Annotated in this window: 80 protein-coding genes and 1 pseudogene (1 of these 81 running past the window's edge); 43 read left to right on the top strand and 38 right to left on the bottom strand. The window is 61.2% G+C overall.

What is annotated here, in order from left to right; genetic code table 11:
• Positions 1-491: 491 nt before the first annotated feature.
• From KTAU_RS09800 to KTAU_RS09810, 3 genes are all read right to left on the bottom strand, one after another.
• A complete protein-coding gene (locus KTAU_RS09800; RefSeq protein WP_151728228.1) occupies positions 492-1,310 on the bottom strand; it encodes a crotonase/enoyl-CoA hydratase family protein in 819 nt (272 codons plus the stop codon).
• A 133-nt stretch (positions 1,311-1,443) separates the two neighbouring features.
• On the bottom strand, positions 1,444-2,013 hold the full coding sequence (locus tag KTAU_RS09805; RefSeq protein ID WP_151728229.1) for a COG4315 family predicted lipoprotein: 570 nt from the start codon (positions 2,011-2,013) through the stop codon (positions 1,444-1,446).
• A 470-nt stretch (positions 2,014-2,483) separates the two neighbouring features.
• Entirely contained in the window at positions 2,484-3,605 is a 1,122-nt protein-coding gene (locus tag KTAU_RS09810) for a hypothetical protein (protein WP_151728230.1), read from the bottom strand.
• 332 nt (positions 3,606-3,937) lie between these two features.
• On the opposite strand from KTAU_RS09810, the gene KTAU_RS09815 reads away from it, so the two are divergent.
• From KTAU_RS09815 to KTAU_RS09830, 4 genes are all read left to right on the top strand, one after another.
• Positions 3,938-4,648, top strand: coding sequence for a CBS domain-containing protein (locus KTAU_RS09815; RefSeq protein ID WP_151728231.1), 711 nt, complete (start codon positions 3,938-3,940; stop codon positions 4,646-4,648).
• Positions 4,635-6,641 carry a GNAT family N-acetyltransferase gene (locus tag KTAU_RS21550; protein ID WP_170293193.1) on the top strand — a complete coding sequence of 669 codons (2,007 nt, stop codon included), beginning with the start codon at positions 4,635-4,637 and terminating at the stop codon, positions 6,639-6,641. Before KTAU_RS09815 ends, KTAU_RS21550 begins: the two co-directional genes overlap by 14 nt.
• Before the next feature lie 175 nt (positions 6,642-6,816).
• Positions 6,817-7,587, top strand: coding sequence for an SDR family NAD(P)-dependent oxidoreductase (locus tag KTAU_RS09825; RefSeq protein WP_112426747.1), 771 nt, complete (start codon positions 6,817-6,819; stop codon positions 7,585-7,587).
• Between the two features lie 204 nt (positions 7,588-7,791).
• Positions 7,792-8,406: an RNA polymerase sigma factor gene (locus tag KTAU_RS09830; RefSeq protein ID WP_228026387.1), complete on the top strand. Its 615-nt coding sequence runs from the start codon at positions 7,792-7,794 to the stop codon at positions 8,404-8,406.
• A 100-nt stretch (positions 8,407-8,506) separates the two neighbouring features.
• On the opposite strand, the gene KTAU_RS09835 is transcribed toward KTAU_RS09830, so the two are convergent.
• The 4 genes from KTAU_RS09835 to KTAU_RS09850 form a co-directional block, all read right to left on the bottom strand.
• A complete protein-coding gene (locus KTAU_RS09835) occupies positions 8,507-8,701 on the bottom strand; it encodes a hypothetical protein (RefSeq protein WP_151728233.1) in 195 nt (64 codons plus the stop codon).
• A 392-nt stretch (positions 8,702-9,093) separates the two neighbouring features.
• Positions 9,094-9,285, bottom strand: a complete 192-nt coding sequence (locus tag KTAU_RS09840) for a hypothetical protein (protein WP_052889015.1) — start codon at positions 9,283-9,285, stop codon at positions 9,094-9,096.
• 365 nt (positions 9,286-9,650) lie between these two features.
• On the bottom strand, positions 9,651-10,430 hold the full coding sequence (locus KTAU_RS09845; RefSeq protein ID WP_223258182.1) for a response regulator: 780 nt from the start codon (positions 10,428-10,430) through the stop codon (positions 9,651-9,653).
• A complete protein-coding gene (locus KTAU_RS09850; protein ID WP_170293194.1) occupies positions 10,414-13,191 on the bottom strand; it encodes a PAS domain-containing protein in 2,778 nt (925 codons plus the stop codon). The genes KTAU_RS09845 and KTAU_RS09850 overlap by 17 nt, the downstream gene beginning before the upstream one ends.
• A 613-nt stretch (positions 13,192-13,804) precedes the next feature.
• Here KTAU_RS09850 and KTAU_RS09855 point away from each other — a divergent pair.
• The 4 genes from KTAU_RS09855 to KTAU_RS21555 all read left to right on the top strand — a co-directional run bounded on the left by KTAU_RS09855 (position 13,805) and on the right by KTAU_RS21555 (position 19,762).
• Positions 13,805-14,734 (top strand): hypothetical protein, encoded by a 930-nt coding sequence (locus tag KTAU_RS09855; protein ID WP_151728235.1) that lies wholly within the window; start codon positions 13,805-13,807, stop codon positions 14,732-14,734.
• 547 nt (positions 14,735-15,281) lie between these two features.
• Complete coding sequence (locus KTAU_RS09860) at positions 15,282-16,169, top strand: class I SAM-dependent methyltransferase (protein ID WP_170293195.1); 888 nt, start codon at positions 15,282-15,284, stop codon at positions 16,167-16,169.
• A 207-nt stretch (positions 16,170-16,376) separates the two neighbouring features.
• Positions 16,377-18,485 (top strand): S9 family peptidase, encoded by a 2,109-nt coding sequence (locus KTAU_RS09865; protein ID WP_151728237.1) that lies wholly within the window; start codon positions 16,377-16,379, stop codon positions 18,483-18,485.
• An 815-nt stretch (positions 18,486-19,300) separates the two neighbouring features.
• Positions 19,301-19,762 (top strand): CHAP domain-containing protein, encoded by a 462-nt coding sequence (locus KTAU_RS21555; protein WP_170293196.1) that lies wholly within the window; start codon positions 19,301-19,303, stop codon positions 19,760-19,762.
• A gap of 401 nt (positions 19,763-20,163) precedes the next feature.
• Here the strand turns inward: KTAU_RS21555 and KTAU_RS09875 are convergent, their stop codons facing one another.
• The 4 genes from KTAU_RS09875 to KTAU_RS09890 all read right to left on the bottom strand — a co-directional run bounded on the left by KTAU_RS09875 (position 20,164) and on the right by KTAU_RS09890 (position 24,355).
• A complete protein-coding gene (locus KTAU_RS09875) occupies positions 20,164-21,390 on the bottom strand; it encodes a Vgb family protein (RefSeq protein WP_151728239.1) in 1,227 nt (408 codons plus the stop codon).
• Positions 21,391-21,392: 2 nt separating this feature from the next.
• Entirely contained in the window at positions 21,393-22,862 is a 1,470-nt protein-coding gene (gene mtaB / locus KTAU_RS09880; RefSeq protein WP_170293197.1) for a tRNA (N(6)-L-threonylcarbamoyladenosine(37)-C(2))-methylthiotransferase MtaB, read from the bottom strand.
• Positions 22,863-23,227: 365 nt separating this feature from the next.
• The gene (locus KTAU_RS09885; RefSeq protein WP_151728241.1) at positions 23,228-24,058 is read right to left on the bottom strand and encodes a DUF2085 domain-containing protein; all 831 of its coding nucleotides are present in this window, start codon (positions 24,056-24,058) and stop codon (positions 23,228-23,230) included.
• 36 nt (positions 24,059-24,094) lie between these two features.
• Entirely contained in the window at positions 24,095-24,355 is a 261-nt protein-coding gene (locus KTAU_RS09890; protein ID WP_151728242.1) for a glutaredoxin family protein, read from the bottom strand.
• Positions 24,356-24,646: 291 nt separating this feature from the next.
• On the opposite strand from KTAU_RS09890, the gene KTAU_RS09895 reads away from it, so the two are divergent.
• A complete protein-coding gene (locus KTAU_RS09895; protein ID WP_151728243.1) occupies positions 24,647-26,938 on the top strand; it encodes an RNB domain-containing ribonuclease in 2,292 nt (763 codons plus the stop codon).
• A 28-nt stretch (positions 26,939-26,966) separates the two neighbouring features.
• On the opposite strand, the gene KTAU_RS09900 is transcribed toward KTAU_RS09895, so the two are convergent.
• Both KTAU_RS09900 and KTAU_RS21910 read right to left on the bottom strand, forming a co-directional pair.
• On the bottom strand, positions 26,967-27,488 hold the full coding sequence (locus KTAU_RS09900; protein ID WP_151728244.1) for an OsmC family protein: 522 nt from the start codon (positions 27,486-27,488) through the stop codon (positions 26,967-26,969).
• Between the two features lie 207 nt (positions 27,489-27,695).
• Positions 27,696-29,120 (bottom strand): cellulose binding domain-containing protein, encoded by a 1,425-nt coding sequence (locus KTAU_RS21910; RefSeq protein WP_228026388.1) that lies wholly within the window; start codon positions 29,118-29,120, stop codon positions 27,696-27,698.
• Between the two features lie 405 nt (positions 29,121-29,525).
• On the opposite strand from KTAU_RS21910, the gene KTAU_RS09910 reads away from it, so the two are divergent.
• Complete coding sequence (locus tag KTAU_RS09910; protein ID WP_228026389.1) at positions 29,526-29,963, top strand: OsmC family protein; 438 nt, start codon at positions 29,526-29,528, stop codon at positions 29,961-29,963.
• A 350-nt stretch (positions 29,964-30,313) separates the two neighbouring features.
• The gene (locus tag KTAU_RS09915; RefSeq protein ID WP_052889029.1) at positions 30,314-30,514 is read left to right on the top strand and encodes a helix-turn-helix domain-containing protein; all 201 of its coding nucleotides are present in this window, start codon (positions 30,314-30,316) and stop codon (positions 30,512-30,514) included.
• A 459-nt stretch (positions 30,515-30,973) separates the two neighbouring features.
• On the opposite strand, the gene KTAU_RS09920 is transcribed toward KTAU_RS09915, so the two are convergent.
• On the bottom strand, positions 30,974-31,378 hold the full coding sequence (locus tag KTAU_RS09920; RefSeq protein ID WP_151728245.1) for a YkvA family protein: 405 nt from the start codon (positions 31,376-31,378) through the stop codon (positions 30,974-30,976).
• 281 nt (positions 31,379-31,659) lie between these two features.
• Between KTAU_RS09920 and KTAU_RS09925 the strand changes: the two genes are divergently transcribed.
• From KTAU_RS09925 to KTAU_RS09965, 9 genes are all read left to right on the top strand, one after another.
• Positions 31,660-32,433 carry a ferritin-like domain-containing protein gene (locus KTAU_RS09925; protein ID WP_151728246.1) on the top strand — a complete coding sequence of 258 codons (774 nt, stop codon included), beginning with the start codon at positions 31,660-31,662 and terminating at the stop codon, positions 32,431-32,433.
• 676 nt (positions 32,434-33,109) lie between these two features.
• Entirely contained in the window at positions 33,110-35,224 is a 2,115-nt protein-coding gene (locus KTAU_RS09930) for a molybdopterin oxidoreductase family protein (RefSeq protein ID WP_228026390.1), read from the top strand.
• A 21-nt stretch (positions 35,225-35,245) separates the two neighbouring features.
• A complete protein-coding gene (nirB, locus tag KTAU_RS09935; protein WP_151728247.1) occupies positions 35,246-37,723 on the top strand; it encodes a nitrite reductase large subunit NirB in 2,478 nt (825 codons plus the stop codon).
• Positions 37,724-37,801: 78 nt separating this feature from the next.
• Positions 37,802-38,173 (top strand): Rieske (2Fe-2S) protein, encoded by a 372-nt coding sequence (locus tag KTAU_RS09940; protein WP_228026391.1) that lies wholly within the window; start codon positions 37,802-37,804, stop codon positions 38,171-38,173.
• A 180-nt stretch (positions 38,174-38,353) separates the two neighbouring features.
• Positions 38,354-39,196, top strand: a complete 843-nt coding sequence (locus KTAU_RS09945; protein ID WP_151728248.1) for a uroporphyrinogen-III synthase — start codon at positions 38,354-38,356, stop codon at positions 39,194-39,196.
• 170 nt (positions 39,197-39,366) lie between these two features.
• Positions 39,367-40,605 (top strand): MFS transporter, encoded by a 1,239-nt coding sequence (locus tag KTAU_RS09950; RefSeq protein ID WP_151728249.1) that lies wholly within the window; start codon positions 39,367-39,369, stop codon positions 40,603-40,605.
• A gap of 311 nt (positions 40,606-40,916) precedes the next feature.
• Complete coding sequence (locus tag KTAU_RS09955; protein ID WP_151728713.1) at positions 40,917-42,296, top strand: cystathionine beta-synthase; 1,380 nt, start codon at positions 40,917-40,919, stop codon at positions 42,294-42,296.
• A 335-nt stretch (positions 42,297-42,631) separates the two neighbouring features.
• Positions 42,632-43,060 carry an archease gene (locus KTAU_RS09960; protein WP_151728250.1) on the top strand — a complete coding sequence of 143 codons (429 nt, stop codon included), beginning with the start codon at positions 42,632-42,634 and terminating at the stop codon, positions 43,058-43,060.
• 359 nt (positions 43,061-43,419) lie between these two features.
• Positions 43,420-44,883, top strand: a complete 1,464-nt coding sequence (locus KTAU_RS09965) for an RtcB family protein (RefSeq protein ID WP_151728251.1) — start codon at positions 43,420-43,422, stop codon at positions 44,881-44,883.
• A gap of 214 nt (positions 44,884-45,097) precedes the next feature.
• Here the strand turns inward: KTAU_RS09965 and KTAU_RS09970 are convergent, their stop codons facing one another.
• Entirely contained in the window at positions 45,098-47,053 is a 1,956-nt protein-coding gene (locus KTAU_RS09970; RefSeq protein ID WP_151728252.1) for a DUF505 domain-containing protein, read from the bottom strand.
• Positions 47,054-47,681: 628 nt separating this feature from the next.
• Between KTAU_RS09970 and ftsH the strand changes: the two genes are divergently transcribed.
• The 3 genes from ftsH (at position 47,682) to KTAU_RS09985 (ending at position 51,282) form a co-directional block, all read left to right on the top strand.
• Positions 47,682-49,772, top strand: coding sequence for an ATP-dependent zinc metalloprotease FtsH (gene ftsH, locus KTAU_RS09975; RefSeq protein WP_151728253.1), 2,091 nt, complete (start codon positions 47,682-47,684; stop codon positions 49,770-49,772).
• 115 nt (positions 49,773-49,887) lie between these two features.
• Positions 49,888-50,577, top strand: coding sequence for a metallophosphoesterase (locus tag KTAU_RS09980; RefSeq protein ID WP_151728254.1), 690 nt, complete (start codon positions 49,888-49,890; stop codon positions 50,575-50,577).
• A gap of 222 nt (positions 50,578-50,799) precedes the next feature.
• The gene (locus KTAU_RS09985) at positions 50,800-51,282 is read left to right on the top strand and encodes an Hsp20/alpha crystallin family protein (protein WP_151728255.1); all 483 of its coding nucleotides are present in this window, start codon (positions 50,800-50,802) and stop codon (positions 51,280-51,282) included.
• Between the two features lie 119 nt (positions 51,283-51,401).
• Here the strand turns inward: KTAU_RS09985 and KTAU_RS09990 are convergent, their stop codons facing one another.
• Positions 51,402-52,877, bottom strand: coding sequence for a glycosyltransferase family protein (locus KTAU_RS09990; protein ID WP_151728256.1), 1,476 nt, complete (start codon positions 52,875-52,877; stop codon positions 51,402-51,404).
• 420 nt (positions 52,878-53,297) lie between these two features.
• On the opposite strand from KTAU_RS09990, the gene KTAU_RS09995 reads away from it, so the two are divergent.
• The 3 genes from KTAU_RS09995 (at position 53,298) to KTAU_RS10005 (ending at position 56,590) form a co-directional block, all read left to right on the top strand.
• Positions 53,298-53,798: a redoxin domain-containing protein gene (locus tag KTAU_RS09995; RefSeq protein WP_151728257.1), complete on the top strand. Its 501-nt coding sequence runs from the start codon at positions 53,298-53,300 to the stop codon at positions 53,796-53,798.
• A gap of 522 nt (positions 53,799-54,320) precedes the next feature.
• On the top strand, positions 54,321-55,772 hold the full coding sequence (locus KTAU_RS10000; RefSeq protein ID WP_151728258.1) for an NfeD family protein: 1,452 nt from the start codon (positions 54,321-54,323) through the stop codon (positions 55,770-55,772).
• Entirely contained in the window at positions 55,751-56,590 is an 840-nt protein-coding gene (locus KTAU_RS10005; protein WP_151728259.1) for a slipin family protein, read from the top strand. Before KTAU_RS10000 ends, KTAU_RS10005 begins: the two co-directional genes overlap by 22 nt.
• A 181-nt stretch (positions 56,591-56,771) precedes the next feature.
• Here the strand turns inward: KTAU_RS10005 and KTAU_RS10010 are convergent, their stop codons facing one another.
• The gene (locus KTAU_RS10010) at positions 56,772-57,431 is read right to left on the bottom strand and encodes an orotate phosphoribosyltransferase (protein WP_052889045.1); all 660 of its coding nucleotides are present in this window, start codon (positions 57,429-57,431) and stop codon (positions 56,772-56,774) included.
• 1,073 nt (positions 57,432-58,504) lie between these two features.
• Between KTAU_RS10010 and KTAU_RS10015 the strand changes: the two genes are divergently transcribed.
• Positions 58,505-60,517 carry an ABC-F family ATP-binding cassette domain-containing protein gene (locus KTAU_RS10015; protein WP_151728261.1) on the top strand — a complete coding sequence of 671 codons (2,013 nt, stop codon included), beginning with the start codon at positions 58,505-58,507 and terminating at the stop codon, positions 60,515-60,517.
• Between the two features lie 39 nt (positions 60,518-60,556).
• Here the strand turns inward: KTAU_RS10015 and KTAU_RS10020 are convergent, their stop codons facing one another.
• Positions 60,557-62,428 carry a caspase family protein gene (locus KTAU_RS10020; protein ID WP_151728262.1) on the bottom strand — a complete coding sequence of 624 codons (1,872 nt, stop codon included), beginning with the start codon at positions 62,426-62,428 and terminating at the stop codon, positions 60,557-60,559.
• Positions 62,429-62,672: 244 nt separating this feature from the next.
• On the opposite strand from KTAU_RS10020, the gene coaE reads away from it, so the two are divergent.
• Entirely contained in the window at positions 62,673-63,281 is a 609-nt protein-coding gene (gene coaE / locus KTAU_RS10025; protein ID WP_151728263.1) for a dephospho-CoA kinase, read from the top strand.
• 229 nt (positions 63,282-63,510) lie between these two features.
• Here coaE and KTAU_RS10030 read toward each other — a convergent pair whose 3' ends face one another.
• Both KTAU_RS10030 and KTAU_RS10035 read right to left on the bottom strand, forming a co-directional pair.
• Positions 63,511-63,693 (bottom strand): hypothetical protein, encoded by a 183-nt coding sequence (locus tag KTAU_RS10030; protein WP_151728264.1) that lies wholly within the window; start codon positions 63,691-63,693, stop codon positions 63,511-63,513.
• A gap of 63 nt (positions 63,694-63,756) precedes the next feature.
• Positions 63,757-65,088 carry a beta-propeller domain-containing protein gene (locus tag KTAU_RS10035; RefSeq protein ID WP_151728265.1) on the bottom strand — a complete coding sequence of 444 codons (1,332 nt, stop codon included), beginning with the start codon at positions 65,086-65,088 and terminating at the stop codon, positions 63,757-63,759.
• A 282-nt stretch (positions 65,089-65,370) separates the two neighbouring features.
• On the opposite strand from KTAU_RS10035, the gene KTAU_RS10040 reads away from it, so the two are divergent.
• A complete protein-coding gene (locus KTAU_RS10040) occupies positions 65,371-65,673 on the top strand; it encodes a GlsB/YeaQ/YmgE family stress response membrane protein (RefSeq protein WP_151728266.1) in 303 nt (100 codons plus the stop codon).
• A 230-nt stretch (positions 65,674-65,903) separates the two neighbouring features.
• Here KTAU_RS10040 and KTAU_RS10045 read toward each other — a convergent pair whose 3' ends face one another.
• A complete protein-coding gene (locus tag KTAU_RS10045) occupies positions 65,904-66,929 on the bottom strand; it encodes an extracellular catalytic domain type 1 short-chain-length polyhydroxyalkanoate depolymerase (protein ID WP_170293198.1) in 1,026 nt (341 codons plus the stop codon).
• A gap of 364 nt (positions 66,930-67,293) precedes the next feature.
• Between KTAU_RS10045 and KTAU_RS10050 the strand changes: the two genes are divergently transcribed.
• On the top strand, positions 67,294-69,168 hold the full coding sequence (locus KTAU_RS10050; RefSeq protein WP_151728268.1) for an ATP-binding protein: 1,875 nt from the start codon (positions 67,294-67,296) through the stop codon (positions 69,166-69,168).
• On the top strand, positions 69,165-69,896 hold the full coding sequence (locus tag KTAU_RS10055) for a response regulator transcription factor (protein ID WP_151728269.1): 732 nt from the start codon (positions 69,165-69,167) through the stop codon (positions 69,894-69,896). Before KTAU_RS10050 ends, KTAU_RS10055 begins: the two co-directional genes overlap by 4 nt.
• 838 nt (positions 69,897-70,734) lie before the next feature.
• Here KTAU_RS10055 and KTAU_RS10060 read toward each other — a convergent pair.
• The 4 genes from KTAU_RS10060 to KTAU_RS10075 form a co-directional block, all read right to left on the bottom strand.
• Entirely contained in the window at positions 70,735-71,205 is a 471-nt protein-coding gene (locus tag KTAU_RS10060; protein WP_151728270.1) for a hypothetical protein, read from the bottom strand.
• A 221-nt stretch (positions 71,206-71,426) separates the two neighbouring features.
• Positions 71,427-72,152, bottom strand: coding sequence for a universal stress protein (locus tag KTAU_RS10065; RefSeq protein ID WP_151728271.1), 726 nt, complete (start codon positions 72,150-72,152; stop codon positions 71,427-71,429).
• Entirely contained in the window at positions 72,152-72,433 is a 282-nt protein-coding gene (locus KTAU_RS10070; RefSeq protein WP_151728272.1) for a hypothetical protein, read from the bottom strand. Before KTAU_RS10070 ends, KTAU_RS10065 begins: the two co-directional genes overlap by 1 nt.
• Entirely contained in the window at positions 72,430-74,175 is a 1,746-nt protein-coding gene (locus KTAU_RS10075) for an APC family permease (protein ID WP_151728273.1), read from the bottom strand. Before KTAU_RS10075 ends, KTAU_RS10070 begins: the two co-directional genes overlap by 4 nt.
• A gap of 645 nt (positions 74,176-74,820) precedes the next feature.
• Here KTAU_RS10075 and KTAU_RS10080 point away from each other — a divergent pair.
• The 3 genes from KTAU_RS10080 to rsmG all read left to right on the top strand — a co-directional run bounded on the left by KTAU_RS10080 (position 74,821) and on the right by rsmG (position 79,221).
• The gene (locus tag KTAU_RS10080; RefSeq protein ID WP_151728274.1) at positions 74,821-76,224 is read left to right on the top strand and encodes a sigma 54-interacting transcriptional regulator; all 1,404 of its coding nucleotides are present in this window, start codon (positions 74,821-74,823) and stop codon (positions 76,222-76,224) included.
• A 142-nt stretch (positions 76,225-76,366) separates the two neighbouring features.
• Positions 76,367-78,466, top strand: a complete 2,100-nt coding sequence (locus KTAU_RS10085; protein ID WP_151728275.1) for a VWA domain-containing protein — start codon at positions 76,367-76,369, stop codon at positions 78,464-78,466.
• Entirely contained in the window at positions 78,466-79,221 is a 756-nt protein-coding gene (gene rsmG, locus KTAU_RS10090) for a 16S rRNA (guanine(527)-N(7))-methyltransferase RsmG (protein ID WP_151728276.1), read from the top strand. The genes KTAU_RS10085 and rsmG overlap by 1 nt, the downstream gene beginning before the upstream one ends.
• Positions 79,222-79,299: 78 nt before the next feature.
• Here rsmG and KTAU_RS10095 read toward each other — a convergent pair whose 3' ends face one another.
• A complete protein-coding gene (locus tag KTAU_RS10095; protein ID WP_151728277.1) occupies positions 79,300-80,340 on the bottom strand; it encodes an alpha/beta hydrolase family protein in 1,041 nt (346 codons plus the stop codon).
• 555 nt (positions 80,341-80,895) lie between these two features.
• Here KTAU_RS10095 and KTAU_RS10100 point away from each other — a divergent pair.
• The 4 genes from KTAU_RS10100 to KTAU_RS10115 all read left to right on the top strand — a co-directional run bounded on the left by KTAU_RS10100 (position 80,896) and on the right by KTAU_RS10115 (position 86,454).
• Positions 80,896-81,786, top strand: coding sequence for an FAD binding domain-containing protein (locus KTAU_RS10100; RefSeq protein WP_151728278.1), 891 nt, complete (start codon positions 80,896-80,898; stop codon positions 81,784-81,786).
• 368 nt (positions 81,787-82,154) lie between these two features.
• Positions 82,155-82,694, top strand: a complete 540-nt coding sequence (locus KTAU_RS10105) for a (2Fe-2S)-binding protein (RefSeq protein ID WP_151728279.1) — start codon at positions 82,155-82,157, stop codon at positions 82,692-82,694.
• 6 nt (positions 82,695-82,700) lie between these two features.
• Entirely contained in the window at positions 82,701-85,094 is a 2,394-nt protein-coding gene (gene cutA / locus KTAU_RS10110; protein ID WP_151728280.1) for an aerobic carbon-monoxide dehydrogenase large subunit, read from the top strand.
• A 139-nt stretch (positions 85,095-85,233) separates the two neighbouring features.
• Complete coding sequence (locus tag KTAU_RS10115) at positions 85,234-86,454, top strand: 3-keto-alpha-glucoside-1,2-lyase-like domain-containing protein (RefSeq protein ID WP_170293199.1); 1,221 nt, start codon at positions 85,234-85,236, stop codon at positions 86,452-86,454.
• Between the two features lie 146 nt (positions 86,455-86,600).
• Here the strand turns inward: KTAU_RS10115 and KTAU_RS10120 are convergent, their stop codons facing one another.
• The 3 genes from KTAU_RS10120 to KTAU_RS10130 all read right to left on the bottom strand — a co-directional run bounded on the left by KTAU_RS10120 (position 86,601) and on the right by KTAU_RS10130 (position 91,689).
• Positions 86,601-88,541 (bottom strand): ArnT family glycosyltransferase, encoded by a 1,941-nt coding sequence (locus KTAU_RS10120; protein ID WP_151728282.1) that lies wholly within the window; start codon positions 88,539-88,541, stop codon positions 86,601-86,603.
• A 343-nt stretch (positions 88,542-88,884) separates the two neighbouring features.
• Positions 88,885-89,859, bottom strand: a complete 975-nt coding sequence (locus tag KTAU_RS10125; RefSeq protein WP_151728283.1) for a threonine ammonia-lyase — start codon at positions 89,857-89,859, stop codon at positions 88,885-88,887.
• 423 nt (positions 89,860-90,282) lie between these two features.
• Positions 90,283-91,689: a solute carrier family 23 protein gene (locus KTAU_RS10130; RefSeq protein WP_112426608.1), complete on the bottom strand. Its 1,407-nt coding sequence runs from the start codon at positions 91,687-91,689 to the stop codon at positions 90,283-90,285.
• Positions 91,690-92,555: 866 nt separating this feature from the next.
• Here KTAU_RS10130 and KTAU_RS10135 point away from each other — a divergent pair.
• Positions 92,556-93,167: pseudogene (locus KTAU_RS10135) on the top strand (TetR/AcrR family transcriptional regulator); the annotation flags it as partial.
• A 43-nt stretch (positions 93,168-93,210) separates the two neighbouring features.
• On the opposite strand, the gene KTAU_RS21920 reads toward KTAU_RS10135, so the two are convergent.
• From KTAU_RS21920 to KTAU_RS10160, 5 genes are all read right to left on the bottom strand, one after another.
• Positions 93,211-94,302 carry a zinc-dependent alcohol dehydrogenase gene (locus tag KTAU_RS21920; protein ID WP_151728285.1) on the bottom strand — a complete coding sequence of 364 codons (1,092 nt, stop codon included), beginning with the start codon at positions 94,300-94,302 and terminating at the stop codon, positions 93,211-93,213.
• Between the two features lie 182 nt (positions 94,303-94,484).
• Positions 94,485-95,609 (bottom strand): mannosyl-3-phosphoglycerate synthase, encoded by a 1,125-nt coding sequence (locus KTAU_RS10145; RefSeq protein WP_151728286.1) that lies wholly within the window; start codon positions 95,607-95,609, stop codon positions 94,485-94,487.
• Between the two features lie 602 nt (positions 95,610-96,211).
• The gene (locus KTAU_RS10150; RefSeq protein WP_151728287.1) at positions 96,212-97,390 is read right to left on the bottom strand and encodes a helix-turn-helix domain-containing protein; all 1,179 of its coding nucleotides are present in this window, start codon (positions 97,388-97,390) and stop codon (positions 96,212-96,214) included.
• Between the two features lie 266 nt (positions 97,391-97,656).
• Positions 97,657-98,862, bottom strand: a complete 1,206-nt coding sequence (locus tag KTAU_RS10155; RefSeq protein WP_151728288.1) for a glucosaminidase domain-containing protein — start codon at positions 98,860-98,862, stop codon at positions 97,657-97,659.
• 118 nt (positions 98,863-98,980) lie between these two features.
• Positions 98,981-100,771 carry a glycosyltransferase family 39 protein gene (locus tag KTAU_RS10160; RefSeq protein WP_151728289.1) on the bottom strand — a complete coding sequence of 597 codons (1,791 nt, stop codon included), beginning with the start codon at positions 100,769-100,771 and terminating at the stop codon, positions 98,981-98,983.
• 293 nt (positions 100,772-101,064) lie between these two features.
• On the opposite strand from KTAU_RS10160, the gene KTAU_RS10165 reads away from it, so the two are divergent.
• Positions 101,065-103,344, top strand: a complete 2,280-nt coding sequence (locus KTAU_RS10165) for a glycoside hydrolase family 3 N-terminal domain-containing protein (protein WP_151728290.1) — start codon at positions 101,065-101,067, stop codon at positions 103,342-103,344.
• A gap of 142 nt (positions 103,345-103,486) precedes the next feature.
• Positions 103,487-105,058, top strand: a complete 1,572-nt coding sequence (locus KTAU_RS10170) for a glycoside hydrolase family 43 protein (protein WP_151728291.1) — start codon at positions 103,487-103,489, stop codon at positions 105,056-105,058.
• Positions 105,059-105,216: 158 nt separating this feature from the next.
• Here the strand turns inward: KTAU_RS10170 and KTAU_RS10175 are convergent, their stop codons facing one another.
• The 4 genes from KTAU_RS10175 to KTAU_RS10190 form a co-directional block, all read right to left on the bottom strand.
• Entirely contained in the window at positions 105,217-107,157 is a 1,941-nt protein-coding gene (locus KTAU_RS10175; RefSeq protein WP_151728292.1) for a methyl-accepting chemotaxis protein, read from the bottom strand.
• A gap of 80 nt (positions 107,158-107,237) precedes the next feature.
• Positions 107,238-109,043 (bottom strand): ABC transporter substrate-binding protein, encoded by a 1,806-nt coding sequence (locus tag KTAU_RS10180; protein WP_151728293.1) that lies wholly within the window; start codon positions 109,041-109,043, stop codon positions 107,238-107,240.
• 31 nt (positions 109,044-109,074) lie between these two features.
• Positions 109,075-111,270 (bottom strand): methyl-accepting chemotaxis protein, encoded by a 2,196-nt coding sequence (locus KTAU_RS10185; protein WP_170293201.1) that lies wholly within the window; start codon positions 111,268-111,270, stop codon positions 109,075-109,077.
• 388 nt (positions 111,271-111,658) lie between these two features.
• A complete protein-coding gene (locus KTAU_RS10190) occupies positions 111,659-113,242 on the bottom strand; it encodes a serine/threonine protein kinase (protein WP_151728295.1) in 1,584 nt (527 codons plus the stop codon).
• Between the two features lie 519 nt (positions 113,243-113,761).
• Between KTAU_RS10190 and KTAU_RS10195 the strand changes: the two genes are divergently transcribed.
• Together KTAU_RS10195 and KTAU_RS10200 are read left to right on the top strand one after the other, a co-directional pair.
• Positions 113,762-114,907: a class II histone deacetylase gene (locus tag KTAU_RS10195; protein WP_151728296.1), complete on the top strand. Its 1,146-nt coding sequence runs from the start codon at positions 113,762-113,764 to the stop codon at positions 114,905-114,907.
• 149 nt (positions 114,908-115,056) lie between these two features.
• Positions 115,057-115,343 carry the 5' end (the start) of an EamA family transporter gene (locus tag KTAU_RS10200; protein ID WP_170293202.1) on the top strand. Its footprint extends 766 nt past the window's final position, so the window shows 287 of its 1,053 coding nt (coding positions 1-287); it begins with the start codon at positions 115,057-115,059; the stop codon falls past the right edge of the window.

Below are 115,343 nucleotides of genomic sequence, written 5' to 3' on the forward strand. Positions count from 1 at the left end.
GCCCCCTGGCCACTGGCTGACGACGCTGTAGCTGACCTGGCAGTAGCTGGCGGCCTGCACCCGCGCCTGACCGCCAAAGAAGCCCGTCAGCAGCAGGACGGGCAGCGCCAGGATCGCCAGCAGCTGCTTGCGTCCCCACGGACGCTGGCGCCTGGGTACCTGTGATGCCATAGCTTTCCTTGCTTTCCTTTCATTGTGCTACTACTCCTGCGCTCCCCGCTCCGCGAAACCATCCCTGATTTCGGCAGAATGCGAGGGCGAGTACCCCTCACTTGCATGCCGCAAGCGGTACCGTAAACGATTACGTAAACGGTTACGGATACATATATACCTGTACAGAGCGCATTTTGTCAAGGGAGGGGGAGGAAAGGAAGGGGAGAAAGGGGCAGAGGAGCAGGGGGGAGTAGAAGGAGGAGCCTAACCTGCTCTCTCTGCGCAGAGAAACCAGAGGTACGTAGGGACGCGAGCGGGCCCGCCTCAAGGACCTCACATCACAGATCATCGTAGCGTCCGTGGCGGCCATGTCCCTCAACGAAGCGCCTGGCCCCGGTCTGGGCCTCTGTCGACTGGAGCGTCCTGAGACCGTAGCCGGCCTCAAGGAGCAGGGCCTCTGGCAGAGGAAGAGACCATTGCTCATAGAGAGAGCGCCGATCGGAGCGCAGGCATTGCTGAGGAAAGCGTGCCAGATCATTGGCCAGGGCCAGCGCTGTAGGCAGAGCCTCGCCGTGAGGTGTCAGGCGGTTGACCAGGCCCATGCGCCAGGCCTCCTCGCCCGAGACACCGCGTCCGGTCAGGATCAGATCAAGCGCATGGCTTTGGCCAATCAAGCGAGGCAGGCGCACTGTTCCCCCATCGATGAGAGGCACACCCCAGCGACGATTGTAGACCCCCAGGATGGCATCCTCTGCGGCCACCCGCAGATCGCACCAGAGCGCCAGCTCCAGGCCGCCAGCCACAGCATAGCCTTCAATAGCCGCAATCACTGGCTTCTGCAAGAGCAGACGCGTCGGCCCCAGTGGGCCGGCATCCTCACTGTCAAGCCTGGGAGCATGCCCGGCTGCCAGTTCCTTCAGGTCGAAGCCGGAGCAAAAGCTGCCACCAGCCCCTGTCAGGACCGCCACGGCCAGCTCCGGATCGCTGTCAAAGCTGCGGAACGTCTCTAGCAAGGCAGTAGCCAGCTCTATCGTGATGGCGTTCCGGCTCGCTGGGCGATTCAGCGTCACAATCAAAACCGCTCCTTGCCGCTCCACCAGCAGCGGCCTGGCTTCGCCAGGGTCACTTGTCGCGGTCGTCTCGGAGGATTCGGACATCGTTGCTCGTCTCCTTCTTCTACGCATGAGGTATACAGACAATCGATGAGGGAGACCTATGGGCTGGCCTCGCTCAATCCGTCTCATTCACTCTATCCTCTCGGACCACCGCTTGTCTAGCAACTGCCACCGCCTAGTATTTATATTGGCTGCCGCCGGGCGTGGGAGTTGCCAACACCGATAGGGAAGGCGTGGCTACGAACCAGCGTCCTCCAATGCCATTGCCATGCGCCTGCCCCGGCGCTGTATCACCGGCGTATCTATAGAGCAGGTGCCCATTGTAGGCCACCTGCTGACCGTGGGCGTCATGGACTACGCTGAGCTTACCAGGCAGAGGAGACGCGCTCTGGGGAGAACCACTTCCCTGGAACAGCAGCGGAGGCCAGGTACTGGCACAGCCGCCCGTACAGGCCGACTGCGTTGGCGTATCCGGGGTGAAGTAGTAGAGCGTCTTGCCCTGCGTATCTGTCAGAATCGCTGTAGACAGACCGTTGAGCGAGATCGTGGCTACCTTCACGACCACGCTGCCCGGCATGCTTGCCGTCGTCGGCGTCGCGGTCATCGATCCGCTTGTACTTGTATTACTGGTCGTACTACTTGTCCCTGTGCTCGAGGTGCTGCTACCGCAGGCAGCCAGCACGATTCCAGCTGCCAGTATCAGCAAACAGAGCCTCAGCGTCGTCGAGCGAAACTGTCGCATCATTGACCCTCCAGCGTCTAGAGCAGGGATGGAAAGCCGGTTGAGGAGTGGCCCGGCTACTATGCTCTCTGCTTAAGTCGTACGCTTGCAGGTTACAGGTATCCAGATCCACGTCGAGGACTGCTCTACAATCGATGGGTGGCTTCCTTCCTGGCATAGCAGCTGTAGCAGCCCTGCAATGAATAGTGTCAGCGGATCAGCCGCACAGGGGGCTGACTTGATTCAGCCAGGATCGCTGTTTACTCGTCGAGCAGGAGAGTTCACACAACACTGGCCTTGTAGTGAAGCGGGCCCAGTTCGACCTCCGTCCTTGGGTGCCGGGCAGGTATCCAACTCCCAAGGATACAGACAGCCTCCAATGTGTGGCACGATCGCGTGAGCCGGCTCGCCGGCCCAGGGGAACAGACAAACGGGGAAGGCACCCGGGGCCCGGTGCAAGACCGGCACCCTGCAGGCTCCGGGGCGCGACGAGACTAATTCCCGTAGGAAATCACCATTGGTGGTGGCTGCAGTGCGAGCACCTGAGCAGGGGTCATCAGAGTACGCGCCTCGATGTGGTAGAAGAGCTTGAAGCCACCGTAACGGAAATTATGATACTTCTGCATATCCTCCTCTACCCACATCCTGTATTGACGAATCTTATCCTGCTGATCGCCACGGTAGCCGCCGACGCTATCCACATGGATCACCACGTCGACGCGCGGATCGTAGAGCAAATTACGCTTATCCGCGAATTCGGCCATCGAAGCGTCATACGGATTCTTCAAGCCATCTCCATCGCCGCGGTACTGGTGAATCACCAGGATCTTGCGCGGCACATGGTACTGCATCGGTAGAGCTGCCAGCGTCTCAATGACCGGATTCAGGTCGGAAGCGCGCACGTTACTGAGGTTGACGCCTGGAATACCGTTGTGTCGCGGGAACATCCACTCGGGGTCAATCGCCAGCTCTACAAAGCTGTAGTGCTCCAGATAGGGCAGAAAGAAACGTAACTCCTGCATTACGGGAGCCTGGCCGAAGCTCAGATCTAAAAACAGCAGCAGATTGTGCTGCTGGCAGAAGCGGATGTATGCCTCGATGGTTGTCGGGTCCAGGTGATGACTGTAGGTCTGCTCGGGACCGGGATAGCGGTCGGGTACGCTGGCCACCAGATCAATGGCCAGCTTCACGGGGTGTGTGGGATCAAGTCGGGCATAAACCGCCCCTTGGGCTTGCAGGCGGGCCAGCATCTGAGTGCTGAGCTGGTAGGCTGGCCCGGTCGCGGGGGCGCCAGGAATACCGTAGAACGCCACCACCCGGTAGCGTGGAAGAATCGCCCCCTGATTAGGATCGAAGGGTTGGATTGGCTCTGCGCGTTCACCCAGGCGCTCCTCATTAAGCAGCGCCGAGGGCCGCTGCTGGCGAGCCACTAGTTGCCAGGCCAGCGCTGTTCCGGCTACCAGCATCGGCAGCAGGAGTAGTCCGAAGAAAAGCCCCACTAGGACAGAGGTCTTCCTGGAGCCACGCGGACCAGGACCTGGTAGGGTCCCTTCCAGGGGCCTGGTAGGAATCTTGCTGAGCGCCTCCCCCCGGTTGGGGCGTTTTGTCAGAGTCATCGTGCTGATCCAGGTCCTCCTCAAAAACCCCTGCTCTCTTTCCCAGAAACGACTAACAGTGATCGACCGGTAAGGAGTGTCCTGGAGGAACGGTTTACCTCCTCCTGAACAGGATACTACAGATGGGAACGGAGCAGGGACAGTCTTCGGTGCTCTCTCCCCCAGATAGGCTAGTTCCCCAGGGGGGCCAGTGAAGCGGAAGGCGGTGGGGCAGGGATATGGCGCTCTCTCCGTGGCCATATGCTATCATAAAGACGGCTGAAGGTCGTTCTATCAGTTTCCCGGAGTGACGAACGCCGCCGGTGCGGCTCGGCAAAGGAGGAGGGCCCGCCATGCTTGTCAAAGATGTCATGACCAGAAAGCTGATCACAGTGACCCCCGACGATACCCTCGGGCATGCTGCCACGCTACTGCGCCAGTTTCAGTTCCATCATCTGCCAGTGGTTCAGGGGGAGCCGGCCATCTTCGGCTTCACGGGTGCGGTGAAGCCTCTCTATCTGGAGGGGCTGCTGACCTCCCAGGACATCGACCTGGCCGTCGCCGCCTCGGGTCAGCAGCCCTGGCAAGAGCGGCGTGTACAGGAGGTCATGGATCGCAGTCCCGTTTGCGTGACCCCCACTACCAGCGTCGCCGCCGCCGCCCAGCTACTGGTCGAACGCGGACTCAACGGTTTGCCGGTCGTGGAGTACGAGCAGCACGAGCAGCGCACGCGCGCGCTCCTGGTCGGCCTGTTGACGCGCAGCGATCTTCTCATTGCCCTCGCTCGTGCTCTGGGGGCCTTCGAGCCAGGGATGCAGCTCCTGATCCCCTTCACTGCTGGCAATCCCACCCCGCTGGCCCGTCTTTTGCTCCTGGCCGCCGAGCTGCATGTGCAAGTCCGCAGCCTGGTTGTGGTTCCGCCCAGAAACGGCCAGCCGCACACAGCGACCGTCCGCCTGGGCACTATTAACCCGGCCCCTCTCTTGATGCGCCTGCAGGACGAGGGCATCGAGTACACCTTTCCCGATCTTGCTCTAGAGGAGCGCCGCCATGACAATGCCTGATCTCGCTTCCCACCCCCGCGTTTGCCTGGCTTTTGACCCGCTGGAACTCCACTACGATTTTGGGGCCGATCATCCCCTGCAGGCGGACCGTATGCGGGCCTTGCTAGACCTGCTGGAAACCTGCCAGCTCTGGCACCAGGGCGATCCCCTGCTGCATCTTCCGATCCGCCCCGCCTCCCTCGATGAGCTGCGGCTGATCCATACCGACGACTACCTGGCAGCGGTCCAACAGCTCGGGGCCTCCGCGGCCAGGCTGCCTGCCCTTCCTCCCCAGCAACGACAGGAGCTGGAACAGCAAGCTTTCCGCTATGGCTTCGGCGATGGCGACACGCCGATTATGCCTGAGATGCATGAGGTCTCGGCGATGATCGCCGGCGGGACGTTGGTCGCTATGAGCGCTGTGCTCGGCCTGCCCGAGGGCGGTCAGTTCGCCTCCCCCGAGGGACGGCCTGTGCATGTCTTCCACCCGGGCGGCGGCCTGCACCATGCCTGGGCCAGTCGCGCCTCGGGCTTCTGCGTCTATAATGATGCGGCGGTGGCCATCGCCCACGTGCTGCGCGCCAGCGAGGCCAAGGTCCTCTATATCGATTTCGACGCTCATCATGGCGATGGAGTACAGCGCGCCTTTTACGATGAACCGCGCGTCTTGACGGTCTCGCTCCACGAAACGGGTCGCTACCTCTTCCCCGGCACCGGCGATGTCCTGGAACTGGGGAATGGGCTGGGGCGTGGCTATTCAGTCAATGTGCCTCTGGAGCCTTTTACACAGGATGACTCCTATATTGAGGTCATAGAGAACTTGCTGCCACCGCTGGCCCTCTCTTTCGCCCCAGACGTGATTATCAGCAACCACGGCTGCGATACCCATGCCTGGGACCCACTGACTCACCTGGCCTTGACCACACGCGCCTTGCAGGCCCAGGTGCGACTGGTGCACGAGCTGGCCCACCGCTACTGTGGCGGGCGCTGGGTCGCTGTTGGCGGAGGTGGCTATGATCCCTATCGCGTTGTGCCACGGGCCTGGGCCCTCGTCTGGGCGGAAATGTCTGGTCGGCCACTGCCTGCTCAGCTACCGACAAGCTGGGTCGAACGCTGGCGCCCCTCGTGGGAAGCGATGCGCGAGCGCGAACGCGAGACCTGGGAGGTGATGGGCAAGCCGCAGCAGGAGAGCGGTTTCCCCACTACCTTTGAAGACCTGCCAGATCACTTCCCGCCGGTGCCGCGCCTCCAAGAGATCACGCGGGCCAACCGCCATACGGCCTCTCTCGTGCGCCATCTGGCGGTGCCACCCGCGGTACGACCGGCTTTCCCCCCGCTGCGCCAGCGCTCGCCGCTGACGGGCCTTTTCGACCTGCTTCACCTGCGCGGCGCTGATACTCCCTCGCGCAGCCAGACCTTGCAGACACCGCGCGGCCCTGTTCTCCTGCGTGACTTCTGTCCTCCTTCGCTCGTCGAGCGCTTGCGCCCCTCCAATGGCCTTTGTTCCTTCACACGTCTGCCTGAGCGCGAGCATCGCCTGCTGTTGGAGATTGCGCGGCGGGCCGACTGCGCCCTGGCACTTGCCCATACCTCGGGAGGTGAGATTGTCGGCGAGGTGACGCTGGCCCCCGGTGATGCCTGGTGGGAGGGGCTGGAGCAGGTGTATGAGGTGGCCATCGAGGTCAGCCGTGACTGGCGCGGCCTGGGCATTGCGCGCAATCTGCTGGCCTTTGCGCTCGATCTGGAAGCTCGTGAGGACCTGATCTTCTTTGCCGTTGGCCTCTCCTGGCACTGGGATATCGAGGGTACTGGCTTGTCAATCTATCGCTACCGGGAGATGCTTATCAAGCTCTTTGGCTCTCAGGGCTTTAAGGAGTATCCTACCAACGAGCCGAACATTGCAATGGATCCGGCCAATGTCTTGCTAGTGCGCGTCGGCAGCCGGGCCGACCAGCGCATTGTTAGCCAATTCTTCAGCCGAGTCCTGAGTACACCACAGCTCCCCCGTTTCTGAGCTGGGCAGTGAGGGACGGCGAGAGCGGCATAGCACTCCTCTCAGCGGAAGAGGCTCCCTCGCCCCGAAGGCGAGGCTTTGCCGTACGCGCCTGCTTGTCCACTCTTGCACTCCTCAGAGAGCAACAGCCAGCTAGCTCCTGGCTCAGTTACTAATCGTTCGTGGAGGCCTGTCTATGGATCTGGGACTGGAAGAAAAAGTCGCCATTGTGACGGGTGCCAGTCGTGGGGTAGGCAAAGCCATTGCCCGTGCCCTGGGCGCTGAAGGCTGTCGACTGGCCATCATCGCCCGAGGACGCAAAGCTCTGGAAGAAACCGCTGAAGAGCTGCGCGGCGCCGGCGTGGAGGTCTTGACGATCGCTGCTGACCTCATGATCCCTCAGAACATCGAGCGTAGTGTGCAGGACGTTATGGATCGTTATGGGCGCATAGATATCCTGGTCCATAACGCCGGTGGGGCCCGCGGTCAGACCATCTTTGATACCAGCGATGAAGACTGGCACGACGCTCTGGCCCTCAATGTCCTGGCGCTCAGTCACTTTGCCCGCCTCGTGGCCCCCATAATGAGCCGCCAGGGAGGGGGACGCATCATTGCCATCTCCTCCATTTTCGGGCGCGAATCGGGCGGACGGCCCGCCTACAATGCCCTCAAAGCTGCTTCCATCAGCCTCACCAAGTCGTTGGCCCGCCAGTTTGCTCCCAACAACATTCTGGTGAACAGCGTCGCGCCCGGCTCCTTGCTCTTCCCCGGCAGCTCCTGGGACCGCCGGCGCCAGGCTGATCCTGAGAGCATCGAAGCCTTCGTGAAAAGCGAGCTGCCGCTAGGCCGCTTCGGTACTCCTGAGGAGGTGGCGGCTGTCGTCGTCTTCCTGGCCTCCTCTGCGGCCTCGCTGGTCAGCGGGGCCTGCATTCCTGTCGACGGCGCCCAGTCTCGTTCTAATATCTAGCTCGCGAGAGCATGCGGGCCATCAGCAGCCGGCATGCAAAGCTTAAAAAGCCCTAAGAAAGGCGCTTCCCGGTTTAGTTTCTGCTTAGAGCCTGTTACTGCAGAGCTTATTTGGGCCAGAATGCCTTGTAATCCGCTCGGAAAAACGGTACTCTTCTGTCTAGCAAGAAGGAAAATGGACGAAGAGCAACGAGGAAACGAAAAGATGGCAAAACAAGAACGCCCTGCGGTCAATATAGATGGTATTCTGGCCCAAAAAGCTCTGGCCGGCGATGAGCAGGCCTTTGAGATGCTCTTAAAGCGCTATCAGACGCCTCTGTTTAGCTTTATCTACCACTTTCTCGGCGACTATGACCAGGCGTGTGATACTCTGCAACAAGTGTTCTTGCAACTCTACATCTCGCTTCCGAAGCTGCGCACCGGTGAGCCGCTGAAAGCCTGGCTCTTCCAGGTAGCACGCAATCGCTGTCTCGATGAACTGAGGCGCAAGCGTGCGGTCCACTTCTCTGAGCTGGAAGGGAGCACGGACGAAGACGAGCTGTCGCCGCTGGACACTCTGCCCGATGGCTGCCCGTTGCCGGAGGAACTGGCTGAGCATCACGATCTCCAGCGTCTCCTGAGCGAAGCCATTCAGACTTTGCCGCCACGCTTCCGGGCTGTGGTGCTTTTGCGCTACCTGGCCCAGCTCAGCTTCGCCGAAATTGGCCAGACGCTGCAGATGCCCGAGGCAACGGCCAAAACCTACTTCCAGCGCGCCAAGCCGCTCTTGCGGACGGCTTTGCGCGAGTACACAGGCAAGATCACTGCTACCCTGGCCTAAGCTCCATGCTTCTCCCCATGACCCACAGGTGGCGGGCAAGCCCTGCCTTGTGAAACTTCCCCTGGATGTTGTTCGTTGTACATAGCAGAGCACGAGCGAGCTAAGGAACAACATCCGGGGGAATTTGCTTATGCGGGAGCAGCGCGAGCGATCGCCTCAACCGGCCATAGAAGGGCGGGAAGGGGAAGAGCCGCAAGAAGAGTTTGATGAGCTGGACCGTCTCTTCATAGAGCACCTGCCGCGTCTTGATCCCCCGCCGGAGGTCATCGAGCGCATCCTCGCTCTCGCGCGTCATTCGGCTCCTCCTCTGGTATCCAATGCTGAGCACCAGCAGCCTCCTATCCAGCCAGGGAAGCATCACTCCAACAGAGAAGGGAGACGAACGGACGGGCGAGGAAGGGATCACAGCAGGCAGTAATGGAACAGAGGAAGAAGGTTCTTCTGGGGAGAGCCACGGCCATCACTGACGGCGGATCAACGCAAGAGGGCAGCATCTACCTGCCCTGCTGGTAGGCAAGGCCGGGGCTGCCCTCGGCTGTAAGGTCCATGGCACCGAAGAGGATGAGACGAATGCCTGATCTTGCCTGGTCTGGCCAATCCTCTTGCTAGAGCAGACTCTTCCGACTCTCTGCCCGATCTCCTCTGGCACGGGCCTCTCTCTCTGAGAGTGATCGGTGCCGCCTCGCCTCACGCAATTTGATCGCTCAACTTCCCCCTCGCAACAAGCCAGCGGACAAACTCCAAGCGGCGATGTTCTGCAAGAGCCTGTTGCTGTTCCCTCTCGGCATACTCCTCGCGGAGCCTGGCCAGACGGCGCATCTCTACCTCATCAAAGCCGCCACGGCGCAGTATCTCACGATCATCTTTGCGGTCCTGCATGTGGTCCTCCTTCTTCACTGGCAAGCGGGCGGGTGATCAACTCCACCAGAGCGGGGTCAACAGGCCTACCTGCGACCCAACCCGTCTCTGAAGAGCCTGCTTGGCATAAGACTTAGGCCACTGATAGCGATCTTCTTCATCCAGGCATTGAGCGCCTCGTCCAGTCTTCAAGGAAACCTGCCTGTGGGCGCTCAAGCAGACACTCCTTTCTTCCCGTCGTAGAGAACAGGCAGTCACTGTCAGCTTCTCTGCTACAGAGTATACATTACCGCGAGTGACAAATGTGTGAACACGGCGAGGGTGGCTGTGAAAATCCTGTGAAGGTTGATCTTTGTGCGCTAATTGCTCTAAAGAGATCCTCCTGCCTACGATAAATTGCCGAGCAGGGGGGCATCCGGCGGAGGAACGAAGTAACCGACGCCTGGCTCATTATGTAAGAAACGCGGGTGGGCAGGGTCGGGCTCCAGTTTGCGGCGCAGGTGGCGGATGAAGGTACGCAGATAGGTCGTTTCTCCAACATAATCGGCCCCCCAGACGCGCTGGAGCAGCTCGCGGTGCGTAAGCACCTTGCCGGCATTGCGCGTCAGCTCGTAGAGCAAATCGTACTCGGTTGGAGTCAGATGCACTTCCTTGCCGCCGGAGCGTACCTTGCGGCGAGCGAAATCTACCTCCAGTCCTCCAGGCCCGCCGCAGCGATAGACGGGCGTGCTGGGGCTGGTACCCCCCTGCCCCAGGCTGCTCAGTAGTCGCTCCGTCTCAGAGGCTCGGCGCAAAGCCACGCGCACGCGCGCCAGCAGCTCGTTGATACTGAAAGGCTTGGTCAAGTAGTCATCGGCGCCCTGGTCGAGAGCCTTAATTTTGACCGGCTCCTCGTCGTGAGCCGAAAGTACAATCACAGGGGCGTTGCTCCACTCGCGCAGGCGGCGCAGAAAAGCCAGGCCGTCCAGCGTCGGTAAGGATAAATCGAGCAACACCAGCTGCGGCTGCACCAGCGCTGCCAGCTCGATACCCTGGGCCCCGTCGCGGGCTGTTTGCACCTGGAAACCTCGCGCCTTCAATTGCGCGCGCAGAAAAGCACTCATCTGTGGATCATCTTCTACACAAAGAATGCATGGTTTTTTCTCGCGCTCAGAAGCTGACATCATGCGCACCCTCCCTGGAGCCGGTTGTATTACCGCGCGGGGCTGAGGCGGGTAGCAGCGGCTGGGCGACTGTTGGCTCGCCGGCGATGCTCAGGCGGAAGGCAAAGGTGGTCCCCTGACCAGGGCTGCTGTGGAGCGTTAAGGTGCTCTGGTGAGCTTCGATAATACCGCGGCTAATGTAGAGGCCCAAGCCTGTACCTGGACTCCAGCGGGCGCTATCCCGGCGCCGATCGCGGACCGGTTGACCCGGACGGTCTGCCGCCGGGCGACGACTGGCGGCAAAGGTACTGAAGCGAGTGAACAGCTCTTCCTGTTGCTCAGGAGTCAGGCCAGGGCCGTGGTCGGTGACGCGGATCTCCACCTCGCGGGGGCTGACCTGCTCAGCCTCCAGCAGGACAGTATCGCCTTCTGGCGCATGGTAAAAGGCATTGCTGAGCAGGTTCGTCAGGACGCGGATAATCATCTCATAGTCTGCCAGAACAGTGGGCAACTGGGGAGGGACCCGCACATCCAGACTGCGGTGCGAGCTGGCGATGAGGGCCTCCAGGCGCTCCTGCAGATCCTCGACCAGCTCAGAGAGCAGCACCGGCTCCAGCTCCAGGCGTAAGGCGCCAGCCTCCACCCGGGCGGCATCCAGGAACTGGTTGACCATGCTGACCAGACGCTCAACCTGCTCATCGGCGGTACGCAGAAAGTCGCGCTGCTCTTCCACTGACCAGCGCAGGTCGTCGGCCTGGAGGACGCTCAGGTGAGCGCGGATATTGGCCAGCGGCGTTTTCAGCTCGTGGGCCATCGTGGTAAAGAAATCTTCGCGCTCGCGCTCCAGCTCCTTCATGCGCGTAATATCGTGCCAGACCAGGATCGCTCCGCTGATCGTCCCATCGGAGGCTCGCAGCGGGGCCGCGCTAGCCAGCAGAAAGAGCATGCTGCCATCGGGCTGGCTCAGGTGCAGCTCGCTCTCACTGGCCTCACCTCGGAAGAGGGCGCGCGCCAGGGGCCGCTCCTCGGCTGGTACCAGCTCGCCATTGGGGCCATAGACATTGATGCGGTCGATGATTTCCTCGCTCGCCCGTCCGGCCAGACAGCGGATGACCTCCTCCGGATTATCCAGCTGGGCCTCGGGTACTCCCATCCGGCGCAGGAGTCTGGCGGCCTGACGGTTAATGATGCTGATCCTTGGGCGCTCACGGGCCTCCTTGGAGATCAAGAGCACGCCCGAAGGTAAGCGTTCAAGGAGCGTCTGCATGCGAGCGCCTTCCTCCTCTAGGGCAGCTTTGGCCTCCTGGAGCGCTTGATTGCGTTGAGCCAGCTCCAGGGTGCGGGCGATAACTTCGGCCTCGATGCGCTCGCGGGCGGCAGCTTGCTCGGTTACATCGTGATAGATGACGATGAAAGCGAAGATATCACCGACTGCGTCATGGATGGGAGCATAGGAACGGCGGATGACGTAGGGATGGCCATCGGCCCCGATGACCTTGATCTCGTCGACGCTCTGCTCCAGAGCACGGCGCTCCAGGGCTGGAATATCCTCCGGCCCACGGGGCAGGGCCTCTTCAAAGCGAGCCTGACTGCGGGCCAGGGCCTCCCAGATCGGCAGCCCCAGGGCCTCATCGCTCCAGCCAAAGAGACGGCGCACAGCGTGATTGATATCCGCCACGCGCCAGCGGGCATCGTAGATCACCACCCCGTCGGGAATGGCCTGCATAATATTCTCGCGCTGGCGCACATTGCGACTCGCCATGCGGGCCAGACTATCGATGCGGAAAAAGAGGCGCGCATTATGAATAGCCAGACCAGCCTGGCGGGCGAACTGCTCTAGCAGCTCGACCTCCTCAGCAGGGAAACCACGGGCCCGTCGGTGATACACCTCGATCGTTCCCACAACTGCCGGACGGTCGCCGGCCCGCTGGCCCAAGGGGCCGTGGCCCTCCATGGGTCTCATCTGCTCGGGATGGGGATCAAAGATCGGTACACAGAGCACGGAACCGGGTCGGCGTGGAAGGCCATCGTCGTCAAGGAGCGGTAGCTCTAGCTCTGGGCAACTGCTGGTATCCTCGATGATCAGCGCTCGCTGTTCGCGCAAGGCGCGACTGAGCAGCAGACGCTCAGTCAGGCGCGGGCGCCAGTGCTGGGCACTGGGATGTAGCCCTTTCTGCGCCGCTAGAGTGACCAGCGGCTCACTCTCAACGGACTCCTGGTGCATGGGGGGACGCGGCTGAGCAATATCTGGCAGCGCGGTCTCGACCTCGGTGACTGGCTCCAGCAGCAAGATCGCGCAGCGGGTCGAACCGACCATCTCCTGAACAGCCTGCAAGATGCGGTCTAGCACCTCGGGCAGGGCAAAGGGGCCAGCAATGGCTGCGGAGATGTGCTGCATGGCCTTCAGCAACAAGCGTGAGCGTACCTGGCTGGTCACGTCCTCCACGGTGACCAACAGGGCCTCTCGCTGGCTCTCCCAGGTCACAGGGATCAGGGAGATGCGCCAATAGGTGCGCCCACGACTGGCCAGCAGTCCTTCATAGGGGACATCCTGGAAGACCAGGCTCTGGCGCAAGGAGCAGGCCCGCCACAGATGGGGCATAGCCGTGGAGGCCAGCTCTGGGGGCAGGATCTCAGACAGACGATGACCGAGCACTCCTTGCGAGCGCCACGGCTCGCTCAGCAGCGAGGCCAGGTACTGGTTGATGTAGAGAACACGCAAATCAGTACCATCCAGGACTGCGGCTCCGACCGCAATGTGTCCCAGGATTTGTTCAAGTTGCACAGATGGCTCTGGCTCCATAGGTCGGGGTTTCTAGCCACGCCGGGTCTCTACCTGACCTGGACTGGAAAAGACACGCCCCACACATCGCCGCCCGCCAGGACGGCGTTCTTGCTCTCGTTCCCTCCTCCCCACTACACAATATTATATCGCCTGCAGACGGTGACTGTGAGCCAGGAGGACAGGCCCAACCACCTCGCCTGGCTGCTCGCTGCCTCCCCTGGCACTAGTCGCCAGCAGTTGTGGCTGGCCTCCGGGCTGCGAAGACCCAGATAGACCGATAAACCAGGTCTCCTATTGGCACAGCAGAGATTAGCAAAGCGCGGTGCCAAAGGGGACGGTTTGTGGTATGATGATGTCAACTCCCGAGAGAGTACTGCAACCCTGAAGCGTACGACCTTCCGGGTCCTTTTGTGCCGCATGAGGCCGGCGGTGTTCGCCTGCCTGTTTGCCTGCAAGATGAAGCCCACCTCTCCTCCAGCGCCGGAGTAAAGAGTGGGTGAAAGCGCTCGCCAGGCGGGACGGGGCCGCGAATCACATGGCGGCTGCCCTCTGGGCTATTGGTTGGTCAAAGAAGCTCGGTGGCGCAGCCGGTTCGTTCTGCGAGGAGGGATTCATGGAGCTTTCGCTGCGGCTGGATACCCTCGGGGTGGTCGAGGTGCGCTATCTGCGTGGCCGGGAGCGCTACCGCGATTGGCCCCCTTTCCAATTGGTGGCCGCCTCCCGGCAGGCCCGTATCCAGGCGTATATGAGCCGTGAGGTCGCTGAACAGCTGCATCAGCAGATCCTTGCGGTGGAGGCGGCTGTTGGTCTAGACGTTGAGTTTGAAGATGAGGATGAAGATCATCTCGAGAAGGAGCACAGTAGCCGTTCAATTGATGAAAAGCATTTTGACGATGCAACAGAGCGAGAGAGCAGCGCAAGTACTTTCTCTCCCTCCCTCGCCCAGGCACTGGACCGCCTGAACGAACTGGCGCGGCAGCGCTTACCCGAGGCCAGCTCCTCCTCTGGCGCTGCGGAGCGCGGCGAGTTGCTGGCGGAAGAGGGAGAGCTGAGCGCTGAGGAGGAGGGGGCGCTGGAGCAGCTGCAAGATGCTTTTACCCAAATGATGGATGTGGTGCGGGAGTTGGCTGAAGAGATGGCCACAGATGCTCTCAAGCTCAACGGGCGTTTCCGCTGCGCGCGCACCAACATTATCTTTACTCAGGCCGATCTCCCCGAGGAAGAGGAAGAGACTCCGGAGGAAGAGGAAGGAACGGAGGAAGAAGCAGCCGAGGAGCCAGGAGCCGAAGGGGTCGAGGAGGAGGTGGGTGAGGAGGAAGTGGTAGAGTTTGAGGTGGAGCTGGTAATGGTCCTGCAGCTCTTTGAAGAGGGACGCGCCCGCTCCGATGATTCGCCAGCTGTGGAGCTGCAGCTTGATGTCGACGATTTCGAACGCCTGCACGAGACGCTTGATCTGGCCTTGCAGCGCGAGGAACGAAGCCGCCGGCGCAGCTCCTCTCATCTGACCTCCGAGCGTGGACGGCGCAATCGCCGGCGTCGCTAGCGCCGAGTCGCTCTCTCGCTCACTACCCCGGAGGAAGACCGCAGCTCCCTGACTTCACTGCTCGTTTGCTACCTTGTTGCTATGAGGTTGAACCCTGGTTGGAGGCGAAGTCGGGCTGAACTGGGGTCAGCCGACTCCGCTCTCTGCTGTTCCCCGTCCACACTGGGCTGGGTGGTGGTTATGTGGCCAGGGCGCTTCTCCTTTGCTTGCCCCTCTGACGCTCCGCTGAGGGAGATCCTGCTGGCTATGGAGGAGCCATGCCCAGCGGCTCAACTCCTGGTGAGTCCCCCTCAAAACACGGCCAAGCCTGTAGTCAGATGAAGGCTAATCTGCTACAATGAGGACTGATCTGCTGGGGATTGAAGAGGCGAGCGAGGGTTTAGCCAGGGCCGTTCGGGCTTGTGCTCTGCTCTGGGATTCGCTGCCCTGGGGAGAAGACCGGTGGAAACAGCAAAGAGGGAGAGGCCGCTGGTCCTCATCTGTGGCCGTGTTCTCTCCACCGGTGTGCATGCCTGCCTGGGGTGTCTGTGAAGGGAGCTTGACCTGCATGAGTGATGAGTGCGTGAGGCGTGGGCCAAGGCCTTGTTGGGAGCGAGGAACCTATGTGATTGAGGCCGACGATGCTGCTGAGCTGGCGCGGACGATGCACCTGGAGCAGCTGATTACGCGGCAGCTGGGGGGCCTCTTCCCAGAGCGTGGGGGTGATCTGGGGGCTGTTCAGACAATCCTCGATGTTGCCTGCGGCCCCGGCGGCTGGGCGCTGGCTGTGGCCTATGCCTATCCACAGGTGACGGTGATCGGCATCGATAACTGTCCCGCAGTTGTAGAGTATGCCCAGGCTCAGGCCTGGTCGCGGGGCCTGGAGAATGTCGAGTTCGTGGTGATGGACGCTTTGCAGCCCCTCGATTTCCCCGACGATGCCTTCGATCTTGTGAATGCCCGTTTCCTGATGGGGATGATGCCCGCCTCGGCCTGGGTGCCATTGCTGCGCGAGTGTCGCCGCGTCACTCGTCCTGGCGGCAGTATTCGCCTGACCGAGGCCGAGCTGTGTTGGACGACCAGCCCCGCTTTTGAGCAGCTCTCTGCCTGGCTGGCCCGAGCCTTCTGGCGCAAGGGATATAGCTTCTCCCCCGATGGGCGTACTCTGGGAATCACTGCCGTCCTGGGCCAGCTGCTGCGCTCGGCGGGATGGTGCAATATTGGCTATCGCCCCTTTGTGGTGGATTTCTCAACCGGCGCCTCCGCTCAGACCGGAGGCTATCAGCATTTTATGGTATTTTGGAGGCTCGTGCAGGAGTTTGTATGCACATGGGCGGAGATCCCTGCGGAGATCTTCGAACGCTGCTATCAGCAGGCGATGGCCGAGCTGCTGCTTGATGAATTCTGCGGTCTCTGGTTCCACCTGCTGACCTGGGGGGAGAATCCCGCGGCCTGACCGAGAGGCCAGGTCCGGCAGACCAGGGGCCGGCACACCCGGCTTACTTCCTCTGGCTTGGTTTGCCCACCCTCCTGGCTGGCCCTGGCCAGGCCTCCTTCGGTACGAAGATGCACTGCACGCGGCGATCTTGCTTTCTTTGTGGCTTACTGCCTGGCTGGAGTGGCCCGCTGGTCGCTTCAGCTTCCTCTGCAGAAAGAAGCACCTATGACGAGAGCTATTACGATCGAGGATCTGTATCGGCTGCGCTTTGTCAGCCAGCCGCGTCTTTCGCCCGATGGCTCACGCGTAGCCTTTGTGGTCACAACTATTGATGAGCGGGAGCATGAGTATCGCTCGGCGATCTGGGTGGCCCTGCCCAACGGGGAGGTCCGACGCTTCACCAGTGGGCGCGCGAAAGCTCACAGTCCTAGCTGGTCGCCCGATGGGCGCTGGCTCGCCTTCGTGTCCGATCGCGACAGCGATGAGCCAGCCGCCTCTCCTGCGGCAGGAGGAGCCGCAGAGCGACGAGCGCAGCCTTCTTCTCAGATCTGGCTGTTGCCAGCGGACGGCGGTGAGGCACGCCAGCTCACCTGGATGGAACATGGTGCCGAGCGCCCTGTCTGGTCGCCCGATGGGCGCTACCTCCTCTTTTCGGCCCAGGTTGGCCCAAGCGATGAGAAAACGCCGGCGGGCAAGCCGCTGCCAAAGGCGCGGGTGATCGAGCGCCTCTGGTATCGCCTCGATGGTGTCGGCTTTATCCACGAGCGCCGCAGCCATCTCTTCCTGATCCCTGTTGAGGGAGGCGAGCCTGTCCAGCTGACTGATGGCGACTGGGATGATGCTGACGCGGCCTGGTCTCCCGATGGTCAGCAGATCGCCTTTGTCTCCAGCCGCGCGGAAGATCGCTGGCGGATGCCTTGCCCCGATCTGTATACGCTGACGATCATCTCCGGCCAACCGGGTGAGCTGCGCTGCTGGACCAATGGGAGTCTCTCCTGCTCCTCGCCCTCCTGGTCACCGGATGGCCGCCATCTGGCCTTCCTGGCCATGCAGAAGTATCGCTCGGCGAATCATGTCGATCTTTATGTGCTCTCGCTCGAAGAAGGAGCAATCCCCGGTCAGGTTCAACCGCTTTGCCTGACCAGCGATTTTGAGGGAAGCTGCGTCGACTGGACAAATAGCGACCTGGGCGACGAGCATCTGATGCCCCCGCCAGGCTGGTCTGCCGATGGGCAGACGCTCTATGCCCTGGCCTCCCGACGTGGCGCCACACGGCTGTATGTCATCCCTATGAGTGGGGCTGGCCCGGAGCCGCCGACTCTCACGCCTGGCGCCGTACATGTGCGGGACTTCTCCCTCAATCAGGCCGGCCAGCGCGTCGCCTTGCTCATGGGCAGCGCCACCCAGCCGCCGGAGATCTATCGCTGTTCGCTTACCACCACGGCACCTGGACCAGAGGCAGGGCAAGGAGCTGGGGCGCCGACGCTAGAGCAGGTCTCGCATTGTAACGATGAGCTGCTCCGCGAGCTGAAACTGGCCTCGCCGGAATATCTGCCCTATCGGGGCTGCGACGACTGGCCTATGGACGGCTGGCTCTTGCGCCCCCCCGACTACGATCCTGCCCGGCGTTACCCGCTGATTGTGGAGATTCACGGCGGCCCCAATACCCAATATGGCTACGGCTTCTTCCATGAGATGCAGGTCCTGGCCGCTGCGGGCTACGTCATCCTCTACACCAACCCCCGCGGGAGCTGCGGCTACGGACGTGAGTTTGCCCTGGCTGTGCGCGGCGCCTGGGGCGAAAAGGACTCCCTGGATATTTTGGCGGGCATCGACGCCGCCTTGCAGCAGGGCGGTATCGATGAGCAGCGCATCGGGGTCATTGGCGGAAGCTATGGCGGCTTTATGACCGCCTGGTTGATCGGCCATAGCCATCGCTTCCGCGCCGCGGTGGCTGATCGCAGCGTCACAAACCTGGTCTCCGACTTTGGCAGCAGTGATTTTGGATGGACTTTCGCCGACGATGAGCTGGATACCACACCGTGGGAGGACCTGGAACGCTACTGGCGCATGTCCCCGCTGGCTTACGTGCAGCACATGCGGACGCCGCTGCTGATTCTCCACAGTGAGCAGGATCTGCGGTGCAATATCGAGCAGGCCGATCAGCTCTTCGCCGCCCTTAAGTACCTGGGGCGCGAGGTGCGCTACGTACGCTTCGAGGGCCAGAGTCACGGCCTTTCTCGCGGAGGTCATCCCTCTCTCCGTCTACAGCGCCTGCGCTTCATCGTCGACTGGTTCGAGCACCATTTGCGCGAGCCTGAGCGGCAACAGTAGCAACCCATGCGCACCGGCCCAGCCAGTCAGAGTCAGGTGGCTGGCTGGCTGGGCTGCTTGCCCTCTGTGCGGCCCCCTCCCTCTCCCCTTCCCATCTGTGATTAGCTGTGGGCGCTTTTGCCTGCTCTCCCTCTCGGTCCTCTGAAAAAGGCATGCCGGTTCTCCGTGCGGTCTTCCTGCAGAAGCAAGCAAACAGTCACATACATTATAGACTTGATCTAATCAATTTGGTGAGCACTTTTATAGTAAAACCGTAACAGATCGCGGATGTCGAATCAGTATCGGCCTGCAATTGCGACGGTATGTCATGCCTGCCAGGCGGAGCGATCAGACTCTGACTGGCTAGTGATAGTTGCAACTTGCGAAGGGACGAGACATTGCGAGTACACCAACGAATCTGGCATTACCTGTATCAACGGCAGCGGACCCAACCGCTGAGAAGCACGCGGGCGCTAGCGACCCTGATGTTGCTCCTCTCGGGGACGGCGGCCGGGGCGGCACAGATGCCGCTTGCGTCTGAGGTCAGCTGTCTGCATCTCCAGCCGGCTCTGGTTCATGGAGCGGCGCCGACCTGCCGCGCGTGGGGGCCTGCTCCACTGGGCGCAGAGGCTGGCAAACATCGGCAACGATCCCAGCATCTTTTCCCCAACAAAGAGCCTCAGCCAACGAGTGCGCATACTCAGCGCCCACGGCCTGCTAACACAGTAGCGTCGGCTCGTCAGCCCCGTCGACAGAGCCGACCGGAACCGGCCCAGCTTCCCACGCAGCTCCAGTCTGGGGAAGTCGCGTCTCATACTCCCTCCGGACCGGAGGCTGTGAGCTGGCCGCCTTCCCAGATAGTGGCCACGCCGACGGCAGCAGCGCCGCAGGAGCCTCCGCCGTCGCAGGCCACGGGATCACCGGGTGGCGGCAGCAAGCCAGTGACCAGTGGCAACGTCTTCCCCTACGGACAATGCACCTGGTGGGCCAATCAGCGCTATTTCCAGCTGCATGGAATCTATGTTCCCTGGCACACCCAGGCCGATGCCTGGCAATGGGTGGCGCGGGCCTATGAGTTTCACTGGCACGTCTCGCGTGATCCCGTGCCTGGGGCCATCATTGTGTTGCAGCCGGGAGTCGAAGGGGCCTATGCTTTGGGACATGTGGCGGTGGTGGAAAAGGTACTGGGCCAGGGGCGTGTACTGGCCAGCACCATGAATTGGGGTGCCGCTCCCTGGAAAGTCCAGTACGTTGTGTACAGCGTCGGTCCTGGCGTCGCCTTTATCTACAGTGACTAGCCTGCGCGACGAGTCGCGGCTCAGCGCCCAGCCAGGTGTATCTCTGGTCTGGTGAAAGACGTTGCTGGCTCAATGTGAAGTGGGCCGGCTTGCTTTCCTGGCGCGGGTCCCGAGTCGCAACCAAACAGAGCGAGAACAATGATCAGGAGAGGCGATTGCAGGCCCTACCAGACCATCTGCGGCCCGACGTGGCTAGACAGAGCAGCGCTGCCTATTCGCTCTTTCGGCTACCGTCCTTACCGTTGTGGCCTGGTCCATACTGGCCATCCGTGGTCGCGCGCCAGCAGGGTAGTGCCTGGGATGCGTCTACCTATCCGTACATACGGACATCCGTCCTGCTGGCGCCTCCCCCTAATAGAATGGTGGTCAGCCGGCGAGGAAGCAGGTCCCTCGCCCCCTGCCTATGTGAGCGTCAGCAGGCCGAGCTGGTTAGCTCCTGCTTCCGTGAACCAGACTTGCTGGCGATTGGCCACCGCCACCCCGAAAGGGAAACTGCTGGCCGTCGGCACCAGGTAGTAGAGGAAGCGCTGCTGCTCGGGGAGCAGATGAGCAAGCGCATTCGCGGCTGCCACCGTGACCCAGACCCCGTCGCTCTTATCCAGGGAGAGGCCGTAGAGACCGCCAGACGAGCCATCGGGGGTCGGGGCATAGTAGCGGGTAAACTGGCGGCTGGAGGGATTGAAGCGGAGCAGTAAATTGTGAGCAAACGTGGTGACCCAAACCTGGCCTTGCTGGTCGACGGCAATCTCCATTGGCATCGCCCCGGGATCAGGGGTTGAGAAGGTCGTAATGGCTCCCGTGCGGGGATCAAGATAGCCAATACGGTTCCGGCTTGATTCCGTGAACCAGAGGTTGCCGTGAGCGTCGCTGGCCAGGCCATAGGGATTGAGCTGCTGGACGGTATGGTGTGCTGCGAGTGGGTACTGACGCAGTTCTCCAGTGGCAGGATTGAGACGTCCCAGCGCATCGGCATTCATCTCGGTGAACCAGATCAGGCCCTGTCGGTCCATGAGCAGCTCATTAGGAGCCACCGGCAATGTCAGCTGCTTCCCCTTATGGGCCGGATCGGGCGCGGTGATCGTAGGCAACGGGTAGAGCTGGAAGCGGCCAGTGCTGGGCAGGTAGTGACCGATATAGTTAGCGTACTGTTCCGCAAACCATAGCGAACCATCGGGGGCCACAATCAAGCCCATCAGACCCCCCCGTCCGTGGGGAGGTACTACTGTCTGCCAGCTCGCGCTCCGGGGGTCAAACATCGCGATGCGGTTACTGGCCATTACCCCAAACCAGACTCGCCCCTGCTGATCGAGAGCGGGCCGCATGAGCATATCGCCCTCGGAATGACGCGTCAGCGGGTACTCGTGGAAGGTAGCCGTCTGGATCAGCGCTGGCAGCGTCCCGGGTTGGCTGATCAGGGTAGGCACGACCGTAGCTGTAGCAGCAACAGGCGGCTGACCAGTTGCTGTCGATGAGCCGCCGCAGGCGCTCAGGATCAGAAGGAAGGCGAGCAACAGCCAGGAGAGCCAACGGCGGCGGATGGCCACCACAGAGGGCGCGAGGCGACCGAGCGCCATCTGCCCTCCAGGCGCGCCTGCTGTTAGATGAGCAGGAGGCCCATCTTCATCCAAGGCTAAGCGACCTCCTCCACAAAGATCCCACGGACCCCGTCCTCGCTCAGTTGCTCCAGGCGGACTGTCACAAAGGTATTCTGCCAGTTGCGTGTCTCGGCCTCCGGCAGCTGCTCTACCTCGACACGTACATAGGTATCGGTTAGCCCCTCCCAGTAGCCCTGCTTACGCTGTTCCAGCAATACCTGAACCGTCTGGCCCAGGAAACGCTGACGGAACTGGCGTGACAGTTCCGCGGCCAGTGCCAGCATGCGCTCGCTGCGAGCCTTCTTCACCTCTTCCTTGACCTGGGAAGCCATGCGAGCTGCCGGTGTGCCCTGGCGCGCTGAGAAACGAAAGACGTGGCAGCGAGCGAAGCGCAGCTCGGTAGCAAGGGCATAGGTCTGCTCGAAATCCTCCTCACTTTCCCCGGGGAAGCCTGTGATAATATCGGTGCTAATGGCGATATCGGGGATCAAACGTCGGGCCGTCGTCGCAATCGTGCGATAGCGTTCGGTTGTGTAGCGCCGTCCCATGCGCCGCAGAATGGTATCTGAGCCGCTCTGCAAAGGGAGATGCAGATGACGGCAGAGACGCGGATTCTCCCATAGCTCCAGCCACTCCAGGCGAAAATCTTCCGGCTCCAGCGAAGAGACCCGAATCCGGGCGATCGAGGTCTCGCGCAGCAAAGCTGCCAGGAGATCCCCAAGATCCTGCCGCGGGTTCTCCGGGGGATGATAATCACCCAGATGCACGCCGGTCAGCACCACCTCCTTGTAGCCGGCGCGGGTCTTGCGCCGGACTTGCTCGACTACTGAGGCGATACTGCGACTGCGCGATCCGCCGCGTACATATGGAACAATGCAATACGTGCAGCGATTATCGCATCCATCCTGGACCTTGATCTGCGCCCGTGTGCGCGAGAAGGGTGGGCGCCAATTGTCTGGCAACGTCAGGGGCGACAGGCTGTCGGCGTTCTCGGGGAGAGGCTCCGCCTCGAGGGGACTGTCGCTGCCAATGTGGTAGCTATCAAGCGGCAGCATCGGCAATGCCCGCCCAGAGCCACGACCCTGCTGTCGATAGCCGGGCACTACGGTTGAGGCCCCCTGCTCAGCAGAGCGCTTGCCCTCCCGAAGGCGCTGGCAAATAGCCTCCACCAGGGAAGTCTTGCCGCTATTACCAACCACCAGATCGACCCCAGGCAATGCGGCCACTGCCTGGGGATTGGCCTCGGCATAGCAACCCGTCACTACCAGGAGAGCGTTGGGTTGGCGGCGCTGCACCTGGTGGATCAACGCTCGTGAACTCCGATCCCCGAGATGGGTCACGGTACAGGTATTGACGATATAGACATCCGCCGGTTCGTTGAAATCCTGCTGGATAAAGCCGGCGGCATGCATCTGCTCGCTGATTGCCTCGCTATCGGCCTGGTTGACCTTGCAACCTAACGTCGCAATAGCGAATGTGGCCGGTCCGCGTTCTGAAAGGCTCATACGATCCCCAACTCTCTCCAAAGCTGGCTGGCCTCCCCTGATCATCTGCTCACACCATTCCTATCCTATAGACAGCCGTGCCACTCAGAGGTCGACAGTGTCCGCGAACACCCCATCAACGGCCTCCTGGCAGTCCTGCCCGGGCCTTGCCTTCTGCCGTTCCCAGGACGGAGCGGACAGGCAGGCATCAGCACGGGGCGAGGCGGGACTTTCTCTGTGCAGAGAGAGTATCTAACAGCGCGCCTTTCGCTGTCAAGCGATCCAGACCAGAGCCCCCCTCCTTCCCGCTCATCTCTGTCTCCATCTCCTGGCCTCGCCCTCCGCGATCTGGATACAACCTGGGTGCCATCCGGCCTACGATCCCTTTATCGGCTCATGTCCTCCTGCGGGGGGAGCGGCGCCGTAGATCGGCTGCTGTCCCGTGCCTGGCGAACGGAGGCCGAAGGCGCTGCTGGCTCGGAGGCTGGAGACGAGGCAACGGTCGGGAGCGCTTGGCCAGCAGCGGCTGTCTGAGCCGGGATCTGACCATTGGCCCAAGCAGGGGCGCCGACAGGGTCAGGGCCAACGGGAGCCAGCGAGGTGAGGGACTGGTAGGCCAGCGCGCGACGCAGCTGCAGGGCAGCGTTCATCTCGGGCGTGACAACCAGGTTGCGCTCAATCAGCGGCAGCACAAAAAGCACATTGCCCAGCCCGAAGATGGTGCCCGTCAAAACGCGTAGCAGTGGGGTACTCTCTCGCCAGCCGAACATCTGCGTGAAGCCATCGAGAGCGATCGGCACCAGCGTCAAGGCCCAGAGCCACCAGGGGATGCCGGGCAGGCGACGCTTGCTCAGCACGAAGAGCAGCGATCCGACGAACATCGAGGCATAGATGGAGAAATTGCGCTCGCACATCCCGAGAGGGTGACCAAAAATGTAAAAGGAATGTGAAGGTATCTGAGCGCAGATGAGATGCAAAGCAAAGTAGATGGGGCGAGCGAGCGTATCCAGCCCAAAGTAGAATAAGAAAGGCACACTCACCGCCAGCAGCACAATGCTCCCCAGCAGGGCTGTGACCCCATAAGCCCAATAACGCAGCAGCCAGGACCCCAGACCTTCAATCAGCGCGTTCAGGCGAGCCGAGCGACGTCTTCGAGGCACAGGAGCGGGGCGGGCAAGCGACTGAGGGAGTGGAGAGACTCCCTGATCGATGGCCATGAGCCTGGTCCTCCTCTTCTCTAAACAGACAGACACTTAGGGCAAGTGGAAGGCCCTCGCCAGATCACGGAATTCAATGCGCCCTTCCAGGATCTGCCCATCAACAATAATCACCGGAATGCGATAGCGGTACAGTTCGAACAGCTCAGGATTGCCGCGAATATCAATCTCGGTCAAATCGAAATCTAGCTGGCTAGCGATATCCTCAAGCATCTCCCGGGCCTCGTCGCACAAGTGGCAGCCGGCTTTCGTATAGAAGGTCACCTGTGGCGAGGACTGCTGTTTCTGCCGACTCACGCGCGTTGCTCCATTTTCTCTCCGCCCGCCAGTCTCCTCACGAACGTGGGGAATGATCCCAGCGGCTGGCCGGATAGGTTCCTTCTCAGGGGAAATGATATCACGTCGGTCCCACTGGCGACAAGCGGGAACCGGGAGCGCCGGCGCCAAAGTGCCGTGGATATACTGCAAGATAGGCCCTATCACCGTATACAGCCTTTGGCTCTGTCTGCCGATCTTGAGCAGGTGATACAATACAATATACTCATTGAGTCTTCTACTGCCAAGCGATGTGAAATGTGAGGAAGCAGGATGGCAACGAACGCAGCAGAGAGAGAGAGGAGCAGTAAGCGCTTTTCGGAGAAGGCACGAGCTGAGGCCAGAGAGGCCGTCAGCCGGATCACGGCCCTCCTGGAAGGGCGCCCGCTGGTCAGAGGGATCACCATCGATGGGCCGGCCTCGCGCGACCTAGATGATGCTCTCTGGCTGGAACCCCTGCCCACGGGGGGCACCCTCCTGCAAATCAGTATCGCCGATGTCGCCTCGCTGGTCACCCCGCAGCTCACTCCCACGCTGGAGCATGAGGCACGAGAGCGGGCCTTCACACGTTATTACTCCAATCACACGGTACCCTTGCTGCCACGCTTGTTGAGCGAAGAACATCTCAGCCTGCGAGAGGGCCAGCGACGTCCAGCTGTGACCCTCATCCTGCCCTTCGACGCCACCTGGCAACCGGGTGAGCCGCGCCTGAGCCTCACCTGTCTGGCGAGCGTCAAACGCCTCTCGTACGCAGAAGCTGACACCTTGCTGGGCGAGGCGGATCATCCCCTGGGAACGATGCTGCGTAGCCTCTACCGCCTCGCCGAGCAGCTCTTTCAGCTACGGTGGGCCCGTGGTTCGCTCGCCCTCTACGATCTGCATCGAGGTTGGGCTACCAACGAAGAAGGCTTTCTCCTCCGTCTCAGCAGAGAGCAGCGGCATCGCTCCTATTTTCTCATACAGGAGTGCATGATCCTGGCCAACCAGCTCTTTGCTCAACTTCTGGCCCAGCGTGGTCTACCAGCCCTCTATCGCAACCACTGCTCCAAACCAATTGCCCCCGCGGGTGAAGCCCTGCGCGAGATGCTTGAGACGGCCCTCCTACGGCCCGACCAAGTCAGGCCGGAGCAGGTTAGCGCCACCATTCAGCTGGTCGTGGAGCGAGCCACCTATGCGCCAACCCTGCGCGGGCATTTTGGTCTCCAGCTACCAGCCTATCTGCATCTGACATCACCACTGCGACGCTATGCCGACCTGGTCAATCAGCGCATCCTGCTCTCCCTCATGCAGAGCGAGAACGCCACGCCACTCCCCAGTCGCGAGGAGCTAGAGGAGATTGCCAGCCACCTCAACGAAATTGAACGCAGCCTGAAGGCGGAGAAACCAGCCTACTTCCTTTCGCTCTACGAACAGCAACTGCAGCGGCAGGTTGAGGAGGCGCTGGCTCAGGGAGGCGAGCATCCCCGTCCTCTGGCCGGGCTGGATGCGCGACGCTTTCACAGCCTCGTGCGTATCGCGGCGCAATCGCAGCTGTTGCCCCCGGTCATTGAAGAAGAGATTCTGGCTCGTTTGCACGAAGACGCCCTTGGTCCTCATGATCTCTTTACCTTGCTTTTTCGTTTCACGACCACCGGTCGGAACTGGGAGCGCGTCAAGCGGGCCGCCCTTTCCTCCCTCTGTCGCCAGCCGCAGCACGCAATCAGCCTGCTCGCCATGGGACAGCAAATACTGGGCTGGGAGGCCCCAGCCTATGAGGAGCAGACCCTCTTTGGCAGTGGAGGGCAGCCTTGCTTTAGCGCCTGCGTCAGCCTGCGCCTGGCCGACCAGTGCTATCGCTCGGCAACATATCGGGTCCAGCGTAAGGATCGGGCGCGTCAGCTGGCCAGTGCTGATCTGCTGGTCAGAATGAGCGGCTTCGAACTGGAGGAGATCGCGCCTCTGCTGAAAGCGGCTTCCGATCTGCGCTGTCTCGCTGCCAGCAAGGAGGAACAGGGTGCAGAGCGAGCGAGACAGGCGCAGGATCAAAGCCCAGAGCCACCGCTTGCCGAGGTCAACTACAAGGGCACCTTGCAGGAGCTGGCACACAGTCATCGGTGGGGAACACCGCTCTACCGTCTGCTCGCTCACAATGGACCAGCCCATGCACCTCACTTTACGGCGGAGTGTGAGCTGCTCATCGCTGGCGAGCGCTACAGCGCTAGCGGTCATGGCCCAAGCCGGGCCCGTGCCGAACAAGCAGCGGCCAGGAATCTCTTACAGTGTCTGCCTCTCCAACCAGAGCAGCGCCAGGCTCTGCTGGGACCATCCGAGCGCTCGGCAATGCGTCTACTGAACGAGCTGCTGCAGCGTCAGCGCATCGAGCGCGCCGAGTATGCCTATGAGCAGAGCGGATCACCCCAGGAACCGCGCTTCATCTGCACCTGCACCGTTACCTTGCCTTCAGGGGAAGCACTCCGGGCTCTCGCTCAGGGACGGACCAAGCGCGCTGCTGCCAGAGCGGCAGCCCTGAATATGCTCAAAGCCTTGCGCACCCAGGCGGATGAGCAAGGCTTTGAGAACCACTGAGCGTGTCGAGAGAGCAGGGCACAGAGACTCAGTCAGAGAGAAGCGTAGCGTGTAAAGGAATAGCCTTCTCGATCGTCTGCCCCACGGGTGAGGTACGCAGTACGTGCTGATGGAGTTCTTCAAGCACTTCCTGCGGAGCGTCGGCCTTCAGGTGGATACGCACCTCGATTCCAGTGTAGCCGGCATGCCCTTCGCGGAGACCAAGAAATACGGGCAAATCGATGTGGCCCTCGAGTTCGACGCGCAGCTCCTGAATCTGGATGCCGCGCAGAGATGCATTGGCGGTATAACCGATGGCTAGACAGCTTCCCAGCGCGCCGAGCAGCTGCTCTACCGGATTGGGGGCGGTATCACTGCCGCCCAGGGCCTTCGGCTCATCGGCATAGCTGGGGGGCAGGTCACGGATGCGAATCTCATTCAGGAAGCCACCTCTCCAGGTGACCTCAGCTCTCCAGAGGGTATCACCAGCCGCCGGCTCGTTCTGCAGTTTCGTACGCAGGGCCGCGATAGCTGCACTATCGACACCGTTGACCGTCGCAGATGTACTCACCTGGACCTCCAAAATTGACTTAATAGATCAAGAAAATCAATTTTGGGGTAAGTATATGGCAAGGGGCGGTCTTCTGTCAAGGGGAGAAGGCAGGGGAGATCAGAAAGGCGCGCTTTTCCACAGGCGCCTGGAGCCGGAGCAGGCGGAAAAGCGCGCCGCCAACAGTGAGCTGGTTACTTGCTATCAGGAAAGTGCTGAACAGGCCAGCTAGCCTGTCGTATAGGTCACGGGCGTATAGGCGCTTGGGCAGGATGAGCCACAGCTACTGGGATAACTAAAGTAGTAGATGCGCCCATTGTTGATCAGCTGGTCGGTAACGTCATAGACCCGGATGGCATACTGGCTGCCCCCTGGCGTCGTGGGCAGGATCACATAATCGTTGCCCATATCGGCATCCATCTGGGCGTGGACCCAGGTCCCGTTTTGATAGTAGTCGACCCCGTGGATGCCGTTGGCCAGGTGTGTGATGGAGATCGCCGACCAGTAGGGATTAGCACCCTGCAGGAAGGCAATATGGATATCGCCCGTGTAGTTAGGAGCCGGGATGAACTGCCAGCTGATCTGGCGATTGTTCCAGGCGTTGGGATACATATTGCCCACCGGCTGGCCATTGATCTGGAACTGATTCAAGGCGCGCTGGACAATGTCCAGGTGATAGGGATCGTCACGGCACCAGGCATTGCCATCCTGGCAGCTATCGGCCACCACCAGGTCGAGGGTGGCACCGGTATACTGATCGTTGACCCAGCTCCCATTGCGGCAGAAGGGCTGGTTCGGAGCACCGTCGTTAATGCCGGTACAATAGGCACCAATTGTCACGCGGACCCAGCGCCCGCAGTTGAGGCCGTTGTCGAAGACGCCGATCTTACTGGCATTCTGGGCCGAGATCGGGCGCGGGAGGTAGGTACTATAGTCACCCGGCGTATTTTGCACGTTAAGGGCCACGTAGTAAGGCGAGTCGATGTAGCCGTCGGGAACTCCGCATCCCCCATAGGGACTTCCCACGCCAGAGAACCAGGTCGCATTACCGGTGTGCACGCCATCCAGTGGTAAGGGTGTGGTCGGAACGCCTGGAATCCCCGGTGTCGGCGTTGTGCTGGCGGTGGCTGTTGGCGTCAAGGCCGGGGTTGGCGTTGGCGTAGGAGAGGGGGTTGTGCCCGCTGTAGGCGTCGGGGTGCTGCCTGGTGTTGCCGTCGCGCTGACTCCGCTGTTGCAGGCATTGCCGTTCACCGCGAAGGCGGTCGGCACAGGGTTACTCGTGGTCCAGGTGCCATTGAAACCAGGGTTGACAGTCCCGTTTGCCGGAACGCTCCCGTTCCAGCTGGCGTTGGTGACGGTCACGTCCTGCCCCGATTGGCTGAAGGTCCCATTCCAGCCCTGGGTGACACTCTGGCCCGCTGCCGGGAACGTAAAGGTCAGTGTCCAGCCGTTCCAGGCGGTGCCACTCGTATTCTGAATGACGATGTTGGCGCCGAAGCCGCCGGACCACTGGCTGGTAATGGTGTAGGAGACCTGACAGTACGAGTCGGCATAGCTGACCCTGGCCCGGCTCAGGAGACCGGCTACCAGCGAGCACATGACCACGACGGTCAGGCCGATCAATAGGAAGCGCGAGCGTCCAATACTCCTCATTCCGCTTCTCCTTGCACAGTAAGGCCAGTCGTGAGCCAGGGTGGTGGGACGATCATCATGGGCTGGCCGGCCCTGACGCCGTCTACCGCCCCAGCTCAGGGTCTTCCTGCCCCAGTATAGAGGAAAAGAAGCTGTCACAGCCAGAGCAAGTAGCAGTCACCTGCAAGACAGTGGCACGCGATAGCGGCGGACTGGGCCCGCCCGGTCGATCTGCGCAGGTTGAGGCGGTCAGGCATGGTACAATACAAGGCAGCCAGGCTAAGGAGGAGCAGGGGCAGGGACCTGCCCATCTTCCCTCGCGCCAGCCGGGCCGAGCGAGCTGCCAGGATCTGTGGCTCGATAGGCTCAGAAGGAGGGAGGGAGCAAAACACCATCAAGCTGAGGTGACAAACAAGGAGTGTAGCGATGACGCTGACCGTGGCAGCGCGACTGCGCTTGCAGGAGAACATGACCTTCCTGGCGGAGACAGCCAGCGGAAAACTGTTGCCGTTAACAGCAGCTGCCGAGCAGGGAGGAGCCGAAGAGAAACTGCGCCCGATGGAGCTGCTGCCGCTGGCTCTGGGGGCCTGCACTGGCATCACAGTTCTGTCCATTCTACGCAAAAAACGTCTGCAAATTACCTCTTATGAGGTCGTTGTCCATAGTGAGCGGGCAGAGCACCACCCACGTGTCTTTACCGCCTTTCATGTGGAACATCGTATCGCAGGCGTTGCTCTTGGACAGGAGGTGATTGAACGAGCTATTGAACTCAGCGAAACAAAATATTGCCCCGTGAGCGCCATGCTGCGAGCGGCGGCCCCGATCACACACAGCGTGACGCTCCTGACCCCCGGCGAGCCGTAGCATGCCTGGCCTGGGTCAGCTAAGGACTCCCTCGTTTGAGCAGCAGTGTGAGCCGGTTTGAACGGTTGGGGGGCTACAAAGGGGCTAGAAAGAGGCTTGTCAGAGGCCCTCGGAAACGGTATGATAGACGCATCTCGATGCCAATGCTGCAGACACAGAATACCGTCGTGGCGGTTCCAGGGCGCGAGAGGGGCCAGCCCTGTGGTGTGCTGGTGAGAAAGGCAAGCAATCCCTGCTCCAAAGGGGACGCCAGGCGGGGGCAGCCCTGGGTGTCTGTCCCCTCCCCTTTCTCCTCTCTTTTCCCTGGAAGCGGTTGTGTCGGACCGGTTGTCTGCGAAGGAGAGAAGGTTATGGATCGACATCTGGAAGTGGAAGAACTGCTCACAATCAGCGAAGTCGCACAGCTCTTGAGGGTCGATGCTACCACGGTCAGACGCTGGGTCAAGGAGGGCTTGCTAGAGGGGGTGCGCCTGCCTCGGGCCAGCCAGCGCCAGAGTTATCGTATTAAGCGCTCAACGCTGGAACGGCTCTTAGGTGAGGGGCAGAAGTAGCGTCGCACCCACCGTAACTGGTGACTGCAGATAGCTAGTGTGCGGGCTGATGGTCGTGAATGGCTGGTGACGACTACGGGTGGAATTGGAATAGTTGCCCCTCTAAGATCGAGCAAAGTACAGCCTGCGATCGCAGTCAGAGGGACTCTAGGCATGGTGGTCGGTGTCTCTCTACTATTTCTCTCCTCTGTCGAGGAAGGGCTATTTGTCTAATAGGGGCGTGTCCCCTGGTTGCTGTGGCATCGAGTCGTTTTGTTGCCAGCAGTGAGAGGGAGGCAAAAGCGACCGTGGTGAAGCGAAACAGGGAGCGCCCCCTGATCAATCTTTCCGAATGCTGATTGTTCGCTTCGCTTGTTTTCGGGCCAAGAGTTGTGATGCTACCTGGCGATGAGGCCGGGTAGCTTCTCTTCTGTGCACCACGGGCGGGCCCGGTAGGATGGATGGGGCCGGCTGGCTTTTTCAGTGACCTGGTATGAGATGAGACTTGCTAAGCACCCAGAGCAAGAAGAGGACGCTGAGTCCCCAGAGCGCCAGCACCAGAAAGATTCCTCCTCGAAAGTGAGGCTTCTCCTGAGCCTGAACGGCGCGTGCACGGGCCCGGCTCTCCTCTAGAATAGCAGGCGGCAGGAGCTTGATGGCCAGAAGAATTCCGAGCGGCAGAATGACCAGATCATCGAGATAGCCGACGACCGGGATGCAGTCAGGGATCAGGTCAACCGGGCTGAAGGCATAGCTCAGGAGACCAAGAAGCAGCAGGCGGTGGTACCAGGGCAGGCGCGGATCACGATAGGCCAGGAGAAGGGCATGGACTTCTTGCCGCAGTTGACGGACGCGCGCTTGCCAGCGCGCTCTGAAGGCTTGCATCGTTCCTCCAACACTTCCCTCAACGGTCTCTCCCTTTCAGTATACGTGCCGCGGCAAGCCGCCGCGCTCCCAAACTGGACCCTTCAGTAATCCAGTCACCGAGGCAGCACGTATGTGCTCAATGTCAGGATAGGGAGAGTCGCTACAGTGCAGATCAATAGGCCGGCCCCTGGTGCGGCTATCTCTCTTCTCGTTACCTTGGTCGGTCTGACTGACGGGAGGGGCGCAACCGTTGGCAGCCAGCTTACCCACTACTCTGATGGAGATGAGGAAGACGAAGCATGTTCGATCCCGTACACGATTCACAGCTAGCTAGCCAGCAGCCTGGCCTCCGGGGGAAGGAGTCAGCCACTGCCAGGACCAGGGTCCCGGCACGCCGGGCCTTCTTACGCCGCTCGTTGACAGGGATGGTGCTGGCGGTACCCGTTGGGGGCTTGCTGGCGGCCTGCGGCTCCGGCTCGACGATGACAGGTTCGGCCTCGATGCCGACCAGTGCGGCCACGTCAGCACCATCATCCCCAGTGCGCATGCTCTCGCTCGCTGCGGTGGCTGATAGTGGCTCGGCCTTCCGCGAGATTATGCAGGATGAGAATGCCCACGTGACCTTTCTGCAGCAGGCCCTAACCAAGGCAGGCGTCCAGCCTCGCCCCAAGCCAACCTTTAAGAACCTGGAGCAGATGGACGTCCAGGCATTCGCTCAGTTGGCCCAAACCTTCGAGAACGTTGGCGTGGGAGCCTATTTGATGGCGGCCCCGGCTATCGCCACCAAAGCCTATCTGGCCGCCGCTGGTTCGATTCTGACAGTGGAGGCACGCCACGCCGGCTTCCTCGATGCCTTGCTCAATAAGCCGCTGAGCCCCAATGGTGCCTTCGACAAGCCGCTCTCGCAAGCCGAGATTGTGAACGCCGTCTCGCCTTTCATCGCCAGCCTCAATGGGGGCACTGATCCCTCGACCTCTCTCAAGAACGATGCGGCTATTCTGAATTTCGCTCTCCTCCTGGAGTTCCTGGAGGCCGAATTTTATAATGTGAACGTACCAAAGTTCTTCAAATAACGCTCTCTTCGCTCCTCTCCTTCTGGGGAGAAACGTCGCTGGCAAGGACACGGGGGGGTGGGAGGAGCGGGCTGGGCGCCGGACGCCAGGCCTGTGAAGATAGCGGTTGGTCAGGCGCTGCCGGAAAGGCCGCCTGCCACCCACTTCCTTCGCTCACTGGCGTCCAGCGCTTTTTTGTTTGGGGGAGACCAGAGAGGGGCTGACCTCGATGAGCTAGAAGTGCTACCCTGCTGCTCAGCCTGCAAGGCACCACGGCCAGGGGCCTCCAGGACAGCCACCAGATCCGCAAATTGTGCAATATGACCAATAAACGAGAGGGAATCTTCAGCTATTCTGCCAATGACGGCGCTAAAAACGAGATGGTAATGTATATTCACAAAAGGGAACTGTGCAGATTGACTAAAGGCTCTGCCGATCATCATTCTGGCCCGGGCAGACATTGACTGCAGAGCCAGAGACAGTCGATGGCTGCGAGTCGAGCCGACCGGAGCAGATCCCACAGCGCTGCTGCTGCCCCCGTTCCCCTGGACGCGGCAAGAGATCAGACCGAGGGAGGAGCGGTCGGGGAACAATGAGTGACGTTGCGCATCCTGCCGGTATGAGTGCGGCCCTGGACTAGACCAGCTCTGGTCTAGCGAGCTGGCTGCCTTGCTCCTCGAGGCGAGGGAGGATAACCTTGCAGCAGCGGCGAGAGACAAACACCAGCTCTAATAGCATAGCAACTCACTGCCCATACTGTGCCTTCCAGTGCGGCATGCTCCTGGGAGGAGGCCCACAACAGATATGGATCGAGGGCGACAGGAGCTTTCCCGTCAACAGGGGAGGACTATGCCTGAAAGGGTGGACCTCACCCCAGACGCTGGCCCATCCTGAACGCCTCCAGACACCACTCAAACGTCAGCCTGATGGCCGCTTGCTGCCGGTCTCATGGGATGAAGCACTTGACAGCATTGTGCAGCACATCCAGATCACCCAGCAGCGCTATGGGAAGGAGGCTGTTGGTGTCTTCGGGAGCGGGGCCTTGACGAACGAAGAGGCCTATCTGCTCGGCAAGTTCGCCCGCCTGGCCCTGAACACTTCCCAGATCGATTACAACGGGCGCTTCTGCATGTCCTCAGCGGCGGAAGCCATGAATCGCGCCTTCGGCCTCGACAGGGGGCTGCCCTTCCCTCTGGAAGACCTGGCTCAGGCCGAGGTCATCCTCCTCGCAGGGAGTAACATCGCCGAGACCATGCCCCCGCTGATGCAGTATCTGGACCGGCAGCAGCGAGCCGGAGGCCTGCTGATCACGGTCGATCCCCGTCACAGTCTCACGGCTCGTTCAGGCCAGCGGCATCTGCAGCTCACGCCTGGCAGCGATGCGGTGCTGGCCAATGGCCTGCTGCACGTTCTGATTCGTGATGGCCTCATCGACGAAGATTACATCGCCCAACGCACCAGTCACTTTGACGCCGCCCGGGCAATGGCCGCGGCCTATTGGCCGGAGCGCGTTGAACGCCTGACCGGTGTACCCGAGCGAGACCTGGTCGAGGTGGCTCATCTGCTGGGCCAGGCTCACTCAACCATCATCTTGACCGGGCGCGGCGTTGAGCAGCAGCGTCAAGGAGTGACCAATGTCCTGGCTTATATCAACGTTGCCCTGGCCCTTGGGCTTGTCGGCAAGCCCGGAAGCGGCTTCGGCAGCCTCACTGGCCAGGGCAACGGCCAGGGAGGACGCGAGCATGGCCAGAAGGCCAATCAGCTCCCGGGCTATCGCCGGATCGACGATCCTGCGGCCAGAGCCTCCATCGCCCGTGTCTGGGGCATTGACGAGAGCGAGCTTCCAGGTCCAGGCCGCTCGGCTTATGAACTGCTGGCCAGCCTGGGCACGCCCGAAGGCGTGCGCTGTCTGTTCGTCATGGGCAGTAACCCGGTCGTCTCAGCTCCTAACGCCCTGCACATCGAAGAGCGGCTGGCTGCCCTCGACTGTCTGATCGTCTGTGACTTTTTCCTATCTGAGACGGCACGCCTGGCCACGATTGTCTTACCAGTCACTCAATGGGCCGAAGAAGAGGGCACGCTCACCAATCTCGAAGGCCGCGTCATCCATCGGCGCCGTGCCTTTGACCCGCCAGCTGGCGTCTGGGATGAGATCACGTTGCTCTGCGAGCTGGCCAGGCGCCTGGGCAAAGACCAGTATTTCCGCTTTCGGAACGCCCGGGAGGTCTTCGAAGAACTCAGGCGCGCCAGCGCCGGGGGCCTGGCCGACTACGCTGGCATTACCTACGAAAAGATCGATGCCCAGCAGGGTGTTTTCTGGCCCTGCCCGACACCGGATCACCCGGGTACTCCTCGCCTCTTCGCCGACAGCTTCCCCACTACCGACGGACGTGCCCGTTTTCATGTCACCCACTATCAGGGGCCTGGCGAAGAGCCTGACCGCGACTACCCCCTCTATCTCTGCACGGGGCGCATTCTGGCTCATTATCAGTCAGGCAGCCAGACCCGGCGCATCAGTCAGCTGCGCGCACTCAGTCCGGAGCCGTTGATCGAGATTCATCCGATAACTGCCAGGGAGCACGGTCTCTCTGAAGGGGATTTGGCCCTGCTCTCAACACGTCGGGCAAGCATGCAGGGCCGTATCAGGATCAACGAGACGATTCGCCAGGATACGCTTTTCGTCCCTTTCCACTGGGGAGGCGTACAAGCAGTCAACCGCCTGACCAATCCTGCGCTCGATCCCATGAGTCGCATGCCCGAATTCAAGGTCTGCGCAGTGCGGATTGAGCGTCTTGCCAATCCTGGCGAGTAACATAGGGAGGGAGCAACACAGATGACGCGGAAACAGCGACTCGTTGTCGTCGGCAATGGTATGGGCGGCGCCCGCCTCGTCGAAGAGATTGTCAGCCGCCCGGGAGGAGAGCATTACGAGATCACGGTCTTGGGGGCTGAACCCTACGGGAACTATAATCGTATCCTGCTCTCGGGGGTCCTGGCCGGCACCTATTGTCCCGAACACATCTTTCTCCATCCGCTGGCCTGGTACAAGCAACATAATATCAGACTCTACGCCGGTCAGGCCGCCACTCGCCTTGACTGGCAGAGCCACCGCGTCCAGATCGCCGATGGCTCCTGGGAACCGTACGACCGCCTGGTAATCGCTACTGGCAGCAGCCCCTGCCTTCCCCCTTTGCTCAACCTCGTGCGCGAGGATGGCCAGCTGATCGAAGGAGCCTTTACGTTCCGTACTCTGGACGACTGCCAGGCCATCCTTGCCCACAGCAGCCGCGCTAGACGTGCCGCCATCATCGGCGGGGGACTCCTCGGACTGGAGGCTGCCAGTGGTCTAGTCCAACGCGGGCTGGAGGTTCACCTCATCCACCGTGCTCCCCACCTTCTCAACCTGCAGCTCGATGCGGCAGGTAGCACCGTCTTAGCACGCCTCGTCAGCGAGCAGGGGGTCCAGCTGCACCTCGGCAAGGAGACGGTGGCCGTCCTCGGAGCAGACCGGCTCTGCGGCCTGCGCTTCAGTGATGGCAGCGAACTTGCTTGCGATCTCTGCATCATCGCCACCGGCACCCACCCTAATACCGATCTGGCCCGGGCAGCTGGCCTGGCCGTCAGGCGCGGCATCATCATCGGTGATGACCTGGCCTGCAGTGTCCCCGATGTTTTTGCCCTCGGTGAGTGTGCCGAGCATCGTGGGCAGACCTACGGCCTGGTCGCCCCCGTCTGGGAACAGGCCCGCATCCTGGCTGAGCGCCTGACCGACAGCGCCAGTCAGAAACAGTACACTGGTTCAGCTATCTCGACACGGCTCAAAGTCAGCGGCCTTGACCTGACGGTTATGGGCGATAAAGAGCCGGCCAGCAGCACTGACGAGGTCATCACCTACGCCGAACCCACCCGTGGGATCTATAAGAAGCTGATTGTGCGCGAGGGACGTCTGCAGGGCGCCATCCTGCTGGGCGACCTGCCAGGCAGTATGCCTGCTGCCCGCCTTGTGCAACTCTTCCTGCGCGGTGATCCCCTGCCCACCAACCGCGCTGAGCTGCTCTTCCCCTACCATGCTGGCAGCAAGCAGGAGCTATCAGTGGCCGAGCTTCCCGACGACACTCAAATCTGCAACTGCAACGGCGTCTCTAAAGGCAGCATCCTGGCTGCCGTGCGTACTGGCAAGCGCAGCCTTCAAACCCTCTGTGAAGCCACGCGCGCCGCCACTGGTTGTGGCTCCTGCAAGAGCCAGGTCCAAGAGCTACTCGTCCTGGCCTGCGAGGGTGAGGTCGCCGAAGACCCGGCGGTGCACTACTACGTCCCAGCCATTCCCTTGACCAAGCCTGAACTGGTGCGCGTCATCAAAGAGCGCAAGCTGCGCAGTGTCTCCGCGGTCTTCCAGGCGCTTGCCAACGGCAGAGAAGACCCGACCAGCAAAGCTGGTCTGGCCTCCCTGCTCAAGACCATTTGGGGCAAGGACTACCAGGACGAGCGTGATGCTCGTTTCATCAACGACCGCGTGCATGCCAATATCCAGAAGGATGGCACCTTCAGCGTTGTGCCGCGCATCTACGGAGGCGTCACCACACCCGAGCAACTGCGCCGCATTGCCGACGTCGCCGAAAGATATCGCGTGCCGCTTGTCAAGATCACCGGCGGACAGCGTATCGACCTGGTTGGTGTGCGCAAAGAGCAGCTGCCAGCCATCTGGAAAGACCTCGGCATGCCCTCGGGCCATGCCTACACCAAAGCCTTTCGCACTTGCAAGACCTGCCTGGGCAGCGACTTCTGTCGCTACGGTCTGGGAGACAGTACCGCCCTTGGCATCAAAATTGAAAAGCGTTATCAAGGCATCGAGATGCCCCACAAGGTCAAGCTGGCCACCGCCGGTTGCCCACGTAACTGCTCGGAGGCCACAACCAAGGACCTGGGGGCCGTGGCCATTGAGGGAGGCCGCTGGGAAATCTACGTTGGGGGGGCCGCTGGTTCGCGTGTTCGCAAGGGGGACCTGCTTTGCACGGTCGCGAGCCACGAGGAGGTACTGCTCTACATGGGACGCTTCATGCAGTACTATCGTGAGAACGCCAAATACCAGGAGCGCAGCTACGACTTCGTAGAGCGCGTTGGCATCGAGCAGCTGCGGCGCGTCCTGGTGGAGGATGTCGAAGGCATCTGCGAGCGCCTCGACCGCGAGATCCAGGCGGCCGTCGACGCCTATGTTGACCCCTGGCAGCGCGAGGCCGAGCAGCCCGCGACCCCCACCCAGTTTAGTCAGGCCCTGGATGCCGTGCCCGTTCCCCTGGGGGCCAGCGAGTGAGCATGCATTGATCCCGATCAGGTCTGCCTTATTTATCCTCGCCCACGGACGCCTGCCCGAAGTGCCGCCCAGGACAGAATGGAGTGGAAAGGAGGAAACGAGCGAGCCATCATGAAAGCGCCGCTACCACCCGGAGCCGTGTGCTATAATCTAGGGCACATCAGCCGCATTCCGCGCGGCGAAGGCCGCACCTATCGGTTGCGTGATCGGCTCATCGCCGTCTTCCGCAGCCGCAACGAAGAGCTATTCGCGACACAGGCTGACTGCCCCCACCGGGGAGGGCCTTTAGCCGACGGCATCATCGGAGATGGCCAAGTCATCTGCCCGCTGCACGCCTTCAAATTCGATCTGCGCACGGGCGCCCCGCTTGGGAATAGCTGCCCAAGCCTGCGCACCTATCCCGTTCGCCTTGATGCCGACGGCAACATGCTGATCACCGTCGACGACTAAAAAAGACAGGAAGAGGGTCGGGCAGGCCCTGCCCTCGCTGCCTCGCCTCAGTCCGCCGCTTAACTTGGCAGCGGACGGGCGAGGTCGCTCGATAGGCCACAAACGAGTCGATAGACAGGAAATGAGGGGAAGGCGAGACAAGCGGAAAGCGGAACACGGAAAGAGGAAAAGGGACCAGCCATGACAAGACGCTTTGCAGAAGCCGAGATCGCTGTCCTGGAAGCCCGCATGAGCGGGGAACTCGCCAATCTCATCGCGCGTCACGGCGGACGCGCCCGTTGTATCCCTGCCGTGCGCGAGGTTCCGCCGGCAGATGCGACCCAGCAGGCCATGACCTTGCTGCATGAGCTGTGCGCTCATCGCCTGGACGCCGTTATCTTCTCGACCGGCGTGGGCGCCAATGCACTGTTGCGAGAGATCGAGCAGCAAGGTCTGCTTCCAGAACTGCTTGATGAGCTCAAGCGGATCACTATCATTTGCCGTGGTCCCAAGCCGGCCACCGTGCTCAGGAGACACGGCCTGCCGGTGCACATCAGTGCACGCGAGCCATACACTACCGAGGAACTCCTCGACGCTCTGGATGAGATCGAGCTGAATGGGAAGCGGGTGGCGCTGCTGCACTATGGAGAGCGCAACGCCCGGCTCGTGGCTTACCTTCAGGAGCGCCGTGTCCAGGTTCTAGAGTTTTGCCTCTACGAGTGGCAGCTCCCCGAAGACACCAGCTCCCTCAGCCAGCTCATTCACGACCTCTGTGCCGGACGAGTCGATGCCCTCATCCTGACCAGTCAGATCCAGGTGCGTCACCTCTTCCAGCTGGCAGAGAGAGAGGGGTGCAGCCAGAGACTCGCCGAGGCCCTGCGCAAGCGGGTCACAGTCGCCTCGATTGGTCCCACCTGCAGTGAGGCTCTGCAGCATTATGGCGTCAGGCCGCAGGTTGTACCAGAGCATCCGCGCATGGGCCACCTCGTCAAGGCTCTCTCGGACTATCTCGAGCGCCAAGGCCAGGCTCTTCCCAGGAGCTAACTAAGGCTCACGGAGCTGCCTGCGAGCAGGGCTTTACCCATCGCATCGTCCCGGCTCCCCCTCTTCTCCACATCGGACTGCTCAAGCGGCAACCTTAATTGAGCCGGCCTCGGCTCGCGCACTGGGTAATGATCAACCTGCTGTCCTATCATTAGGAGGTCATTATAACTATGCGCATTCTCCGCACACCGTTTACTACCTTGATGGCGGCCTTCCTCCATTTTGACACCTGCTTTGCGCTCTGGGTTCTGCTTGGAGCGCTTGGCATCTTCATTGCCCAGAATCTCAAGCTCAGTCCTGCCGAGCAGGGCTTTCTCGTAGCCGTGCCCACTCTTGGTGGCTCGCTGGCGCGCTTCCCAATGGGGATACTGGGTGATCGCTTTGGCTACAAACGTGTGGGCACCATTCTGCTGTTCTTCTTGTTCCTGCCCTTGCTGGCCGGCTGGCTTCTGCCCCTCAACTTTCCGGCTCTGCTAGCTGTTGGCCTCCTGCTTGGCTGTGCCGGTTCCTCCTTTGCCGTTGCTCTGCCGCTGGCCAGCCGCTGTTACCCTGCTGAGCGGCAGGGGCTGGTTATGGGGATCACCGCCGCTGGCAACATGGGGACCGTGATTGCCAACCTTGCTGCCCCAGCACTCGCGCGCAGCTATGGCTGGCATGTCGTCATGGGGCTGGCCATGATCCCTCTGGCTCTGGTCCTGCTCATCTTCGTGACCCTGAGTCGCGAAGCTGAGAAAGCTCCGGCCAGTACTGTCTCCCTATCCCAATCATCCGGGTCCATCTTCAAAAGCGCCGATCTCTGGTGGTTTGCGTTCTTCTACAGCATCACCTTTGGAGGTTTCGTTGGTCTGAGCACCTTCCTACCTCTTTTCCTGCACAACCAGTATGGCCTGAGCGCCGTCAGCGCTGGCCTCCTCACTGCCTTTGCCAGTCTGGCCGGCAGTCTGGCTCGTCCTCTGGGGGGCTTCCTCGCTGATCGCCTGGGTGGCATCTTCATGCTCAATATTGTCTTTAGTCTAGTGGCCATTAGCTACGCCTTGCTCGCCTGTGTTCCACCGCTCGGCCTGGGAGCTGCGCTGATCCTCTTCCTGTTGGCGATGCTTGGTACAGGCAACGGTGCGGTGTTTCAGCTTGTCCCCCTGCGCTTCCCTCAGCAGATCGGCATGGCCACCGGATTCGTGGGGGCTTGTGGCGGACTGGGGGGCTTCCTCCTGCCTTCGCTGCTGGGCGAGGCTAGGCAGCTGAGCGGTGGCTACGCTACGGGACTGATCAGCCTGGCGCTCCTTGCTCTTGGTGCCTTAGTCAGCCTGCGCCTGCTCGTGAGCCTGCGACCGGACTGGCAGCTTGGACAGCACGCTGCTGCTCCTGTCGGACGGCCCACGACCTACTCTGGTGGTCGCGGTGGCTCATAGCAGCAACCTCAGGCCCGGAGCCGGAGGGGAGGGAGGAGGCCTCTCTCCTCTGCCAGCCTGACGCTTGTACGGCTGCTAGCCATGCTTCTGGGCCTCTCTCTGGCCAGGCCACGCTTCCTCATGCTATACTGTGGCTACGAGATCAGGCATGTCCCGGTCCACTGGGTGCGTCGCTTGCGTGGTGGGCCGGGTCGGGTCTCATCTCTCTATCCAGCACGTGCCCACCCAACGAAAGAACGCCAGTAACTGCTGCAGAGAGGAAGCGTGGAGATATGCAGGAGAAGCATGCGGCTGAACCCGCTCCAGGAGACATGCGCTACTATGATTCCATCCTCGATGCCATCGGCAACACCCCACTGGTGCGCCTGCGCAAAGTCGCTGCCGATGTTCCCCCCCTCGTGCTCGCCAAGATCGAGATGCTCAATCCTGGTGGCAGCGTCAAAGATCGTATCGGACCAGCTATGATCGAATATTGCGAGCGCCAGGGCCTGCTGCGTCCTGGGGGTACCATTGTCGAACCCACCAGCGGCAATACCGGTCATGGCCTGGCCATAGCTGCTGCCATCAAAGGCTACCATTGCATCTTTGTCATGACGGACAAAGTCAGCGAAGAGAAGCGCAGCTTGCTGCGAGCCTATGGAGCTGAGGTTGTCATCTGCCCGAGCACCGTGCCCCCCGATTCGCCTGAGCACTACAAGAACGTGGCTCATCGTCTCGCGAAGGAGATTCCCGGGGCCTGCTGCCCTGATCAGTATTCCAACCCTGCCAATCCGGCTGCTCACTATGCCAGCACTGGACCGGAGATCTGGCGCGATACTGCTGGGCGCATCACGGCCTTTGTGGCGGGCATTGGCACCGGTGGCACCATCACCGGTACCGCTCGCTATCTCAAGGAGCAGAACCCGGCTATCAAGGTCATCGGTGCCGACCCGGCAGGCTCTGTCTACTCGGGCGACACTCCCAAGCCCTACAAAGTCGAGGGCATCGGCATGGAGGTCTTTCCCAAGAATTACGATCCCTCTATCGTCGATGAAGTCATTCGCGTCGAAGATCGCATCTCCTTCTACTGGGCCCGGCGCCTGGCTCGCGAAGAAGGGATTCTCGTCGGTGGCTCCTCGGGCACTGCCCTGGCGGCAGCCCTTACCTACGCACGCCGGCTCACTCCCAATGATGTCGTTGTTGTGCTCTTCCCCGATACCGGACGTGGCTACCTGAGCAAGCAGTTTAACGACACCTGGATGCGCGAGAACAACCTGCTCATGCAGGCTGAGAGTGAGCAGCCAACGCTGCGGGACGTGCTCACCTATCGGCGCACGCATGAGGGGAGCATGCCGCTGGTTGTCAGCGTCGCCCCCCAGGACTCGATCGCTGATGCTGTTCAGCTGCTCCGTCGCTATGGGATCAGCCAGACACCTGTGATGGAGGACGGGCGCATGGTGGGTAGCTTGACCGAGGATCTGCTGCTCCTGCATCTGGCAAGCGGAGAATCGCTGAGCGAGAAGACAGTCGGCTCGCTCCAAGGCCCCCCTTTCCCCGAGCTGCCTGCTGATGCCCCTATCCAGGAAGCCTATACCCTCTTTCGGGGTGGTCACTCGGCGGTGGCCGTCATGCAAGGCCCCCAACTCGAAGGCATTGTCACCCGCAGCGACCTGCTGGAGTTCTGGGCTCACAGCCGGGAGCGAACCTGCTAGCTAGCACTCTGCCGCTCCCGCATCTCTTCCCCGCTCTATCAGACTGCAGGGTTGGGCTGGGCTGCGCTACGCTTGAGCGGCATAACGGGGAACAAGGGAGAGCGCGGCCCAGCAGCATCTGCGCTCTCCCTCATCTTGACAAAGCGCAAATCTGCTGCTACCATCGAAGCGTGGTGTTTGAACGCAGCGAACTGGCCGGCCTTTGGGAGGAAGGCAGCTATGAAAGACGATACCAGAGCAGTATCCCAGAGGTGGAGAAGTGCCATGCGCTGGCCAGCGCTTGCCCAGATGCAGGCTGGGAGGACAATCCCGGGCGGCAGAAAGTGGGCCTAGCTATGGATGAGCTGCCGTTTGAAGTCTTCGAGCACACGGCAGACGTCGGGTTGCAGGTCTATGGGCGGACTCTGCCAGAACTCTTCATCCATGCAGCAGAGGGGATGGAGAGCCTGATGGTGCCTCTGGAGCAGGTCGAGCCCAGAATCAGTCGGGAGGTGGAGGTTGAGGGGGACGATCTGGTCTCGCTGCTGATTGCCTGGCTAAGCCGTCTGATCTTCCTGTTCGATACCGAGTTCTTGCTCTTTCGCCAGTTCGAGATAGAGCGCTTCTCCGAGACCCAGCTGAAGATGAAGGCGCGTGCGGGCGGCGAGCCCTATGATGAGCAACGCCACGAGCTGAGCAGTGCCATCAAGGCGGTCACCAGACATCAGGCCGAGGTTGTCTCCACCGCTAACGGCTATCGGGCACGCATCATCTTCGACATCTAGCCCTCGGCCCTGCTCGCCGGAAGCACTACCGCGTCTCTGTGTGCGCCTGTCGCTCTTCTGCTTCACTCACCCAGGCCCTGCCATCTCCCCAGCTATCCAGATGCTCGCAGGAGGGAGAGAGTGCCTTGCTGTTCACTGCCGCTGATCCTTGGCCCTCCTGTCAGATGACTCCGTGCCGTGCTTGGGACTCGAGCGGCCCAATGGCGTCGTCTTCCATTAAAGGTTGTCGACCAGAGAAGAACGGACTGTGGCGCGCTACCCCCACCGCTGGTTGGTTGACAGTAACAGCGCAAGCAGCCTACGATTCTCCTTTGAAGTAAAGTTGAGGAAAGCACAAGAAGAGCAAGGAGGGATTCACGATGAGCGATAGCGGGGCAAAGGTTCCTCTCCAGCGGATTGACGCCTATCGCTGGCGCATCCCCCAGAGCTACCAGCCGGAGATGCGCGTGCCGGGCATTGTCTATGCCGATGACGTTCTCATCGAACAGATTCGCCAGGACAACTCGCTGCAGCAGGTAGCCAATGTTGCCACGCTGCCGGGCATTGTCGGCTACTCGCTGGCCATGCCTGATATCCATTGGGGCTATGGCTTCCCTGTCGGGGGCGTCGCTGCCACCCATGTGGACGATGGCGTCATCTCCCCGGGAGGGATCGGCTTCGATATCAACTGTGGGGTACGTCTGCTGGCTACGGATCTACGCTATCAGGAAGTGAAAGGGAAAGCCGATCGTCTGGCCGATGAACTCTTCCAGCACCTACCCTCGGGTGTGGGCGGCAAGGGCATGCGCAGCCTGAGCGAAAAAGAGCTGCGGGAGGTCATGGTGCGTGGGGCGGCCTGGGCCGTTGAGCAGGGCTATGGCTTTCCGGAAGACCTGGAAGTCACCGAGGAAGGAGGCTGTTTGGCAGGAGCCAATCCTGAAGCCGTCTCAACGACGGCCATCCAGCGTGGCGTCAACCAGCTCGGGAGCCTGGGCGCCGGTAACCACTTCTGCGAGGTCCAGGTCGTCGATTACATCTACGACGAAGAGGCGGCGCGAGCACTTGGCCTCTACTACAAGGACCAGGTCGTCACGACCATTCACTGCGGGTCTCGGGGATTTGGGCATCAGATTGCCGAGGATTACATTCGCGTCGCCGAGACCAAGCAGAAAGACTTTGGCTTCAGGCTTGTCGATCGACAGCTGGCCTGTCTGCCGCTGCGCTCGGATCTGGGCAAATCCTATCTGGGGGCTATGGCCTGCGGGGCAAACTTTGCCTGGGCCAACCGCCAGTTGCTCATGCACGGCGTGCGCCAGGCTTTTTCCAGAGTCTTCGGGCGCCAGGCGCGGCCTGCGGAGATGCCACTGGTCTACGATGTCTGTCATAATATCGCCAAGATTGAAGAGTACCGCATCGACGGAGAGCTGCAGCGCGTCTGCGTCCATCGCAAAGGGGCCACGCGCGCCTTTCCTGCCGGGCATCCCGCTGTTCCTGAGAAGTATCGCGCGGTGGGCCAGCCGGTGCTGATCCCGGGCGACATGGGACGCTACTCGTTCGTCCTCGTCGGTGCCCCTGGCTCAATGGAGCAGAGCTTTGGGACAACCTGCCACGGCGCCGGACGCCAGCGCAGCCGGACGGCGGCCAAGAAAGCTATCAGCAGCAAAGACCTAATGGCTCAGTTGGAGGCGAAAGGCATCGCGGTGCGGGTGCACAGCAAGGGCCTGCTGGCTGAAGAGGCGCCTTTGGCTTATAAGGATGCCGAGCAGGTGGTGCGCGTCGTCCACAACGCCGGCCTGGCCAGGCTCGTTGTTCGACTACGCCCGATCATCGTCGTCAAGGGCTAAGCTGCCTGGCCTGATCAAAGGCGTCTGCCGGTGCTGCTGCCAGATAGAAGGGCGGGCTGCCAACCAGCCAGGCTATTAACCCGATCTGGCTGGTTGGCAGCTGGGAGGCCGGACAGCCTTTCATCCAGGGCTGTTCTCTGGGCTGTCTATCCTCCTATCGCCAGAGGAGTGCAGACAAGACAAAAGGTCGAACGACTTCCCCGGACCGCTCCGCTCAGACGCGCTGCTGAAGCAGGGCAGCCGCCTCCAGCACCTCTAGCCCGGCCTCATTAAGCGTTACCTCACCAATATAATGGCCCATACGCGCTACATGTCGCGTTTCCAGGAACTCCTGCGGCCCCAGGCCCGTGAGACGCTCCACTTCCTTCCACTGTTCCGGCTGAAGACGGATCTTCCGCTCCTTGACATAGAGCGTTCCGACCTGGCGCATGGCCTCAAGCAGGCGCACAATGCGTGGCGTAACGGGATGAGCCAGCTTTGTCGCTCCGGCCACCGCTCGCGCTAGCAGCTGGCCCGCCTCTGTGCGCACAATCTGTCCGTCTGCCAGGCGGTCAATCAGCCCGTGTGCCTCCAGCTTATCCAGAGCCCAGGCCAGACGTTCCCCCTCTAGAGATGCCTGATACTCCGAGACGAATGGCCCTGGCTCCGTCTCTGGCAGGTTAGCCAGCACCTCTGCCTCCACTCGCGTCAGCATGGGCTGGCGCGGGCAATGCTCAGCCAACCAGGAGTAGAGCCGGCCCGCTCGGGTCACGCCTCCTCCACTACCGACGAGGCCCTCCTCACGCGCTCGCTCCACCCAGGAAGTTGCCAGCCCTGTCCAGCGCGTCACAGCCATGCTCACGGCTTTGACCGCCGTTGAGGAGATAGCGCGTATCTGCTCCTGCTGCTGCTCCTCGACCACACGCTGGCCATAGGGGGTCAGCCGATAGAGCGTCCGCTCGCCATCACTCTCGGTCCGCACCAGTGCCAGGGCCTCTAGACTGGCCACCAGCTCCTCCAGGTCCCACAGCGAATCAAACCACTCATCGCGGCTACGTAATTCCCCCAGCAGCTCCACAGCACGTCGCTTCAGGGCCGAGCGCTCCTCCAGACGCCGGCCATAACGTCCGACGATCTCCCGATAGCGTTCGGCCAACTGCTCTACAAGCGTTTTGCGCAGACGCTCCAGATCAGGAGGGGGGCCGCCATTCTCCTGACGAGCTGCGAGCTGGTGGAGCGTCAGCAAGACCTCGACTTCGGCCTCTGTGAGGGCGAAAGTCCGCACCGAGACGGGCCGCTCGCTCTGCAGGAGCGCGTAAGCACGCAGAGCTGCCTCACCGGCAGGCGTGAGATGGCCATCCAGCCCCATAAAACCCAGTGCCTGAAGCTGCTCTCTCTGGTCAGCTGTGAGAGCCTCGCTGCCGCGATCTACCAGGAGGGCCAGCAGCTTGAGAGTAGGCTCGTCGAGGACGACGGCCCCAAGCGTATAGCCTCCCTTGCGCAGCGCCTCATAGACAGCCTCACCCAGCGCCGTCAGGGCATAGAATCGTCCATCAGGCAGTGACCAGGTGATCAGCTCCATGGCCTCTAGCAGATCAATGAAGTCTCCCGATAGGCCGGGAGCCGGGCGCCCACTGTAGCCCGGAATCATCCGCTGAATGGCATTGGCCAGCTCTCCATCGATCTCCAAACGGGGCCGGTGGCGCCGCGCGAAGTCTAGCCAGGCCCGCCCGTGCCGATTCAAGCGCTGCACCACACTCTTATGGAGCGGATCAGTCGCTTCCTCGGTCAGGCCACGGGCCTGCAACAAGCCCGCGGTCGCTGGCCCCACTCTTCCACCAGCGTGTTCGGCAGCCTGCAGCGCTGCCAGAATATCCGACCCCAAGAAGCGCCAGTTTTGCTCTCCGTTCTCGTACTCGCCCGCTAGAAGATGCTGTCCGCGCTCATCGAGTCTGAGGCTGCCCGCCTGCCAGTCGCGGCGCATCTCCTCCAGCAACTGGAGAGCCTCTCGTCCGGCATAGGTCAGACGATAGGAGCGTGGCAGCTCCAGGGCCGCCAGCCCCTGTAACTCCAAGGCTCGATAGGTCAAGGCACGGCGATCATCCTCTGCCAGCTCATAGGCAGCCTGGCCGGCCTCTTCACTGCTTGCTAACTCCCGTAAGGCTGCTACATGAGCTCCCGTCAAGAGCATAACAACCAACCTCCTTCCTGGCTCCGTTCCTACTCGGCCACAAAAAAACAGCGCACGTACTATCGCCTGGTGAGTAAGCAGCGGATCAAGGTTCGTGTCTCAAATCGCTACACGAGCCTGCTCTTCTTCTCTCCTCCCGGGAGCGGAACCGCCGACATTGGGCAGGCCAGAACGAGACGGGCTTTTCCAGTGTACGGTTTCTGCTCTCCTCAGTCAAGGTCATCATAACGTATCATAATTCAGACTATCTCATTCTGTAGTTAAGAGAACGGGGAGAGCACTTCTTTGCCCTGCTCCTTCACCTGATGAGCTAATTGAGACACTTGACAAAGAGCGCCAACTTGTCTATAGATTCCCTTGAGAGAGAAAATGACTGTCATCGTCTGATCAGGTTCCGAGAACTTGCGCCCGAGCGCCGAGAGGAGAGGCGCTCACGTTCTTTAGTTCGTTGGCTTCGAGCGCCGCCGGCCTCCGCTCTTCCTTCGTCCGTCCACGTATTCGTTTTCGGTCCACCATAGTTGCAAGAGTGAGAGGAGCTTTTTGTGCGTCAGGCAGGCCAGTTACCAGTGGTGTCTCTCTAGCGAATGTCAGACTTGCTGGTGACTGCGGTCTGTCGGAGGAGGCGACGATGCTCGAACAGAAGCAAAGCACCACGTCAGGCAGGCAGCCAAGGACTCAACGTCCCAGCAGCAATCACCCAGCCAATAAAGGCGCTCCCAGCCCCAATGGAGAGCAGCGACCGGGGTCATCTTCTCAGCAGAATCAGCCTCAGCCCCGTCTTGGCTTCTGGCTACGGCTCCTGCTGATCATGGTACTCATCAACCTGGTCTTCTACGGCCCGTTTTTCTTCAACCTGACGGGCTGGGGGCAGACAACTACCATCGAGCTGCCCTATAGCGCCTTCATTCAGCAGGTTCAGCGAGACAACGTTGCCAGTGTAACCATTAAGAGCGACAATAGTGTCACCGGGACGCTCAAGTCGCCCATCGAGCAGCGGCAGCCAGATGGCCAAACGATCTCAGCCACCCACTTCTCGACATACATCCCCGCGCCTGGCGATCCTAATCTGCTGCCTCTCCTGGAGCAGAAGGGAGTCGAGGTGAGCGCTGAACCTGTGCAGCCGTCCTGGTGGCAGACGGCGCTCTCCTGGTTCATCAATTTGTTGCCGGTCCTGCTGCTCCTCTACTTTGCCTTCATGAGCTGGCGAGGCATGCGCCAGCTCCAAGACATGCAAGGTGGAGGACTCTTCGGTTTCGGTCGCAGCCGGGCCAAGCTCTATACCGAAGAGCGACCGACGACCACTTTCGCCGATGTGGCTGGTGTCGAGGAGGCCAAGGCTGAGCTGCGCGAGGTTATCGACTTCCTGCGCGATCCTCAGCGTTTCCTGCAAATCGGCGCTCATATTCCCAAGGGAGTCCTGCTCGTTGGCCCGCCTGGCACGGGCAAGACACTACTCGCCCGCGCCGTGGCTGGCGAGGCTGGCGTCCCCTTCTTCAGCTGCAGCGCGACTGACTTTGTAGAACTGTTCGTTGGCGTCGGGGCCAGTCGTGTACGCGATCTGTTTGCCCAGGCTCGTAAGCAGGCTCCATGTATCATCTTCATCGATGAGATCGACGCCATTGGACGCGCTCGCAGTGGAGCCGGTACCCTGGCCAGCAATGATGAGCGCGAGCATACGCTCGAGCAGCTCCTGGTCGAAATGGACGGCTTTGAGCCGCACGAGGCCATTGTCGTGCTGGCTGCAACCAACCGTCCGGATGTGCTTGATCCAGCTCTGCTTCGCCCCGGTCGCTTTGATCGCCAGGTGGTTGTCGATCGCCCGGAGCGGCGCGGACGCGAGGCCATTCTGCGCATCCATACGCGCCAGGTGCCTCTGGCCTCCGATGTCGATCTAGAGGAGCTGGCCCGCAGTACGCCCGGCTTCTCGGGGGCTGATCTAGCCAATCTTGTGAACGAGGCCGCCCTGGCGGCGGCACGCAAGGGCAAGTCCCAGGTTGATCGCGAGGACTTCCAGGAAGCCCTCGACAAGCTGTTGCTTGGCGGCAAGCGCGAGGCCCTGATGGACGAGCGCGAGCGGCGCACGGTCGCCTACCACGAGGCAGGCCACGCCCTGGTGGCCGCCGTTCTGCCGGATGTTGATCCACTCTACAAGGTGACGATTGTCCCACGCGGGCGCGCTCTAGGCGTCACTCAGTTCTTACCCGAAGATGATCGCCATAACTATCCACGCTCCTACCTGCTGCAACGCCTGGCGGTGGCCTTGGGTGGGCGCACCGCCGAGGAAGTAGCCCTCGGTGAAATTACGTCGGGGGCCGAGAACGATCTCAAAGAGGCCACACGCCTTGCTCGCCGCATGGTCACCGAGTGGGGCATGGGTGAGAGCACGGGCCTGGTGGCCTACGACTTGGAGCAGGGCAATGGCTTCCTCGAAGGGACCTTGCCGGGCGAACACCAGCGTCTCTATGCTGAAGCAACAGCTCAACGCGTCGATGCTGAGGTGGAGCGCATTGTTGAGCAGGCCCATCAGCAAGCCCGTGCCGTCTTGACTGAGCATCGCGCTGCCCTTGATCGCCTGGCAGAGGCCCTGCTCCGCGAGGAGGTCCTGGAGCGCGCGCAGGTGCTTCAGATCATCCGTGAGGCTACTGCCCCGGGGACTGCCTCGGCGGTCGAGGTCAAGGCTGGAAACTCAGCCCCGAGCCGCGCGCCTCTGCTCGAATAGAGGAACCTAGCCGGCGGCCCGCTTACCACTCTCTACTGGGGCTGAGGCACAACCCTTACGCGAGGCTGGCTTCGTCCGTTGTTGTCGTCGTTGTTGAAAGGGAGGTGAACCGTTTATGCGGAAGCACGTCAATACCATTCTGGCAACGGCAGAGCCATCGGGCCAATTGGAAGCACTGGAGCGACTGATGCGCCAGGCTCAAGAGCTGGATATTCAGGCAGTGGCCATACTGGGTAACCTGGCAGCGCGTAGCCTCAGCCCACGCGACTACGGTCGCTTCTTCTCGCTGCTAGCCCAGAGCCGCTTGCCCACATTCTACGTTCCAGGGCCAGAGGATGGGCCGTTGGCCCTCTACCTGCAGGAGGCAGCCCAGATCGAGGTTATCTATCCCTACCTGCATGGCGTCCACGGGACCTTCGCCCTGGCCCCGGGCTACGTGGTCTTCACCGGCATGGGGGGGGCCGTTACAGATGACCCTCAGCAGGCTCGCGAGGAACAGGAGAGCCTGCGCTATCCGGCCTGGGAGGTGGTCTATCGCCTGAAGTTCCTCTCTGAGCTGAAGGATTATGAGAAGGTTTTCCTGTTCCATACCCCGCCCTACCATAAGGGCTTCCATGAATCTGGCAGTCCAACCCTGGCTGAGCTGATCAAGAGCTATAGCCCGCGCCTGGTCCTGGTCAGCGGCCCCGAACGCAAGCGTGAGCTGCTTGGCACTTCCGCCGTTGTAGCTCCCGGCTCGCTCGCCAGAGGCGAGTACAGCATCATCGATTTACAACATCAGACCGTCGAGGGGCGAACACTGTAATAGAGGAAAAGAAGGTAAAAAATGCATTGAGTGATTTGTAGCCTGACCGGCGCCGGCCTGCCCCGATTGCCGCCGGTCAGGCGTCTCTCCCAGCAGAGGGTGAATACTCACCTTTCTCTCGCGTCATCTGACCCTGCCAGGGACCAGAATGTGGCCAACGCAACGTAACGGCGCGTAAAAGCTTGCACCATTGATTGGACCGCATTGAAAGGAGGTTACAGCATGGCGCTGACACGAGGCTTCGATCCTTTCGCGGAGATGCTCAGCTTGCGCGATGCCATGAATCGCCTGCTGGAGCAAAGCTTCGTGCGACCAAGCTCAGCCCTCCTCGGCAGTGGCTCGCGCATGATTCCTCTAGATGTGCTGGAGACAGAGCAGGGCTATCGCATTACCGCTCTGCTGCCGGGGGTCAAACCTGAAGATATTGAACTGCTTGCTCACGAGCATAGCCTGACCCTCAAAGCCAAATACCATGGAGGTGAGGAAGGCGAGGGCCAGCAGCAAGGCACCTGGTTGCTGCGCGAAATCGGCAGTGGCTCCGTCGAGCGCACCCTGGCCTTTGATCGCCCCATCGATGCCAACAAAATCGAGGCACGCTATGAAAACGGGCGCCTCACCATCTCGGTTCCCTTAAGCGAAGGCAGTCGCCCGCGCCGCATCAGTGTCCGGGCGGCTACACCTGTCTCTGCCGGTGTCACTCCCTGATCCCTTCCCTGGCATCTGGCTGGCCTGGCAGGTACCCTCAAGATGTGCCTGGGACCTACGAAGGGGGCAGAGGGGCGAGAGCCGGGGAGAGAGCGGCACCACGACCTGGTGGCGTCTCCTCAGCGGCTCCCCTCTGCTGCTCTCAAGGCCCCAGCATCGACCGCCAGTTGCGGCTCACAGCGCCGACGCAGGTCCAACAGATTGAACAGGTAGCCAAGGGTCAACAGCAGAAAGAGCAGGTTGCGCAGCTCGACCACAGGAAGAAAGCCAGGCACGCGCCAGACCTGGGTGGCATCCTGAACGCGGGTATAGAGGAAGGGATAGATAAGTGAAGTCAGCAGAGCGATCAGCCCGAACCACAACAACCAGCGCCGCCGCGTTGCCGTCAGATAGGCCACCAGCGGCATCAACCACATCAGATACTGTGGGCTGAACACTTTACCTGTCGCCACGAAGACCAACAGTGCCGCTAGCGCCGCCTCGGAGAAAGCCAGCCGCCCGCGTGCACTTTGCCAGAGCACCAGCCCGTAGCCGGCCAGCAGCGCCAGCGTACTGCCGAGAGAAACGGCTGGGACCAGAGGACTCAGCAGGTTAATCGAGCCATAGGTGTAGACCACGTGCACTGTCTGTCCCGCCAACGTCGCCAGCCAGATCACCAGTGTACCACTGGACTCAATCTGCACGGGGCGCTGGGCGAAATAAGCGAGCTGACTGGCCACTGCTCCCTGAAAGTCCAGGAGGGCGAAGGCCCCTGTCGTTCCGACCACCAGCGCAAGGCAGAGCAGCAGATTCCGCCACTGCCAGCGCCGCAGGTACGAGAGAGCTTGTGCCATCCACCCCACGATTCCCGCAGCAGTTCTGGCCCCATCCCGCTCAGCGGTGACCCTTGCCGCTTTTCCTGCCTGCTGCTCCGCGAAGAAGAGCGGAGGCAACAGCAGGAGCGGATAGATCTTCAACAGAATAGCCAGAGCCAGAGCGCAATAAGCCGCTGTCCAATGACGGCGCTCTGCTGCCAACACGCAGAGCAAGGTTAAGGCCGCTGGTACAAGGTCAAAGCGCAACAGAGCCAGGCCCCACTCGCCGAGGAACAAGTAGAACGTGAAGGCGAGCGCCGCCCCACGTGGGCCCCAGCGCAGCAAGAGCCAGTAGATCAACAGCGCTGCCAGTGCCATCAGCAGCCCGAAGAGCAGGGGATAGTAAGCGGAGGGCACGAGCAGACCGGGAGTGAAGAGGACAAGCGTCAGCGGCGGGTACTCAATGGGCAGCATATGCAAAGGTGGCAGCCTCTCCACCTGGGCAGGCAAAAACGAGCAATCGATCTGAGGCGCCAGCGCTCGGGCCTGTCCTCCGAACCAGAAAGCCAGCGCGTAGCACTCGTAGCGCGTCACATCAGAAGTTGACCAGACCATCTGCCAGGAAGAGAGCGCCAGCATGACCAACAGTGCCAGCGCCAGAGGCAGAAAGGAGAGCGCTCCCCCGGCGGGATCAGCCAGACGCTCTAACCCGCGTCTGATCCCCAGAGCAACGGAAGAGAGAGCGGAGCCGGGAGTCTTCGTAGCGGGGAGACCTCCCGAACTGCTGCGCACATTTGACATACCTTTCTCACCAGGACTACAATTCGGAACAGCGTAAGATAAGAGAGGAACCGCCCTGCAGGGCGGCTTGTTTCCTCTCTTAGATGGTGGCCTACTGCCTTGCCTGCCTTATCCTATCGGGAGGGGAGCGAGGTGCTCAGCGCGGGGCACGCCCACTGCCCTATCGCATTAGCCCCGACGCTGCTAGCGCAGATCGATCCTGCTCGTGCACTCCATGCGCCCAGCGTAAGACTGAAGCGGGCCGAATCCAGGGCGAGAAGGCCCCCTCTGGGAAAGGCAGCTCGCACCAAGGATAGAGCAATAGCTCTGGTCTGTCAAGCAGCCTGGGGACGGGCATGCTGCCCGCTCATAGCCCCAGCCGCCACCAGATCCAGAGGCCAGACAGTATTGCACTGCTTGTGAGAGGAGGACCCAATTCACATGGCTGAGTCCGCCCGTTCCTACACAAAAACTCTCAAGATCGGCGATGTCGCGCCCGACTTTACCCTCAAAAGCCATGTCCGTGAGGACTGGCATCTCGCAGACTTCCGCGGCAAGAAGAACGTTGTTCTTGCCTTTGTACCCTTTGCCTTCAGCCGTGTCTGCTCAGCACAGCTGCCCTCCTATGAGCGCGAACTGGAGCGCTTCCGAAGCGCCGACACCGAGGTTGTTGCTATCAGCATGGACAGTGTCTATACGCTGGACGCCTGGTCACAGGCGATGCGCACCTCCTTCCCACTGCTGTCCGACTTCTATCCCCAGGGAGCTGTCGTCGATCTCTATGGGCTGCGCCATCCCGCAGGGATGTCGGAGCGCGCCGTCATCGTGATCGATAAGGAGGGCATCATCCGTCATATCGAGGTGACCGCTAGCCCTTCCGATCTGCCAGACAACCAGCAGCTCTTCGAAGTCCTGCACGCGCTCCAGGCCCAGACTCACTAGCTCACCAGGAGCCTCCCTTCTCCAACCAATCAATTAGCCAATCGGACGGCCAGCCTCTGCCGGCATCCGTGAGAGGCCCTGGCCGGCTGGTTGGCTGGAAAAGAAGCCAACGTACCTACCAGGCACTCCGCTCTCCTCTCTGTTCCGCCCAAGGGTAACCAGTCAGACGGAGCACATTGACGCGGTGAGAAATTTGCGCTATCATCTCGTATAGCAATAAGCAATACCCCAGACCAGTTAGCGGTAAGCACAGCCGAAGCGAGCACAGCGCCGGTCAGGACCACTCAGGCCCAGACTCGGAGAGGAGCGGAAGAGAGAGGCAGAGGCAGGAGAAACTGCAAGGTTGAGCAAGAGTAAGGGGACTCAAGGGGAAGAGGCGGAGAAGGAGGGGCTGTGACCGGCGATCTCCCGCCGGGCTAAGTGCAGGCCTCGCTGGGTGGAACTGGCCTGGGGGCCTGGGATCGGCAGCAGGACAGAGCTGCAGCGCCCCGCTGCAGCCTTCGACCGCAAAGGACAGAAGCTATGGACATGCGCCACCATCGACGAGCGTCAAATGGCGTGCGATCCCTGGTGCTCGGGCTTGTCTCCCTGAGTATGGCTCTACTGGCTATAGCCGGGGCCGGAATAGCCTGCCTGGGCGCTCCACCCGCATGGGCCGCCTCCCCACACGTTGATGTGGCCAATCTCGACAGCGACATCAACCCGGGCGCGGTGCGTTTCCTCCAGCAGGCCATTGCCACTGCGACCAGCGATGGAGCACAAGCGCTTGTCATCGTCATCGACACGCCTGGCGGTGACCTGGACTCCATGAAACAAATCACCCAGGCCGAGCTGGCTAGTGCAGTTCCTATCATCACTTACGTCTATCCGCCTGGCGCGCGAGCCGCCTCTGCCGGAGCATTTGTGGCATTATCTGCACCTATAGCTGCAATGGCTCCAACTACACGTATTGGTGCATCCAGTCCCGTGAGCAGCACTGGCAGTGACCTCGATGCTACGCTACTCAAGAAGATCGAGAATGACCTTGTAGCGCAGATCACCGGCACGCAGAATCGCTACGGGCGCAACGCCACCCTGGCTGCAAAAATGGTCACCGAGGCCGCTTCTTACGATGATCAGACCGCTGTGCATGAGCACATCGTTGACCTCGGCGCCCGTTCGCTCTCCGAGCTTCTCCACAGTGTTGACGGACGCAGCGTTACCCTGGTCTCCGGGCGCAGTGTGGTGTTGCATACCACGGGAGTAGCCCTCACGACCTTCAACCCAGGGCTGTTTGAGGCGCTCTATAGCTTTCTTCTCGACCCCAACGTTGTCTTTCTCCTCTTCATTGTCGCCCTGATCGGCCTCTACCTTGAGATCTCCCATCCCGGGGCCATCGTGCCGGGCGTCGTTGGCGGCATTGCGCTCATCCTCTTCCTTCTGGGGGCCGGGTCACTCTCGCCCAACTGGACTGGCCTGCTGCTTATGGGCCTAGCCCTGGTCTTGCTAGTCCTGGATGTCCGCCTTCCTTCGCATGGTGTGCTGACCGCGGGCGCAGTCATCTCACTTATTATCGGCTCCTTGCTCTTTTTCAACAGCGATCAGGTGGAGCATGGACCAGGTGTCGCCCCTTGGATCGTCTACCTCATGGCGGCGGTTGTTGGTTCGCTCAGCCTGGCCCTGGTCAGCGTCGTTGTCCGGGCCCAGCGCCAGCGTCGACCCTCGGGAATCGAGAGTATGATCGGGACCCGCGCAGTCACGCTCACGCCGCTGACGCCCAGTGGCAGAGTGAATTACAGTGGTGAGAACTGGGCAGCCAGTCTGGTTGAACCCTATACTTTCCTCGATGAAGGCTGTGAGGTCACCATTGTGGCTGTCGAGGGTCTCCGTCTCTATGTCCGACCAAACCAGCCGCCGGCCCCACCCGCCGATGGCACACCGACAGTCCCACCCTCAGAAAAGGAGGATTCCCAATGGGAAACTCTCTCGCTATAAGCGCCATTGTAGTCATTGTCCTCATCGTCGTGCTCATCCTGCTTTCTGGCCTGCGCGTCATCCAGCAGTATGAGCGTGGCGTCCTCTTCGTTCTTGGCAACCTGCGCGGCACACGTGGCCCTGGCCTATGCTGGATTCCGCCCGTGATTGCACGCCTGCTAAAAGTCGACCTGCGCATTGTCACCCTGACTGTGCCGCCGCAGGAGGTCATCACCCGAGACAATGTGACCGTCAAGGTGACCGCGGTCGTCTACTTCTACGTGGTCAATCCCGAGGCCGCCATTGTCAACGTCATGAACTACCTGCAGGCCACGACACAGATTGGCCAGACTACCTTGCGCAATGTCTTGGGGCAGTCAGAGCTGGATGAGCTGCTTGCGCAACGCAACAAGATTAATCGCGAGCTGCAGGCCATCATTGACGAGTTCACAGAGCGTTGGGGCGTGAAAGTGACTGCGGTAGAGATCAAAGACGTAGAACTGCCAGCCACCATGCAGCGGGCTATGGCCAAGCAGGCGGAGGCTGAGCGCGAGAAACGCGCCAAGATCATTCATGCTGAAGGCGAGCTACAAGCGGCCACCCAGCTGTCCCAGGCGGCTAATATCATCGCCTCGGAGCCGGGGGCCCTGCAGCTGCGCTATCTGCAGACGTTGACTGAGATCGCCGTAGAGAAAAACTCGACCATCATTTTCCCGCTGCCGCTTGATCTCATCGAGCCACTTCTCAAGACGCTGCATGCGGCCCGTGAAGGCCGGGCTGCGCCGGTTCCCCAGGATGGCCCGCGCCCTGCTCCTGCCTCACCTTACCCCCAGGGCTGAGCAAGCGGCTGCCTGAATAGACTGACAGCTGGCGGCAGGTGAAGAGAAGAGGCCACGGCCCACAACCCCGGCGAAGGCGAACAGGAGTCCCTGGCCTCTTCCTTCCCTGTGCCGCTCTATTTGCTGTGCAACAGCTAGCTGACCAGGCCCCACGTAGCGACCTGCTGTCAGCTTCTATTAGCTATGATTGCCGCAGCTCTGCTCGCTTGCTTTGAAGATACTCTGAACACACCCGATAGGTTTCTTCGGAGATCAGACCCCGCGACATATAGTGATTGAGCATCACATCGAGCTTGAGGATGCTGATCAGATTATAACCATGCTGACGAAGACGCTCCGTAGCTCCATGCTCGCGGTCGATCAGCACAATAACATCCTTGACCTTCAGGCCGTGCTCTTCGAGCAGGGCAGCTGTCTCCAGCACGCTGCCGCCGCGCGTGATCAGATCATCAATAATCAGTGCCGTATCTCCCGGTGTGTAGCGGCCCTCGATCCCTCGCTGGCCGGTCCCCTCTGGTCGGATACGGGCGTAAATCAGCGGCGTATTCGTCTCTAAGGAATAGGCCGTTGCCAGAAGCAGCCCGCCCACCGGCACGCCGGCAACCACGTTGAAGGGGTGGACTCGCGGACGCCGGAGCGACTGGGCAAGGCTGATCTCCTGCTGCATCAGCTTGCTGGCCACGCGCAGCGCCAGTGGATTGCTGATCAGCACCTTGGGATTGACGAAGACTGGGGAACTGACTGCCGACTCGCTGACCGTGAAGTTCCCAAACTGGACTCCGTTCAGATCGAATAGGGCCTGGGCTAGCCAGAGGTTGTCAAGAGACTGCTCTTTGACCACGTGACATCCTTCCTTGCGACGAAGAGTTGAGTGGTAGGAGGATAAAATAGGTCTCTCGCTTGAGCACAGTATACCATACCACCAAAGCAAGAAGGCAGAGGAGCAAGGACCCCCATCAGGGAAGAAAGCCTTCTGCCTCTCGTCTCTCAGCGTTAATGAAAAAACTGTCATGCTACTGACATAATTCGATCCATACCTCCTCCCATTCCATGAAGAAATATTCATCTTACCAGGTGTGCCGTTCATGCAGTGTTCATGACATCGAGCTATACTCTTTGACGTAGATGGTTGCCCGTGCCTTATACAAGCACATGCATCTTTGGATATGGCGGGGGATCAGTGGCAAGGGGTGAGGCTGGGAGATAGGGGGAGGAGGCAGGAAGGGACGGGTTGGTAGGGAGGTCAATGGAGAGATTGCAGGAGGATGGCTGATGGGGTCGAGGGGACGAGCATTCGCTGTATAAGGCAAACAGTCGATGACGAAGAGTGGATGGTAGAGGGGCGAAAGGGACGACAGAGCGGAATCACCGGCACCGAGGAAACGAGAACGGGCTTGCAGAAACCAACCGCTGTTTGGGCTTATCCCAAGTAGGGACGTGTTGGAGGATGGGGTGGTAAGGGAGCGAGGTGAGGGTAGGTGGCATCGCTCACGGGCAATCTTCTCTTCACCGTGCGGCTGACTGGACGCTTCTCTGGTCGGTCCTCTCTGGGCAGTGCGCAGAGAAAAGACCGTCGAGCATCTAGTCAGCCGCTCTGTCTTAAGCCCGGTAGGGGCTACCGCTCTCTCTGGAGACCCGATCTTCCGGCTGGACGGGACGGGGGCCAGGTCTCCGGGGAATCCGGGAGTGCTTGCAGCAGAATGGCTTTTATGATACCCTGTCTCTGCCTGCTGATCCGGGTGAGATGCGACGCGGGCCTTCGGGCGAGGAGAGGGCGGCGCGTCTGCTTACCTGGCGAGCGTGCGACCTCGCCGGCGGGCGCGGGCGGCCCAGCCCCGCGACAGAGGTGGCCGAAGCACGGCTGGTCCACACCCGTACTCACTCACTCTCACTCAAAAGCGACTGCACTGCTCTATGCCACTGATTAGCGTCAACGGTCTCGGGAAAGTCTATGGTGCGGAGTATCTCTTTGCCGATGTCACCTTCCAGATCAACGAACGCGATCGTCTTGGACTGGTTGGTCCCAATGGGGCCGGTAAGTCAACATTGCTGAAGCTCCTGGCCGGCTGCGAGGAACCCGATGAGGGCACCATCCTGATCGCGCGCGGGACCCGCATCGGCTACCTCTCCCAGACGCTCGACCTGCAACCGCAGCGCACTCTCCGCGAGGAGCTGCTGGCGGTCTTCGACTACCTGCGCTCCTGGGAGCAAGAGCTGCAGACGCTCGCCGTTGCTATTGCCAGCGCCAGTGAGCGTGGAGACACCCGGCAGCGTGAGCAGCTGTTGCAGCGCTACGCCGAACTCCAGCTGCGCTTTGAACATGCCGGTGGCTATACCTATGAGCAGCGTGTGCAGCAGGTGCTCGATGGCCTGGGATTCAGTCGCGAGCTGCACGACATGCCCATTGCCCAGCTCAGCGGTGGTCAGCAGCGGCGGGCAGCCCTGGCTCGTCTTCTCCTTCAAGAACCCGACGTGCTCCTACTGGATGAGCCGACCAACCATCTTGATCTGGAAGCGCTGGAGTGGCTGGAGGACTACCTGCAGGAGTGGAAAGGGGCGTTGGTCGTCGTCGAGCACGACCGCTACTTTCTCGACAAGATTGTCGCTCGCATTCTGGAGCTGGCCTTCGGGCGGGTCGAGGAGTACCCTGGCAACTATAGCAAATATCTGCAGCTGCGTGCCGAGCGCTTTGAGCGCCGCCTGCAGGAATACGAAGAGCAGCAGGAATTCATCCAGCGAACCGAGGAATTTATTCGCCGCTACAAAGCCGGTCAGCGCAGCCGGCAGGCTCGGGGACGTGAGAAGCTGCTCAGCCGCCTGGAACGTCTCAACCGTCCCCAGCAACTTCAAGAGCTGCGCTTCGAGCTGAAGCCCTCGGTGGAAAGCGGGCGTGTCGTTCTCTCCACGCACGGCCTGGTCGTCGGCTATCGCCAGCCTGGTCATGAACCCCGTCCGCTGGTGCATATGCCCGACCTGGAGATCATCCGCGGCGAGCGCATTGGTCTGCTCGGTCCCAATGGCGCCGGTAAGACCTCGCTACTGCGTACCTTGATTGGCCAGCTGCCGCCGCTGCGTGGCAGAGTGGTCCTTGGCCACAATGTCCGTGTCGGCTATTACTCGCAAACCCATGAGGGTCTCGATCCCACGCGCACGGTCCTCGATGAGATTCGTGACGCCGCGGCCCTGAGCGAAGAAAGTGCCCGTGCCCTGCTAGCGCGTTTCCTCTTCGAGGGCGATGATGTCTTTAAGACTCTCGGGAGCCTGAGCGGTGGCGAGCGCAGCCGTGTGGTGTTGGCCAAGCTGACCCTGCAGGGACCCAATTTTCTGGTCCTTGACGAGCCTACTAATCACCTTGATCTGCCCTCTCGTCAGTTCCTGGAGGAGGTACTGGCTACCTTCAGTGGAACTTTGCTCTTTGTTTCTCACGATCGCTACTTCATTGATCGCCTGGCGAGCAAGGTCTGGGTGATTGTTGAGGGCACGCTGCGCGCCTATGAGGGTAATTACAGCGACTATCGCCTGCATCTCCAGCGTGAACGCGGGCGCTTGCTGGCAGGAGAAGGCCAGGAGGAAAACGCTGGCACTGCCTCTCGGTCTCGGCAAGCGGCCAGGCCGGAGACAATGCTCACGGAGGTCGGGATAGACCATGCTGGTGGGGGGCGACATCCCGGACGTGAACGGCGCAGCCGCCGGGTAGGGCAACCGCGCCCGCGCAGCCTAGCCGAGGTTGAGCAGGCGATCGAACAGCGCGAGCAGCGCGCCCGCACCCTGGAAGAAGCCCTCAATGAAGCCGCAGGCAGAGGAGATGTGGCCGAACTCCAGCGACTGACCAGTGACTACGAGGCAACCAGAGCAGAGCTAGAGCAGCTCCTCGCCGAGTGGGAGCAGCTGGCGGCGAGCCAGGAGCAGACGGAGGCCCCCCGCTAGGGAACAGAACGGACGGCGGCCCTGTTCTGTTGACCTGCCTTAGCGACGGCGCGCGCCGCGCAGCCAGCCGCTCAGCAATCCAAGAAGGGCCAACAGGAACGGCAAGATGGCTACCAGGCCGAACCAGAGCAAGGCAAATTGGATAGCCGTAAAGCCCCGCGGATTGGCCTCAACCAGGGCCGCCAGGCGCGCCCGTCCGCTTTGGGTTAAGAATAGATAGGCAGGCAAAGCTGTGGCCAGCAGGCTCACCAAAGGGATAGGGAGAAAGCGCCAGAAGCCGTCGAAGTAGCAGCCAGAGAGCGCATTGGCACAGAGCAAAGCCAGCCCCAGGCCCTCGATGGTCAGGGGTAAAACCCCGGGTGCTCCTGGATGTTTGATAGCCAGCCAGGCCCCGAGCAATCCCAGCCCCAAACCGGCCACCTGCAGCGCCAGACTTATCAGCAAGGCCCGTCCCCGCCGACGTGGGCCTCGACCACTACCGACAGAGGCGCCTGCCGTTGCGCTAGCTCCCGCGGAAGACGAAGCCGCGCTGGGGCTGGCGCCGGGGAGGGGTGCGCCAGTCGGCGCTGCCGGCGTCTGGGCGACCGCCATCTTGACCAGAATCGCCGACTTGATCGTCTGCGTCTCCGCGTTGTGTGGATCAAGGGACAGCGAGCGTTCTACTGCCCGGAGCGCCTCCTCAAACTGTCCCAGGTTTGCCAGGAGGGCGGCGCGCATGCTCCAGGCCAGGGCGTTGCTCGGCTCCTGACCTAGCACTTGCTCGACCACCTGCATGGCCTCAGCAAAGCGGCCTGCTGTACCGAGTAGCTGGCCTTTAAGCAGGAGCGCCTCGGTATTGGTTGGCATAAGCTGTAGTGCCTGCTCCAAATGGCCGAGGGCTTCAGCGGGTTTTTGTTGCTGGAGCAGAGCGCGCGCCTGCTGAAGCAAAAGAGCGGCTTGCTGCTCCGTCCTCGGCATCGCCATCGCTGAGGACGGCTGCAGAGGAGAGAGCTGAGCGATGCCGGCGGGCGTCTGGGTCGGCTGTACCACCTGGCCCATCTGATAAGCGGCCTGCAGGACCGGTCCCGGGCCTCCTGGCCTCTGGAAGAGGCCGGGTTGACCGGTTTCTCCCCCGGCTCCCGCGCCGGCCCTGGCCATAGCTGTCGCCGGCGCCCCAGTCTCCTCTTCGCCTACCAGGACCACTGGCCCCAGACCCTGGCCGAAGAGCTGCGGACGCTGCTGCTCCCCGAGACTCTGCTGCAGGTAGAGAGCAAGACGCTGAAAAATAATTTGCCCGTTTGTGGGATCAGCTGCTCCCCCGCACAGTCCGAGCAGCAGACGATGGGCCAGCATGCCCACATTTTGCTCTCCCTGCTCCGGGGCGAACTCGTTCCCGCGACAGGAGCAGAGTAGAAAACGGTTAGGTAGCTGCTGCAGTGCTGTCAGGAACATAGGGCCGGGCAGGGGCTTGCAATCGAACGGCGAAGCTCGCCGCTGTCCCCAGAAGCGTCCTGTCTGGAAGCAGTCGAGGACACAGATAATGGCCCGTGCCGGGCTGCGCCCGAGCAGCTGCAGCAGGGTTGTGGCTAGCTGCAGACCGCTGGCGGGTTGCTGATAGAACGTATCTGCCAGCGCGAGGTAACCTTCAGCCCGCCCTTCATCGAGGAAAGCATGCCCGGCGAAGTAGAGGAAGAGCGTATCATCGGGACCTGCAGCCTGCAGGCAGAGCTGCGCGAGCCACTGCTCGATAGACTGCCGCGTGGCTTGCGCCCCAAGCAGAAGTTGCACATCAGAGGAACTCCAGCGTCCTCCCCGGCTATTCACCAGCCAGTGCGCAATGGCCCTGGCATCTGTCTCGGCGTAGCGAAGTGGTCGAAAACTGCTATCCTGGTACTGATTAATGCCGATCAGAAGGCCCAGGCGTCTGCCCATGCACGCTCCTTACTGCGATAGCAAAGATTGCGGAGTTATTGTACGATAAAATTCGCCAGCCTGGAAAGAAATGGTGTACGTCGGTACTTTTGGCAGGGTGAAAGCAAGGGCTGGGCCGGGCGGGGCGATGAGAGGCCAGGCCAGGGCGGGAGGTTGACCAGCTCTCTCGCCGTCGAACTGCAAACAACCTGGCAGACGCCTGCTTGCCCCGATTATCTTGTTGTGAGAGGAGCATTGTTCACCGATGCCTCGTGTCATTGGCCTGACAGGCAATATCGCCTGCGGAAAAACAACCGTGGGCAAGATGTTGTTGGAACTGGGAGCAGAGCGCTACATCGATGCTGACGCCCTGGTCCACTCGCTCTACGAGCCGGGCCAGCCGATTACAGCCAGGGTTGCTCAAGTTTTTGGTCCCTCCGTTTTGACCCCGGAGGGGCGAGTTGATCGTCAAGCCCTTGGCCAGATCGTCTTCCGTGATCCCGAGGCGCTGCGCCGGCTAGAAGCCCTTGTCCATCCCGCGGTGGGGGCAGCCATTCTGGAGGAGCTGAGCCGGGTCAGCCCTTCCGGCATCGCAGTGATCGACGCCGTCAAGCTGCTGGAAGGCGGGCAGGCCGCTCTCTGCCAGAGCAAATGGCTGGTGATTTGTTCGCCCGAGCAGGAACTCCGTCGCCTGATAGAGCGCAGTCATCTCAACGAGCAGGAGGCTCTGGCACGCCTGCGCGCTCAACCTTCGGTCGAGCAGCGTCTTCCGCTAGTCGATGAGGTAATCGATAACAGTGGCTCTCTGGAGGAGACCCGTCAGCAGGTTGCCAGAGCCTTCGCTCGCTTCTGTCAGCGCTTTCCCCCTTCCTGAGCACGCGCTCGCTGAGAAGCGAGGAAATAGAGCCGGCCTTCTTGGCCGGCCCACCCTCTGGCCAGTCAGTCTGCGTCCCTGGTCCCGGGTCTTCCGCTGCTACCTTGCCTGGCGATCCTACCCGGCCAGGCAACAACGGCCACCTTTGATCGGAACCCTGCAATGTGGGCTGCCTGGCGCATAGCCAGGAACCGCCCTGCCCTCCCAGGGTCTGCGCGCCTTGTCTCGCCTAGAATTCCTTATGCTGGTTCTCTAGCTTTCGGTGAAGCTCTTCGATGCGCTCGATCACTTCATCGAGGGTCCGAAGCCCCAGCTCTTCCATGTCATCGCGAATAGTCTCCAGAATTTCTAGCATTTCAAGGTCGTCGTACTCTTCAGGATCAAACTCTTCCTCTTCGAGATCATCAGTCATGGTTGTACTCCCTTCTGAGATTGCGGCTCTGGCTGAGCCGGCGGCAGCTGAGCCACTTGCCCATTATAGCAATGGGGCCTGGAAGAGAAAAGAGACAGCGCTATCTTGATAGCTCCAGCCGACCTGAGTGATAGGACCGTTTGTCAGCAGACGGGGAGCCGTGAGTGGCTGACCCTGGGCATTCAGCGTCAGCAGGTAGAGGCCGTTGCCTTCGTGAAGCAGGCTATTTCCCTGCCACCACAGCCGTCCACGCGTCAGGAAGACAAAGCTCCGGCTATCACTCCCCCAGAGGCTATTGGGCATAGGCTCTAACAATGCGCCCACTGCTGGTAGCTGGCTGCTGGCTGGGCTGAGCGGCCCCAATGGGGTCCGATCACTCAGGAGTAGCTGCTCTCTCCCTGTCTGGACATCGACCAGCCACAGTGTATGGCGCCCATCGAGCAGCAAGAAGCGCCCGTCAGGCGACCAGAAGGGGACGCTATCGATCTCTGCGCGGATGCTCAGGCGAATGCTCCCGTCCAGGTTGACGATAAGATAGTGGCCATCGGCTGTCAGAGCCAGCACCTGCTGCCCGCTGCTCGACCAGGCAAACTGTTGGCAACTGCAGGTGAGCAGCGGGCGCGTCTCGCCCGTTGGCCGCTGCAGGAGCAGAGCAATCTGCTTCGCCGAGCCGTTTGGGGCCGTTGAGACCGCGTAGAGAAAAGACGGCTGTGTCTGGTGCGGCTGCCAGAGAACCCGCTCCAGGGTGGCTGGCAGCGGGTGACCGGTCGGAAGTCCAGGTGTGAGCCAGCGCTGCTCGGGGCCACTGGCGTTGAAGGTGAAAAGACCGTCTTGATCAACCCCCAGAATGTCCTCATCCCCGTTGCTGAGCGAGGGGATGGCCAGGCTGGCCGGCAACGTGCGTGTAGCAATGCCGCCTGGCTGGTCGTTTTGGGCAAGCTCCCAACGCAGCTGAGAAGTGCTTCCTCCGAGAGTGAGACGATAGAGAAGACGGCTGCCCGTGGGGTCCCACCAGGCATCGCTGATGCGCACAGCGGCGCTGGAGAAGAAGATTGGGATAGGCGAGCCGCCGTCAACGCCAACGGTATTCAGCCCGGCAGGCGCGTCGGTCACCAGCCCGGTCAGGGGATCTGGCTTGAGACGGCGCCCCGCCGTGCTCTGCGCGTAATCGCTATCCAGCGTGCGGAACACCAGCAGATGGTGATCGGGCGACCAGCCTATTCCCACCACCGGGGGGGTATTGTCAGCTACTTCATAGGCGCCGCTGCCATCGGGGTAGATGGTCCACAGCTGACCATCGCGCACAAAAGCTATTTTGGCTGTGCCGCTGTAGCCCGGGCTGCAGGCGCTTGGTCCCAGCGCGAGCACGATCCAGCTCAGCAGGACCAGAGTCATGATATGCCGCCTGCTGCAATTCATGCTCCAAAGTATAGCGCTCCCTCCTTTGCTCGTCAACCTTGCCTGCGGACCGACACAGGAGGCGTCTGGCTTTTCCTCCTCCTCCCGCTCATGAAAGACGAACCTTGTATCCCTTTTTGACCCCTGCGCCGTGTTAAGGATGGTGAGTGTGATTTGTGCCAGCAATCGAGGAGAAAAGTAAAGAAGCCTCACTGGCACAAATGATCATTCAATCATAGTCAGTCTTCTTTTGGTCTACTCGAAGGAGGGACGCCTATCATGACAGCAGCTTCACTTGTGCTCGCTGCCACGTTGAATCCTGGTGGCATCATTGCCTGGCTCATCATTGGCCTGATCGCAGGAGCGCTGGCCGGCTTTCTGGTCAAGGGTGGCGGCTTTGGCATCGTTGGAGATATCATCGTTGGTCTCATCGGGGCCTTCCTTGGTGGTCTTATCATGGATCTGCTGGTACCGGGAGCCAGCTTCGGTTTCTGGGGTAGCCTGGTCGTGGCTCTGATCGGAGCCTGTATCCTGATCTTTCTCCTGCGCCTCTTCTCGCGCGGGCGCGGCAGCACCGTCTAAGCGGGTGGTTCAAGCTGAACCTGGATGCAGGCAGACAGGCAGACTTCGCATACCTGCACGCCAACGAGCGAGTCTGTCTGTCTATCCGCCTGGTCTAATGGCAGGCAGGCTCACGAACGTGGGGGCACCTTCCTCTAGCTTGCCATCAAGTCGGGGGGAGCCTCGCTCGTGAGCCTGCTCCCTCGTTGATATGATGACTATTGGAGCGTGAGCGATCCCTGCCTGCCCTCTCAGGCCCCAGCCAGCGGGTGAGCCGCGAAGAACTGCCAGATCACCGCTGTTGCGCTGAGGGTATGGGTCGTCTTCCCAAGATAGGGTACAGGGATCAGCGAGCCGGGCCAGGTATGGCCACCGCCAGCCACCCGGTAGTGGACCACCAGGCCAGGTGCCGTGCAGCGGGACCATTCTTCACCAGTGATATCGCCTCGGGCCAGAAAGACGTCTGGGCCTTTTTGACAACCATCGCGCTTGGCCCAATCCTCCAGCCATTGTGGAATAGGAGGCAGGCCCACGCTCGCTTTTCCCTCGTAAGGAACGATGAAATCGCCTGTCCCATGAATCTCCAGAATGGGAACACTACGCTGAGGGTGACAGCCCCCAGGAATAGGGTAGAAAGCACCCGAAACCGGCGCAAAGGCTGCAATCTGCGTCGAGAGACGACAGGCCAGCAGGGCCGTCAGCCCTCCCCCATTCGAGAGACCTGTGGCGAAGATTCGCCGCAGATCGATGCACCAGTGCGTTTCCAACGTCTGCAGCAGATCACTTGTGAAGCGCACGTCATCGACGTGCGTGGGATGAGGGCCATAGGCGTTCCAACCAGTCTTGCCGTCGGGGGCCAGAACGCCATCGGGATAGACCACAAAGAAATCTTCGCGGTCTGCCAGCGCAGAAAAACCCGTATAGGTCTCCTGCTGCTTGCCACTGCTGCCATGACCATGAAAGTTGAGCACGAGAGGCAGGGGCAGATCCGGCTGGTAGCCCGAGGGAATATGCAGACGGTAGCTGCGGGTTACCCCACCTGACAGCAGCGTCTCCACCAGCGTGGTACCGCGGGCGACGGCAGGTTGTCCACAGCCTTGACTCTTCTGACTCGTCACTGCCGGTGTCGGGGACATCTGGCCGCTATCTCCACTCTGGAGGCTGGTGCTCCCCCCAGGGCTGCCTGAAGCAGTGCCCCCACGGCAGCCACTCAGCAACACCACCAGGAGGAAGACCACCCATGCCACACGATCGCCACTCCAACGTGCCTGTCGCATAAGCGTTGCTCCTTCAGAGGTAATGATGAATGATCGGAGAAGGCTGTTCTCTGGCGATCCTTCCTTTGGAGAAGACGCTCCAGGCGGCCCCATCTGGTGGATGGGCCTTAAGCCTGTTGACTCCTGGGCGTTCTCTCGCTCTCGGTTAGGTGGGCTGGTGCCAGTCTCTTCCGCTCGCTCCTTCCTCCTTCCCCTTGCCTGTTAGCAGGAAAGCAAGCAAAGAATTATAATAAAGGGAAGCGTCAAGCAGGGAGAGATCTCTCCCTGCTCCCTCTGGAGGAACGGGAGCTGTACCCCGGCACTGGTCAGCCGGCCCCCGGGGGACCGTACCTGTGCCAGGCGCAGATCAAGGGGCATCGTGACCATGAGAGAGCAACGTCATCCAGGTGATCACTTTCCACCTTTGCTGGAGCGACCACAGCGGAGCTGGCAACGCCTGCTGGTAGATACCCTGCTGGCATTTTTTGCTGCTGCTCTGGTCACCGCTGTGATCTATACCTTTGCGCTCTACCCGCGCATTCCCAACATTTCGCTGCTCTATCTCCTCGTGGTGCTGGCGCTGGCCAGCACACGCGGTCTCTATGCGGCGGTGCTGACTTCCGTCCTGGCCTTCCTTTTTTTTGACTACTTTCTGGTTCAGCCGCTCTACAGCCTGACCGTCAACCGTTTCGAGGAATGGCTCGCCCTCTTCGTCTTTCTCACTGCGGCAATCATCACTGGACAGATGACCAACGCGCTGCGCAGGCAGGCGGATGAGGCTCGGCGGCGCGAGCGGGAGACTCGCATTCTCTATGATCTGGTGCGAGCTGCCAACCACGAGGAGGACTTCCAGCACCAGCTGGCCATCGTGACGCAGGCCGTGGTCCAGGTCTTTGCCCCCTGGGGGGTCTGCGACTGCGTACTACTGCTGCCCGATGAGCAGAGCAGGTTGGAAGTGCTTGCAAGTGCGCGGACGCCCCGGGAGCGCTTTCGGCTCTCGTCGGACGAGCAGGCCACTGCTGCCTGGGTCATGGCTAATGGCCAGGCCGCCGAGCTACATGATGTCCCTCTGGAAGGGCATGGCCCCTATGGGCGGGGCCTGCGTGCGACCCTGCAGAGTTCCCTGCGTGGCTGGGGCCGGCGCCGCTACGCCCGGTTGCTACCGCTCAAGACGGGCGAGCGCGTTCTGGGCGTGCTTCTGCTCCTCATGGAAGAAACTGAGTGGCCACACCTGGGCAAAGCCCGCGCCCGGCAGCCGCGCCTCAATGGAACCTCGGCGGTCCTGGAGGGACCGTTCTTCTCGGCTTTTCTTGACCAGGCTGCGGCCATCATCGAGCGCGCTCGTCTCAGGCGGGAGGGCCTGCAGCTAGAGCTGCTGCGCCAGACTGATGCGCTGCGCACCGCGCTGCTCTCTTCCGTCTCGCATGACCTGCGCACTCCTCTGGCCTCCATCAAAGCGGCAGCCAGCAGCCTTCTGCAGGAAGACATTGTTTGGGACGAGGAGAGTCGGCGCAGCTTTGCCCTTACCATCGAGCGTGAGGCCGATCGCCTCAACCGCCTCGTCGAGAATCTGCTCGACATGTCGCGCATCGAGGGCGGCGCCCTCAAGCCTGAGAAGGAATGGTATCCTCTGGATGAATTGATCCACGATGTCCTGCTGCAACTGCAGCCGCTGCTGCAGCAGCGGCAGGTGCACGTTGACCTGGAGGAGGACCTGCCGCCCGTGCCGGTCGACTATCTGCAGCTCAGTCAGGTGCTCACAAACCTGATCGAAAACGCTGTGCGCCATACTCCTGCCACCAGTCCAATCGAGATCGCCGCCAGATGGTGCAATGGACATGTGCAGGTCAGTGTTGCCGATCGCGGGCCAGGCATACCTCCCGCTGATCTGGAGCGCATCTTCGATAAGTTCTATCGCGTGAGGCGTGCAGGAAGTCCAGGTAGCGGGAGCGGGCGCGCCGGGGGCACCGGGCTTGGGCTGGCTGTCTGTAAGGGCCTGATCGAGGCCCATGGGGGACATATCTGGGCCGAGAACCGTCGAGGGGGGGGCGCCGTCTTCCACTTTACCTTACCGCTCAGCGATCACGAGAGCCAAACTGCGGGAGAGCAAGCTGAAGCACCTGCCGCTGCGCCGGGAGCGACCACACCAACAACCTTGCCTATCCAAACGCCTGCCTCGAGCGAAGAGGCCGCGGAATCGAGCAATCTGGCTCAGGTTGGTAAGAGAGAGCAGAGGGAGGAGGAGCAACCGCTCTCATGAATACAGCAGGAGGGGCACGTATCCTGGTTGTCGACGATGAGATCGAGATCGTCCGGGCACTTCAGCGCAGTCTCAGCGCCTATGGCTATGAGGTCTATGCCGCCAGCAGCGGAGAAGAGGCCCTCGAAGCGCTTGGCCACTTTCGTCCAGATGTCATGCTGCTGGATCTGGGACTGCCAGGGATCAGCGGGCTGGAGGTCTGTAAGCGCGTGCGGGCTCACTCGAATCTGCCGATCATCGTCCTCTCGGTCAAAGATAGTGAGCGCGATAAGGTGCTGGCGCTCGATCTGGGAGCTGATGATTACGTCGCCAAGCCTTTTGGCATGAACGAAGTGCTGGCCCGCATCAGAGTTGCGCTGCGGCACGCGGCACCGCTACAGGGGGGGACAGCTGCCGTCTTCAAGGCTGGCCCGCTCCGCATTGACTTTGCGCGTCGCCTGGTGCAGCTCAACGGTAAAGAGGTCAAGCTCACCCCGACAGAATACGAGCTACTCAAGGTCCTGGTGCAGAACCGAGGCAAGATCATGACACGGCAGATGCTCCTGACCCGCGTCTGGGGTAGCGGCTACGGAGGCGAGGCTCACTACTTGCACGTCTACATTGGACAGCTGCGGCGCAAGATCGAACCGGACCCGGCTCATCCTCGCTTTATTCTCACCATCTCCGGCGTTGGCTATCGTTTCTCGGCTGAGGAGGAGACAGCAGGCGAAGAAGCCGACGAGGGATGACGGAGGGCAGGCGAAGGGGAGGGTAGCCCTCCAGGGAGGAAGGAGCCAGGTGCTCCTTGGGCGCCACCTGATCCGGAGCAGATGGCCACCGGCTGCGGGCTTATCACTACAGAGCAGAGGCATTTCAGGAGTGAGAGGCGGCCCCCATGAGCGGCTGAGCAGCCTCCACTAACCTTTGTATGCAGAGTCCAAGAGGCTCGTCCGCTGCAACCGCTGCAACATAGTACAGGGAGTCGCCCTGCAACCTGAGTGCTCTGTCTGCCAGCAGGCCCCCCAACGCCTGGCCCCCACGGGTAAGCCACCTGTCCGGCATCAGGGCAGACGCAAGAGAGACCAGACCTTGGCTGGGCTGGTGGAGCAACCATACGAACAGCCCTTCCTGGAGACTGACCCGGTGAGGGCAGGCCCAGGTGGTGGCTGGCTCCTGCCTCAGGCGAGGGAAGTTCAGGATAGTTCCCCAACCCCTTTTCTTGTCCCTTTTCTTGTCTCCTGGGCCATTCTGCTGTGATCCTCTGCCCCAGCCACTGTTGCTATCGGCTGACCACCGCACCGGTACGGCGTCATTGTGGCTCGCCAGGTGCCTGGCATGAGCGGCAGCGGACTGATACCGTAAGCGGGCCAGAAGGAAGCCAGGGCAAGGTCACCGTCGTCCCTGCCGCAGGCGTAGACCTGGACACCAGACTCACCCGTGCCTGCGGACGGAGCCAGGAGAGGCACAAGCGGACGGGCTGGGGGCTATTTCTGATCAGTTCAGTCAGAACTGGCCCGGCCCACAGCTCCGTCCCGCCGGTCTCCTGGCCAGGAAGACAGGAAGGAGCCGGGAGGCTCCTTGAGGTTCTTAGATGCTCACCCAGATCAGTGGCCAGAAATTCTGGACACTTCCCTGCACATAGAAGCCATCTTGAGCCTTTTCGAGCTGGAACGAATAGTACCCGGCGCCACCTGTGACCGTTACTGTCCCGCCGGCCTCGGGTAGCCAGACCGTCCCAATGGGCACATCATTCAGGTAGAGGGTCAGCAGCATGGCGTAGCCGGGGCGGTAGTTGTAGGAGGTAAAGATCCACTGGTGCGTCCCAGCATCCAGGTAATACTCGTCACTGCGCGTGACCGCCGAAAAACTATAGCCGAAGCTATAGTGCTGATCGGGGCTATTATAATAGAAGCGTGAGCGAAGGATAGGCAGCTGAGCCCTTGTCGCCATAGCTGGCTTATGGGCCAGGGCTGCCGCCTGGGCATGAGCCGGCAACAAAAGCCAGCAAGAGACAACCATCATCAGGGCAACACTCAAGGCAAGAACCCAGCGTTTCATCAACTGCACTCCTTTCCAGCATTCCCAGCTAGCTTGCGGTATCTGCCAGAGCTTGTAGCCCCTGCTGAACAGAGAACTACTAGTATAATTATACCTCGTTTTGCAAGATCAAAAAGTGAAAAACATCAATCTGATAATTTATATCTCCAAGCCAGATATTACACAAGTACCTTTTAGAAAGCAAAGGCCAGTGGGCGCTCGTGGAGGGAGGAGTCAGGAGCTTAGCGACTGGTACCGCTAAGCTCCTGGGAGGCCTCATGTGTAGGGCTGCCACGCTGGGACTCCACGCCGGAGGTATGCTGCGCGGTGGGGGGAGCAGGCTCCTGCTCGCGCGAGGGAGAAACTCGGGCCCCGCTGAGCACCAGCACCTCGCAAGGAGCATGCTTGAGGACATACTCGACGGCGGGATCGATCTGCTGCAGACTACCGCGCACGCGCACGGGGCAGTTTGCCACAATAATCAGATCAGCAGCGCTTTGCGTCGCCTCGTAAACGATGGCCGGGCCGGCCTGCCGGGCCTTCAGTACCCGCACCGTTAGCGTTGAAGGCGTCTGGCTCTGGCGCGCCACCGAGCGTGCACGCTCTATCAGGGCCTGGACACGTTTCTCCTCCTCGCCCAGCGTTGCGTCCAGGGGCAGCATGAAGGGCACCTCAATCACGGCCAGCGCCCAGACGCTCCCATTGCGGTGGCGGGCCATTTGGAGTGCCAGGGCCAGTGCGCGGTCGGTCTCCTCGCTACAGTGCAGCAGCGGCACCAGAATCCGAGTCATTTTATTGAGTGAGCGGACGGCCCGGCTGGTAGTGCGGCTCAGCTCGGTCTCTGGAGGCAGATGGAGCATCCAACCGAGGACCCCGATAATCGCAGCGGCAAACAGCAGTGCGATCACCACACCGATAGGAGTAATCAAGAGTGGATTGGTGGGGGTGGCCACCAGCATCGCCAGCATTACTGCTCTCCTCCCCTGCGTTGGCGGGCGTGGGCCAGGCGCCAGGGAGGGAGCAGCTGAAGACGCACCATTCCCAGCGCCACAAAGGCCAGGCCCAGCAGCAGCAGCGTCCAGGCCTGCCAGCCCAGCCAGAGTGCCCGCAGGCTAATGATCATTCCCAAGGGAATAATGAGGACGCTGACCATCTGGCGGTAGCGTCCCCGCCAGTCGCGGCTGCCCTCTACTTTCTGCTCTGGCCTCTCACGGGCCTGCTCCCTCTCTTGGTTTCGAGGTACCCTCATCCTTCCCTCCTTTGCTCCTCTTCACGGGCAGTTGTCGTTGTACGTCGACCATTGCCTCGGCTCTCCTGGGGTGGTACCGGTACAGACACCACACGAGCAGTGGGAGGGGCCAGAGGCGCGCGCGCCTCTTCGCCGGTGAGAAGGCGTTTGCGTGCCAGGTTCTCGCGCAGCTCCTCGACCAGGTCGTACTCCTCGGCGTCCGCATAAACAGCCAGTTGCTCCTCGGGCCAGTTGCGGGGCACGCTGCCAAAGACTGGCAGACCCGAGCGCTTGCGGTGCCAGACATAGATGAGCAAACCCAGCAGCAACCAGCCTGGTCCCGCCAGCCGTCCGATAGCGTGCGTCAGTACCACCATCACCAGCATACTGCTGATCCCCAGCAGGCCCAGGATACCTACCACTGGCAGGAAGCGGCTCTCTCCATCTTTCCCGCGGAAGCGGATATTCAGCGGCACCTTAAACGGTCGCGGTGTCCAGGGGTCGACGAAGCGCAGCACCAGCAGCGAGATGAAGACCAGAATATAAGCTGTCGCTGCGCCAAAGGCGTACATGTTGCCCAGGACATCGTAGGCATTGGGCGAGAGGCCAGCCAGCCACAGCTCCAGCAGGGCAAAGCCCGAGAAGACTACCAGCGTGCGCACAGGGGTGCGAAATTTGGGATGCACTCGTGCCAGTTGCCGCGGCAGCAGATCGTAGCGCGCCATTGAATAGGTGATGCGCGAAGAGCCGAACACGCCCGCGTTCGACGAGATCAGCACCAATGTCGCCCCCAGCAGTGCCACATAGGGACCGGCGACCAGGCCGAGAAAAGGAATATGGCTGGCAAGCCAGGCGATCGGATCGCCGTTATGCTCGGCGAAGGACTGCCAGGGCAGCATTGCCAGTCCCAGATTCGAGAAGGCCAGGGCATAGATGAGCACCGTCAGAATCAGGGCCAGCGAGGTTCGCGGTACCACCTTGCCAGGGCGGATCGTCTCCTGGCTGGCCTGACTGATCGATTCCAGGCCGACGAAGGAGATGATCGCCAGCGAGGCCCCATACGCCAGGTGATAAGGGTCGGGCCAGGACTGAGTCATCTGCCGCAGCAAGAGCTGCGGGTCAAACGCGAACAGGAAGCCGAAGAAGAGAATCGTCGACTCGCTGATCACATCCAGGGCGCCTAGCACCTCGTTGAAGCGCGAGGATTCGCGCACCCCAATAATATTAAGGACGGTCAACAGGACCACGAAGATGGTTGCTTCTAGAATGAGCCACGGCTGAACGCCGGGCAATGTCAGACCTCCCAGGTGCAGGTCGATGCGCGTATTCAGGACCGGCAAGAAGAAATTGATGTAGCCAGCAGAGGCCAGAGCGAAGAGCGAGATGTCGATAGTAAAATCCAGCAGGACGGCCCAGCCAGCCACAAAGCCCCAGAAATCACCCAGGCCGCGTAACACATAGAACTGGCCACCGCCAGCCATTGGATAAGCAGCCGCCAGCTCGGTGTAGGCCAGGCCAACCATCACATAGACCAGGCCGGCGAAAAGAAAGGCCACATTGGTCGCGCCCTGGGCTGCGGCCATCACAATGCCCAGTGCTACATAGACGTCGGCCCCCACATCGGCGTAGCCCCAGGTATAGGAACCCCAGACCCCTACTGCCCGTCTGAGTCCTGGCCCCACGCTCTCCTGGGCTGCTGTGGTAGTGTGCCCATCGGCCTCAGTGGAGGCGAGTGGCGCTCGCGCTGACTGATTGCCGAGCATGAGACTTCCCTCCTTCTCTGCAGGACGGGGCCGTGGGAGCTGATCCTTCTTCCATTCGGCTCTTGGGCCGGTCTCGTCCTTCCGGCAGGAAGAAAGTGGAAGGGCTGAGTCCCGGCTCCTATGGCCCCACCCTGTGAGAGTTACCCCCATTATAGAAGCGACCTCCTCAAGGAAGGCTCAAGAAAAAGGAGGGCCTGCTCAAAAGCTGCTCAAGATGGCCCCTGCTCCCCGGACGGTCTGCATACTGCCGTTGCCCTTGCGCTTTCTTTCTCTAGAAGATAGAATAGGATAGGTTCCACACGTTTTCCTGGTGAGTGGGCGTTGGGAGACCCGCAGGCCCGTGGCCGGCCAGCAGGGCGGGGCGCGGGACGCTGCAGGATCTCTGCCCCGTTGCCAGCCAGTCTGTCTGCCTAAATCACTCGATCAAGCAAGGGCATTGGCGGCGGGCGGCAACGCAGCGGCTGCCTTCGACCGGCTGCTCGCAGCGGTTATGCTCCTGTGCTGGATCAGCGCATTGGTCCGTGGCGTGCTATCCATGAGCGCGACCCTGGGCTAGGTCGAGAGAGCGGAGCGCTGGGGCGCGAGGAGCGCCGGAGGCACAGAGCGCACACGTAACCACCCCCGAGAAAGGTAGCTTAGAGCGGAATGACCATCACAACACAACCGCGCACAATCGGAGAATTGCGTGAAAGTGGCTACAGAGTCCTCTCCGTCAAAGAAGAGATGCGTAAAAATCTCATCGAGAAGGTGCGTAAAGGAGAGGAACTGTTTCCCGGGATCATTGGCTACGAGGACACAGTGATCCCTCAGATTGAGAACGCGATCCTTTCCGGCCAGGACATCATCTTCCTCGGCGAGCGTGGTCAGGCCAAGACGCGCATGGCGCGCAGCCTGGTCAACCTGCTTGATGAGGAGATACCGGTCATTGCTGGCTGTGAAATCAACGATAATCCCTACGCGCCGATTTGCAAAGCGTGCCGCGATAAGGTAGCTGAGCAGGGAGACAAGGTAGAAATCGCCTGGCTCCCGCGGGATCGCCGCTACAGTGAGAAGTTGGCCACACCAGACATTACCATCTCCGACCTCATCGGTGAGGTCGATCCCGTGCGCGTTGCCGAAGGGCGCTATCTCTCGGACGAGCTGACCATCCACTATGGCCTGATCCCTCGGACCAATCGCGGTATCTTCTGTATCAACGAGCTGCCCGATCTGGCTGAGCGCATCCAGGTCGGCCTGCTCAATATCATGGAAGAGCGCGATGTCCAGATCCGCGGGTATAAGATTCGGCTGCCGCTCGATGTCTATGTAGTGGCTAGCGCCAATCCCGAAGACTATACCAATCGCGGGCGGATCATCACGCCGCTCAAGGACCGCATTGGGTCCGAGATCCGCACTCACTATCCGCTCGATATCGAGCATGAGATCCAGATCATGGAGGCGGAGAGTAACCGCTTCCCCACCGATGGGCTAGAGGTCGTAGTGCCACGCTTCATGAAGGAGATCGTTGCGATGGTGACCCATCTGGCCCGGCGCAGCAACGACATTAGCCAGCGCTCCGGTGTCAGCGTCCGTGTCTCGATCACCAACTATGAGAACGTGGTGAGCAATGCCTGTCGCCGTGCCCTCCGGCTGGGTGAGCGCGTAGCGGCTCCGCGCGTGAGCGATCTCTCGGCGATCATTGCTTCTACCAGCGGCAAGATTGAGCTGGATACAGTGGGCGAGGTCAAGGAGGAGCGTGTTGTGGGCCGCCTGATTAATGGGGCAGTGGCGGAGGTCTTTGGCCAGTACTTTGAGCCGCGCGAATTCGAGCAGCTCCTGGCTGGCTTTGAACGCGGCCTGAGTGTGCAGGTCGGCGATGACCTGCCGGCGATGGAGTACGTCAATCAGCTCTCGCGCGTCGGCGGGCTGAGCAAGGCCATCGATAGGTTGCAGGCTCGCGGGCATCCCGCGACCATTGCTTCGGCGGTCGAGTTCATCCTTGAGGGCCTCCACCTGAATCGCCGCCTCAACAAAGACGAGATGAGTGGCAAGATCCGTTATCGACGCTAAGAGGCTCACTGCGGCTTCCCCTGCCCTGTTATGGACCGCCGCTGAGCTGGACTGGGTGCGCCAACGGGCGGATAGCAGCACGCGGGCGGCGGCTTCGTCCCAGCTAAAACAGGGGACAGCGGGGAGCAGAGGGAGATTTCCCATGTTGAAGCGCTTTTTCCGAACCCGCTACGGCTATTCGCGCTGGGATGGTACCCAAGAGATCGAGGGACTGGATGCTGATGACATCATGCGCGCCCTCGCAGATGACTACCTGGAGCAGGGCGATCTCCAGCAGGCCCTGCGTCGCCTGATGCAGGACGGTATGCAGCGGCCCGATGGGAGGCGCAATCTCGGTCTGCGCGAACTGCTGGAGCGGCTGCGCGCTCAGCGTAGTCAACTGCTCAATCGCTATAATATGGCCTCCGGCGTCATGGATGATCTGCGCCAGAAACTGGAGGAGATTAAGCAGCTGGAGCGTGAAGGGATCGAGCGCCGTCTCAGAGAGGCTCAGGAGCTGGCCGAGGCCGAGCAAGCTCGCCAGTCCGAGGCCGGAACTCCGTCCCAGCCTGGCGAGGATACTGCCGGTAGCGATGCCCTGACGCCCGAGCAGAAGCGCCGCATGCTGGAGACTATCGCCCAGCGCAAAAAGCAGTACCTGGAGAGCCTCCCTCAAGATCTGCCAGGGCAGATTAAGGCCCTCTCCGAGTACGATTTCATGGAAGAGGCAGCGCGCGAGAAGTTCAATGAACTGCTGGAAAGCCTGCGCCAGCAGATGATGCAGCAGTTTTTCCAGGGCATGCGGCAATCGCTGCAGAGCATGACGCCCGAAGATATCGCCCACCTGCGCGAGATGATCCGCGAGCTGAACCGCATGCTGCGTGAACGGCAGCAGGGTCTCAACCCGGATTTCGACTCCTTCATGGAGAAGTATGGCGAGTACTTCCCCGGGGTGAATACGCTCGATGACCTCATCGAGCAGATGCAGCAGCGCATGGCGGCCATGCAAGCTCTGCTAGAAAACCTCTCGCCGGAGCAGCGCCAGGAGCTGGAAAATCTGATGGAGCAGCTCATCAGCGACGATCGCATCCGTGTTGATCTGATGGAGCTGGCACAGAATCTCCAGGCCCTGGCTCCCCTGGATGACTACCGCATGCGCTTCCCCTTCCGCGGCAGCGAACCCCTGCCGTTCAACGAGGCTCTGCGCATGATGGGCCGGCTGCAACAGATGGAGGGCCTGGAGGAGCAGCTCCAGCAGGCGCGACGCCTGGACGACCTGGAGGCCATCGATAGCGAGAAAGTCCGCGAGCTGCTCGGCTCCGATGAGTATCGCTCTCTTGAAGAGTTAAAGGCCCTGATGAAGATCCTGGAGGAGGCCGGCTATATTCAAAGGAAAGGGAACCGCTGGGAGCTAACGGCGCGCGCCATCCGTAAGATTGGTCAGAAGGCGCTCCAGGACATCTTTGACAAGCTCAAGCGCGACGGCTTCGGACGCCACGTCAGTCCTTTCCGCGGCCCCGGCGGCGAGCGCACCGATGAGAGCAAGCGCTATGAGTTCGGCGACCCCTTCCTGCTGGACCTGCAAAAGACGGTCATGAATGCCGTCTATCGCAATGGCACCGGCACGCCCATCAGGCTCTCTCAGGAGGACTTCGAGGTCTATCGCACGGAGTTCACAACGCAGTCATCAACGGTGCTCATGCTCGATATGAGCATGAGTATGATCTATAACGGCTGCCAGCAGGCAGCTAAGAAGGTAGCGGTAGCCCTGGAGAGCCTGATTCGCTCGCAGTTCCCGCGCGACAACCTCTACATCGTGGGCTTCTCATTTGTGGCGCGTGAGTACAAGCCGGAGGAGCTGATCGAGATCGGGCGCTATGATCATAGCCAGGGCACCAATCTGGCCCACGGGTTGATGCTGGCCCGCCAGCTGCTCTCACGCCATCGCGGGATCAACAAGCAGATCATCCTGGTGACCGATGGGGGCCCGACGGTCTGGTACGAGGAGGAGCTGGGAGGCTGGCAATTTGCCTACCCACCTAACCCCTGGGCCGAGCAGCAGGCGCTCCTGGAAGTCCAGCGCTGCACGCGTGAGGGGATCACCATCAACACCTTCATGCTCGAAGATGATCGCTGGATGGTCAGCTTCGTTAACCAGATGGCCGAGATCAACCACGGGCGAACCTTCTACACCGATAAGAATAACCTGGGTGAATACCTGCTTGTTGATTATCTCAACAGCAAGCGCAAGCGGATCTCGTAATGAGCGAGGCAGAGGAGACGCTGCAAGCTTTTATAGAGCAGCTCTATGCGCAGGCGCCCGAGGCCGCCGCCCAGGCTGCTCAGGCTCTGGCCCGTTTCCTGCGCTACCGTGAGGAGCTGCTACGCTGGAATGAGCGCGTGAATCTGACCGCTATTGTCGATCCCGAGGAAGTGCTGACACGGCACTTCCTCGATTCGTTAACGATCCTGACAGCGGTCGATCCGCCAATCTGTCGCCTGCTGGACATCGGCAGCGGCGCGGGCTTCCCCGGTCTGCCGATCAAGATCGTGCGTCCGGCCTGGGCGCTCACCTTGCTGGAGGCGACAGCTCGGAAGGTGGCCTTTTTGCGCCATGTGTGCCAGGTGCTGGAGCTGGAAGGGATCACGGTCGTGCATGGACGGGCTGAGCTATTGGGGCGTGATCCAGCCTACCGCGGTGCCTTCGACCTGGTGACGGCGCGGGCCGTGGCCGCCCTACCAGTCGTGTTGGAATATGCGGCCCCCTATTGTCGGGTGGGTGGCACTATTGTGCTGCCACGCAAGGGAGATAGCCCTGAAGAGATGGAGCAGGGCCTGCGGGCAGCAGATCAGCTTGGCCTGACGCTTGAGGCCCAGCTATCGGTCACCCTGCCCGGTCTTGATGACGGGCGCTATCTCCTCCTCTGGCGTCAGCACCAGCCTTGTCCCCCCCACTTCCCCCGCAACAACGCTGCTATCCTCAAGCACCCTGCCGGTGAGCGTCTTGGTGGGTGCTGAGGGGCGGCCTGGCTGACCGTTCCCCTCAGCGCCCACAAGAGGTACAATAAAAGGAAACGCAGAAACGCAAACAAAAGCTCATTTGAGCTTTGAAGGGAGGGGTGTCTTGCATAAGAGCGCGTTGTTGATCGCTTGCGCCACCGCCTGCTGGATCAGGTAGCCAGTCAGCGAGTGGGGATCAGCGGGATTGTTCTGGACCGGCGTGCAGATCACTGCCTGCCCGGGAGGTCCGGGAAAGAGCGGGGCAAGCGCAGGAACAAGCGCGACAATATCGTTGGGATCATAGAAATTCTGCCAGGCGGCGACATTGGCAGGAAACGGGTGCTTTTGCCCAGGCGGCACCGGTGGTAGCAGCTCCTGGTAGATGAAAGGACTCAGCCCCAGAGGCGACCCCAGGGTGATGAAGGCAGTAATCGGAATCTCGCGATGCGTGTTGAGGACGTCATAGGCGACGACCGTCCCCAGGCTGTGAGCCACTACAATGATCGAGCGGCCGGCTTGCTGACGCAGGAGCGCGAGCAGACGCCCCATGACCTGGGCCCGTAGCGCGGCGTTATGCAGGTAGAGATCGACATCGCTGACAAAGAGTCGCAGCAGCTCGCGGGGGGCACCCAGAATGTGCTCTAGCCCCTGGAGAATATGTACCAGGAGTGAGTACAGCCAGACGAGTCCACCCCCAGTATGAGGCGAGAACGCTGTTGGAGCCTGCTCTCCTTCAGCGCTTCCGCTCTCGATCAGTCCGCGTTGGTGCGCTTCGCGCAGAATAGCTCGCGCCACATTGATCTGATAGAGCGGGTCTGCCGCTGTGTGAGCCGTGAGCGGAGTGGCCTGCTGCGCACTCGGGGCCATTGATCCCCGATAGCTGCTGATTTCGCCTGGCCAGGTGGCTGCCGTGCTCAAGCGCTGGCCAGCAGCCCCCCCGCTGGCAGGAGCCAGGGCGGCATCCGGGAGAAAGAGGTCGCCATAGAAGGCCAACAGGATGCGCTCGCGCCCGATCGCGACTGGCGCCGGGAGTCTCCCCAGACCCTCCAGTATGCCTCCCTGGAAGTCGGCCAGGATCTGGTCCTTCAAGTGCCACTGTTCGCTTCTTCCATGTACACAGACGATAACGCTATCCACTACTCGTTCTCCTTCTTCTAATGCTTAAGCAAGCAGCCGCGCCACGTAAATGTAAATACTCTCTTATTCTATTGTACTGATTCGCAAACATATACATATGCAAAAGCAGTGGGAGCAGAGAGAGGAGAAGATGCGGGGAGAAGGGCATACTATCGGGTGGGAGTGAGCGGAGAAGGGCTGGTGAGCAGGGAGGCTTGACAGCAGTTGGGAATAGGGGTACTCTTTTGGGTATTCCCTCACCCTTCCAGGCCGGGTCAGTGCTGGGAGTGGGGCAAGAAGGGCGGTCGCCTGTTGGCCCGGTCCCCACCTTTGGGTTCAGGTGGGTCAGGGTCTGATCCAGGCAGCAGGCCTGGTCTGGAGGCTCGGGCCGGGCAGACACCTTGCAGGCGCGCTGCCGGAGGTAGCGGAAAGGGAACCAGGCGTTGGAGCCAGGTTCAGCTAGAAGCGGCGACCTGGGAACGCGACCCGCACGCAGGGGAGAAGTCGTTAGCGTTCTCTGGAGCAGAAGCCGAGGGAGAGAGCGCAAAACGATCAAGACACTCGGAGCAAGCAGCGATGAAACCACCACGCTTTCAATATTGCGCGCCGCGTCTCCTTGACGACGCGCTGGATCTGCTGGATCACACTGCTGAGGAGGCAAAGATTCTGGCGGGTGGCCAGAGCCTGATGCCGCTCTTGAATATGCGCCTGGCCAGGCCTGCCTATCTCCTGGACATCAACCATATTTCGGAGCTGCACTATATCGAAGAGGAGAGAGACTATCTGGCAATTGGCGCTGTGACCCGACAGCGACAGGTTGAGCGCTCGCCCGCAGTGCAGCAGAAGCATCCGCTGCTGGTCGAGGTCATTCGCCATATCGGCCACTTCCAGATTCGCAATCGCGGAACTGTTGCGGGCAGTATTGCCCACGCTGATCCGGCGGCGGAGCTACCTGCCCTGCTGGTCTGTCTGGACGGCATGGTGGTGGCCCAAAGTGCCCACGGCGAGCGCCTGCTGCCGGCGGCTGACTTTTTCCAGGGCTATCTGACCACCGAGCTGCGTCCCAATGAGATGGTGACCGAGGTGCGTTTCCCCTGGCTACCGCCGGCTGCTGGCTGGGCCTTTGCCGAGTTCGCGCGCCGCTCCGGCGATTATGCGCTTGCGGGGGCCATTGTGGTGCTGACGGCGGGGCCTGATGGGCGCTGTAGCTCGGCCCGCCTGAGCTATCTGGGGGTGGCCCCAGTGCCGCAACGCGCGAGCGCGGTGGAGGCGCTGCTCGTTGGTACGACCTTGGACGCAGCCACTCTGGAGGAGGCGGCGGCGGCGGCTCGTACGCTCGTCAGCGAGGAGATGCAGGATATCCACGCTACCGCCGAGTATCGCCGCGAGCTGGTCGCGGATCTCACGCGCCGCCTGTTGCCACTGGCCTGGTCGCGCTGCTCTCAGGCTCGCTCCGGGCCAGCCTGAGCCGTCACCGCTCTCAGAGAGAGGTATGCCCACCTGTGCCCGAGGCAGACCGCCCAGCCTCTACAGGCCCCGTCCAGGGGCCGTTCCTCTTCTCTGTTCTTTTCTTTTTCTCTCATCTTGCCTTGCAAGCCGTCAACCAATCAATCGGCTAAGAGCGTGTGACAGGCCAGCACGAGACTGCAAGTCGCGGCCTCGCCACACAAGCGCCCACGCACAGCCTGTCGGGAGTGTGCAGGCGCGACCTTGCTCAGAGATCAAGCAGGCCAAGCAGCAAGCGGCCAGGCTGCCTGACCAGCCTGTAAGGTGGGCATGGCGTTCGTTCCAGCTGGCCGGCAGCCTGGCCAGTAACGAGAAAGGGGTTGTTGCCTATGTATGCCTTCGATGAGCCTGGGTCTCCTCCGCAGTTCTGTGAGGAGTATGATCTGACGGTGACGGTCAATGGCTGTCTCTATCAGCGCCGCGTCCCGGTGCGCATGCTCCTGTCAGATTTCCTGCGCCATGAGCTGCATTTGACTGGCACCCATGTGGGATGCGAGCATGGCGTCTGTGGCTGCTGTACGGTACTGCTCAACGGAGAGGCTGTGCGCTCGTGCCTGCTGCTGGCTGTGCAGGCGGATAACATGGCCCTGACAACCATCGAAGGGCTGGCTGGCAGCGCCGAGGAGCTGCACCCTATCCAGCGGGCTTTTCAGGAGAAGCATGCGCTACAGTGTGGTTTCTGTACTCCTGGTTTCATTATGTCGGTCCACGCCTTCTTACATGAGCATCCTGACCCGGATGAGCGGCAGATTCGCCAGGGATTGGCCGGTAATCTCTGCCGTTGCACAGGCTATCAAAACATTGTCGAGGCGGTCAAACTGGCAGCCCAGTATCTGCGCAGCTCTCAGTCTCAGAGGGAGGAGGCATAAGCGCCTATGGCAACACGCTGGTTTGGTGCTCCGGTTCAGCGCTCCGAGGACCCGCGCTTGCTGCGTGGTCGGGGAACGTACGTCGATGATATCGATTTGCCAGAAATGTTGCATGCCGCTGTTTTGCGCAGTCCCTATGCTCATGCCCGTATTAAACGCATCGATGCCGCGGCGGCTCGCGCCCTGCCCGGTGTGCACCTGGTCTTGACGGCGGAGGATCTGGGCGAGCTGCTGGAGCCATCGCCGCTGCTGGTGCCGCACCCGGCGCTGACGCAGCCGCGTACACAGCTACCGCTGGCACGCGATGAGGTCCACTATGCTGGGGCTGCGGTGGCTTTTGTGGTGGCCGAGGATCGCTATCTGGCAGAGGACGCCCTGGAGCTGATCGACGTGGACTACGAGCCTCTGCCAGTCGTGGCGAGCCTGGAGCAGGCGGCGGCAGAGGGGGCTCCGCTGGTCCATGCCGATGTGCCCGGCAACGTGGCCGCCCATCTGGTGCAACGTGTCGGCGATCCCGAGGGGGTCATAGCTTCTGCCCCCCATGTGCTCCGCGAGCGCTTTGTGATGGAACGCGGCTCAGCCATGCCGATGGAGGGCCGGGGAGTAGTCGCGCGCTGGGACCCGCACGAGGGGATGTTAACCTGTTGGATATCGACCCAGGGGCCGATCCCCATCCGCAATGGCCTGGCGGCCATGTTCCGTCTGCCAGAGCATAAGGTGCGCGTGGTGGCTCCCGACGTGGGTGGTGGTTTCGGCACCAAGATTATGATGTTCTACCCGGAAGAGATCCTGACGCCGCTGGCGGCGCTACGGCTGGGGCGCCCGGTGAAGTGGATCGAAGACCGCGCCGAGCATTTCCTCGCGGCGAACCAGGAGCGGGGCCAGATTCACGATGTGGAATACGCCTTTGATGACCAGGGCATTCTGCTAGCTGTGCGCGATGTCTTCTTGCACGATACCGGGGCCTATACGCCCTACGGAATCATTGTGCCCATTATCACGGCCTGTACTCTGCCTGGCCCCTATCGCTTGCGTCATTACTACAGCGAGTTCAAGGTCCTCTATACCAATAAGGTGCCGGTCAGTCCTTATCGTGGCGCGGGCCGTCCCCACGCGGTCTTTGTCATGGAGCGCATCATGGACCGCATTGCGACGGAACTGGGCCTTGATCCACTGGAGGTGCGCAGCCGTAACTTTATTCGGCCCGAAGAGTTCCCCTGGGATGTCGGCCTGGTCTATCAGGACGGCGGGCCAACGATCTACGATAGCGGCAACTACCAGGCTGGCCTGGAGCGCCTTAAAGAGGCTCTGGGATACGAACAGTTTCGTGAGGAGCAGCGACGGGCACGCGAGCGGGGGCGCTATCTGGGCATAGGGGTGGCCTGCTATGTTGAGGGCACGGGAATCGGCCCTTACGAGGGGGCCCAGGTGCGCGTCGAGTCGGATGGACGAGTCTATGTCTCGACGGGCGTGACGACTCAGGGGCAGGCCCATCAGACAACCTTTGCCCAGATTGTGGCAGATCAGCTGGGGGTCGACCCGCGGGACGTGCTGGTGACGACGGGGGACTCACAGGCCTTCTACTGGGGAGTTGGCACCTTTGCCAGCCGGGCCGCCACAGTGGCCGGTTCGGCGATCCATCTGGCGGCGGTCAAGGTCCGTGAGAAGGCCAAGCAGGTGGCGGCGGACCTCTTTGAAGCCTCGCCGGAGGATATCGAGCTGGCCGATGGCAAGGTCTTTGTGCGTGACGCTCCTCAGCGGGCATTAACACTGGGTCAGGTGGCCATTGCCTCCAATCCGCTGCGCTATTCTTATGGAGAGAATGCTCGCAAGCTGATGCAGATGCAACTGGCCGGGCCACGTCCTGGCCCCGCGCTGCCTGAAGAACGTGGTGGCCCGGGTCTGGAAGCGACAGCGTTCTATAGCCCCCCGCGTGGTACCTTCGCCAGTGGAGTGCATGGGGCCATTGTCGAGGTCGACCCACGGACAGGGATGGTCACCTTTCTCAAGTATGTGGCTGTGCACGACTGTGGACGAGTGATCAATCCGCTGGTGGTTGAGGGCCAAGTGCACGGAGGTGTGGCCCAGGGCATCGGGGGAGCCTTCTACGAGCGTCTCGTCTTCAATGAAGAGGGGCAGCTGCTCAACGGTAGCTTTATGGATTACCTGCTTCCTACGGTCGAGGAGATCCCCCCACTTCAGGTTGAGCATGTGGAGACCCCTTCACCACTCAACCCGCTCGGAGTGAAAGGGGCGGGCGAGGCCGGTACTATTCCGGTGGCGGCCCTCTTTGCCTCGGCCCTGGATGACGCGCTGGCGCCCTTCGGTCTGCGTATCCGCGAGATGCCGCTTGATCCATGCCGTCTGAAGCAACTGCTCAAAGAATATCAGAATACTTGAAGCGCTTAGATCGTGTGAGATACCGCGATTTGTGAAAAATTACCGGTAGACATTCAGGCGGCGATATGCGATACTCAACCTGGCTAGCCATGCGTGTGAGCCGAGTATGCCAACCAAGAAGAGTGGAGGGTCCTATCTCATGTCTTCAATGTATCCTCCGTATGAGGGTGGGGCCGCCGGTCAGGTCTGTCAGCGCTGTAGGATGCCGTTAGCTCCGAACGAGATCTATTGCAGCAACTGCGGATACTATAATGCACCGGCTAGCAACCAGCCTGCACCATCGAATCCAGGAGCTCCCTGGGGAGGAGGGGCTGGAGGCTATCCGCCGACAACCTACGGTCAGCAGTATCCGGGCAGCGGGGTACCTTCGCAGTGGGGCCAGTCGGCCACTCCTGTGCCGGCTCCTCCCCCGCCGTCCTCGCCGGCCTTCGGCGGAGCGCCGGGCTACTATGGAGGGGCGCCGTCCTCGCCGCCGCCCTCACCAGGGTACTCTTTCCCTGACCAGGTCGGTGCCCCTCCTTATCCCTCCCCGGCCCCGGGCGGTTATCCTCCCCAGGCAGGGGGCTATCAGGTACCGCCCTTGCCGCCTGCTCAGCCGCCTGAGCGGCCTCGCAGGGGGCCGAATTTCGGCCTGGTTGCCTTGATTGCGGTGGTCGTCCTGGTGCTGGTGCTTGGTGGGATCGGCGTCTTGGCTCTTACCCATCACGGTGGAGGAACCACAGGAACCCTGACCCCAACACCCGCACAGAGCACGGGGGCCCCGACCGCTACGCCGCTATTCAGCGACAATTTTGCTAACAACAACCACGGCTGGGATCTGACCAGCGTGCCAGGTCGTTACTCGGTCAAGCTGGGGAATGGGCAGCTCCTCCTGGAGGAGGATAACAATCGCATTCTGCCAGAGTTCGTGCCCGGCAAGACCTTTGATGACTTCAGGCTGGACGTGGACGTTGCTATCACGAAGGGAACCCAGGAGAACAGTGGCTTCGGTGTCTATATCCGCGCCTCGGCCAACCAGAATACGGAGCTGGCAACCTACTATCGCTTTGCTATGTACGGGGATTCAACCTACGCGATCTTCAAAGGCGTGGTCGATTCCTCGGGTCAGCCACTTGATGATCAGAAGCTGGTTGGCTACCTGTCGACCACGGCTCTCAAGCCGATCGGTCAGGTCAACCATGTTGAGATTGTCGCCAAGGGGTCGACGATGACGCTCTCGGTGAATGGCCAGACGCTCAACAGCGTGACCGACAGCAGCTATAAGAGTGGCTCAATTGCCCTCTACGTCTCGAATCTGCCCGATACGCCCAAGGGAGTGGTCGTAGCTTTCTCGAATCTGGCGATCTATCCCGCTTCCTGAGCACGGTGGAATAGCCTGCTCGCTCCGGCCCAGCGGTCTGTGCTGCGGGCCGGGTCCTGAGACCACGGGTGAGCGCCAACAGAGCGGGGACTGGTAGACTGGCGGACCGGCAGCGTGGCAATGGAGACCAGTGCATCCCTGACCATTCAGGCTGTTGAAGGGCCTGGGCCTCTGACCGCTGAGGGCGGGGCTGGTGATGAGCATGCTGGCCGGGGCTGGTAGACGAGATAGCCGACGAACTGGTAGAGACAGTAGGTCTGTGCGGTGCCGGGGGAGGAGAGCACATGCTGCTGGAAAAAGCTGGCCTGCTGACGTCCCGTAGTGGCATCGAGCAGTCCGTCGGCGACAGGAAAGACATAGGCGGGCGAGGGCGCCCTCTCAACAATCAGACGATATGGTTCATAGCGATTAAAGCCGGGGCGCAGCTTGGCGTCGAGGACGCTGCAGATGATGCGTTCCTGGCTCAGGAAGACGAGCCAGTTGCAGGTCCAATATTCAGAATAAACCCGTGTGGCACCTATAGTCTCTAGATCGTGGATTAAGGCCAGACGTCGCTGGTAGTCGGCCTGGGAGGCCGGAATGTCCGCGAAGGTGCGGGCGGTTCCAACCACGAAGGTCGCCCCTACTAGCGACAAGAGAAGCATCAGAGGAAGCGCCGTGGCCATTCTGGCCCCGTGGTCACGAGCGCCGATGCTGGTGGGGCGGGGCTGCTGCCTGGCCTGACGGAGATGTCCCAGAGTGTGGGCGCTCCGCTGCCAGAGTGGCCAGAGCAGGACCGGAAGAGCCACCAGGGCACAGGTCAGGTAGCGGAAGGTGGTCTCCGGCGAGACGGCAGCGACGGGCGCAGCAGCATAAAGGAAGAGCGTCAGACCAACACTTGCCAGCAGGGCCAGCTGCACACACTGGCGTATTGTCTCCTCGTGGGCCGCTCCAGTCTCCAGCAGCTTTGGCTCGGCGCTCTTCAGATGGAGTTGAGGCCAGCAATGACCGGGCCAGGGTAGTGACAAAGAATGGGTCCACCGGAGTCGCTGCAGGCGGCGTAAACAGAAGAGGGTTGCCAGCAGAGCCAGCACCACGTAGGCAAGTCCCCAACCCATTTGAGCTGAGACGCAGAGCCAGGTCTGCGAAGTCGGTAGTCCCCAGGGTGGAATAGCACTGAGCGGGCAGCGCGGCTGGTAGCCTGTGGCCCACGGCAGGGCGATGAAGAAGGCGCCGCTCAGCTGGTGAAAGCCAGTCAAATGGCGAGCGGCTAGTTCATCAGCGCCGCCGTGATGGATAGACAGTAGCACGGCTAGTGAGTTCTGACTGAGCGGAGCCGTCAGGTTGTAGTAGAGCAGCGGCTCCGCCCCGACCATCATCCCCAGTAGCAGGCCCAGGCCCGCGCGCCCCCACAGCTCGCGCCCGCAGAAAAGCACCAGCAGCGCCAGGGCAGCCAGCACGAATGGACTGATCAGGAAGTCAATCCACAAGGCCAGGCCGATACTGACCCCAAGCAGGACATAAACCGCCAGCCGCCTCCAAGAGGGTGATCGGCGCTGCACCCTGCTGGCAGGGAAGGAGAGGGCCAGCCAGCCAGCCAGCAGTAGAATCAGAGGGGCGAACATCAGCATCTCGGGGTATTCTCCCACCGCGCGTAGCTGAAGGAAGAGCACATCCCCTGAGCCAAAAGTAAAGAGCAGGAGGCAGGCGAAGGCAAAAGTTCTGCCGTAGAGAAGACGCACCAGACCGTAGCTGCTCAGCAGAAAGCCAGCGACGAACGGCAGCAAGGCCAGGCGCAATGTGAAAAGCGAAGGGCCGAAGAGACGGAAGAGAGCGGCGGCGACATATCCTTCGACTGGTCCCATATAAGGTAAACCATAGAAGAAGATAGGATGATCGCCCTGGAAAGCGACGTGCAGCGCCACCAGGCCCATGTTGGCCTCATCGCTATTGGTAACAGGCCAGGGGGAGCGAATCAACAGGAAGCGTAGCGTCAAAGCGAACAGCAGGATCAGCGCCACGGCAATCCATTCCAGGGTAGAGCGAGAGAGGAGTCTGGTATGTTGGGAAGATCGCGACGAGGTAGCGAGCTGCTCAGTGAGCATCATTCTCTTGGCTCTCCGTTGCTGAAGATGGTGCATGCCGCGCCCCCGATCTCCAGTCCCAGTCCAGACAGTCCAGGAACAGACTATCCAGCTAGCAGTCACATGGCCTGGGGACTGGGCCGCGAAACGCCGGTCGGTCGATCCTATCGCCTGTACTCTGTCATGTGTCTCTCCTAAGAAAAGAGGAACGAGGTTGATCGGCAGTGGGTCACGTCCCTGTACTTTGCTGCTGAGAAGGCTGACGCATACAGGTCAGCGCCACAGCGCTCTCCGGGCAGGATGGCCCTCCTGGCAGCCAGGAAGGCAAGGGGAACAAAGGAAGCCAACCAGTCCCGGACTGACTGGATCAAGGCCAGTTGCTCAGGGCTTGGGCGTAGAGTGCCGGGTCCACGTTGCCGCCACTCACGATACAGCAGACACGCTGACCGCGGAAGCGCTCCGGGTGCAACAACAAGGCTCCCAATGCCAGCGCGCCTGTCGGCTCAACCTTCAGGTTGGCTACCAGGAAGAGGCGGCGCAGCGCTTCCAGCGTTACCTCATCTGGGACCTCGATGATCTCCTCCACTCCCTGGCGGATAATCTCCCAGTTGAGTCGTCCCAACGAGAGCGTGCGTGCTCCGTCGGCAACCGTCTCCGGCTCCATCTCATTGGAGAGCAGTTGTCCGCTGCGCAGCGAGCGAGCGGCATCGTTGCCAGGCAGCGGCTCCGCCCCAATGATGCGTGTCGGACATCCAAGAAGGTCACGAGCAATGATCTGACCTGAGATCAGTCCACCTCCCCCAACCGGTACCAGCAGCACATCGACCTCGGCCTGGCGCAGGATTTCCTGCCCGAGGGTCGAATTGCCAGCTACCACGCGATAGTCGTCGTAAGCTGGAGCAATGAAAGCCTCGGGCTGTTCGCGGGCCAGCTGGGCTACGCGCTCCTGACGGCTGACGCGGCGTACATCGGTCAGCTCGACTCTCCCTCCATAGGACTGGACAGCTTCGATCTTCACGCGGGCCGCCGTCGAGGGCATGACGATCGTTGCCTCTTTCCCGAGCAAGCGCGCAGCATAGGCCACCGCTTGCCCAAAGTTCCCAGAGGAGGCGGCGATAATCTGCCGCTGGGGAACGCTGGCCAGCAGATGGTAGGCGGCGCGGAATTTAAAGCTGCCCGTGTATTGAAAGGTCTCACTGGCGAGTAGCAGCTGACAGCCCAGGGCTTCGGAGAGACGGGGAACGGGTAGCAGCAGCGTAGGGCGCAGGTAGCGTGGCAGCTTCTGCCACACCTCTTCAACGTAGGCTGACGTCAACTCGGGAGCCAGATCATAGCTGTGCATAGCGCATGTAAACTTCTTTTCTGGGTAAGTGGCAGGTCGTCAAGATTGGCCACGATTGGCACTGACCAAAAAGAAAAGACCAGAGGAGCGCCGCCCTAATGGCCTTCCTTCCCTGCCAAGGCGGCAGGATGGGATCGCAGCAAAGTATCTCTACGGCGCTCCTCTGGTCATTGTACCATTGCGGACAGATGGAAGACAAGATACCTCTGCCGTAGCTACTCAGACAGCCTGGCCTCCTTCTCGCTCGGGCTAAGGGATCAGAGCCAGAGCCGCACTGCGGCTCTGGCTGTTGAGCTGCGTCTGACCTGGCAGTGGTGCACACTCTTCCACTCTCCCTGGTTCTCTTTCCTCCAACCAGGGTAAGGCCAGGAGACTGCGAGACTGCTCTGAGCCGAAGCACAGCGAGCGAGCGGGCGGGCAAAGCTATGGGCGTTGCTCTGGCGGCTCTGGCTCCAGCGAGCGCTCGCCTGCCGGATTCAGTCCCACTGCCGCATCGGCTGTCACCGTCTCCTCTGGCTCCGGCGCTGGCTCACGCAGGATCTGGTAGAGGATAATCGACCCGAAAGTAGCCACACCGATGGCACTCAGCTGGAAGCTACCGATATTGAGCGCCAGATTCCCGGCCCCGACGATCAGGGCAAAGGCCACGGTGATCAGATTGCGGCTCTTTGAAAAATCCACGCGGTTCTCAACCCAGATGCGTCCACCAGTAGCCGCGATCAGGCCGAAGAGCACGATCGCCAGGCCCCCGATCACCCCGGAGGGGATGGTCATGATCAAAGCGCCGAACTTCGGACAGAAGCCCAACAAAATGGCGACAACCGCAGCAATGATGAAGATAGCGGTAGAGTAGATACGAGTGACTGCCATAACACCAATATTCTCGGCGTAGGTTGTCACTCCGGTACCTCCCCCAAAACCAGCGACAATCGTAGCCAGGGCGTCACCCAGGAAAGCGCGGCCCAGATAGCGATCCAGATTGCGCCCTGTCATGGCCGCCACGGCCTTCACATGACCAGTGTTCTCGGCCACCAGGATGACTGCCACCGGGGCGATCAGCGCTATGGCGCTGGGTGAAAAGGTTGGCGTTGAGAAGTGGGGGAGGCCAATCCAGCTGGCCTTCTCCAGTCCTGAGAAGTCGATTGGCTTGCCCAGGTGCAGGCCATTAGCAAACAGCAGGTAGATCAGATAACCGATGATACCGCCGAGCAGAATAGGTAAGCGGCGCAAGGGACTGGGAAGAAAAACGGCCACGAAAGCGACCGCCAGCACGGTAATGAGGCCCATCCAGGTATCGAAGGCTGAGCCACTCACATCGCTTACGGCCACCGGGGCCAGATTCAGTCCGATGACAGCAACGACGGCGCCGGTCACAACCGGGGGCATCAAAATATCGATCCAGCGGTAGCCAGCAGCAATCACGATCAAGGCAATGATACCGTAGACTACCCCTGCGGCGATGATACCGCCCAGAGCTACCCCGATGTTAGGATTGAGGCCCGGGCCGTGGAAGCCGCTGGCGAAGCCAGTGGCAGCCAGCACCACTGCGATAAAGGAGAAGCTAGAGCCAAGATAGCTCGGTACTCGCCCGCCCACGACTAGAAAGAAGAGCAGCGTTCCGATGCCTGAGAAGAAGATGGCCGTGTTCGGATCGAAGCCCATCAAAATTGGTGCCAGTACGGTCGAGCCGAACATAGCCAGCACATGCTGCAGCCCTACCAGAATGGACTGTCCCCAGGGAAGGCGCTCATCGGGCGCAATGATCCCTTCGGTCTTGAGCGTCCAACTACTGAAATAGCCGCGTTTCTCCGCGGTGTCTCCTGTTGCCATGTGGAAAACCCTCCTCATAGAAACAGTTGGCCAAAGGTGGATGCCAGACTCGATAGAAAGAAAAAGAGGGTAGTTTGTAGAAGAATACGCTACCCGGAGTGTGAGCGAAGCTCTGAGATGATTGATGAGGTTGCGACCAGGTCGGTGGGACTATATGTGAGCGCTATGGCCTCCTTTCTGGCACCTGCGCGGCGGGCACAGCTGGCAGGAGTGACCGCGGACCAAGCAGGCAGGGCCTATTTCCCTAGATTATACCCTATTCTGACCCCAAATGCGAGACATCACCTGGGGCTACAAGTAGGCCAACCTGACTCATCTAACGCTCCTCGGCCAGGGTAAGGGGGTAAAGGAGCCGACTACCTTCCGCGGGCAGCGGGAAAGCGGAGACGTGCGGCTGCCATCTGTCCGATGCGATGCGATGGCTTTTAACAGACAGTGGTTGCCATCTCCGGCCAATCCTTGTGACTGATCACGACTCTCCTTCAGCTCCTCACTGCTGGCGGAGGTGGCCCTAACGCGTCCACCCCTGGTCTACGTAGCGCTGCTGGGGGCTAGTCGAGCGGTTGGCCTCGCCGTCCGGGCTGACTGGCGGCCTGGGTGATAACAGCCGGGCCGACGCTCGGGAAGTCCTCGGGTAACGGCGCATTGCTCTTTCTCCTGAAGGCAAGAGGTTTCTAGCGCCGATCCTCAGTGAGGCGCTTGGCGCCTCTTTCTATCCTGTGCACTGGGCAGGTGAGGGCTGCTCTGCTAGAATAGGGGCAGAGCCTGGTACAGAGAGGACAATGGCATTGCATGCCCGGTGCCAGCAGAGCAGCCAGCGGAGCGTTGTCGGGCTGTGCGCCTGGGCAGGACAGCCAGAGAAGGGCATGAGGCCATCTCGTGATCAGCAGCCAGAGAGGAAGGATCGAAGAAACGTGAGAAACAGCCAGCTGAAGCGACAGAGCAGCGAGACCCTGAGCGGTCAGCTGAGCCACGGCGAACCCCGCTCCGTCAGAGAGGCCATCCTGAGCGCCGCCGTCGAGCTATTTGCCCGCTACGGTTACCATGCGGCCCCGCTGCGTGACATCGCCCGTATGGCCGGCATTCAGGCGGCCAGCATTTACTACCACTATGCCAACAAGCAAGCGCTGCTTGTTGAAATCATGGAGACCTACATGCGCCACCTGAACGCCAACCTGGAGCGCATCATACGCGAGCAACCAGGGCCGCTGGAGCGGCTACGGGAGGCCATCGCTAACCACATTCGTCTCCACACCAGCTTCAAGAACGAATTCTTCATCATCGATACCGAGATTCGGGCCCTGGAAGGCGCCAACCGTGACTACATCATTGCTCTGCGCGACCACTACGAGCGCCTGATTCAGGAGATCCTGCGCGATGGCATGGAGCGGGGGGTCTTCAAGCGGAGCGACATCAAGGTCACCTCCTACGCTCTGATTGCCATGTGCACCGAAGTCGCCACCTGGTTCCGTCCGGGCGGGCGACTCAGCGTGCAACAGGTCATTGACCTCTACAGTCAACTCATTCTCCAGGGTCTGCTCTGCGAGGGAGGTCCCGAGCGAAGGCTGGTGGAATCAGAGCATACTTTACCCCCTGTTTCTGGAGCAGCAGGTGAAGGGCCGTCACGGTCTCAGCCAGGGGGAAGCGAGCCGTGATGAGGGCTTCGACTGGAATCTGCCTGCTGGCGATCAGCTCCAGGGCGCGTGCAAAGTAGGTAGGAGTATGGTGGAAGACCCCCTTAAGGGTCAGCTCATCGTAGTGCAGCGGGCGTGTCTCCAGCGAGATATGCGTTCCGGAGGCGCACCCCCCGAAGAAATTGACCAGACCGCCGCGGCGCACCAGGGAGACTGCCAGCTCCCAGGTCTCGGGTGTACCTACGGCCTCGATTACCACATCGGCTCCGCGCCCCTCGGGCGTAGCAGCCCGTAGCAGAGCGCGCTGCTCCTCTGAGGAGAGGGAGCCGGTCTCAAAGACCTGTTCGGCGCCGAAATGGCGGGCGAGGGCCAGTCGTTGCGCGCCATGCCCACTGACCAGAACCCTGGCCCCCATCAGACGGGCGGCTGCCGCCAGCAGCAGGCCCAGGGGGCCAGCGCCGATGATCAGCACCGTGTCACCGGGCTGGATCTCGCTCTCCTCAGCGCCGTGCAGGGCGCAGGCCAGCGGCTCTGTCAGGGCAGCCGCTGTAAACGAGAGGCCCTGCGGCAGGCGATAGAGATTACGCTGCACAATGCGGGCCGGAACCAGCAGGTACTCGGCATAAGCACCATTCAGCAGCAGCAGATCCTCGCACAGGCTGTAGCGACCGCGGCGGCAGTAGAAACAACGGTCGCAGGGAGCGGAGTTTGCCGCAACCACGGCATCGCCCTCCTTCCAGCCCTGCACTCCCGGGCCGACAGCGGCCACAATGCCCGCGGCCTCATGGCCGAAGCCTGCGGGTGGGTGCTTGAACAACAGAGGATGACCGCGTACATAGGTCTTGACATCGGTACCACACGTAGTAGCCGCCGCAATCTGCAGAACAAGCTCGCCGGGGCCTGGCTCGGGGATAGGACGCTCCTCCAGGCGCACATCGCCCGGCGCATAGAACATCGCCGCCAACATCTGTCCAGGCATAGCGTATGACTTCCTCCCTTACCGCTCACGTTGCAGCTCGTTTCATTGTGGCCTCTCGAAGGGGGCCTGTCAAGGGGTGGGCGGGGGCCTGTGCTCCCCCCTAACAGGCGCGTGTAGTGAACGTCAGGCGCCGGGTCGCCGACGTGATCTCATCCACCGGCCAGGCGAGTAGACAGGGCAGGCTAGCTCAGCGAGGTCTCCAGCAGGCTATCGCTATCGCGGCCAGGGCTATCAACAGGCTCCAGCAAGCGATAGCGATCGGGGAGATCCTCTTCTCCGCTAAGGTCCAGCTCCTGCAGAGCGGGATAGACCAGCGGAGGGACCAGTGTCAGCTCTAGCTCCTCACAGAGACGCAGCAGCGCGTTCTCCACCTGGAGCGGGAGGTGTTCTTGAAAGAGCAAAAGAGAGCCGAGACTCGCCGCGATCATCTCACGGATGTGGTCCTCATCGCGCTTGGTATGAAAGTGAGGGCTATGGGAGTGGTACTGCTGCAGCAGAGCTGCCGCGGGGGCCGAATAAAGAGGGCTGGCCTTGAAGAGCAAGTCGAGGAGCAGGAAGGTTTCCACAGCGAAACCGGAGGCGAAACGCAATGTTCGTGCCGTTGTCAAGGTCATCCCCTGCTCTCCGGCGTTAGAGGAGGTAATAGTCTCTGGGAGTCCAGACCAGGACTGACAGAGTAGGGAGACAATTGGCGAGACCACGCTCGTGCAGCGGCCAGCGCTGGCCTCGACCAGTGTGCCATTGCGCAGGCCGGGCTTGGCAGCCCAGCAGATGCGAATATTATGCAAGGTCCCACTGGCGTGGTAGGCGTAAGTTGTATGCGCGGCCATGAACAGGCGGCCCATAGCCAGCGTATACTCCAGCAAGGCACAGGGGACCAGATTATCGGCGTCGTAGAAAACGAGCCAGCGGGGAAAACGCAGCAGGTGGGCCAGCAGCGTTCCGAGATACATTCCCTCCCCCTTCCCATCGCGCACATGGCCGCTGCTATCCAGAATATGGGCAACGCCGTGGACGCGCAGCAGTGCTGCCAGGGCGTCGTCCTTCTGGTGCACCACGAACAGCTGACGGTGGGAGGCCAGTCGGGCCCGCAGGCCCAACCTGAGCATCTCATACTCCTCTGGGGGGCAGTTGGTCACGACAATGATCGGACTGTTCACCGGCAGATACCAGAGTACTCCGGCCAGCGTCTCCAGGCTCTCGGACTTGTGGGAGATGATGAAGGCGGTGTGGGCCAGGAAATGGGAAAGATCGTGGAGGTTGTGCTCTTCGAGAAGATGGGCAAATCGGATGGTGTCAATGAGCATATCGCTTGCTTTTCCTTTCTAATCGAGAGGAGTTGCGTCTGTCGCGACCGGAAAGATTCGACCATCTGTAGAGAAAAGACGCACGGAAGAGGGCTTTCATCTCATCGAGGCCGGCAAGAGCACAGAACAGAAAGGTACGGACCGGGCCGCTATCGGCTCCGCTCCCGACCGCTAAGAGAGTGAGCCACTCCACCGGGCACCGCCATTCTGCTTCAGGGGCGAGGGCGGTGACCCAACCCTAGCTAGCAACCTCGCTAGCCAGCCAGAAGGGAACTCTGCCGTACAGTAATACGTTCGCCTCCCAAAAGGCGCGCCGCTTGCCGGCTCAAAGTACTAGGTAGGCGGAGGGTTGAAACAGCCAGGCAGTAGACAGAGGCAAGAACCACTCCTGTACGGCTTTGCATGTGCTCCTCGTCGCCCCAGGCGGGGAATAAAGGCCCCAAGAGCGCAGCCCGGGGTGCCGAGAGAGGACGAGGTGGGCATCCGGCCAGGGAGCGAGGCCACCGCCCACGCAGGTGGGCAGATGCCGGGCTAGGAGCCGGATGGGGAGAAAGGAGACAGGTGCTGTCTCAGCTCCCTCCTTCCTTCCCAGCTTACTCCGCTCAGAGAGAGCCATCGCGACTATCGAAGCCAACGGAGGGGGGACTGGGAGAGAAGTGCTCCAAGAATCGGTAGAGGCGCCGTAATTGGCGCTCGTGTTCTCCTTGTTGCTGTTCGACATTTAAATAGAGCTGCGAGAGCAACTCGTAGCGCTGGGTCTGCTCATTGAGGCGCAGTAGCAGTGTTCCCAGTTGCTCCTGTTGCCCGGCCAGCACCCCCAGCAGCTCCTGCTGGGTCTCCTGTTGATCCCGACGGCGCTCCTCCAGCTCCCGTTCAAGATAGCTGAGCTGAAGTCCCTGCTGATCTTGCCGATCATGCTGTTGCTCCACGCGCTGGCGCTGCTCAGCGATCTGAGCCGTCAGGAACGTCATCTGTTGGGTCAGTTGTCCCAAAGTATGCGCCATCTGCTCCTGCTGGATACGCTGCTCTGCCAGTTGGGTAGTCAGGTGAAGCATCTCTCGCGTGAGCTGCTCGTGGACTTCGACCTCCTGTTGCACATGGGTCGTCAGGGCTTCGATCTGCTGACGAAGCAGGATGAGCGTCTGCTGCCACTGCTCACTGGTCTGCTGTAATCGCTCCGTCAGCTCTTCGAGTTGCTGTTCCAGCTCAGTCTGGCGGGTGCTGTTCTGGATCTGGAGGGCGGCGATTTCATCCTCAAAGGAGGTTTGCAGCCGAGTCAAGGCCTCATCGACAACAAGTCGCTGTTGCGCGGAGGCCTCTTGCTGTTGCTGAAAACGTGCCTCCAGTCGGCTGCGCAAGCGTTCCAGGGCCTCATGCTGGCGCAGGGCCTGCTCGCGGACTAGCCTGCGCAGGGCTGCCATCTCCTGAGAGACAAACTCGGGGGAGGCGACCGCGTGGGCTTCCCGAGGGGCTTCCGCGGCTGGCCGCTCGGGCAGCGAGCGCTGCTCTGGCTGACCACCCTCGTTCCTGGCTGGAGCGGGAGTCTGGACCGTGCTCGCCGAGGCAGCAACGCTAGCATTAAGCAAGGCCAGATCGCTAGCGCGGATCAGGCGTAGCTGGCTCCTGCTCTCGAGCGGGGGGCGACGTACTGGCAAGAGGCCTTGACTGATCCAGCGTTCGATGGTCGCCTCACTCTGCCCGCTCGTACGGGCGGCCTGGCTAATAGTTAACCAGCGATCTTCAGGGTTGGCCAGCTCGTCGACGAGGTGTTCCTGCTGCACAGCTTCTTCTGTCCTTGCAGGCGAGTCTTCCTGCATGTGTTCCTCGAACATGAAAGCAACTGCCTCCAGCTATCCGCTGGTCTCAGTATATGTTGCCAGCCCGGGGACGTCAACAGCAGAAGGCAGGAGGCCGGTCTCGACTAGTACGAGTGGCTAGTTGAGGTCAAGGATGAGAGGAGGGATAACCCCGTGGTCCAGTCCATCACTCAGACTGGACCAGGTGAGGCCGAGGCCGGGGCAGGCAGAAGCGCACGTGGCTTGCCAGTCTACTGTTGTGGGCTGGCGGCCTGCGCTTGCTGCTCCTGCTCGGCTTGCTTACTCTGCTGGCGCCAGAGGGTGACCTGGCGCTCAACCATCTGGATAAAGGTTTTCACGACCAGGGGGTCACGACTCTGGGCATAGGCTGGGACGAGCTGTCCAACAGTGCCGAGGCCCTGCTGGTCCAGGTAGTAGTTGCGCACATAACGGAACCAGTCGCGGATGCCGTCCTCCCAGCTCTGGTAGCTCCGGTAGCCACTCAAGGAGCGGCAGTGGCAATCAGCAGTGACTGGGGCGTGCAACAGGCCAGGCGAGTGGGTGACACGTGCCAGGCCCACGGTGCCGAAGGTGCTATCGTGCAGGAAGAACGCCAGGGCATAGACGGGGTCGATCCCCACCTGCTCTCCACTCTGGTAGATCAGGTGGGCGTCGCCGGCCAATGGTGACTGGTATTGGGTCAGCAGGCTAGCGATGAAATCAACCGTGACCGTCGGGCGCCCCTGGAGCGCGTAGCCATCGGCAGGATAGGGCACGGCAGTGGCCCGATTGCCGGCTGAGGGTCCGATAGCCGTTGGGGTAGGCACCGGTGTCGGCTGTTGGCCTGTACTACTTGCGTTCATTGTGGAAGTCGTGCCACTGACCGGACCAAAGAGCCGCAGTTGCTCGCTGCGCCAGGTGTCGACCGCTGCCTCGACTGCCCGGATGTAGCCAGCCACGTCGTTGTGATCAGCCGCCGGTGCATAGCGCGGAATGATCTCCTCGACGGTGGTCAGTCCCCAGCTATCGATGTAGACGCTGCGAATGAGCCGATACCAGGCGACAAAGCCGGCCTCCCAACTGGGAAAAGCTGCAAATCCATCGATGCAAGCGGCATCGGGAATGCAGCGCAGGTTACCCAGCGAGAGCGTCGTCTGGGCGATGCCCACTGTTCCAAAGGTGCTTTCATGGAAGAAGAAGGCTAGAGCATAGACGGGGTCGATCCCGTACTCGATCCCGTCGTCGTAGAGTGCCTGGCCTTTGCCAGCGGCTGGTGAGTGATAGCTGGTGAGCACGAGGTCGATCAGAGCGGGACTAACGGAGGGTGGTCCCGCAAGGACGTAGGGGCTAGCCGGCTGCGGCGCGGCGCGCAACGTTGCGCTCCCCGAGGCAAAGGAGGCGAAGCCAAAGAGGAGAAGCAAAAGGCTAACGATGAGAATTTTGCCGATCCGCTGCATGCGTCCGCCTTTCGTTATGGCCTCTCTTCCTCTAATGATACCCCATTTCGCTCAGAAAAGGCAGCCCCCCTGTAAAAAAGGTGGGGGAAGGTCAAGCGCGGTTGACGAGCCGGGCTGGTCAGGTTTGTCCCTGGCGTAGATAGAGTACAAAGCCAGGAAGATTCACGCGCCGGTAGTGGCGGCTGGCAAGAGTACTGGCCTGACTGCTGAGCAACGGGAACTCGCCGTTCTGGGCGTCGCTGAAGAGATAGGCAGCTCGGGGGTCGGCACTGACCTCCTGGTAATAAGGGGGATAGCGCACCAGGTCATTGCGCGTGAGCCAGGGATTAATGGTTGCGCAGATCACCTGCTCCTGGCTCACAAAGGTCAGGCGATCACAAATCCAGTAACCGGAATAGACGTGGCGGACTCCCCACTGCTCCAGGGTGGCTGCCAGAGCAACGTATTCCTGCTGACGCTGAGCGGCGCTGGGGATCTCAGGGAGGTTGGCAAGGGTACCCTCCAGGAAGGCCAGAACAAGCAGGGCCAGGACTGTCCCGGCGAGTAAGCGCTGGGCGCGGGCATAGACGCGTCCACGGTAGGCGGCAGTGCCGAGTAATAGTGAAGGCTGGTCCTGGAAGGCGTTGCCGATGCCAGAGTGGAAGCTCTGTTGAAAGAGGTAGACCGGGGGCCAGATGAGGGCGGGGGTCAGGATCAGCAGGCCCACCAGGTAGCGCATGCTCTGAGGGCGCTGCGCCGCTGTCAGGCTGACAGTGTAGCTCAGCAGCGTGATGAGACCTGCGAACAGCAGGAGCAGGCGACTGGCGTGCAAAGCCTGTGCCTGTCGCTTCTTCCCCCTCAGACGGCCCTCTTTTGAGGGCTGCCAGAGCTTCCAGAGGTGGCGCAATGACAAGAAGAGGGAGCTGGCGAGCAGGAGGAGAAAGCCAAGGCTCCAGCCGCCGTAGAGCGCGGCGCAGCTAAGGCTCTGGCCATGCTGCCAGCCGTAGAAGGGCAGGGCTTCCAGAGGGCAGGTCGGCGTCATGCCGGTGGCCAGGGGCAAGCTGTAAAGAAAGGTGCCAGCCAGTTTCTTGAGCCAGAGTTGCAGACCCGTAGGAGGTATCCCGGGATAGCGATTCTGGCTATAGAGGGCCAGGAAAACGCTGAGCGAGTCCTGGCCGGCGGGAGCCTGGAGATTGTAGAGAATCAGCGGGAAGGCCCCGAGGGCCAGACCGGCCAGGAGGAGGAGCGGCAGGACCGGGTACCTCAGCCATTCACGCCAGCTAAAAAGCACCAGGAGCAGCGCCGCGCACACGAGGAAGGGTATCACCAGCCAATGACTCCACAGACCCAGGCCGGCTACAAGTCCCCAGGCGAAAGAAGCTAGCAGACGTCTCTTGGGCCATGACTCTTCTGGCACCTCCGGCTGAGTCTGCGCCAGCCAGGCTGCCAGAAGCATAGCCAGTGAACCAAAAGCCAGGGTCTCCACAGCTCCTCCAACGGCGCGCATTTCGGGGGTCAAGACATAGCGTGGCGCCAGGCTGAGCAGCACCAACGAGAGGAGAGCCACCATGCGCCCATAAAGCAGTCGGGCTAGCTGGTAGAGAGCGAGCGCAAAGAGGAGGAGAAAGACCAGCATGGCCAGGCGCAGCGAAAGCAAGGAGGGGCTGAAGAGGTGAAAGAAGACGGCCGCCACGTAGGCCTCGCCGGCCCCCATATAGTTTTGCCCATAGTAGAAGATAGGCCAGTCCTGGCCACGGGCGATATGGAGAGCCATCAACCCCATCGTTCCTTCCTCGCTGTCGGTGCCGGGCCAGCCAGCAAGGCTGAAGCCTAGGCGTATCGCCAGCATGGCGACGATGAGAGTTAGGGCTGCGAGCTGCTCGCCTGCTCGCCGCAACTGCATACGCAAGGTTGATAAGGAGGCCATCATTCCCCTTTCCTTGCAGAAGAGGACAGAGACGAGACACCTGCCTGCCCAGAGGCAGGGATTACCTTTCAGCTCTCTATCTTGAGTGAATCTATTCTAGACGACTTGCCGTGCGTTGCCTAGATGATTGGGCGAAAAATACCGGCATTGGCTGTCTTGCTGTTCCACTGCCCCGGCTTGACCGCCAGGAAGCAGGAGGGGACCGATCGACGGTTGCCGACCACGAGATTTTGGTGAGGCAATTCAGCTATACTGTGTCGTATCAAGGCTGATGACGGAGGAGAAGAAAGCTGACCATGAGCCGAGATGGATATGCTGGGCAGGTCCAACAACGGATCGACGCGTTGTTGGCCGCAATGACCCTCGAAGAGAAAGCCGGGCAACTCACGCAGTATTTCTACTTCCCGGGTTTCACCCTCCAGACCTCCTTTGTGGAGGAAGAGATTCGCTCTGGAAAGGTGGGGAGCCTTCTCTTCGTCGCCGACCCGGTGCAGACCAATCGACTCCAGCGCCTTGCGGTTGAGGAGAGCCGCCTTGGCATCCCGCTGCTCTTTGGCTTCGACGTCATTCATGGACTGCGGACCATCTTTCCCGTGCCGCTCGGGCTGGCGGCCTCCTGGGACCCGCAGCTGGTCGAGCAGGTGCAAACGGTAGCGGCACGGGAGGCACGCGCTGTCGGTATTCACTGGGCTTTTGCCCCGATGGTGGATATTGCTCGTGATCCTCGCTGGGGCCGTATCGTCGAAGGGGCTGGAGAGGATCCCTACCTGGGCGCACGCCTGGCTGCCGCACATGTGCGAGGCTTTCAAGGCGAGGGGATTGGCGCAGCCGAGCGCATAGCCGCTGGACCGAAGCACTTTGTGGGCTATGGAGCAGCGCTAGGCGGACGCGACTACGATGAGGTCAACCTTTCTGAGAGTGAGCTACGCAATGTCTATCTGCCGCCGTTTGCAGCAGCAGTTGAGGCGGGCGCTGAAAACATTATGAGCTCCTATGTGGGGATCAATGGAGTGCCAGCGGCGGCAGACCGCCGGCTGCTCACCGAGGTGCTGCGGAACGAACTAGGCTTCCAGGGATTCGTGGTGAGCGACGCCAACGCAGTGATCGACCTGACCACGCATGGTCTGACGCGCGACGATCGCGATGCCGCCCTGCGGGCGCTGCAGGCTGGCCTGGATATGGAGATGTCTCTGGGTGTACAGTTTGGGGGTGAGACTGGTCCAGCGGCGCGTCCGGCGGCGTTCTCCACGCTGCCAGAGGCGGTGCGTGCTGGCCAGATCGAGGAGCGAGTGCTCGACGCGGCGGTGAGACGAGTGCTGGCGCTCAAGTTCCGCCTGGGCCTCTTTGAGCACCCCTATGTTGATGAGATGCGCGCCAACATGGTACTCAGCTCGCCCGCCCATCGTGAGCTGGCGCGCGTGGCCGCTGAGCGCTCAGCGGTGCTCTTGCGCAATACAGGTGTCTTGCCACTCGACCGTGCGGCACTGCGTCGGCTCGCTGTGATCGGGCCACTGGCGGCGGATAAGCGGGCGACCCTTGGCCCGTGGGTCTTCGTGCCGGAGCTCGAGCGTACGGTCACCGTCCTAGAGGGACTCCATCAGATGGCAGGCTCCACACTGCAGATCGACTATGCTCCTGGGGTGCCGCTGCCAACCCGTCCCATCCCTTCGCCATTTGCCGCTCTCGACCAGCTCGTCCCAGGCGCATCTTTGGCGGGGGAACCGTCATTGGACGAACGGGCCGAGTTCGAGCGAGCCATCGCCCTGGCCCGCTCGGCGGATGTTGCGGTGCTGGTACTGGGCGAGGCGGCAGACATGAGCGGGGAGGCGGCCTCGCGCTCAACGCTCGACCTGCCAGGCCGGCAGTTGGAGCTGTTGGAAGCAGTGGCTGAAACCGGGACGCCACTGGTCCTGGTGCTGCTCTGTGGCCGGCCCCTCGATCTGCGCCGTGTGGTTGAACGGACGGCAGCCCTGCTGGTGGCCTGGCACCCGGGCAGTGAAGGAGGCAACGCCGTGGCCAGGCTGCTCTTTGGCGAGGCCACTCCTGGGGGCAAGTTGCCCGTGAGCTGGCCGCGCAGCGTGGGACAAGTGCCCTTGATCTATGCGCATCTGCGCTCGCACCAGCCGCATACAAGCGGCCTACGCTACTGGGAGGAAGAGAGCACGCCCCTCTATCCTTTCGGTTTTGGCCTCAGCTATGGTGAGGTGGAGTATAGCGATTTGCAGCTGAGTGCCACCTCGATCGGCCTTCACGATACGCTGGACGCCAGCGTGGTGCTCCACAACCGCTCGCAGCGTCCTCTCGAGGAGGTAGCGCAGCTCTACCTGCATCAGCGCTATGGGAGGGCAGCCCGTCCGGTACGTGAACTGAAGGCGTTTGAACGCGTGAGTCTGGCCCCCGGAGAGAGGCGTACGCTCCGCTTCACGATCGGGCCAGAGGCGAGGCGCTACTGGAGCGCCGCCGCTGGAGCCTATGTGCTCGATGAGTCCGTCTTTGACGTTTGGGTGGGCGGCTCATCGCAGGCCTCCTTGCACGCCGAGTTCACTGTGCAGGCCGACAGCCAGGTTGGCCGCTGACCCTGCCCAGGGAAGGCAGCGATACCGCGGGCGCTGATCCCAGATCAGGCGGCTTCGCCCGGCCTGGGTCAGTGCTCCCCTGGCAGGGCGGCGTTTGGTTTGGTAACAGCGTCTGGAAGGACCATAAAGGTGCATACAGGCTATGCAGGTGCAGAATCCGATCATTCCTGGTTTCCACCCCGACCCGAGCATCTGCCGTGTCGACGATGACTACTATCTGGTTACCAGCTCCTTCGAGTATGTTCCCGGTGTGCCTGTCTTTCACAGCCGCGACCTGGTCCACTGGCAGTGTCTTGGCTACTGCCTCACTCGCCCTGAGCAACTTCCCCTGCCGAGGAGCGAACCGTCGCTGGGGATCTTTGCCCCAACCATCCGCTTCCATCAGGGCAACTTTTATATGGTCACCACCAATATGGACCTGCAGGCAGGGAGAGGAGGAAGGAGTAACTTCTACGTCACTGCCCGCGACCCGCGTGGCCCCTGGTCCGATCCGATCTGGCTGGAGCAAGGGGGGATTGATCCCTCGCTCTTCTTCGATGACGATGGCCGAGTCTATCTGACGAGTACTGCAGAGGGTCAGGAGCAGGGCATCCAGCAGAGCGAGATCGACCCGGTCACAGGCCGGCTCTTGACGAAACCCCGCCTTCTCTGGCGAGGAACTGGCGGTGCCTACCCTGAAGGCCCGCATCTCTACAAGATCGATGGCCGCTATTACTTGATGATTGCCGAAGGAGGCACCTCATATGGCCATATGGAGACGCTGGTTCGGGGACCAACGCCGTGGGGGCCGTGGGAAGCCTGTCCCCACAACCCTATCTTGAGTCATCGCAGTCTGCTTAGCCCAATTCAGGCCACTGGTCACGCCGACCTGGTGCAGGCCCAGGACGGCAGCTGGTGGCTTGTCTGTCTGGGGATCAGACCTCAGCCCTTCACCGGACTCCATCAGCTAGGGCGCGAGACCTTCCTGGCCCCGGTAGTCTGGGATAGCCGCGGCTGGCCACACGTCGGCGAGAACGGACGGCTCAAGCAGACCTTCGAAGGGCCACAGCTGCCTTCCGTGTCCTGGCCTGCCCGCGCCGTGCGTGATGACTTTGATCAGCCCACGCTCGGTCTCGACTGGAACTTCCTGCGTTGGCCTCCCCCGGGCAGCTGGTCGCTGGCCGCCCGCCCTGGCTTCCTGCGTCTGCTCGGCAACACGGCCACGCTTGATCAAGGCCACGGCGTGGCCTTCGTAGGAAGACGACAGGAGCATGGGCAGTGCACCGTGACAGCGCAGCTCGAATTCGCTTCTCAGATTGAGGGTCATGAGGCCGGCCTGACCGTCTGGATGAACCGTGAGCACCACTATGAGATCGCTGTCCTCTGTCAGGAGGGGGAGCACTGGGTCATTGTGCGCCGACGCATCGGAAGCCTGGCGGCCATCGTTGCCCGCGAGCGGGTAGAGGCAGGGCCGATCACCCTCGGCATTCGGGCCATTCAGCCGACGCAGCCCGCGTTCGGTGCCGTTTCCCTCTATCTTTTCTCGTACACCCAGGGTGAGGCAGGGAGGCGCGAGTTGGCGCAAGGTGAGGCTCGCTATCTGACCTCAGAGGTCGCTGGTGGCTTCACAGGCGTCTACTTCGCCCTCTATGCGACTACCAACGGAAGGAGCGGCACCGCAGTCGCCGACTTCGACTGGGTCGAGTACCAGCCCGCTCCCGACTTCGCCTCCTGAAGTCAGCGACTTTGCTGCTGAGGAGCGCGGAACCGGAAGGAGGGAGGTCAAAGAGCCTGCCCCCCTCCGGTTCCATCCTCGACCCTGGCCCTGTTCTCAGTAAGCTCATCCGGCTTGCCCCTCGCGGGTGCGGGCTAGGCTCGTCGTGGCCGTACCGTTCAGGCAGTGCTACCCTCACGCAGACGGAAGACCTCGACCGAGCGACGCAGGTACTCGACCCGCTGCGCCAGTGCCTCGACATGCTGCGACGCCTGGCGCGTGTTCACATTCATCTGGCGAGTCGCCTGGGAGAGGCGCTGCATGGTTTGCACAATCGAGGTAAAGGCCTGCAGCTGGCGGGCCGCCATATCTGTAATGCGCTCGATCTCGCGTGCTTGCAACTCAACGGCTTCAGAAATCGTCTCCAGAGCAGCTCCAGCCTCCTGCGCTCGATCAGCTCCAAAGGCACTTTCGTGTTCTGTAGTACGCATCGAACTTGTCACCGCATTGATATCCTGCCGTACTCCATCGACGATCTGCACGATCGAGCGCGCCTGGCTGTTTGCTCGCTCGGCCAGACGCTGGATATCAGCCGCTACCGCTCCGAAACCGCGCACTGACTCCCCCTCGTAGGCCACCAGGGTTGCCGCATCCTGAGCCAAACGGTTCGTCTGCTCGACAATGGCTGAGATTACCTCGACGGTACTGTTAATAGCGCGCGAATGCTCGTCAAGCTTCTCAACCTTAGCAGCGGTCGCCTGTACATTCTCATAGATGCGCTTTAGACCTTCGAGCACTTGTTGGACGGCCTGGCGACCCTGGCGCACATGCTGAAGCGACTCATGGGTACTTGACTGCAGCATATTGGCGCGCTCAGCGATATTGCGGCTGGAGGAGGCAATATGCTCGATCTCGCGGGTCGCACGGGCGATCTGTTGCAGCTGCTGGTCGCCTGTTTCCACCAGGCGCGCCAGAGCATCGACGACGACCGTTGTTGAGATGGCCACCTCGCGTGCTGCCCCCTTGACACGCATGACCAGGCTGCTCAGTTCGGCCAGCATATAGTTAAAGGCATTGGCGATAATCTGCAGCGTCCCGCCAGTCATTCGCGCGCGTCCGCTCAAATTGCCCTGGCTGACTCCGCTGACATCGCCTACCAGAGCCTCAATCTGCTTCTGCAGGGCATTGCGCTGATCTTGAATCTCCTGGATCAGGCGCACCATGTGGTCGAGCATGCTATTGAGCGAGCGGGCCACCAGGGCGATCTCATCGCGGCCCGAGACCGGGGCGCGAACGCTGGTGTCGCCCTGGGCGATACGGCGTGTTAGGCGAGCCAGCTGGCCCAGGGGGCGGGCGATTGTCCAGTAGACAAAGGTTCCGACCAGTAAGACCACAGCGATAATCAAGATGGCGGCCAGCGCGATCTCAATCGCCGTCTGTGTAGCCTGGGGGCCAGTTACCTCGACCACCTTATCGCCGACGGTCTCCGTGAGATCGACGAGGTGCTTCCAATCATTTTCCAGAGGGGTATAGACACTGTTGGCCTGTTGCAGCAGCTGGGTGGTCTTGCTCGTAGTGCTGGAAGATTGCAACGCCGCCAGCTCGCGATCTTGCGCTTGCAGGTAGTGCTCCCACTCACCTGACAGGATGCGCTGCAGCGTCTGCTGCTGGTCACTGGCCAGGCCACGGGTACTGCTCTCGCTCTCTAGCAGCGTGCGGATGGGGGCCATCTGTGGCGAAGTGGCCAGCTGGTAGTTGTGCTGGTAGCTCGTCAGGCCCTGGGCGAAGCTTGACTCCAGCGTTTTGATCTCGGCGGTCAGGCGCTGGCGCAAGGCAGCCAGATCAGTATTGGGGGCCCCAGCAATAGTCGTTGACACGAATGTCTGGGCCTGCAGGGCGATCAGGTCGGCATGCATATGCTGCAGGTTTGCCAGCTGGGTTGTGGCCACGTGGACGGCATCAGTGCTCACCTGGACCGCCTGGCTGCGGCCATTAAGGGTATCGATATAGGCCCGTCCGAGCAGCCAGAGGATGATGCCCGGAATGACAGCCACTAGCATAGCTGCTAGAAAGAGACGCCGTACAATGGGCGCCTGCGAGATCCATCTCATCGAAACCATCGTGCTCACGTTCCCTTCTTGCTTCTCTACACCTGGTCGTTCGCGGGGCAGCGATCGGACCAGTGGGCTACTCGGACCACTCAAACATGATGCAAGGTAAGCGCCACCTGCTCATTATCGGGGTAGCTATAGGGGGACGGCACAGCGTAGGGATTGTGCTCATCGGGCCATCCCACAAAGCGGGCCGTTGTGTACTCATACCAGTTGACGCTGTAGAGCAAGGGAATCGAGGGCAACTGCTCCACCATAATGCGCTGCAGTCCAGTGAGAGCCTGCTGCTGTACTGTGGGATCGGTCGAGTGGGCATATTGAGCCAATAGCTGATCGGTTGTGGGGTCGCTCCAGCGCTCCCAGTTCGAGGGAGCAGATTTCCCGATCGGTGCTGTGTTGGCGCTATCGAGCAAAGCATCGTACAGATAGTAAGGGGAGGGGCCGCTATTGGTCCAGGAGATCGCGCTCTCAAAGGAACCCAGCTGCAGATCCGAGACATAGGTATTGAGCGGGAGCGCCTTAACCGTGACCGAGATGCCGATCGCGGCCAGATCCTGGGCCATCAAGGCACAATCCTTTTCCCAGTCAGTCCAGCCAGAAACAACCTCCATGCTGAAAGCCAGCTGCCGGCCCTCGCGATCTACGAAGATGCCATCGCTTCCCCGCGTAAAGCCGGCCCCTTCCAGCAGGCGGATGGCGCGCGCCCGATCGATCTGGAACGAGAGCGAGCGATACTGCGGAGCCAGGAATGAACGGTAGGCAGGCAGGACAATGCCCGTTGGATGAGGCGGCGGCTCGTAACCGTTCTCGCCCTCCTTCGAGAGGCTCTCACGGTCGATCGCCAGACTGATAGCCTGGCGCACAGGGAGCAGATTGAAGGGATAGCGGGCAGTATTGAGATAGAGCATGACGATGGCAATGGGAGGCAGCCAGTAACGGTTGTGAGTCGGATCACGCGCCACAAAGCTCTGGAGATTCGAACTAAAGAGGCCCGTCCAGTCAATAGACCCCTGGGCCAGGAGCAGGTCAGCGCTGGCGTTGGAGACATAGGCCGGATACCGCAACTCGCTGATATACGGTTTGCCCGGCTGCCAGTAGTGTGGATTACGTTCCAGGATATAGAGCGTGGGATCAAACGACTTCAGGATGAAGGGGCCGGTGCCGACCGGATTCGGATTAGCTTCGTGCACGGGATCCTTGACGTGCTCCCAGATATGGCGGGGCACGATGTAGGTCTGGCCACCGATGTACCACTCCTCTGGAAACGATGGCTGCTTGAAAGTAATGACCACACGGTATGGATCGGGGTTCGTCACCGCCTGGAGGGTGGTCCAGATGCTATGAAGATCCAGGGCCGGAAAGCGGTGGAGCAAGTTGAGCGTAAAGACCACATCGTCGCTGGTAAAAGGCTGACCATCGCTCCACTCGACTCCGCGGCGCAGCTGGAAGGTGAGCGTCTTGAGGTCGCTAGACCAGGAGAAGCTGGTCGCCAGCCAGGGCTTCACCTGGCCGGTCTCCTGGTTAAAGAAGAGCAAGGTCTCATAGATCATCCCCTTGGTCCCGCTGAGCGTCGAGTTATCGGCGGCAAAGGGATTAAAGAAACGCTGGAAGCGTCCATAGGGGCCGGGGACAATGGTTAAGGCTCCCCCATACTTGATCTGTGAACCTGGCTGGGTGCTGCTGGTCGGCGTACTGCCAGGCACACAAGCTGTCATCACCAGCAGCAGGGCTGCAGCCAGCACCAAGAGCCGGGGAACATGCCGGCGCTGGCGCCTGCCACGGAGTTGAGTCACCCAGAGTGAGTCAGGGCCAGGCGAGGAGCCGCACCACGAAGCGGGACTGAGACTATGAGGCTCACAGGCAGGGCGAGTGTGATCAGGGACAGTGCTGGGCATGGTGCATCCTCCTTGACATCAACATCAGATCCTACTGATAGGACTCGCCGTCGGAAGCTTGCGGTGGCTGCGAGACCCACAGCTGTGAAGAGGGCAAAGGGGTATTGGGGCTGGACCCTGGTAGCCCCATCGGCGGCAGAGGTGTCACTGCCCCACTGGGAGGCAAAGGGGTCTGTGGCGGAAGGGGCAGCAGGCCGGGCTGAGATTGGCTGAGCGGGGCACTCACAGGCCGCGTGCCTGAGCCAAGTGGAGAGATCGACCCGGTCGTTGTCAAGCTACGCCGCTCGCTTGCAATCGCTGTCGGGGCTGCTGACTGCTCACGTGAGACCCTGAAGGCATCGACGGAGATCCGCAGATGCTCAACCAGGGAGGCCAGGCGCTGCATATGATGAGTCGCCTCGCTCAAGCGGGCCTTGTTCGTCTGCGTCAGATCGGCCACATACTGCATAATCTGGACTGCCGCCGTGGCCAGCTCCATCTGTCTGGTCACCAGGCTTGTGATATCGGCGATGTCGCGGGCCTGGCGCTCAACTGTGGCAAAGATACCTTCCAGGGTACGCTCGATGTCCTGAGAAACCTTGCTTTCCACAGTGGTCTCGCGCTGGGTACGCTCCATAGAGGTAGCGGCCTCGGCAATATCCTCCTGGGCATTGCGCACGATGCGTGCGATGTTATTGGCCTCCAGCTTGGCCTGCTCGGCCAGCCGGCGGATGCGCACGGCCACCGCGCCGAACTCTTTGCGTCCCTCGCCGGCCATCGCGGCCTGGATAGCTGAATCGAGGGCGAGGCGATGGGTCTGGTAAGCCAGGCTGAAGATGACCTCCACAATATCGTTGATCTCCTGTGAACGTTCGCCCAAGCTGCGCACACGCTGTGTCGTTGCCTGCACATGGGACTGAATGTGGCCGAGGCGGTTAATCGCGTCCCAAGTGGCTTGATGCCCACCAGTGGCGCTGCGCTGCGTGTCTTGAGCGATGCCTTCCAGAATCTGGGCGTGTTGGGCCACCTCCTGACTCGCCAGAGCCATCTGCTCCACCCCGCTCGCCGCCTCATTGATCTGCTGAATCTGAAATTCCCCGAGCTGGCTGAGGCGAGTCATCTGTTCCAGCGTGAGTCGGGTCGAGGTCTCCACCTCGCGCGCCACCTGCTTGATACGGATCACCAGGCCCTCCAGCTCGCTGATCATGTAATTGAAGGAAGAAGCGAGCACTCCCAGTACGTCGCCGGTCACATCAGCGCGGATGCGCAAATCGCCCTCGCCAACCCCTTTCACCTCGCTCGCCAGATTCCCGATGCGCGTTTGCAGGAGATCGCGCTGCTGCTGCGTATTCTCCATCAATTGGACAATGGTGTCGAGCATGGTATTCATTGAAGCTGCCACGCGGGCGATCTCGTCACGTCCGCTGAGCCTGGCGCGCGCCATCGTATCGCCCGCGCTAATGCGCCGGGTGAGCTGGATGAGCTGGCGCAGTGGACGGCTGATCGTCAAGTTGACAAGGTAGCCAATGGTAAAGACAAAGAGCATGGAGATGGGGATGGCGGTCACGGTCCCAATCAACATGGGGACGGTCTGTGAGGGACCAACGCGCACGACCTCGGTGTTGACACGCTCGGCAATGTCTACAATGCGTTGCCAGCTCGCTAACAGCGGTGTATAGAGCTGATCAGCCTTCTGCAGGAGCTGGGCTGCCTGGGCCAGAGGCATGCGCGTATCGAGGCCGATCAAAAGGTCGTCCTGGGCGGCCTTGTACTGGGGCCATTGATGCTCCAAAATAAGGTCGAGCAGCTGCTGTTGCTCACTGATAATAGTGGTGTGCGGGTCATTATCAAGCAGAATCTGCCGGATGTCGGCCATCGCCGGGGCAGTGGCGAGCTGGTACTGTTCTTGATAGGCCACGCTGTCGACATCGAAGCTCCCTTCGATGCTGAGCACCTGCAGGATGACGTCCTCTTCTGCACGCGTTACGGTAGCATCGCTGGTGCTATTGGTGGTGACGCTTGGCAATAGAGCCACCAGCAGCGCGTGCATGCTCTGCAGGCGCGCTAGCTCGGTGGTGGTAATCTTGATGGTCTGGTTACTGATCAGGACAGCTTGCCTTCCCGACTCCAGGGCATGAAAATAGATGCTGCTGAGGAAAACAATCGCAATAAAGGGAATGATGGTTGCCCAGGCGAAGGTGGCAAAGAGCCGTAGGGAAATCGGCGTGTTACTGATCCATCTCGGCATCTTCCTGGCCTCCTCTCTTGCGCTCGGCTCCGTCGCGCTCTCTCTGCCGCTTGCGGGTTCGCTCGCAGGACCACACGCGGTCATTGACGTCAAACGCTGCCAGTGATGTTGAGCTAAGTATACAATATCAGTAGTCATGGAATTCCTAAATGGTTGATTAGTCACCTGAATTTCTTACTGACATTCTTCTCTGCGTTGTTACGGTACCGGTACCGTAACAACATCAGAAATCGATTCACTGTGCAAAGGAGAGGTTTGTTCGCCGGCGAGGCATGCGGGCGATGGGCGCTGCGCGTCTTGGGAGCAGGGCACAGGGTCGTGGCAAGAGAGCAGCGAGCGCGAGGAGAAGAGCGAGGTGAACGGCGATCTGGTGACGGAGCGGATGGGGTCAGCGGCGCAGAGGGAGGGGGGGCAGTGTTAGTAGAAGGAGGGCGCCGGGCAGGGGGGGTGGAAGGCTGCCGGCGCTGTGAGCGGAAGCAATCAAGAAGAGGAAGACGAAGACCAGGAGCAACACCGCCAGAGCGATGGCTGTCAGCACGATCGCCGTGCGCAGGCTCAGGCCCTTCTCGGGCAAGGAGAGCGGCCACCCCTGGGATTGGGCCGCCTGGGTTGACGGGGAAGGAGCCGTGGAGGCAGGGGACGGTCTACGTCGTGTGCGTATCAGTCCTCCCTGTCTCTGGGAGTCACTGACGACTGGGGCGGAAGGAGCGGCCTGAACGCGGGTCGATGGGAGCACCAGGCGCTGCGGTTGCTCCTGACTGGCCTGACTGCCAGAGCGTGCCGAACGAGCCGGGCCGCCTGGGGCCTGTAGGCTGGTCCAGCCGCAACGAGGGCAGCCTGTCTGTGAAGAAGCCAGTGGCATCTGGCAGACTGGACAGCTGACGCCGGGGGTGCTGGTGCGAGCCTGATGCAGATCCTCATAGAGCTGGGGCAGGTCCGGCTGCGTCTTATGTGGATCGACGGCGCGCCCTCTTTCCGCTGTGGGGGTGGGCGGCTCCTGACGCGCTGGCTGTAGCTGCTCCAGTACCTGTCTCAACTCGGCCTTGAACTCTGCCACCGACTGATAGCGCTCCGTAGGCTTGAGTGCCATTGCGCGCTGAATAATGGCGTTGAGCCGCTGCAGAATCTCTGGCGGGAGCATAGCGAGCTGAGCCACATGGCGCGGCATGCGCGTGCCGCGTGTGGGGCGAGCGGCCTCGAAGCGGAAAGATTTACCCGCCTTCTCCTCTGCCAGCAGGCGAGCCAGCTGCTCCTGAAGCGAAGGTAGGCCAGAATGTCCCTGCTGGAGCGCCTGATTGCGGGCGGAAACGCTGGCCGGCTCTTGCATTGTCAAGGCGAAATACAGTGTCCCTCCCAGGGCGTAGACGTCGGAGCGGGGGTCGGTGCCGCTCCCGCCGGGGTACTGTTCGGGCGGAGCATAGCCGGGCGTGCCTTGATGGCGGGCGAAGAAGAGTGTGCGCGCTCCGTCAGCCACCGCCTTAGCGTTGCCCAGGTCGACCAGATAGGCAGTTCCATCGGACGTGATGCGGATATTGTCGGGCTTGATATCGCGATGGATCACTGGCGGTTGCTGGCTATGGAGAAACTGGACAGCGTCGCAGACCGCCAGCAGCCAGCCCAGAATCACAGGCAAAGGAATAGCCTCATCGTGCTGGCGGGCCAGACGCAGCTGTTCGGTCAGGTCGCGCCCTTCGATATAGCTCAACACGACGTAGTAGCGTCCGCGCTCGCTAAAGGCATCGATAAAACTGGGCAAGTGGGGATGGTGGAGGCGGCTGAGCACGCGAGCCTCATGCTGGAGCTGGGCCTGACCACTGGCACCGGTGACCAGGTATTCTTTCACCGCACAAGGCTGGTTCGTGCGCAGATCCACCGCCAGGTAGACATGGCCGAAGCCGCCGCTGCCCAGGGCTCGTTCGATGCGGTACTGGCCACGCATGATCGTCCCCGGCGGGATGGTTTCGATCATCATAGATGCTCTCTCTTCCTCCAGTTATCGCTCGGCTAAGAATAGGGAGAGGCGGCGCCCCATGAGGCCCCGCTGCATTATAACACTCCTGTCGCGCCACTGTCATGGACACACGCTACAATGGCTAGCTCGCTGGCTGCGAGAGAGACGGACCGGCGGGCAGTAACCCCCAGCCGGGCGCAAGTTGCCATGTTCTACGAGGCTCTCCTGGAGAGACAAACGCCCCTGTTCCCCTTTTCTTACCGATGAACCTGTCTCCAGGGAGAAAGCACCTGGTCCGGGACCCTGGATCGCGGTTGCTGTAGCCCTGTGCTGTCCACCGCCCCTGGTGGCATCCGCCACAGGCCAGCTCATCTAAACAGGTGTGCATTGGCTGGTGCCGAGGCGACCTGGACGTGCTATGCTAAAACAACACTCCTGTATTTCTTACTGTCCCTGTCGTACCCGGTGGCCCTGCTTTGCCTGAAGCAGCCGGGAGGCGAGCCTTCTGAACCTGAATTGAAAGGTAGAGTGAACGAACGGATGCCTGTGGAGAGCTTGACCAGCGGCTTGCTCTTCGACGAGCGCTTTCTAGCCCATGATGCGGGAGTCGAAACCTCTGTGCAGACCCGCGAGGGGAGCTTTCAGCTCGATCCAGAGCCGCATCCCTCGGACGTGGCCATTATCAAGCGCACCTGGCAGTTTCTGGAGCGTTCTGGCCTCCTCGGGCGTATGCGGCATCTGCGTGCGCGGCCTGCCCGAGAGGAGGAGCTGCTCGTCTATCACACGCGCCCCTATCTTGACGGCTTGCAAGCCCACGCTGCGGGTGGGCCGCGACAAGGCGACTGGGGCGAGATCGACGAAGATACACCGGTGAGCGCCGGCTCGCTAGAGGCAGCCTTTTGCGCTGCCGGCGGGGCCTGTCAGGCCGTGAAGGCTGTGATGGACGGAGAGGTACGCAATGTCTACGCACTACTGCGACCACCCGGTCACCATGCTGAGCGCAACCGGGCCCTGGGCTATTGTATCTTCAATAACGCGGTGATCGCCGCCGAGTACGCGCGCCGAACCTACGGCTTGGAGCGCGTGATGATCATCGATTGGGATGTTCACCACGGCAACGGAACCCAGGAGGCTTTCTATGCAGACCCGGGAGTGCTCTTTGTTTCGCTGCATCAGCGCGACTGGTATCCCCGTCTGTCGGGTGAGTTAGAGCAAGTTGGGAGAGGGGCCGGCGTAGGCTACACTGTGAACATCCCCCTGCCGGCAGGCACAGGTGACCGCGGCTATATTGCTGCCTTTGAGCAGCTGGTGCTGCCGATCGGTCTGCGCTATCGCCCGCAGCTGATCCTCATCTCGGCGGGACAGGATGCGAGCTGGCTTGATCCGCTGGCGCGTATGATGATGACGCGTCAGGGGTTCCGGCGCCTGAGCGAGCTGGTGGCTGGCCTGGCCAATGAAGTCTGCGAGGGGCGCCTGGTTGCCCTGCAGGAGGGCGGATACAGTCGCGCCTACGTGCCCTATTGCACTGCGGCCATTGTCGAGGCTCTGCTCGGCGTTGACCTGGGTATTGTCGATCTCTATGCCGGCGCCTGGGAGCTGGAGCGCAGTGCGACCATCTTTACGCAAGCCACTCGCCAGGCCCTGGAGGAGGCCCGACGCTGGCATCGTCAATGGTGGCCGCTGTGAGAGCAATGGAATAGGGAAGGACTGGCGAAGAGATGGACGGGTGGCCAAGAGCGACCTGACCTGACGGCTGAGGATGAGTGGTGGGGTGGGGAGTAGGGTGCAGTCAGGTAGCTTCACGAGACATGGCATGGTTCAGAAAGGAACATCGAGTGTTGAATAGCAAGGGCGAGGGGCGCTGGCGCCTCCGGGGCTATCTGCTGGTTGGGCTGGCCTCGCTCCTCTTTGGTTTCAATGGGAACCTCGCACGCAAGCTGTTCGATGAAAGCGCGCTCACGCCGCTGACGCTGGTGGAGTGGCGCATGCTCATCGGGGGGGCCTGCCTGTTTGTTTTGCTGGGCGTGGCCCAGCGCGGAAAAGTTTGGCCGCCGCGCCGGAGCTGGGGCTGGCTGCTGGCCTTGGGCCTGGCGATGGCGACAGTGGCCTATAGCTACTTCAT

Origin of the sequence: Thermogemmatispora aurantia, from assembly GCF_008974285.1 — a bacterium.
Lineage (GTDB): Bacteria > Chloroflexota > Ktedonobacteria > Ktedonobacterales > Ktedonobacteraceae > Thermogemmatispora > Thermogemmatispora aurantia.

What these genes read in the sequence shown, in the direction of transcription:
- KTAU_RS10105 (WP_151728279.1), top strand. Translation starts at nt 82,155, where the DNA reads ATGTATGCCTTCGATGAGCCTGGGTCTCCTCCGCAGTTCTGTGAGGAG.
- ftsH (WP_151728253.1), top strand. Translation starts at nt 47,682, where the DNA reads ATGCTCGAACAGAAGCAAAGCACCACGTCAGGCAGGCAGCCAAGGACT.
- KTAU_RS09855 (WP_151728235.1), top strand. Translation starts at nt 13,805, where the DNA reads ATGGAGCTTTCGCTGCGGCTGGATACCCTCGGGGTGGTCGAGGTGCGC.
- KTAU_RS10145 (WP_151728286.1), bottom strand. Translation starts at nt 95,609, where the DNA reads ATGCTCATTGACACCATCCGATTTGCCCATCTTCTCGAAGAGCACAAC.
- KTAU_RS09830 (WP_228026387.1), top strand. Translation starts at nt 7,792, where the DNA reads ATGGCAAAACAAGAACGCCCTGCGGTCAATATAGATGGTATTCTGGCC.
- KTAU_RS10165 (WP_151728290.1), top strand. Translation starts at nt 101,065, where the DNA reads ATGAGCCGAGATGGATATGCTGGGCAGGTCCAACAACGGATCGACGCG.
- KTAU_RS09915 (WP_052889029.1), top strand. Translation starts at nt 30,314, where the DNA reads ATGGATCGACATCTGGAAGTGGAAGAACTGCTCACAATCAGCGAAGTC.
- KTAU_RS10030 (WP_151728264.1), bottom strand. Translation starts at nt 63,693, where the DNA reads ATGACTGATGATCTCGAAGAGGAAGAGTTTGATCCTGAAGAGTACGAC.
- KTAU_RS10085 (WP_151728275.1), top strand. Translation starts at nt 76,367, where the DNA reads ATGTTGAAGCGCTTTTTCCGAACCCGCTACGGCTATTCGCGCTGGGAT.
- KTAU_RS10100 (WP_151728278.1), top strand. Translation starts at nt 80,896, where the DNA reads ATGAAACCACCACGCTTTCAATATTGCGCGCCGCGTCTCCTTGACGAC.
- KTAU_RS09970 (WP_151728252.1), bottom strand. Translation starts at nt 47,053, where the DNA reads ATGCTCTTGACGGGAGCTCATGTAGCAGCCTTACGGGAGTTAGCAAGC.
- KTAU_RS10035 (WP_151728265.1), bottom strand. Translation starts at nt 65,088, where the DNA reads ATGACTCTGGTCCTGCTGAGCTGGATCGTGCTCGCGCTGGGACCAAGC.
- KTAU_RS09985 (WP_151728255.1), top strand. Translation starts at nt 50,800, where the DNA reads ATGGCGCTGACACGAGGCTTCGATCCTTTCGCGGAGATGCTCAGCTTG.
- KTAU_RS10120 (WP_151728282.1), bottom strand. Translation starts at nt 88,541, where the DNA reads ATGATGCTCACTGAGCAGCTCGCTACCTCGTCGCGATCTTCCCAACAT.
- KTAU_RS10055 (WP_151728269.1), top strand. Translation starts at nt 69,165, where the DNA reads ATGAATACAGCAGGAGGGGCACGTATCCTGGTTGTCGACGATGAGATC.
- KTAU_RS09800 (WP_151728228.1), bottom strand. Translation starts at nt 1,310, where the DNA reads ATGTCCGAATCCTCCGAGACGACCGCGACAAGTGACCCTGGCGAAGCC.
- coaE (WP_151728263.1), top strand. Translation starts at nt 62,673, where the DNA reads ATGCCTCGTGTCATTGGCCTGACAGGCAATATCGCCTGCGGAAAAACA.
- KTAU_RS10125 (WP_151728283.1), bottom strand. Translation starts at nt 89,859, where the DNA reads ATGCACAGCTATGATCTGGCTCCCGAGTTGACGTCAGCCTACGTTGAA.
- KTAU_RS10185 (WP_170293201.1), bottom strand. Translation starts at nt 111,270, where the DNA reads ATGCCGAGATGGATCAGTAACACGCCGATTTCCCTACGGCTCTTTGCC.
- KTAU_RS21910 (WP_228026388.1), bottom strand. Translation starts at nt 29,120, where the DNA reads ATGAGGAGTATTGGACGCTCGCGCTTCCTATTGATCGGCCTGACCGTC.
- KTAU_RS21550 (WP_170293193.1), top strand. Translation starts at nt 4,635, where the DNA reads ATGACAATGCCTGATCTCGCTTCCCACCCCCGCGTTTGCCTGGCTTTT.
- KTAU_RS09805 (WP_151728229.1), bottom strand. Translation starts at nt 2,013, where the DNA reads ATGATGCGACAGTTTCGCTCGACGACGCTGAGGCTCTGTTTGCTGATA.
- KTAU_RS09840 (WP_052889015.1), bottom strand. Translation starts at nt 9,285, where the DNA reads ATGCAGGACCGCAAAGATGATCGTGAGATACTGCGCCGTGGCGGCTTT.
- KTAU_RS09860 (WP_170293195.1), top strand. Translation starts at nt 15,282, where the DNA reads ATGAGTGATGAGTGCGTGAGGCGTGGGCCAAGGCCTTGTTGGGAGCGA.
- KTAU_RS10155 (WP_151728288.1), bottom strand. Translation starts at nt 98,862, where the DNA reads ATGCAGCGGATCGGCAAAATTCTCATCGTTAGCCTTTTGCTTCTCCTC.
- KTAU_RS10015 (WP_151728261.1), top strand. Translation starts at nt 58,505, where the DNA reads ATGCCACTGATTAGCGTCAACGGTCTCGGGAAAGTCTATGGTGCGGAG.
- KTAU_RS09835 (WP_151728233.1), bottom strand. Translation starts at nt 8,701, where the DNA reads ATGACGCGCGAGAGCGAGGATGCGCTCGATGACCTCCGGCGGGGGATC.
- KTAU_RS10160 (WP_151728289.1), bottom strand. Translation starts at nt 100,771, where the DNA reads ATGATGGCCTCCTTATCAACCTTGCGTATGCAGTTGCGGCGAGCAGGC.
- rsmG (WP_151728276.1), top strand. Translation starts at nt 78,466, where the DNA reads ATGAGCGAGGCAGAGGAGACGCTGCAAGCTTTTATAGAGCAGCTCTAT.
- KTAU_RS09895 (WP_151728243.1), top strand. Translation starts at nt 24,647, where the DNA reads ATGGCAACGAACGCAGCAGAGAGAGAGAGGAGCAGTAAGCGCTTTTCG.
- KTAU_RS10065 (WP_151728271.1), bottom strand. Translation starts at nt 72,152, where the DNA reads ATGCTGGCGATGCTGGTGGCCACCCCCACCAATCCACTCTTGATTACT.
- KTAU_RS10060 (WP_151728270.1), bottom strand. Translation starts at nt 71,205, where the DNA reads ATGAAACGCTGGGTTCTTGCCTTGAGTGTTGCCCTGATGATGGTTGTC.
- KTAU_RS09940 (WP_228026391.1), top strand. Translation starts at nt 37,802, where the DNA reads ATGGAGTGGAAAGGAGGAAACGAGCGAGCCATCATGAAAGCGCCGCTA.
- KTAU_RS10080 (WP_151728274.1), top strand. Translation starts at nt 74,821, where the DNA reads ATGACCATCACAACACAACCGCGCACAATCGGAGAATTGCGTGAAAGT.
- KTAU_RS10130 (WP_112426608.1), bottom strand. Translation starts at nt 91,689, where the DNA reads ATGGCAACAGGAGACACCGCGGAGAAACGCGGCTATTTCAGTAGTTGG.
- KTAU_RS09960 (WP_151728250.1), top strand. Translation starts at nt 42,632, where the DNA reads ATGGATGAGCTGCCGTTTGAAGTCTTCGAGCACACGGCAGACGTCGGG.
- KTAU_RS10195 (WP_151728296.1), top strand. Translation starts at nt 113,762, where the DNA reads ATGCCTGTGGAGAGCTTGACCAGCGGCTTGCTCTTCGACGAGCGCTTT.
- KTAU_RS10000 (WP_151728258.1), top strand. Translation starts at nt 54,321, where the DNA reads ATGGACATGCGCCACCATCGACGAGCGTCAAATGGCGTGCGATCCCTG.
- KTAU_RS10045 (WP_170293198.1), bottom strand. Translation starts at nt 66,929, where the DNA reads ATGCGACAGGCACGTTGGAGTGGCGATCGTGTGGCATGGGTGGTCTTC.
- KTAU_RS09815 (WP_151728231.1), top strand. Translation starts at nt 3,938, where the DNA reads ATGCTTGTCAAAGATGTCATGACCAGAAAGCTGATCACAGTGACCCCC.
- KTAU_RS10180 (WP_151728293.1), bottom strand. Translation starts at nt 109,043, where the DNA reads ATGCCCAGCACTGTCCCTGATCACACTCGCCCTGCCTGTGAGCCTCAT.
- KTAU_RS10190 (WP_151728295.1), bottom strand. Translation starts at nt 113,242, where the DNA reads ATGATGATCGAAACCATCCCGCCGGGGACGATCATGCGTGGCCAGTAC.
- KTAU_RS09965 (WP_151728251.1), top strand. Translation starts at nt 43,420, where the DNA reads ATGAGCGATAGCGGGGCAAAGGTTCCTCTCCAGCGGATTGACGCCTAT.
- KTAU_RS09865 (WP_151728237.1), top strand. Translation starts at nt 16,377, where the DNA reads ATGACGAGAGCTATTACGATCGAGGATCTGTATCGGCTGCGCTTTGTC.
- KTAU_RS09825 (WP_112426747.1), top strand. Translation starts at nt 6,817, where the DNA reads ATGGATCTGGGACTGGAAGAAAAAGTCGCCATTGTGACGGGTGCCAGT.
- KTAU_RS21920 (WP_151728285.1), bottom strand. Translation starts at nt 94,302, where the DNA reads ATGCCTGGACAGATGTTGGCGGCGATGTTCTATGCGCCGGGCGATGTG.
- KTAU_RS10170 (WP_151728291.1), top strand. Translation starts at nt 103,487, where the DNA reads ATGCAGGTGCAGAATCCGATCATTCCTGGTTTCCACCCCGACCCGAGC.
- nirB (WP_151728247.1), top strand. Translation starts at nt 35,246, where the DNA reads ATGACGCGGAAACAGCGACTCGTTGTCGTCGGCAATGGTATGGGCGGC.
- KTAU_RS10005 (WP_151728259.1), top strand. Translation starts at nt 55,751, where the DNA reads ATGGGAAACTCTCTCGCTATAAGCGCCATTGTAGTCATTGTCCTCATC.
- KTAU_RS10050 (WP_151728268.1), top strand. Translation starts at nt 67,294, where the DNA reads ATGAGAGAGCAACGTCATCCAGGTGATCACTTTCCACCTTTGCTGGAG.
- mtaB (WP_170293197.1), bottom strand. Translation starts at nt 22,862, where the DNA reads ATGAGCCTTTCAGAACGCGGACCGGCCACATTCGCTATTGCGACGTTA.
- KTAU_RS10070 (WP_151728272.1), bottom strand. Translation starts at nt 72,433, where the DNA reads ATGAGGGTACCTCGAAACCAAGAGAGGGAGCAGGCCCGTGAGAGGCCA.
- KTAU_RS09810 (WP_151728230.1), bottom strand. Translation starts at nt 3,605, where the DNA reads ATGACTCTGACAAAACGCCCCAACCGGGGGGAGGCGCTCAGCAAGATT.
- KTAU_RS09995 (WP_151728257.1), top strand. Translation starts at nt 53,298, where the DNA reads ATGGCTGAGTCCGCCCGTTCCTACACAAAAACTCTCAAGATCGGCGAT.
- KTAU_RS09980 (WP_151728254.1), top strand. Translation starts at nt 49,888, where the DNA reads ATGCGGAAGCACGTCAATACCATTCTGGCAACGGCAGAGCCATCGGGC.
- KTAU_RS09925 (WP_151728246.1), top strand. Translation starts at nt 31,660, where the DNA reads ATGTTCGATCCCGTACACGATTCACAGCTAGCTAGCCAGCAGCCTGGC.
- KTAU_RS09885 (WP_151728241.1), bottom strand. Translation starts at nt 24,058, where the DNA reads ATGGCCATCGATCAGGGAGTCTCTCCACTCCCTCAGTCGCTTGCCCGC.
- cutA (WP_151728280.1), top strand. Translation starts at nt 82,701, where the DNA reads ATGGCAACACGCTGGTTTGGTGCTCCGGTTCAGCGCTCCGAGGACCCG.
- KTAU_RS10040 (WP_151728266.1), top strand. Translation starts at nt 65,371, where the DNA reads ATGACAGCAGCTTCACTTGTGCTCGCTGCCACGTTGAATCCTGGTGGC.
- KTAU_RS09990 (WP_151728256.1), bottom strand. Translation starts at nt 52,877, where the DNA reads ATGTCAAATGTGCGCAGCAGTTCGGGAGGTCTCCCCGCTACGAAGACT.
- KTAU_RS10020 (WP_151728262.1), bottom strand. Translation starts at nt 62,428, where the DNA reads ATGGGCAGACGCCTGGGCCTTCTGATCGGCATTAATCAGTACCAGGAT.
- KTAU_RS09945 (WP_151728248.1), top strand. Translation starts at nt 38,354, where the DNA reads ATGACAAGACGCTTTGCAGAAGCCGAGATCGCTGTCCTGGAAGCCCGC.
- KTAU_RS10115 (WP_170293199.1), top strand. Translation starts at nt 85,234, where the DNA reads ATGTCTTCAATGTATCCTCCGTATGAGGGTGGGGCCGCCGGTCAGGTC.
- KTAU_RS10175 (WP_151728292.1), bottom strand. Translation starts at nt 107,157, where the DNA reads ATGGTTTCGATGAGATGGATCTCGCAGGCGCCCATTGTACGGCGTCTC.
- KTAU_RS09910 (WP_228026389.1), top strand. Translation starts at nt 29,526, where the DNA reads ATGACGCTGACCGTGGCAGCGCGACTGCGCTTGCAGGAGAACATGACC.
- KTAU_RS09950 (WP_151728249.1), top strand. Translation starts at nt 39,367, where the DNA reads ATGCGCATTCTCCGCACACCGTTTACTACCTTGATGGCGGCCTTCCTC.
- KTAU_RS09920 (WP_151728245.1), bottom strand. Translation starts at nt 31,378, where the DNA reads ATGCAAGCCTTCAGAGCGCGCTGGCAAGCGCGCGTCCGTCAACTGCGG.
- KTAU_RS10075 (WP_151728273.1), bottom strand. Translation starts at nt 74,175, where the DNA reads ATGCTCGGCAATCAGTCAGCGCGAGCGCCACTCGCCTCCACTGAGGCC.
- KTAU_RS09845 (WP_223258182.1), bottom strand. Translation starts at nt 10,430, where the DNA reads ATGATGTCAGCTTCTGAGCGCGAGAAAAAACCATGCATTCTTTGTGTA.
- KTAU_RS09955 (WP_151728713.1), top strand. Translation starts at nt 40,917, where the DNA reads ATGCGCTACTATGATTCCATCCTCGATGCCATCGGCAACACCCCACTG.